Origin of the sequence: Flavobacterium chryseum (assembly GCF_004362015.1) — a bacterium.
Taxonomy (GTDB): domain Bacteria; phylum Bacteroidota; class Bacteroidia; order Flavobacteriales; family Flavobacteriaceae; genus Flavobacterium.
This window is the reverse complement of record NZ_SNWW01000006.1, coordinates 230,687-335,799: the sequence shown is the minus strand read 5'-3', so window position 1 is coordinate 335,799 and position 105,113 is coordinate 230,687. Positions and strand designations below refer to the sequence as shown.

General features: G+C 35.2%; 71 protein-coding genes and 1 pseudogene (1 of these 72 cut by a window edge). 40 read left to right on the top strand and 32 right to left on the bottom strand.

Annotation, left to right across the window (positions count from 1 at the left end; all coding sequences use genetic code 11):
* Positions 1-134: 134 nt before the first annotated feature.
* The 3 genes from EV143_RS13885 to EV143_RS13875 all read right to left on the bottom strand — a co-directional run bounded on the left by EV143_RS13885 (position 135) and on the right by EV143_RS13875 (position 5,599).
* A complete protein-coding gene (locus EV143_RS13885) occupies positions 135-2,987 on the bottom strand; it encodes a glycoside hydrolase family 2 TIM barrel-domain containing protein (protein WP_133508539.1) in 2,853 nt (950 codons plus the stop codon).
* A gap of 20 nt (positions 2,988-3,007) precedes the next feature.
* A complete protein-coding gene (locus EV143_RS13880) occupies positions 3,008-4,336 on the bottom strand; it encodes a rhamnogalacturonan acetylesterase (protein ID WP_243739874.1) in 1,329 nt (442 codons plus the stop codon).
* A gap of 222 nt (positions 4,337-4,558) precedes the next feature.
* Positions 4,559-5,599, bottom strand: coding sequence for a GntR family transcriptional regulator (locus tag EV143_RS13875; protein WP_133508537.1), 1,041 nt, complete (start codon positions 5,597-5,599; stop codon positions 4,559-4,561).
* A gap of 368 nt (positions 5,600-5,967) precedes the next feature.
* Here EV143_RS13875 and rhaT point away from each other — a divergent pair, with 368 nt between their 5' ends.
* The 11 genes from rhaT (at position 5,968) to EV143_RS13820 (ending at position 19,253) form a co-directional block, all read left to right on the top strand.
* Entirely contained in the window at positions 5,968-7,017 is a 1,050-nt protein-coding gene (gene rhaT / locus EV143_RS13870) for an L-rhamnose/proton symporter RhaT (RefSeq protein WP_133508536.1), read from the top strand.
* Positions 7,018-7,052: 35 nt separating this feature from the next.
* Positions 7,053-9,194, top strand: a complete 2,142-nt coding sequence (locus tag EV143_RS13865; protein ID WP_133508535.1) for a bifunctional aldolase/short-chain dehydrogenase — start codon at positions 7,053-7,055, stop codon at positions 9,192-9,194.
* Positions 9,195-9,582: 388 nt separating this feature from the next.
* Positions 9,583-10,857 carry a TIM barrel protein gene (locus EV143_RS13860; RefSeq protein WP_133508534.1) on the top strand — a complete coding sequence of 425 codons (1,275 nt, stop codon included), beginning with the start codon at positions 9,583-9,585 and terminating at the stop codon, positions 10,855-10,857.
* Positions 10,858-11,019: 162 nt separating this feature from the next.
* On the top strand, positions 11,020-12,381 hold the full coding sequence (locus EV143_RS13855; RefSeq protein WP_133508533.1) for an FGGY-family carbohydrate kinase: 1,362 nt from the start codon (positions 11,020-11,022) through the stop codon (positions 12,379-12,381).
* Positions 12,382-12,596: 215 nt separating this feature from the next.
* Positions 12,597-13,337: a (Fe-S)-binding protein gene (locus EV143_RS13850; protein ID WP_133508532.1), complete on the top strand. Its 741-nt coding sequence runs from the start codon at positions 12,597-12,599 to the stop codon at positions 13,335-13,337.
* Positions 13,338-13,445: 108 nt separating this feature from the next.
* Positions 13,446-14,849 carry a lactate utilization protein B gene (locus EV143_RS13845; RefSeq protein WP_133508531.1) on the top strand — a complete coding sequence of 468 codons (1,404 nt, stop codon included), beginning with the start codon at positions 13,446-13,448 and terminating at the stop codon, positions 14,847-14,849.
* Positions 14,839-15,435 (top strand): LutC/YkgG family protein, encoded by a 597-nt coding sequence (locus EV143_RS13840; protein WP_133508530.1) that lies wholly within the window; start codon positions 14,839-14,841, stop codon positions 15,433-15,435. The genes EV143_RS13845 and EV143_RS13840 overlap by 11 nt, the downstream gene beginning before the upstream one ends.
* Before the next feature lie 101 nt (positions 15,436-15,536).
* Positions 15,537-16,433, top strand: a complete 897-nt coding sequence (locus EV143_RS13835) for a carbohydrate kinase family protein (protein ID WP_133508529.1) — start codon at positions 15,537-15,539, stop codon at positions 16,431-16,433.
* Positions 16,434-17,009: 576 nt separating this feature from the next.
* Complete coding sequence (locus EV143_RS13830; RefSeq protein WP_133508528.1) at positions 17,010-17,411, top strand: hypothetical protein; 402 nt, start codon at positions 17,010-17,012, stop codon at positions 17,409-17,411.
* Positions 17,412-17,608: 197 nt separating this feature from the next.
* The gene (locus EV143_RS13825; protein WP_133508527.1) at positions 17,609-17,992 is read left to right on the top strand and encodes a helix-turn-helix transcriptional regulator; all 384 of its coding nucleotides are present in this window, start codon (positions 17,609-17,611) and stop codon (positions 17,990-17,992) included.
* Between the two features lie 352 nt (positions 17,993-18,344).
* Positions 18,345-19,253 carry a PorP/SprF family type IX secretion system membrane protein gene (locus tag EV143_RS13820; RefSeq protein ID WP_133508526.1) on the top strand — a complete coding sequence of 303 codons (909 nt, stop codon included), beginning with the start codon at positions 18,345-18,347 and terminating at the stop codon, positions 19,251-19,253.
* A gap of 87 nt (positions 19,254-19,340) precedes the next feature.
* Here the strand turns inward: EV143_RS13820 and EV143_RS13815 are convergent, their stop codons facing one another.
* Together EV143_RS13815 and EV143_RS13810 are read right to left on the bottom strand one after the other, a co-directional pair.
* Entirely contained in the window at positions 19,341-19,673 is a 333-nt protein-coding gene (locus EV143_RS13815) for a YegP family protein (RefSeq protein WP_133508525.1), read from the bottom strand.
* Positions 19,674-19,778: 105 nt separating this feature from the next.
* Positions 19,779-20,312: an NADPH-dependent F420 reductase gene (locus EV143_RS13810; RefSeq protein ID WP_133508524.1), complete on the bottom strand. Its 534-nt coding sequence runs from the start codon at positions 20,310-20,312 to the stop codon at positions 19,779-19,781.
* 230 nt (positions 20,313-20,542) lie between these two features.
* Between EV143_RS13810 and EV143_RS13805 the strand changes: the two genes are divergently transcribed.
* From EV143_RS13805 to EV143_RS13795, 3 genes are all read left to right on the top strand, one after another.
* Entirely contained in the window at positions 20,543-21,028 is a 486-nt protein-coding gene (locus EV143_RS13805; protein ID WP_133508523.1) for a copper resistance protein NlpE, read from the top strand.
* A 150-nt stretch (positions 21,029-21,178) separates the two neighbouring features.
* Positions 21,179-22,300 (top strand): XdhC family protein, encoded by a 1,122-nt coding sequence (locus EV143_RS13800; protein WP_133508522.1) that lies wholly within the window; start codon positions 21,179-21,181, stop codon positions 22,298-22,300.
* Entirely contained in the window at positions 22,290-22,892 is a 603-nt protein-coding gene (locus EV143_RS13795) for a nucleotidyltransferase family protein (protein ID WP_133508521.1), read from the top strand. The genes EV143_RS13800 and EV143_RS13795 overlap by 11 nt, the downstream gene beginning before the upstream one ends.
* Before the next feature lie 86 nt (positions 22,893-22,978).
* On the opposite strand, the gene EV143_RS13790 is transcribed toward EV143_RS13795, so the two are convergent.
* On the bottom strand, positions 22,979-24,112 hold the full coding sequence (locus tag EV143_RS13790; RefSeq protein ID WP_133508520.1) for a cysteine desulfurase family protein: 1,134 nt from the start codon (positions 24,110-24,112) through the stop codon (positions 22,979-22,981).
* Between the two features lie 175 nt (positions 24,113-24,287).
* On the opposite strand from EV143_RS13790, the gene EV143_RS13785 reads away from it, so the two are divergent.
* Genes EV143_RS13785 through EV143_RS13775 form a run of 3 tightly spaced genes read left to right on the top strand, consistent with a single transcriptional unit; the run spans position 24,288 to position 28,100 of the window.
* Positions 24,288-24,926, top strand: a complete 639-nt coding sequence (locus EV143_RS13785; protein ID WP_133508519.1) for a (2Fe-2S)-binding protein — start codon at positions 24,288-24,290, stop codon at positions 24,924-24,926.
* Positions 24,923-25,903, top strand: coding sequence for an FAD binding domain-containing protein (locus EV143_RS13780; RefSeq protein ID WP_133508518.1), 981 nt, complete (start codon positions 24,923-24,925; stop codon positions 25,901-25,903). The genes EV143_RS13785 and EV143_RS13780 overlap by 4 nt, the downstream gene beginning before the upstream one ends.
* A 7-nt stretch (positions 25,904-25,910) precedes the next feature.
* Positions 25,911-28,100 (top strand): xanthine dehydrogenase family protein molybdopterin-binding subunit, encoded by a 2,190-nt coding sequence (locus EV143_RS13775; RefSeq protein WP_133508517.1) that lies wholly within the window; start codon positions 25,911-25,913, stop codon positions 28,098-28,100.
* A gap of 118 nt (positions 28,101-28,218) precedes the next feature.
* Here EV143_RS13775 and EV143_RS13770 read toward each other — a convergent pair whose 3' ends face one another.
* Positions 28,219-29,619 carry a serine hydrolase domain-containing protein gene (locus tag EV143_RS13770; protein WP_133508516.1) on the bottom strand — a complete coding sequence of 467 codons (1,401 nt, stop codon included), beginning with the start codon at positions 29,617-29,619 and terminating at the stop codon, positions 28,219-28,221.
* 404 nt (positions 29,620-30,023) lie between these two features.
* Here EV143_RS13770 and EV143_RS13765 point away from each other — a divergent pair, with 404 nt between their 5' ends.
* Complete coding sequence (locus tag EV143_RS13765) at positions 30,024-30,617, top strand: hypothetical protein (protein WP_133508515.1); 594 nt, start codon at positions 30,024-30,026, stop codon at positions 30,615-30,617.
* 71 nt (positions 30,618-30,688) lie between these two features.
* On the opposite strand, the gene EV143_RS13760 is transcribed toward EV143_RS13765, so the two are convergent.
* The 12 genes from EV143_RS13760 to EV143_RS13705 all read right to left on the bottom strand — a co-directional run bounded on the left by EV143_RS13760 (position 30,689) and on the right by EV143_RS13705 (position 51,739).
* Positions 30,689-31,249, bottom strand: coding sequence for a DUF2911 domain-containing protein (locus EV143_RS13760; protein WP_133508514.1), 561 nt, complete (start codon positions 31,247-31,249; stop codon positions 30,689-30,691).
* A 62-nt stretch (positions 31,250-31,311) separates the two neighbouring features.
* Positions 31,312-33,123: a glycoside hydrolase family 2 protein gene (locus tag EV143_RS13755; protein WP_133508513.1), complete on the bottom strand. Its 1,812-nt coding sequence runs from the start codon at positions 33,121-33,123 to the stop codon at positions 31,312-31,314.
* Positions 33,124-33,392: 269 nt separating this feature from the next.
* Positions 33,393-35,714 (bottom strand): glycoside hydrolase family 2 protein, encoded by a 2,322-nt coding sequence (locus EV143_RS13750; RefSeq protein WP_243739873.1) that lies wholly within the window; start codon positions 35,712-35,714, stop codon positions 33,393-33,395.
* Between the two features lie 201 nt (positions 35,715-35,915).
* Positions 35,916-37,094 carry a glycoside hydrolase family 88 protein gene (locus tag EV143_RS13745; RefSeq protein WP_133508511.1) on the bottom strand — a complete coding sequence of 393 codons (1,179 nt, stop codon included), beginning with the start codon at positions 37,092-37,094 and terminating at the stop codon, positions 35,916-35,918.
* 182 nt (positions 37,095-37,276) lie between these two features.
* Positions 37,277-38,791 (bottom strand): RagB/SusD family nutrient uptake outer membrane protein, encoded by a 1,515-nt coding sequence (locus EV143_RS13740; protein ID WP_133508510.1) that lies wholly within the window; start codon positions 38,789-38,791, stop codon positions 37,277-37,279.
* Positions 38,792-38,985: 194 nt separating this feature from the next.
* Positions 38,986-41,988 carry a SusC/RagA family TonB-linked outer membrane protein gene (locus tag EV143_RS13735; RefSeq protein WP_133508509.1) on the bottom strand — a complete coding sequence of 1,001 codons (3,003 nt, stop codon included), beginning with the start codon at positions 41,986-41,988 and terminating at the stop codon, positions 38,986-38,988.
* A gap of 212 nt (positions 41,989-42,200) precedes the next feature.
* A complete protein-coding gene (locus EV143_RS13730; RefSeq protein ID WP_133508508.1) occupies positions 42,201-46,295 on the bottom strand; it encodes a hybrid sensor histidine kinase/response regulator transcription factor in 4,095 nt (1,364 codons plus the stop codon).
* Between the two features lie 97 nt (positions 46,296-46,392).
* Positions 46,393-48,024 carry a glycosyl hydrolase family 28-related protein gene (locus EV143_RS13725; protein ID WP_133508507.1) on the bottom strand — a complete coding sequence of 544 codons (1,632 nt, stop codon included), beginning with the start codon at positions 48,022-48,024 and terminating at the stop codon, positions 46,393-46,395.
* A 235-nt stretch (positions 48,025-48,259) separates the two neighbouring features.
* On the bottom strand, positions 48,260-49,444 hold the full coding sequence (gene uxuA / locus EV143_RS13720) for a mannonate dehydratase (protein ID WP_133508506.1): 1,185 nt from the start codon (positions 49,442-49,444) through the stop codon (positions 48,260-48,262).
* A gap of 266 nt (positions 49,445-49,710) precedes the next feature.
* Positions 49,711-50,523 carry an SDR family oxidoreductase gene (locus tag EV143_RS13715; protein WP_133508505.1) on the bottom strand — a complete coding sequence of 271 codons (813 nt, stop codon included), beginning with the start codon at positions 50,521-50,523 and terminating at the stop codon, positions 49,711-49,713.
* 99 nt (positions 50,524-50,622) lie between these two features.
* A complete protein-coding gene (locus tag EV143_RS13710; protein WP_133508504.1) occupies positions 50,623-51,285 on the bottom strand; it encodes a bifunctional 4-hydroxy-2-oxoglutarate aldolase/2-dehydro-3-deoxy-phosphogluconate aldolase in 663 nt (220 codons plus the stop codon).
* 4 nt (positions 51,286-51,289) lie between these two features.
* Positions 51,290-51,739, bottom strand: coding sequence for a YhcH/YjgK/YiaL family protein (locus EV143_RS13705; protein WP_133508503.1), 450 nt, complete (start codon positions 51,737-51,739; stop codon positions 51,290-51,292).
* Positions 51,740-51,948: 209 nt separating this feature from the next.
* Here EV143_RS13705 and EV143_RS13700 point away from each other — a divergent pair, with 209 nt between their 5' ends.
* Positions 51,949-52,980: a LacI family DNA-binding transcriptional regulator gene (locus tag EV143_RS13700; RefSeq protein ID WP_317128074.1), complete on the top strand. Its 1,032-nt coding sequence runs from the start codon at positions 51,949-51,951 to the stop codon at positions 52,978-52,980.
* An 83-nt stretch (positions 52,981-53,063) separates the two neighbouring features.
* Here the strand turns inward: EV143_RS13700 and EV143_RS13695 are convergent, their stop codons facing one another.
* The gene (locus EV143_RS13695) at positions 53,064-54,233 is read right to left on the bottom strand and encodes a DUF4861 family protein (protein ID WP_133508501.1); all 1,170 of its coding nucleotides are present in this window, start codon (positions 54,231-54,233) and stop codon (positions 53,064-53,066) included.
* 162 nt (positions 54,234-54,395) lie between these two features.
* On the opposite strand from EV143_RS13695, the gene EV143_RS13690 reads away from it, so the two are divergent.
* The 8 genes from EV143_RS13690 to EV143_RS21670 all read left to right on the top strand — a co-directional run bounded on the left by EV143_RS13690 (position 54,396) and on the right by EV143_RS21670 (position 73,128).
* The gene (locus EV143_RS13690; protein WP_133508500.1) at positions 54,396-54,869 is read left to right on the top strand and encodes an NUDIX domain-containing protein; all 474 of its coding nucleotides are present in this window, start codon (positions 54,396-54,398) and stop codon (positions 54,867-54,869) included.
* An 80-nt stretch (positions 54,870-54,949) separates the two neighbouring features.
* The gene (locus tag EV143_RS13685) at positions 54,950-55,591 is read left to right on the top strand and encodes an HAD family hydrolase (RefSeq protein ID WP_133508499.1); all 642 of its coding nucleotides are present in this window, start codon (positions 54,950-54,952) and stop codon (positions 55,589-55,591) included.
* A gap of 492 nt (positions 55,592-56,083) precedes the next feature.
* Positions 56,084-59,014: a triple tyrosine motif-containing protein gene (locus tag EV143_RS13680; protein ID WP_133508498.1), complete on the top strand. Its 2,931-nt coding sequence runs from the start codon at positions 56,084-56,086 to the stop codon at positions 59,012-59,014.
* Between the two features lie 423 nt (positions 59,015-59,437).
* Positions 59,438-63,397: a family 16 glycosylhydrolase gene (locus EV143_RS13675; protein ID WP_133508497.1), complete on the top strand. Its 3,960-nt coding sequence runs from the start codon at positions 59,438-59,440 to the stop codon at positions 63,395-63,397.
* 167 nt (positions 63,398-63,564) lie between these two features.
* Positions 63,565-66,234, top strand: a complete 2,670-nt coding sequence (locus EV143_RS13670; protein ID WP_133508496.1) for a beta-1,3-glucanase family protein — start codon at positions 63,565-63,567, stop codon at positions 66,232-66,234.
* A 178-nt stretch (positions 66,235-66,412) separates the two neighbouring features.
* Positions 66,413-68,038, top strand: a complete 1,626-nt coding sequence (locus tag EV143_RS13665; RefSeq protein WP_133508495.1) for a glycosyl hydrolase family 18 protein — start codon at positions 66,413-66,415, stop codon at positions 68,036-68,038.
* A 6-nt stretch (positions 68,039-68,044) separates the two neighbouring features.
* The gene (locus tag EV143_RS13660; RefSeq protein ID WP_243739871.1) at positions 68,045-69,916 is read left to right on the top strand and encodes a carbohydrate-binding protein; all 1,872 of its coding nucleotides are present in this window, start codon (positions 68,045-68,047) and stop codon (positions 69,914-69,916) included.
* Positions 69,917-70,257: 341 nt separating this feature from the next.
* The gene (locus EV143_RS21670) at positions 70,258-73,128 is read left to right on the top strand and encodes an RICIN domain-containing protein (RefSeq protein WP_243739870.1); all 2,871 of its coding nucleotides are present in this window, start codon (positions 70,258-70,260) and stop codon (positions 73,126-73,128) included.
* A 78-nt stretch (positions 73,129-73,206) separates the two neighbouring features.
* Here the strand turns inward: EV143_RS21670 and EV143_RS13650 are convergent, their stop codons facing one another.
* The 8 genes from EV143_RS13650 to EV143_RS13615 form a co-directional block, all read right to left on the bottom strand.
* Positions 73,207-73,677 carry a hypothetical protein gene (locus tag EV143_RS13650; protein WP_133508494.1) on the bottom strand — a complete coding sequence of 157 codons (471 nt, stop codon included), beginning with the start codon at positions 73,675-73,677 and terminating at the stop codon, positions 73,207-73,209.
* A gap of 49 nt (positions 73,678-73,726) precedes the next feature.
* The gene (locus tag EV143_RS13645) at positions 73,727-74,347 is read right to left on the bottom strand and encodes an outer membrane beta-barrel protein (protein ID WP_133508493.1); all 621 of its coding nucleotides are present in this window, start codon (positions 74,345-74,347) and stop codon (positions 73,727-73,729) included.
* A 297-nt stretch (positions 74,348-74,644) separates the two neighbouring features.
* The gene (locus EV143_RS13640) at positions 74,645-75,283 is read right to left on the bottom strand and encodes a hypothetical protein (RefSeq protein WP_133508492.1); all 639 of its coding nucleotides are present in this window, start codon (positions 75,281-75,283) and stop codon (positions 74,645-74,647) included.
* 94 nt (positions 75,284-75,377) lie between these two features.
* A complete protein-coding gene (locus EV143_RS13635; protein ID WP_133508491.1) occupies positions 75,378-76,730 on the bottom strand; it encodes a DUF3526 domain-containing protein in 1,353 nt (450 codons plus the stop codon).
* A 1-nt stretch (position 76,731) separates the two neighbouring features.
* A complete protein-coding gene (locus tag EV143_RS13630; protein WP_133508490.1) occupies positions 76,732-78,168 on the bottom strand; it encodes an ABC transporter permease in 1,437 nt (478 codons plus the stop codon).
* 9 nt (positions 78,169-78,177) lie between these two features.
* Positions 78,178-80,472 carry a TonB-dependent siderophore receptor gene (locus EV143_RS13625; protein WP_133508489.1) on the bottom strand — a complete coding sequence of 765 codons (2,295 nt, stop codon included), beginning with the start codon at positions 80,470-80,472 and terminating at the stop codon, positions 78,178-78,180.
* A gap of 26 nt (positions 80,473-80,498) precedes the next feature.
* The gene (locus EV143_RS13620) at positions 80,499-81,194 is read right to left on the bottom strand and encodes an ABC transporter ATP-binding protein (RefSeq protein WP_133508488.1); all 696 of its coding nucleotides are present in this window, start codon (positions 81,192-81,194) and stop codon (positions 80,499-80,501) included.
* Between the two features lie 238 nt (positions 81,195-81,432).
* Complete coding sequence (locus EV143_RS13615; protein WP_166638157.1) at positions 81,433-81,783, bottom strand: hypothetical protein; 351 nt, start codon at positions 81,781-81,783, stop codon at positions 81,433-81,435.
* A gap of 268 nt (positions 81,784-82,051) precedes the next feature.
* Here EV143_RS13615 and EV143_RS13610 point away from each other — a divergent pair, with 268 nt between their 5' ends.
* The 6 genes from EV143_RS13610 (at position 82,052) to EV143_RS13585 (ending at position 89,013) form a co-directional block, all read left to right on the top strand.
* Positions 82,052-82,882 carry an STAS domain-containing protein gene (locus tag EV143_RS13610; RefSeq protein ID WP_133508487.1) on the top strand — a complete coding sequence of 277 codons (831 nt, stop codon included), beginning with the start codon at positions 82,052-82,054 and terminating at the stop codon, positions 82,880-82,882.
* A 20-nt stretch (positions 82,883-82,902) separates the two neighbouring features.
* Entirely contained in the window at positions 82,903-83,301 is a 399-nt protein-coding gene (locus EV143_RS13605) for an STAS domain-containing protein (RefSeq protein WP_133508486.1), read from the top strand.
* Positions 83,282-83,698 carry an anti-sigma regulatory factor gene (locus EV143_RS13600; RefSeq protein WP_133508485.1) on the top strand — a complete coding sequence of 139 codons (417 nt, stop codon included), beginning with the start codon at positions 83,282-83,284 and terminating at the stop codon, positions 83,696-83,698. The genes EV143_RS13605 and EV143_RS13600 overlap by 20 nt, the downstream gene beginning before the upstream one ends.
* A complete protein-coding gene (locus EV143_RS13595; RefSeq protein WP_133508484.1) occupies positions 83,691-84,704 on the top strand; it encodes a SpoIIE family protein phosphatase in 1,014 nt (337 codons plus the stop codon). The genes EV143_RS13600 and EV143_RS13595 overlap by 8 nt, the downstream gene beginning before the upstream one ends.
* A gap of 5 nt (positions 84,705-84,709) precedes the next feature.
* Positions 84,710-86,326, top strand: coding sequence for a PAS domain-containing sensor histidine kinase (locus EV143_RS13590; RefSeq protein WP_133508483.1), 1,617 nt, complete (start codon positions 84,710-84,712; stop codon positions 86,324-86,326).
* Between the two features lie 242 nt (positions 86,327-86,568).
* Positions 86,569-89,013, top strand: a complete 2,445-nt coding sequence (locus tag EV143_RS13585; protein ID WP_133508482.1) for a TonB-dependent receptor — start codon at positions 86,569-86,571, stop codon at positions 89,011-89,013.
* 94 nt (positions 89,014-89,107) lie between these two features.
* On the opposite strand, the pseudogene EV143_RS13580 reads toward EV143_RS13585, so the two are convergent.
* The 3 genes and pseudogenes from EV143_RS13580 to EV143_RS13570 form a co-directional block, all read right to left on the bottom strand.
* A pseudogene (locus EV143_RS13580) lies at positions 89,108-89,770 on the bottom strand (AAA family ATPase); the annotation flags it as partial.
* Positions 89,771-89,942: 172 nt separating this feature from the next.
* Positions 89,943-90,794 carry an outer membrane beta-barrel protein gene (locus EV143_RS13575; protein ID WP_133508481.1) on the bottom strand — a complete coding sequence of 284 codons (852 nt, stop codon included), beginning with the start codon at positions 90,792-90,794 and terminating at the stop codon, positions 89,943-89,945.
* Between the two features lie 52 nt (positions 90,795-90,846).
* A complete protein-coding gene (locus tag EV143_RS13570; RefSeq protein ID WP_133508480.1) occupies positions 90,847-97,125 on the bottom strand; it encodes a T9SS type A sorting domain-containing protein in 6,279 nt (2,092 codons plus the stop codon).
* A gap of 90 nt (positions 97,126-97,215) precedes the next feature.
* Between EV143_RS13570 and EV143_RS13565 the strand changes: the two genes are divergently transcribed.
* Positions 97,216-98,229 (top strand): SAM-dependent methyltransferase, encoded by a 1,014-nt coding sequence (locus EV143_RS13565; protein WP_133508479.1) that lies wholly within the window; start codon positions 97,216-97,218, stop codon positions 98,227-98,229.
* 5 nt (positions 98,230-98,234) lie between these two features.
* Here EV143_RS13565 and EV143_RS13560 read toward each other — a convergent pair whose 3' ends face one another.
* On the bottom strand, positions 98,235-98,789 hold the full coding sequence (locus EV143_RS13560) for a phage tail protein (protein ID WP_133508478.1): 555 nt from the start codon (positions 98,787-98,789) through the stop codon (positions 98,235-98,237).
* A gap of 537 nt (positions 98,790-99,326) precedes the next feature.
* Here EV143_RS13560 and EV143_RS13555 point away from each other — a divergent pair.
* The 6 genes from EV143_RS13555 to EV143_RS13530 form a co-directional block, all read left to right on the top strand.
* A complete protein-coding gene (locus EV143_RS13555) occupies positions 99,327-100,556 on the top strand; it encodes a PQQ-dependent sugar dehydrogenase (RefSeq protein ID WP_133508477.1) in 1,230 nt (409 codons plus the stop codon).
* Positions 100,557-100,647: 91 nt separating this feature from the next.
* Positions 100,648-101,169, top strand: a complete 522-nt coding sequence (locus EV143_RS13550; RefSeq protein WP_133508476.1) for a PPC domain-containing DNA-binding protein — start codon at positions 100,648-100,650, stop codon at positions 101,167-101,169.
* A gap of 317 nt (positions 101,170-101,486) precedes the next feature.
* Positions 101,487-102,518: a methionine ABC transporter ATP-binding protein MetN gene (metN, locus tag EV143_RS13545; RefSeq protein WP_133508475.1), complete on the top strand. Its 1,032-nt coding sequence runs from the start codon at positions 101,487-101,489 to the stop codon at positions 102,516-102,518.
* On the top strand, positions 102,511-103,164 hold the full coding sequence (gene metI, locus EV143_RS13540) for a methionine ABC transporter permease MetI (RefSeq protein WP_133508474.1): 654 nt from the start codon (positions 102,511-102,513) through the stop codon (positions 103,162-103,164). The genes metN and metI overlap by 8 nt, the downstream gene beginning before the upstream one ends.
* A gap of 209 nt (positions 103,165-103,373) precedes the next feature.
* A complete protein-coding gene (gene metQ / locus EV143_RS13535; protein WP_133508473.1) occupies positions 103,374-104,192 on the top strand; it encodes a methionine ABC transporter substrate-binding lipoprotein MetQ in 819 nt (272 codons plus the stop codon).
* Between the two features lie 187 nt (positions 104,193-104,379).
* A protein-coding gene (locus EV143_RS13530; RefSeq protein WP_133508472.1) for an FAD/NAD(P)-binding protein crosses the window boundary here: on the top strand, positions 104,380-105,113 show its beginning. 988 nt of this gene lie beyond the right edge of the window; the window shows 734 of its 1,722 coding nt (coding positions 1-734); its start codon is at positions 104,380-104,382; the stop codon falls past the right edge of the window.

Below are 105,113 nucleotides of genomic sequence, written 5' to 3'. Positions count from 1 at the left end.
TCTAAAATCTAAAATCTAAAATCTAAAATCTAAAATCTAAAATCTAAAATCTAAAATCTAAAATCTAAAATCTAAAATCTAAAATCTAAAATCTAAAATCTAAAATCTAAAATCTAAAATCTAAAATCTAAAATCTAAAATCTAAAATCAAACCATAAATTCATTTGTATTCCGTCATCGCCGCTTTTAATACGAATATTAGTTGGCTGACTTTGTGGTCCTTGCTGTTCTAAAGGTTTGAAATCTCTCATGGCTGGAATTTCATACATAAACGAGATATCGCCTTCCGGAAATGCCGGCTGCGGATAACTTCCCTGAAAGCCATTTTTAGGCAAATCTGGTGTAAATAATCTTAAAAATAAATTATCAGATTCGCTAAAAACTTTAAATGACGATGCTCCGGCTTTTAAATTTGCGCCTAATAAATTGGCGTGATATCCTTTAAATTCCGGATAAATAAGATTCTCAAAACTCTCGCCTGTAATAGTATTGTTATAATCCTTTTCCCAAACCCCGAAAGTGGTTCCTTTAATTCTGTTTTTCCAAACATGGTACGGACCTCTTCCAAACCATTTTATGCCTGTAACTTCTTTTTCCGGAAAACTGAAAGTAATGCCGAAAGCACTGATTTTATCTTCAAAAAAAGCACCGTCAAAACCCTCTCCGCCAGTGGCATTTTTCAGGGCAACCAATTCCATTTTAAATCTCCCGTCGGGCTCCATAATCCATTTTATCGAGGATAATCCGCCAGTATACGAAACTTTGCAAACGGCTTTGTCGCCTTCCTGCGAAACCTGAACATCTTTTAATTTGGCTTTCATTCCAATTGGGCGAGGACCATTTGTTAACGGAATGGTTGAGGTTCCGTTTTTAATAGAGGAAATTTCTCCCGTAACGGCATCCAGAATAACGGTTACATTACTTCCTTTTAAAGTGATTTCATTGCCCGTTTTTGTTACTGAAGCCTTTGCTTTTGTATTTTGAACCGCCAAAAATTTAGCGGCATAAAATTTAGCTTTATGAATTGGCCATGTCCAGGTATAAATTTCTTTATTAAACTGATCATAAGCACTTATGGATAAAACATCTCCGTCTGCAAAATTGCCCGGAACTACTAATTGAATCTTGCGTGTTTCACCCGGATCAATACTTGGAATTTCGATTTTTCCGGAACTTATTTCCTTTAAAGTTCCGTTGGTGTAAAAAACATCATTATCCGATTTTAAGACTTTAAATTCCATTTTGCAGGAATTCAAATTACTGAAAAGGTAATCGTTGGTAATTAAAAACGATCCGTTAAAAGTAGGCGACACTTGCTTTGGCTGAAACTGAATTGGTGCCCAAACTTCTTTTACAGTATAATAACTTCCTTCTCTTTCGCGATGAGGTCCCAGAATCCCATCTGCCGCTAAAGAACCTTTTGAATCAAATTTTACATCGCCCGTCCAATCCGAGCGTTTTACGGCTTCATCTAACATCGCCCACATAAAACCCCCGGCAAAAAGTGGACTTTCCTTATACCGATTCCAGAAATCTTCGAGAGCCGCTCCATGTCCGTTATCATAAGTTCCGTGCATAAATTCAGTTGGAAAAAATACATTTTCACCACTGTTAAAGCGATGCATTCCCGTTAAATAAGTAGGGTAATGATGGGTGTCCCAACCATTAAAATCGGCCCACGGATGAATCACAATTCTTTTTTGGGGATCATTATCTTCAAAAACTTTATCCACATTGTAATTCCAGCCGCCTTCATTTCCGTTATCCCAAATAATTACTGACGGATGATTGACATCGCGCATTATCATTTCAGTCACTAATTTAGTTCCGGTTTCGGTATCGTAAGAGTTTTGCCAGCCTGCCAATTCATCCAAAACAAAAAGACCCAGTGAATCGCAGACTTCTAAAAAATGCTCATCTGGCGGATAATGACCGCGCACGGCATTCATATTCATATCTTTTAATAACTTCCCGTCTAACTCGCTGATTCGCTTGCTGGTACTTCTTCCGCCTTCCGGCCAAAACGAATGACGGTTGATTCCTTTCATAATAATCTTAGTTCCGTTTACATAAATTCCGTCCTGTTTTTTAAACTCTAAAGTTCTAAAACCAATTCGTTTATCATATTCATGAACCAGAGTTCCGTTTTGTTTTAAAACGAGTTGTAACTCATATAAATTAGGGTTTTCCGGATTCCACGGCTTTATGTTTTTCCATTGTGCTGCAATTACTTCTTTAGTGCTTTTTGCTTTAATCGGAAAAGTAAAAGTTTGGAAATTTTCTCCGTTTAAATCTTTTAGCGTAGCTTCTAAAGTGGTGTTTTTCGAAATGTTTTTCAGGTTCACATCAACTGTAATCGAGCCATCCATTTTAGGATTTACGGCAATATTTTCAATGTGCGTTTTAGGGGAAACTTCCAGCCAAACTGGACGATAAATGCCGCCAAACAACCACCAGTCGGCTCTTCTTTCAGCAGCATTTACAGATTTATTGGCTGAGTGTTTCCAAACATGAACTTCTAAAGCATTTTTAGATCCGAATTTCAATAAAGACGAAATATCATATTTAAATTCATAAAAACCGCCCTGATGAATGGCTCCGGCAAGTTTTCCGTTGATTTTCACCTCAGTATCCGTCATTGCGCCTCCAAAAGCGATTAAAATTTCTTTATCCTTATAATTAGCAGGAACTTCAAACTCGTATTTGTACAAACCTTCTTCCTTGCTTGGTTCTTTTTGGTTGAGTTCTTTGTACCATCTTCCATACGTATATTCGCCAAAACCTTCTAATTCCCATTGCGACGGAACATTTATTTTAGACCAGGTTTTACTGTTATTGCCATCGGTACAATAAAAATCCCATTGTACAGGATGCTCAAAATCTTTTCCGGAAAGATAGATTTTATCTGTTTGCTGAGCAGCGCTGTTTTGAGCTACAAAAAGTGTAAACACAGCAATAGAAATTGTTTGAATGTTTTTTAGCAGCATAATAGTGGTTTTATTTGAGGTTAGTTGCCGTCTGGTTTCGAAATTTCAAAACGGGCACTCATAGGAAGCGTCCAATTCGAAATGTAATTTGGTTTTTTCGGATTATAATCTGGAGTTTCTTTTGTAACGTGTTTTTTTAACGGATTATCAAGTTCCGTGATTCCTTTGAGTACGCAAAGTGCAATTTCGTTGGCTCCAAAACTATTAAAATGAGTATTATCGTCCAGCGCTTTTTCCTGACCCGGAAAAGTATTGGCGGGATATTGAACAAAAGCTTTTCTTGACGCTTCATCGCCCCAGGCTTCGTAAAGTTCGGTTGTCATTTTGGTAATGTCAATAAGGGCAACATTATTTTTTTTCGCAACAGCCCGCATGGCAGCAGGAAATTCGCCGTGGGTTTCTTTTAGAGTTCCATTTTCATTAAAAAATCGCCGTTGTGTTGGCGTTACCAAAACCGGAATAGCCCCTTTTTCTTTTGCCGATTCTACAAATTCAACTAATAAATTCGAGTACGATTCCCAGGGACCATTTCCGTCACCTTTTATTTTTTCGTCATTATGGCCAAATTCCACAAACAAATAATCTCCTTTTTTAATTTGTGTAAGGATTTTTTTTAGACGGTTTCCAGCTTTAAATGAACTCAACGCAGCACCGGAATAAGCATAATTTGAAACCACTATTTCATTATCAAAATAGTTAGTAATAAATTGTCCCCAGGAAGCCCACGGTTCAACGTCCTGATCTGTAACGGTAGAATCGCCAGCCAAATAAACAACAGTAAGGTTGTTTTTTGGAGTAATTTGGATGCTTTGAACAGCAACTTCGCCTAAAAATTCAAGCGTGAGTTTGTCATCCCAATCCAAAATATCTTTTTCTCTGTCTTTTAGCGTAACGTTGAGATTCTCATCTATTTTTGGAGTTCTGACAGTAACATTAAAAGTTTTTGTAATTGATTTTCCTTTTTTGATAGAAAGTTGATCCAGCATTAACCTGCGTGATTCTGCTTTTATTGTTACATTTGATGCTTTTTGAGAATCTCCCATAATCACTTCAATTTGATAATTTCCTTCGGGAAGTTTTACCGAAAAATAAGTTGGTTTTTCGATAGAAAAAGAAGCAGAATTAATTTTCACATTCGAAACCGAATTAAAATCAAAACCATATCCGAGGTTAGAATTATAAGGCAAAGCTTTGTCAATTACAGTTCCTTTTGGCATTTTTAAAACAGTACCAAATTGAAATAATAAAAGTTTTGTATTTTTTGTAGTATCAGCCGAATTTACTTTTGATAAAAGAATTTGTTCTTTTAAATTGTTATTGGAATGCATCGCCAATAAAACTGCCGGCATACAAAAACAAAATAAAAAGGTGCTGATTTTTATCAATTTTTCGAAGATTTAATTTATTTTATATTCAAATCTAACCGTTCCGTTTTAAAATAGTATCCTGTACTATGATGTTAAAAATCTCGCTTTTTGTGATCTATAATTGATTTTTATTGAATGTTTTAATGCAAAAAAAACTCCATTTTAATAATGGAGTTTTTACTATGAGTATCAGTTTAAATCTTTCTAAATAGAATTCCTGTCGATAAAATTAAAAGGTACTTTAAACGATCCTTTTTCTTTATTCAAAATCATTCGGGCAGCAGTTTCGCCCATAACATTAAAATCGGTAGACATTACCGTTATGCCAAGTAATTCTTTTAAAGGCGTATCATTATAAGAGATCACACCAATATCTTTTCCTAAAACATATTCCTCGTCGCGAATTTGTTTCATTAAATTAACGAGATCAGATTCTTCAATGGTAATAAATAAGTCTCCTTTTTTCAAAACCATATCGTCATAAACTTCGCTCAGAATCTCAAAATTGATTTCATGCTCTACACAAAACTTTTTAAATCCGTGCAAAATTCTTCTCGGATAAGGATAAACCGCTTTTTCCGGATAAATTAAAATCAATCGTTTGTACTTCGATATTTTGGCAATTCCTTCTTTTAAAGCATTGTAGATATCATTTTCGAAATCCTGATAAATTTTGATAATTTCACCTTCCATAGAAAGCTTAATATTATCCATAATAACCAGTTTTTCCTGCGGAATTCTTTGAATCGCTTTGACAACATCATCCGTAAAACTCAAATGTTTAAGTTCATCTGTTTTAAAATGGGTTGTAATTACATAATAATCGTAAACGCCTTCAAATTTGTCTAATAGGTTCAAAAACAAGGTTTCATCACAATGATAAATATGTAAATCGACATGAGCATTCGCGCCCACCGTATTAATAAACGAGTTGTACGTTTTCATTTTATACGCACTCAGTTTATTAAACAAAAACAAGATATTAACTTTAGATTCAAGTTTGGTTCGGGTAATATAATAGCCTTTTCCTCTAATCGAAGAAATTATTTTTCGCTCTTTTAAGATATTATAAGCCTTCTCAACCGTATCTCTCGACATATAAAATTCTTCGCTAAAGCTGTTTATAGAAGGGATTTTTTGATTTATTTTCAAATTTCCGTTGGCAATATTCTGCAAAATCGAATCAACAATTTGCTTGTATTTAGGAACCCTTGAATCTTCATCTATTTTAATAAGTTTGATCATGTTCTTGTTTTTCAAATTACGCTCCTTTTATAAAACGTAATTTTAAATTATATTTTTTATAAATAGTTTTAAACTAGCAAACTACCGTTATAATGGCATTTTAAATAATAAGAATAATCTGAATTTTACTAATTTAACTTTCAATCTTATTTGTTATTTATTAAATAAATGAGATTTTAGTAATTGCGAAATCGATTGCTAAAATAGAAATTTTAAATTTATTTTTTCAATATAAAGCGACTCTTCTTTATAATAACTCTTGTATTTAACATATAATATAAAGGATAGTACAGGATAGTTTTGTTTTTTACATTTTCTTATTTTACAAAACGAGATTAACTATCACATAACCACAAACAAAATTATAAATGGAATCATTACTGGGAATTATTTTTCACTCCATAGGGGGATTTTCATCCGGGAGTTTTTATATGCCTTTCAAAAAAGTTAAAAATTGGGCTTGGGAAAGTTACTGGCTCGTAGGAGGTTTTTTCTCCTGGCTAATCGTTCCTCCAATTGCAGCTTATTTAACGATTCCAAATTTTCCGGAAATCATCGCCGCAGCGTCTCCAACAATCAAAGCTTTTACTTTCTCGATGGGACTTATCTGGGGAATTGGCGGATTGACTTACGGACTTGGCGTTCGCTATCTTGGAATGTCTTTAGGAAATTCAATCGTATTAGGATTCTGTTCTGCTTTTGGTGCTTTAGTTCCTTCTATTTATTATAATTTTTATCCAACTCCGGGAAAAGTTTCTTTCACTCATATGCTGCATAGTTCAGGCGGACAATTAGTTTTACTGGGTGTTGCGGTTTGTCTTTTGGGAATCGCAATTTCAGGAAAAGCCGGAATTCTAAAAGAAAAAGATTTTGCGGTTGGACATGAAGATAAAGACAAAGATTTTAATTTGACAAAAGGATTGATCATCGCCGTAACATCAGGGATTTTAAGTTCATTTTTCAATTACGGAATCGAAGCCGGAAAACCAATGGCAGAAGCCGCTGTAGTTTCGGGCTGTAATCCTTTGTTTCAGAATAACGTAACCTATATCGTGTTGCTTTGGGGCGGACTTACAACGAATTTTATTTGGTGTATCTACCTTAATTTTAAAAATAAATCGATTGGAGATTATACCAATAAACAAACTCCAATTACAAAAAACATCCTTTTTTCTGCCCTTGCCGGAACGTTGTGGTTCTTGCAGTTTTTCTTTTACGGAATGGGAGAAAGCAAATTAGGAAACGGAGCCAGCTCTTGGATTCTGCATATGGCGACGATTATTTTAACTGCCAATTTCTGGGGATTTTATTTAAAAGAATGGTCGGGCGTTTCCAAAAAAACCTTCAATACTTTTTTATGGGGAATTGGTCTGATTATGCTTTCGATTGTTTTGGTCGGAATAGGGAATTCATTATAGACATGCAATAAACAACCAAATATATAATATCAAAAATGTTGAATAAAAATACTATAGATATGAATTTTAAGCACGTAAGCTATCTTTGGGAGGAGTCTAAGGCGGCAGCATTGGCAGGAGATGAAGTTGGGCTTTTCATTTATCGTTCTAATTTACTTGGAGCCGATTTGAGATTAACGAATTACGGAGGCGGAAACACTTCTGTAAAAATCACAGATAAAGATCCTTTAACCGGAGCAAGCTCAGAGGTAATGTGGATCAAAGGTTCGGGAGGAGATATCGGAACGCTTACCAAATCGGGCTGTGCAGCATTGTATTTAGACAGACTTCGCAATCTTGAAAATGTTTACAAAGGCATCGAATTCGAAGATGAAATGGTAGAATTATTCAATCATTGTATTTTTGATCTGGCTTCAAAAGCGCCGTCAATCGATACACCTTTTCATGGGTTTTTACCCTTAAAACATATCGACCATTTGCATCCCGATGCCGCAATCGCAATCGCAGCAGCCAAAGACGGAGCAAAAATCACCGAAGAATTATTCGACGGCGAAATTGGCTGGGTAGGCTGGCAGCGTCCGGGTTTCGACTTGGGACTTCAGTTAAGATCTTGCCTTGAAGAAGCTGAGAAAAAAGGAAAAAAACTAAGAGGCATCATGTTGGGTTCTCACGGTTTATTCACCTGGGGCGACACTTCGTATGAAAGTTACATCAACACACTTGAAGTAATCGAGAAATGTGCAACCTATCTTGAGAATAACTACGGAAAAAAACGTCCTGTTTTTGGTGGACAAAAAATAGAAAGCCTGCCTGAAGAAGCAAGAAAACTAAAAGCAGCAAAAGTTGCTCCAATTTTAAGAGGTTTCTGCTCATCAGAACGCCAAATGATAGGTCATTATACCGATGATCAAAGAGTTTTGGAATTCATCAATTCTAATGATCTGGAAAAACTCGCTCCACTTGGAACATCTTGTCCGGACCATTTTTTAAGAACCAAAATCAGTCCGCTTGTTTTGGAATTGGATCCAAATGAAGATTTATCAGATGTAAATGCCATCAAAGCAAAATTAACACCTGCTTTTGAGGGTTACAGAGCCATGTATAAAGAATATTACAACGTTTGTAAAAAAGATAATTCGCCAGCGATGCGTGACCCAAACCCTGTGGTTATTTTATATCCGGGAGTTGGAATGTTCACTTTTGCCAAGGATAAAACCATGGCACGATTAGCATCAGAATATTATGTAAATGCAGTAAATGTTATGAAAGGCGCAGAAGCCGTTTCGGAATATACTTCATTGCCGCATCAGGAAGCCTTTGATATCGAATATTGGTTATTGGAAGAAGCAAAACTGCAAAGAATGCCAAAACCAAAAGCATTATCCGGAAGAATAGCCGTTATCACAGGTTCAGCAGGTGGAATAGGAAAAGCAATTGCGAAAAAGTTTGCTCAGGAAGGTGCTTGTGTCGTAATCAACGATATCAACGAAGAACGTCTACAGGAAGCAACAGCAGATTTCATCAAAACGTTCGGCAAAGATGCGATTTCAAGTACATTATTAAATGTAACCGACGAAGCAAGTACAGAAAAAGCATTAGACCAGGCTTGTTTAGCTTTTGGTGGAGCTGATATAATAGTCAACAATGCAGGAATTAGTATCTCAAAATCGATAGCGGAACACACGCTGGAAGAATGGGACAGATTGTACGATATTCTAGTAAAAGGACAATTTATAGTTTCGAAAGCCGGAATCGAAGTAATGAGAAAACAAGGATTTGGAGGTGATATTGTAAACATCGTATCAAAAAATGCTGTTTTTGCAGGCCCAAACAATCCGGGTTACGGATCAGCGAAAGCAGCTCAGGCACATTTAACACGCCTTATGGCTGCAGAATTGGGGCCGGATAAAATCCGTGTGAACACGGTAAATCCTGATGCCGTAATTTCAGATTCAAACATTTGGTCTGGAGGCTGGGCAGAAGGAAGAGCCAAAGCATACGGTATTACGGTAGCAGAATTACCGGCTTATTATGCAAAGCGCACCTTACTCAACGAAATCATATTGCCAGATGATATTGCCAATGCCTGTTTTGCATTTGTTGGCGGCTTCCTGAATAAATCTACAGGAAACGCACTGAATGTAGACGGCGGAGTAGCCATGGGCTTTTATAGATAAAATAACCCGTTGAGTGTGATTTTTAAACACATAGAAACATAGAATTATTGAACTCAAAAAAGGCGTTTTACTTGCATTAACAATCCCGAAGCTTCGGGACTATGTGTGAGAAACGAGTTTCTTGATATACTTTTTTCGAAAATATAAAATCTATTTTTCTATGTGTTAAATAAAATTTTAACGAATTGCACTCAAGTGGTTGAAAAATAGTTTTTTTTAAGTTTGTTTAAGCAAAAGTGGTTTTTTGTGATCTAACGTTCGATAATTTCGGACGTTAGTATTTAAAATAAAAAGGTAATTTTTAAACAAACAAATAACACAAAATAGTATAGTAAAACAGGAATTCAAATTATATTTATAGAATGCAATTCCATTAAAAGAAAAATATATGTTAATTGGATCAAACAAAATAGAATCTCATAATGATGAGTTATTAAAAAAACACCAGAATAAATTTGCCTTTACAGCATCAGAAGTTGGTGAAACAGAATCAATTATTCAAAAATTAATCGATTTTCAAATTGCAATTCCATCTTGGGCTTTAGGAACAGGAGGAACGCGATTCGGACGTTTTGCAGGAGGCGGAGAACCGAGATCTTTAGAAGAAAAAATCGAAGATGTAGGTTTGCTTCATGCTTTGAACAACGCTTCTGGAGCTATTTCGTTGCATATTCCGTGGGATATTCCAACAGATTATCAAGCGATTAAAAACTTAGCCGGCCAACACGGATTAAAGTTTGATGCCATGAACTCGAATACTTTTCAGGATCAGGCAAATCAGGAGCATTCGTATAAATTTGGTTCATTACAAAATGCAAACAAAGCAATTCGTAAACAAGCAATTGCACACAATATCGAGGTTATCAAACACGGAATTGAATTAGGATCAGAATCGTTAACGGTTTGGTTAGCAGATGGATCTTCTTTTCCGGGTCAATTAAATTTCCGTAAAGCATATCAAAATACTTTAGAAAGTTTAGAAGAAATCTACGATGCTTTGCCATCAAATTGGAAATTATTTTTAGAATACAAATGTGCAGAACCTAATTTTTATTCGACAACAGTTGCTGATTGGGGACAATCTTATTCTTACGTAAAAAAATTAGGCGATAAAGCGCAAACGTTAGTCGATTTAGGACATCATTTGCCAAATGCAAACATCGAGCAAATTGTTTCTTTATTATTGATGGAAAACAAATTGGGAGGATTCCATTTTAACGATTCAAAATATGGCGATGACGATTTAACAGCCGGAGCTTTAAAACCATACCAATTATTCTTGATTTTTAATGAATTAGTAGAAGGAATGGACGCTCGTGGCATGAATCACGCCAAAGATTTAGGCTGGATGATCGATGCTTCTCACAACATCAAAGATCCGTTAGAAGATTTATTACAATCGGTTGAAGCCATTATGATTGCGTATGCGCAGGCACTTTTGGTAGACAGAAAAGCGTTAGAAATTGCACAGGATGAAAATGATGTGGTAAAAGCACAGGAAATTCTGCAAAACGCTTTCCGTACCGATGTTCGTGCTTTGGTCGCTGAGGCTCGTTTACGTTCCGGCGCAGCATTAAATCCGGTAGAATTGTACCGCAGTCTTACGGTTAGAAAAAATCTAATTGGAGAAAGAGGATTAAAAACGATGGCGACAGGATTATAGTTTTGAGTTATGAATTATGAGTTATAAGTTAATAAAATATTTTTGTTTATGTCATTGTTTGATGTAAACACAAGAAGATTTGGCTTAATAACATTGAACTCTCGGGTAAAAATCATAATTCTGTAATTCATATTTATAATTCATAATTTATAATTAACCAAAATGAATGTAGTTGCAATTTTTGATATTGGTAAAACCAACAAAAAGGTATTTTTATTTAATGAAAATTATAAAATTGTCTGGGAAAAATCAGTAAATCTGGAAGAAACTGTTGATGAAGACGGTTTTCCCTGTGAAGATATTGAGGTTCTTAAAAACTGGATTCTCGATCGATTATCAGAAATAAAAATAATGGAAAACTATGTTCTAAAAGCGATTAATTTTAGTACTTACGGAGCGAGTTTTGTTTATATAGATAAGGAAGGCAATGTTTTAACGCCTTTATATAATTACTTAAAAGAGTATCCGACAGCACTAAAAAAGAATTTTTATAACAAATACAAAGGAGAAGAAGTTTTTGCAGTAAAAACAGCTTCTCCTGTTTTAGGAAGCCTGAATTCCGGAATGCAGATTTACAGATTTAAAGAAGAAAATCCGGAATTATTTGAGAAGGTAGCATATTGTCTGCATTTGCCGCAATACCTGAGTTTTCTTTTAACAGGTGAAGCTTACACAGATATTACAAGTATTGGCTGTCACACCAATTTGTGGAATTTCAAAAAAATGAAATATCATAAGTGGCTCAAAAAAGAAGCAATATTGCCAAAATTAGCGCCACTTCATTACGGGAAAGATATCATCAAAAAAGAAAATGATGTTGCTGTAGGGATTGGTTTGCACGATAGTTCATCGGCCATTATTCCGTATACAATCAACTTTACAGAACCTTTTGTTTTGTTATCAACCGGCACCTGGAGTATTTCATTAAACCCTTTCAATAATAAGCAATTAACGTTTGAAGAGCTTCAAAACGATTGTTTGTGTTATATGCAATACACCGAAAAGCCGGTAAAAGCAGCGCGTTTATTTTCGGGAAATGAACATGAAGTACAGGCTAAAAGATTAGCAGAACATTTTAATGTGCCATTCGATACTTTTAAAGAGGTTTATTTTGATAAAAAGATCGTTTCAAACTTGAGAGCTTTAAACTTTCAGATTATTTATCCGAAGAAATATGATTTTGATATTCTAAAGGAATGTCCGTTTCAAAAAAGAGACCTATCTACTTTTAAAAGTTATGATATTGCCTATCATCAATTGATGCTGGATTTGGTCGAACAACAGGTTTTTTCAACTAATTTAGTGATTCATAATAGTCCTGTAAAGAAAATTTTTGTGGATGGAGGTTTTAGCAAAAATTCCATTTTTATGAATTTACTTGCAGAAGCTTTTCCGGATGTCGAAGTTTATGCCGCATCAATGGCGCAGGCGAGTGCATTGGGTGCTGCATTGGCAATTCATCAAAACTGGAATCCAAAACCAATACAGAATGACTTAATTGATTTGAAATTTTACAAACACTAGAATTGAATTAAAAATTTAGAATTAAAAATTAAATAAAAATCTGCTCAATCTGCCAGATCTGCTAGAGAAAACAGTAGCCACAGATTGCAAGATTAAAATGATTGTTTCACGCAGATTTTGCAGACTTTAGCAGATTTAATTTAGATAATAATCTGCGCACATCTGCTTAAATCTTTTTAAAATCTGCGTGAAAAAATAAAATAATTACCAAGAATATGAAAATCGGACTTTTTATACCGTGCTACGTCGATCAGTTTTATCCAAAAGTGGCTATTGCAACCTATGAGCTTTTGCAGAAATTAGGATGTGAAGTTCATTTTCCGATGGGACAAACCTGTTGTGGACAACCCATGGCGAATAGCGGCTATCAACATTTAACGAAAGGATGCGATGCAAATTTTATTTCGAATTTTGCAGGTTTTGATTATATCGTTTGTCCGTCAGGAAGTTGTGTTTTGCATGTAAAGGAACATTTGCACGACGAAAAACAAGAAGATTTGGCAGCTGAAATGAGAAGGAAAGTATTCGAATTGACAGAATTTATTACCGACATTCTCAAAATAGATCATATTGAGGGAAGTTTCCCTTATAAAGTCGGAATGCATGTTAGTTGTCACGGTCAGCGTGGGTTAAAGCTTTCGCAGATGACAGAACTAAACGCGCCATTTTTCTCAAAACCGGAACAATTATTAAGCAATATAAAAGGTTTAGATTTGGTTTCACTTTCAAGAAAAGATGAATGCTGTGGTTTTGGCGGAACATTTTGCGTTACCGAAGAAGCGGTTTCTGTAAAAATGGGACAAGACCGAATCAAAGATCATGAAAACCATCAGGTTGATTATATAACGGGCGGCGATATGTCGTGTTTAATGCATTTAGAAGGAATTCTGAAAAGGCAAAAAAGCAACATAAAAACCATTCATATTGCTGAAATTTTAAATTCGTTCGAAAACTAAGTAATTTTAAAATTAAACTTAATTTTCTTTTTACCATTAAGAGATTAAGTAATTTAAGTCAGGCTTTATGAACTTAATATCTTAATGGTAAAACAAACAAGAGAAAAGATGTCTTCAAAAAAAACAATCGAACATAGCGAAGCTGCAGCACGTTTTAACAAAGATGTAGAACGAGTAAACTGGCATGATGAAACGCTTTGGTTTGTTCGTGAAAAACGCGACAAATCTGCACATCAAATTCCGGATTGGGAGTTGCTTCGCGAAACGGCTTCACAAATAAAAAATAATGTACTTTCTAATATTCATGATTATTTAATTGAATTTGAAGCGAATGCTCAAAAAAACGGTATTAAAGTACATTGGGCAGCCGATGCCAAAGAACATAATGAAATCGTGCATTCGATCATGGCGAAACATGACGTTAAGCAGATGGTAAAATCAAAATCAATGCTTACCGAAGAATGTCATTTAAACGATTATTTAGCCGAAAAAGGAATTGAAGTTATTGATTCTGATTTGGGAGAATACATTGTTCAACTTCGTAAAGAACCGCCAAGTCATATTGTTTTACCCGCAATTCACCTTAAAAAAGAAGATGTAAGCGAAACTTTTCATGAACATTTAGGGACTGAAAAAGGAAACATCGACCCTCAATATTTAACGGAATCGGCACGTTTAAGTTTAAGAAATACGTTCTTAACGCGAAAAGTGGCTTTAACGGGAGTAAATTTTGCAATTGCAGAAACAGGTGAAATTGTGGTTTGTACCAATGAAGGAAACGCTGATATGGGTGCTCATTTAGCCGATGTTCATATCGCCAGCATGGGATTCGAAAAACTGATTCCGCAACGAAAACATCTTGGGGTTTTCCTGAGATTATTGGCCAGAAGCGCAACAGGACAGCCAATAACAACTTTTTCAAGTCATTTTAAAAAACCAAGAGACGGAAAAGAAATTCATATTGTAATTGTCGATAATGGCAGAACTACACAATTGGGCAGAGAAGATTTTAGAAATTCGCTAAAATGCATTCGTTGCGGTGCGTGCATGAATACGTGCCCGGTATACAGACGAAGCGGCGGACATAGTTATCATAATGCGGTTGCAGGACCAATTGGTTCTATTTTGGCACCTAATTTAGACATGAGCAAAAATGCCGATTTACCTTTTGCGAGTACGCTTTGCGGTTCTTGCACGAATGTTTGTCCGGTAAAAATTGATATTCACGACCAGTTGTACAAATGGCGTCAGGTTTTGGTTAAAGAAGGACATACACCAACGGCAAAAACAGTTGCGATGAAAACAATGGCAACAGTTTTGGCGAATCCTGCCATTTTTAATATTGCCGGAAAATCAGGAAGATTTGTAATGAAAAACATTCCTTCATTAGTCAATAATAAAATGAACAAATGGTACGATCAACGCGAAATGCCGGAAGTTCCCGAGGAATCTTTTAGAGAATGGTACAAGAAAAATTCAAGAGAATCTAAAGCGAAAAAAGATGAGCAGTAAAGCTGAAATTCTAAAAAAAATAAAACAAATAAAACAAAATCAACCCGGTTTCGTTACAGAACTTCCAAGTTTAAATGTTTTGGGTTCAGAACATTTTGATATTCTGCAAACCTATAAAATCGTATTAAAAAATATTGGCGGAGATGCTGTAGAAGTTGCTAATTACGACGAAATCATCCATTATATAAAAAACAATTATTCTGTTGAAAAAAGAATCATTTCAACAATTCCGGAACTTTCTGAAATTAGCAGATTAGACTGGACAAACGATGATCCGCATTCGCTTCAAAATGTTGAATTAACGATTGTAAAAGCGCATTTTGGAGTTGCAGAAAATAGTGCACTTTGGGTAACCGATGATTTATTAGGGCAGCGTATTTCGCCTTTTATCGCACAATATTTAGCCATAATTGTTCATAAAAAAGATCTTGTACCAACAATGCATCAGGCTTATGACAGAATTGCAAATCAGGAATATGGTTTTGGAAGTTTTATTGCAGGTCCGTCAAAAACAGCCGATATTGAGCAATCTCTGGTTTTGGGAGCGCACGGAGCGAGGGGATTAATCGTTTTTTTATTAGATTAAAAATTTAAAAAATATTTTTATCTTTATATGACATCAAAAATTAGGGCAATTGATCGCCCTTTTTTTTGTTTATAGAAATAAGAAAATAAAATAATCTTAGAATGAATAACGATATAAGCCTTAAAGCGGTAGCATACGGAGAAGTACTTTGGGATGTTTTTGGCAGTGAAAAAAAGATTGGCGGAGCACCGCTAAATGTTGCTTTACGCATGAAAACATTCGGTTGTGATGTCGCCATGATTAGCTGTGTTGGAAATGATAAAGATGGAGAAGCAATACTTAATCACATCAAACAATTAGGACTTGAAACGGATACTATTATGCAATCAGATTCATTTCCGACGGGATTGGTTACTGTTACTTTAAACGAAATCGGTTCGGCCAGTTATGAGATCAATTATCCATCGGCATGGGATAAAATTGTACTAAACGATCTGGCTAAAAAATTGGTTACAGAAGCTGATGTTTTAATTTATGGAAGTTTGGTTTGTCGTGATGAAGTTTCCAGACAAGCTCTTCAGGAATTATTGCAGACCAAAGTTTATAAAGTATTTGATGTCAATTTAAGGAAGCCTCATTATTCATATGAAATCCTTGAAGAATTAATGCTTTCTGCAGATTTTATCAAATTTAATGATGAGGAAATAATAGAAATTGCGACAGCATTCGGATCGTCTTTTACCACTATCGAAGACAACGTAACGTATATTTCAGAAAAAACCAATACAAAAGCCATTTGTGTTACCAGAGGCAAAGATGGCGCTTTACTATTATGGAAAGGAAAATGCTATAAAAATGAAGGATATTCCGTTAAAGTAGCTGATACAGTAGGAGCGGGAGATTCATTTTTAGCAACTTTAATAACTTATTTGCTAACCAATACCGAACCTCAAAAAGCGATTGATTTTGCTTGCGCCGTTGGAGCTTTAGTTGCTGCAGCTCCGGGAGCAAATCCTGAAATTTCGTTCAATAAAATTGAAGAAATAATTCATAAGTAAAATAACTTAATCAGTATAAAAATACCCGCAGGAATTTCTTGCGGGTATTTTTCGTATTATAAAATGACAAAATAGTATGCAATTAGTTACAGTTAATTCGCACTTATCGAAAAAATACCATAAAATAACGTAATTGAGTAATTTTAAATAATAAAGGCATTTTTTGTAAGTGGTAAATAATCGCATTTTCTGGTATATTATTGATGTAAAAAACTAGAAAACAGTTGCTTATTTTTTAAAGTAAGTCCCGCTTCTTAAAAAAATTGCTGTTTTGTTGCCGGTATTAACAATTTCAAGGCTTGAGCAAAAAATAATAACATAAGTAAATCCCTAGCAGGGGATATAAAAAGATAGGTAAAAATTGATGTTTTAGATTGAATTACAACGTATAGTTATATTCTATAAGAGGGTTTGTAAGAATAAGATAGTAGATTATCCGTAATATTGCTACTCCAAGGTTTATTTAGATTTTTAGCCCCTTTAAGAAAAATCTAAAAAATGAAATTGATTTTTGAGTTGCCACTTGGTTTAAGTTTTTTACAATAAATCCTCGTGTTATAATAAAGATTAATTACTATGTTCATTACCCTTACGCAGGATCAAGTTCGGTTTTATTACGGATCAGAACGCTGGCGATACAATTTTAATGAAATTGTAGAACTTGGGTTACTCAAAAAAAAGAAATCCTACATTCTTGAAAATAGTGCCTTTGCAGCAGTTACAGCTTTGGCCTATTATTTTATGATGTTTTCAACTGTAGTAGAGCTGTATTATATTATACCGGCCTTGCTTTGCTATACCATTCTCATTATTTTACGGTTTCATAGCGCTTTAGAATTCGATTATTATGTTATCGTAAAAGATATTCATAAAAATGAAATCAAAGTAAAAATTAAGGCTTTTGACCGGCCCGTGATCGGAAAACAGATTGATCAGTATTTAAATCTCAAGTTCGATAAAATTTTACAAATTAAATAAAATCATCACTAAAATGAATCGATTACTATTCGGAATATCCAATTTCGATTTTGCATTTATGGGTATTGCAATTTTGTATGGTTTTATCGTTACAAATAAAAAAAACCAGAAAAAGAAATGACTGCTACATTAACCTACAAATGAAGCAGTAAAATTATCCATTGTAGTAACAGCTATACCATCCCCAAACAAAGTTTATGGCAACTTCAATAAAAAACAAAATCAAAAGTATTAGAGAGTTGAAAAATTATACTCAGGAATATATGGCAGATCAATTAGGTGTCACGCAGGCAGGTTACAGTAAAATTGAAAAAGGAAAAACCATTCTTTCCTATGTAAAATTGGTTGAAATTGCTAAAATATTAGACGTTAGCGTAGAAGATATTATTAGTTTTGACAGCCAGAAATACTTCAATAATTTCAATAATGTAAATGGAAATAATAATGGCAGCATTATGATTAATGCTGATAATGAAACCTTAAAAAACCTTTACGAAGATAAAATCAAACTGCTGGAAAAACTTTTAAAGAAAACCGAAGAAGAGTTGTGCCGATACAAAAAAAAATTCGGACAAATCTGAAAAGCTGAATTCATAATTTATTTGGTTTTCTTAAATAAAAAAAATAAGTATTTGATTATTAATGTTTTATAATTTATTACATTTACACTTATTAAAATTACAGAAGATGTTTTAACCCCAAAAAACAATTTTAATGCTTTAAGGAGCATTAAATTCTTCTCTAATTATTCCAAGCCAAAAAGTATATTTTTCTTCAACCTACACCTAAACATGTTTCCTCAATGACATTGTTTATGGATTATAATTTTGATTAGCCGTTAACTATTTCTGCGCCTTAATAAACATTTTATCAGTGTTTTTATTTTTTTATTTCTCTAATTATTGATTTTAATAACTCTAATAAGCAGATTTTATGAAGAATATAGTACGCTTTTTACTTTTATTTTGCACTTCAGGCGCTTTAGCACAACAAGAATCTCAGTATTCACAGTATATGTATAATACGATGACGTTCAATGCAGGTTATACAGGATCTAGAGGGATAGCCAGTATAATGGGTTTATACAGAACGCAATGGGTAGGGCTTGATGGTGCACCAACAACAGTAAATTTTTCAATTCAGACTCCGGTAGGATCACATTCTAACGGTATTGGATTAGATATAGTAAGTGATCAGATTGGCCCTGCAAAAAATATTGGACTTATGGCCAGTTTTGCGTATACCATTTTGGGCAGTACAGATGTAAAATATTCGTTTGGTATTTCTGGAGGGTTTGACAATTTTAGTGTCGATTATTCACTGTTAAATCCTGAGAATCCTGACCCTAATTTTGTTGGAGAAATGTCTCAGTTCTCGCCCAATGTTGGTGCTGGATTTTATGTTCATTCTGATAATTGGTACATCGGTGTATCAGTTCCCAGATTACTAAAAACCAATTTTTATGATGATGTTAAAGAAACAGTCTATTCTCAATCATCACAATATTATCTAATTTTAGGTTACGTATTCGATCTTAATCCCTATTTAAAACTTAAACCTGCAGCTTTGGTAAAAGCCGTTTCTGGCGCACCACTGGCAGTCGATGTATCTGTCAGTTTTTTAATTAACGATAAGTTTACTATTGGCGCCGCTTACCGCTGGGATGCTGCTTTTAGCGCATTGGCAGGATTTCAGGTGACAGACGGAATACAAATTGGATACGGATATGATTATGATACAACCAATATTGGCAATTATAACTCAGGCTCTCATGAACTATTTTTAAGATTTGACTTAATTAGCAGATCACAGGCCAGATTGGTAACGCCAAGATTCTTTTAAACATTTTAATCTTTCGTAAAAATGAAAAAAGGATACTCAAAATATTGAATACCCTTTTTTGCAAAAATGAAATTAAAATATATTTAATTATGCTGTCTGATCATCTATAGTTGCATCTGGTGCATTTGTTTTTACTGACTCGATTCCGTTATCTCTGGCAGAAGCGCTTTCATACATTTCGCTATGACCAATTAATTGACCGTTAGAGGCTTTTAAATTAAAATACGGTTTTCCACTAGTAGATTCTTTTTTATCGAATCGAGAATCATCCTGCGAATTGGTTTTTACAGATTCAATTCCGTTAGTAGCGCCAGCCTTTGAGCTGTAACCCTCACTAGTTAAAATAGTTTGCCCATTTCCGGCTTTTAAATTAAATTGAAATTCTCCGTTAGCTCTTTTAGTAATTACAAATTTTCCCATAGTTTTTGGTTTAGGTTGACTATTATAAATTCTACTGAATTATAAAAATACAAAACTTCAACATATAAATTATATTGTCCAAAAAAAATAATTATTTTATAGTAATTAGTTCATATAACCGGCAAGATCAACACCTGAAAAGTTTAGTGTTTCTAAAAAAACTTTTACATTATTTTTTGCTTTCCGATTCTCTCCGGCATAAAATATTTTGGGTCTTTCCTCAATTTTTTTATTATTTTGACTTGACGTTGGCTCTATTGCATTAAATATTTTTACAACATGTGCAGCAGGCAATAAAGAAGTTACAAGATCACAAGAAGATTGCCCCGAAGCAGTAGACAAAAAAGATTTCAGGTTAAAAATAGGATTGTTGGTATGTAATATTGTTTTTCCCGTCATATCCGGTAAATTATCTATAGAAACCTCAAGATCTTCACGCGGAATAAAGAGAATAATAATTTCAGCACCGGCAGCTTCCTGCGTTGTTACCAATTTTACATTATTGCCCATTTTTTGAGCAATCTCTTTTAAAGTGCTTGTGCCTCTCGGATTACTAATTAATACTTCGTGTCCAGATTCAGCAGCTCTGTGAGCAAGATCCAAAGTAATAAAACCCGTTCCAATAATTCCTATTTTCATAATCTCAAATTTTTATTATTTCCTAAATAATTCATGTCTATGGATAAGATAGGGGGGAATCTTATTTTTGTGAAATTTAAAAAAAGCTAATCTTCTGGTTTACCGTATTTTTACCTGTTTTTAAAAATAGTAATGTTAAATAATTACTTGTATTTTTATCATTCTTTAATTTTATCGTTCAAAAAAATGTATTTTTAATAGGATATTTTTTATTTTTGATAAAAAAAAACATGAAAAATCTTGTAATCATACTTGCTGTAGCGTGTCAGTTATGGGCTTGTAATTCAAAAAAGAACGAAGAAACAGTTAAAACCATCTCTAAAGATGCCGAAAGTTCAATCGTAGAAAAAGATAGCGTATCTAAAGTAAATATTTATGAAGGCCTTTTACCTTGTGCTGATTGTAGTGGAATTGAAACTGTATTGAAAATTCACCAAGGCGACGGAACAATGGAAAGTCATAAATTTGAATTGGTAAGTACTTATAAAGGAAAACAACCTGAAAAAACTTTTATTCAAAAAGGAAATTTCAATTATGAAAGAGGACTTGAAAATGATCCTGATGGAACAATTTATATTCTAAATTGGGACAAGCCAGAATCAGAACAAATTTATTATGGATATAAGAGTGCAAATCCGGATAAAATTTATTTGCTGAATAAAAAGAGAGAAATTATTAAATCAGAACTAAATTATTTCCTGACATTGAAAAAATAATCGGCACTACAATTTTCAGGAATAAAATATAATTTTTAAATTAGGAATATTATAAACTTAATTAGCGTTAGTGCGGTTAAGTTTATAATATTTTCTATTTTTAATACATTAAAAACCATCAGGATTATTTAGGCTGATGGTATTATTCTTATGAAAGAAATCACAGAAATTTTAATAGCCTATTCAGAAGCGAAAAAAGCAAATAAAAAGACTGCTTTAGCAACTGTTGTCAAAGTAGAAGGATCTTCCTATCGACAGCCAGGAGCACGCATGCTTGTTACCGAAGACGGAAATCTGACAGGAGCGATTAGCGGAGGCTGTTTAGAAGGAGATGCGCTTAGAAGAGCTTTACTGGCAATAAATCAAAAGCAAAATAAACTTATTACCTACAATACCAGTAATGAAAATGATAGCGAAATAGGATTACAACTGGGCTGCAATGGTATTGTACATATTCTTTTCGAGTACATTGATGATGAAATCCCAAATAACCCAATAAAACTTTTAGAAGAATTAAAAAGGGAACGAAAAGGAGCTGTCATTGGAACCCTGTTTTCCTTAAAAAGACAAGCAGCACAAATCGGAACTGTATTATTTTACAGAGAAAATCAGCCCTTTTTATTTCAGAATGAGATTGCTTTAAATGTTTTTTCGGATGTAAAAGAAGCTTTAAAAAACAAAACTTCAGTTATAAAAAAATTAGAAGACGAGAGCGAGAACGAAGCACTTTTAGAATATATAAATCCTCCTGTTTCATTAATTATTGTTGGAGCCGGGAATGACGTGCAGCCACTTGCAAAAATAGTCGAAATTTTAGGCTGGGAAATTACAATAGCAGAAGGCCGCGCCACGCATGCAATACAAAAAAGGTTTCCCGAAGCAAAACAAGTTATTGTTGCAAAACCCGAGCAATTATTAGAAAGTATAATTATCGACGATCAGACTTATTTTGTATTAATGACGCACAATTATAAATACGATTTAGCAATGCTGAAATTGTTGTTAGAAACCAATTGCAGCTACATAGGAATTCTTGGCCCGAAAACGAAATTAAACCGAATGCTTGATGATTTACAAAATGAAGGCATAACGGTTAATGAAGAACAATTAAGTATCATTTACGGCCCAATCGGGCTAGATATTGGTGCAGAAACATCCGAAGAAATTGCCCTTTCGATTGTATCTGAAATTAAAGCTGTGATCAGTGCGAAAAAAGGAACTTCCCTAAAATTTAAAACAGAAAAAATTCATACCACAACTTATGGAAGATAACATCAAAAATAAAACAGGTATCGTTATTTTGGCCGCAGGAAGTTCTTCCCGATTAGGACAACCAAAACAATTGTTGACTTATAAAAACACAACACTTTTAAAAAATACGATCAACGCAGCGTCTTTAATTCCAAACGCAGTAATTATTGTGGTAACAGGTTCAAATCATGAATTGATAAAAGAACAAATTGAAAGTGGAGAAATAAAAATAAGCTTTAATCCAGATTGGGAAATGGGAATGTCTTCTTCAATCGCAAAAGGATTGAGTGATGTATTGTTAGAATATTCACAAATTGAAAAGTGCATTTTTGCAGTTTGTGACCAGCCGTTTGTTTCAACCGCTATTTTTGAAAATTTGATTGATCAATACAACAAAACCAAAAAGGGAATTGCAGCTTCTGCTTATGCTGAAACATTAGGAACGCCGGTACTTTTAGATAAAAAATATTTTAAAGAATTATTAGAATTAAAAGGTCAGGAAGGCGCAAAAAAAATAATCAATAAATTCTTAGACGATACAGTTGCTGTTCCGTTTGAAAAAGGAAATATCGACATTGATACGATGGAGGATTATAATAATCTTAAGAATTGAAATTTAATTAAAAATTAAAAATTAAAGATTAAAAATTAAAACTTTGCTTCCGAAGCCTGGGGATTGCAACTAGGCGAGATTATATTTTACTTTAATTGTGGAACCAGACTCTGAACTCTCAAAATCGTTTCTTCAATTTCTTCTAAAGTTGTAAATCTTCCCAAACTAAACCGAATCGAACTTAAAGCACTTTCATCAGATAATCCCAAAGCCTTTAATACATGCGAAGGTTCTGAGGTTACAGATGAACACGAAGAGCCGTTTGAAACTGCAATATTCTGTAAAGCAATAATAAACCGTTCAGAATTAACTCCCGGAAAGCAAATGTTAGAAGTATTGTAAATTCTGTTTTGAATATTTCCATTTACAAAAGAACCTTCAATTTGCAATAAACCATTTTCCAGTTTATCTCGTAATTCAGATATTCTTTTCTGATCACTTTCTAATTCATTTACAGCAACTTGACACGCTTTACCTAAACCTATAATTCCTGGTACATTTAGCGTTCCACTACGCAATTTCCGCTGTTGCCCGCCACCTTGCAATTGAGTTTCTAATTTTAGCTTTAAAGATGAAGAAACATACAAAGCACCAATACCTTTCGGACCATAAAATTTATGTGCAGAAAGCGTTAAAAAATCAATTCCCATTTTTTTTACATCAATAGAAATCTTTCCAACCGCCTGAGTTGCATCGCACATAAAAAGCACATTTCTAGGTCGCGTTATGGCAGCGATTGATTCAATATCCTGCATGACACCAGTTTCATTATTCAATATCATTGCAATGACAATCAGTGTTTTATCTGTTATTGATTCATTTAAAAGATGAAGATCTAAAAATCCGTCAGAAGTTACAGGCAAATATGTAACATCAAACCCAATAGTCTCCATATATCGACAGGTTTCTAAAACTGCTTTGTGTTCGGTGGCAACCGTAATTATATGTTTTTTGTCCTGATTTGAAAGTCCTTTTATAGCTAAATTAATAGCCTCTGTCGCTCCCGAAGTAAAGATAATTTCATCTTCATTAGCGCCAATTAAATTTGCCGTTTGCCAGGCAGCATTTTCGACAGCTTCATTTACGGTCAATCCTGCTAAATGACTACTGCCGGCATTCGCATAATTTTCTGTAAAATACGGCAGCATAGCTTCTACTACACGTTCATCAACGCGAGTAGTTGCATTATTATCGAGATAAATGATTTGTTGAGGAGACATAAATTAAAGTTAGCCTTGTAAAAATACAATTTAGAATTTTAACCTACTCGTATTTTTCATCAATTGAAATTATTCTAAATAAGGATATGGTGTGAATTTTATAACTATTTGTCAGATAAGATTGTTAAATTTGTTAGGATGACTTAGATTGATTTGCTAATTTAATATAGATAGAATGGCTGCTAAAAGAACAATCACAAATAAAGTAACAGAGGACGATTCGAATTCTCGTCGTGACTTTATAAAAAAATCAGGACTTTTTACCGCTCTCGCCTTTACACCGCCTTCTTTGGTGATGGCTTCAGAGAATAAATGGGACGAAAAAATCGCTGAATATTTAGAAACAGTTCCGCTTTCTATAGAAATAAATGGCACAAAACACAATCTCAATGTAGAGCCAAGAACTACGTTGCTAGATTTACTTAGAGAAAATTTGCAGCTAACAGGAACTAAAAAAGGCTGTGATCACGGTCAGTGTGGTGCTTGCACAGTTCATGTAAATGGAACCAGAGTCTTATCATGTTTAACTTTGGCATCAATGCAGCAAAACGCACAGATTACTACAATCGAAGGATTATCCAAAGGAAAAAAACTACATCCAATGCAGGAAGCTTTCATTAAAAATGATGGTTTTCAATGCGGATATTGTACACCCGGACAAATTATGTCGGGAATTGCCTGTATTAAAGAAGGGCACGCCAACAGCAGAGAAGAAATTAAAGAATATATGAGCGGAAATATCTGTAGATGTGGAGCTTATCATAATATTGTTGATGCTATTACTGAAGTTAAGGAAGGAGGGAAGGAATTATGAAAAACTTTCAAATAATTAGAGCATTATCATCCGGTTCAGCCGTTTCGAGTATGGGCAAAGAAAGTTCAGCCATGTTTATCGCCGGCGGAACAAACCTTGTCGATTTGATGAAAAAAAATGTCGTTGCTCCGGACAAACTGGTTGATATTACAAATTTAGATTTAAAGAAAATCGAATTCCTGACCGGAAAAGTTTCTATAGGTGCATTGGCAAAAAACAGTCAGGTTGCAGAAGATGCGACCATAAAAGAAAAACATCCTTTGCTGGCTTTGGCATTAGCCGCCGGAGCTTCTCAGCAAATACGACATATGGCAACCGTTGGCGGCAATATGCTGCAAAGAACACGTTGCCCGTATTTTTATAATACCGATATGCCCTGCAACAAACGCGTTCCTAAAAGTGGCTGCGGAGCAATTGGAGGCTCCAACAGAATGCATGCCATCTTTGGTGCATCTGATAGTTGTATCGCCGTTCACCCGAGCGATATGTGCGTGGCACTTGCTGCATTAGACACAACTGTTTTAGTAGAAGGTCCGAAAGGAAAAAGACAAATTAAATTTACAGATTTTCATCGTCTGCCGGGAAATACGCCTGAAAAAGACAATACTCTTGAAAATAAAGAACTTATAACTTCAATCGAAATTGCAGATAATAATTTCAACAAAAATGTGCATTATCTAAAAGTTCGTGACCGAAGCAGTTATGCCTTTGCATTAATCTCTGTAGCCGTTGCTTTAGATATTAAAAACAACACGATAAACAATGCTAGACTTGCAATGGGCGGCGTGGCCCACAAACCCTGGCGACTAACAGAAGCAGAAGAATTTTTGAAAGGAAAAACAGTTTCTGAAACCGTTTTTAAACAAGCGGCAGACTTGGCTATGAAAGGCGCAAAAAGTTATGGTGACAATGATTTTAAATTGAAACTGGGACCCAACGCTATCAAAGAAGCATTAACCATAGCAGCATCTAAATAATTCGATTATGAGCAAGACAAGTAATATAAACAGAGTTGACGGATTTGCTAAAGTAACAGGTTCTGCAACATATTCTGCTGAGTATAAAACGCCTGGTGTGGTTTATGCCTGTTTGGTAGGAAGTACAATTGCAAAAGGAAGAATTAAATCGATCGATACCAAAAAAGCCGAATGGGCGCCGGGAGTATTAGCCGTAATTACACATCTTAATGTAGATAAACCGGCCGGATACGAAAAGGCAAAAGATAAACGCAATTTTGGTCAGCCGCTTCAGGTTTTTAAAGATGATAGTGTGTTGTATTATGATCAGCCAATTGCGCTTGTAATCGCGGATACGTTTGAAAGAATGCAATATGCAGCAAGTCTCATTAAAGCCGAATATTTAAAAGAAGAACATACCACCGATCTTAATAAGGCGAAAGACAAAGAGAAAAAAATAGATACTGATAAAGGCAATGATTACCACAGAGGTATTCAGGATGGTTATAAAAATGCAGAGGTTGTTTTAGAAGAAGAATATAAAATTCCGACAGAAGTTCATAACCCAATGGAGTTGGCAAATATTATTGCAAAATGGGAGGGAAACAAACCGAGTTTATTTACCAAAAGTCAGGGTGTAGAAGGAACTCGTAAAAGTGTGGCAGGTGTTTTTGGAATTCCTGTAGAAGATGTTTCGGTAAATTCTGAATATCTTGGTGGTGCTTTTGGAATGGGATTGCATACCTGGCCTTACGAAATTGCAGCACTTATTGGAGCCAAAAAACTAAACCGTCCAGTAAAACTGGTTTTGCATAGAGAACAAATGTTCACCAATGTTGGTTTTCGACCTTATACGATTCAAAAAATGGGTCTGGGTGCCACAAAAGATGGTAAACTTACCGGATTAACACACGAAGCAGTTGCCATGACTTCTAGCTATGAAGATTTTATGGAAGGAACTGTAAACATGTCGCGATTTATTTACAATTGTGATAATGTTTCTACAAGATACAGAATTGTTCCTTTAGATACTTGTACACCAATCTGGATGCGCGGTCCGGGCGAAGCGACTGGTTCTTTTGCCTTAGAAAGTGCCATGGATGAATTGGCCCATAAATTAGATATGGACCCGATTGAATTTCGTAAACGTAATTATGCCGAAAAAGATCTGGAACAAAACAAGCCCTGGAGCAGTAAATATCTTTTAGATTGTTACGAAGCGGGAATGGAACGTATTGGCTGGAAAAACCGAAACAATAAACCAGGAACCGTTAAAGAAGGTGATTGGCTTGTAGGGTACGGAATGGGAACTGGAACTTTTGGTTCATACCGAAATACAAGTACTGTAAAAGCTAAATTTTTAGTAGACGGAACACTGGTTTTACAATGCAGTGTTAATGATATGGGTCCGGGAACGGCAACTATGATGACAGCAATTGGAGCTGAAATAACCGGAATTCCTGCTGAAAAGGTGGTTATCGAAATGGGTAAAAGCGGATTACCAAAAGGTCCAACGCAAGGTGGTTCCGCAACAACTTCATCTGTAGGTTCTGCAGTTCATGATGCCTGTAATTTGTTGATCAGTAAAGCGCTTGGGCTTGCATCAGAAAATCAAAATTTTAAAAATATCCCAGTTACAGATTTAACTTTTGCTAACGGGACAATTACTTCTTCAAAAAATAGCGGTAAAACGGTTTCTTTAATTTCATTATTAAACGATAATAAACTAGAAGAACTGGCTGTAGAAAAAGAATCAAAAGGAACGGAAGAAGCTAAAAAGTATTCGATTTATTCGTTCTCAGTTCATTTTGTAAAAGTATTGGTGAATCAGAATTTAGGTAAAATCAGAATTGCTCATGTAGTTTCCTGCGCTGATATTGGAACTGTAATTAACCAAAAAACTTCGGCCGGACAAATGTTTGGCGGAGCCGTTGGCGGAATCGGAATGGGATTAATGGAAGCCTTAGAAATTGACCATCGTTTCGGTCGTCCGATCAATAATAATTTTGCTGATTATCATGTTCCGGTAAATGCCGATATTGAAAAACAGGAAGTATTTTTCGTCAATAAAAAAGACCCAATAAGCAACCCAATGGGAACAAAAGGACTTGGAGAAACCGCTTTGGTTGGAATGGCACCCGCAATCGCAAATGCCGTTTTTAACGCCACAGGAAAACGCGTAAGAGACTTACCAATTACTTTAGATAAAATACTGTAGAAATTAATTGTTAATTGTTAATTATAAATTATAAATTATAAATTATAAATTATAAATTATAAATTATAATTCTCACCTAGCCATCAACCATTAACAATCAACCATTAACCATTAACAATTAATTTTTAAATGCCGGTAAAATATATTTCTGAATCAATTCGTCGCTTGATGATTGTGAGTTATAATTTCCACCGGTAATAACAGTTATCATATTTTGATCTTCCCAAACATAAATTTTCTGGCCTCCGTTTCCCTGGGCGACTTTCCCTTCAAAACGAACGCCGTTGACTTCAAGATATTTTAACCACCATAAATACCCATAATTAACGCCTTGTACAACAGAATGTTTGGTAAAAGATTCTTGTACCCAATTTTTAGAAATAACCTGTTTTCCGTTCCAAGTACCTTTATTTAGATAAAGCAAACCTAATTTTGCCATGTCTCTGGAATTTAAATAAAGTTGACAAAAAGTTTCAGCGCTTGAAGCATCGGGTTTAAAATTCCATTTAAAATTAGTTATTCCAAGATCTTTAAAAAGAGTTTGTTTTGCAAAATCGGGCAGAGTCATTTTTGTTGCTCTTTCAATAATTTTACCCATTACAATTGGATTTCCGGAGCAATACATTCCGTTTCCGCCCGGAATTGCAATCATTGGTAAATCGAGCGTATATTGAATCCAGTCGGCAGAATTATTCATAGCCGTTTCATTTCCTTCTGTTTTCGGATTGCTTACATCACAATCCAATCCACTTTCATTAGATAATAAATCTTCAATTGTGATTTCTCTTTTATCATCAGAAAGATGTTTAAAAGTATAATCCTTAAAATAAGAAAGAACAGTTTCATCCTTACTTTTAATCAAGCCTTTATCAATAGCGATTCCCGCAAGGGCAGAAACAAAGCTTTTTGTTGCAGAGCGAAGTTCGTGTAATTTGGTTTTGTTGTATTCATAAAAATACTCTTCGAATACTAGCTTGCCATCTTTAATGATTAAAACACTGTGAACGTTTGGATAAGAGCCATTTACAATTTTCTGCATCATCTCATTCAATAGTGCTTTATCTAATCCGGAATTGTCTAGCGTGCCCGTTGCTAAACCATCAAGCGGATCTTTTTTGGGAGGAACATAAACATACTTAAAATCTTTCGTAACATTAAGCCTTGGATACCACATTTCCTTAGGAAAAACGACCTTTTTATTTAGTAAATTAAAAGTATTTCCTTCTGAAGAATAGCCCGTAATTGCTCCCGTATTATTTCTCAAAAATGTCACATTTTCTTTTGACATATTTTGAAAAACATCCTTTTCAGTAGGTTTTAAAGGATATTTACTCTCATTTATTATGGCATATAACAGCGTATCTTTTGGAGAAGCAGCTATTTTAAGTGTGGTTTTATTGGTGTATTCGTAACTGCCTTCATACTCTTTTAGCTGTTCATAAGTAATCTTATTTTTTTGTTGGGTATGTCCAAAATAAGCAGACAATAAAAATAATAGTAGTAAATATTCCTTTTTCATAGTTTTGAATTGAATGTGGTTTACAGGTTAGCTCATTTAATTATTTTAATGCAAAGTGCGCAAGGTTTTTATATAAATGCAAAATTCACAAGTCATTTTCTATGATTTCAAAAATCTAAAATTGAAATTATCCAATTGACTCAGATAAGTTTATAAATAAAAATGAGACACTAATTTATTAAAATTAATGTCTCATTTTTATTTGAACTGTAAAATAATTATTTTCTTGTAATAATAACAGCATCAGCTCTTTAGATTACTAGAAAAACCATCTTAAATTATTTTTATTATTTTTTATAGTTAAATTATATTTGAAAGAAAAATATTATAAAAATATTACTATTTTTGAACTGAGAAATCTACTTTGATAATTGATTAATAAGTTTTTAAATTACTTTATAAATATGAAAAATGCTTCTAACTCTATATTTGTTTTGTTTTTCATAACAATTAGTTGTCAAAATAATACCGGAATCGAAAAAGAAACAGCAGCTCTTTTAGAACCAGATCTATATAGAAAAACAGAAGCGATTCAGGAAAAATTGACAAGTAATATGGATTCTGAAATATATTTAAGACATTCTTTTCTGACTGAAATTTCCAACAAAAATTATGGTATAAATATACATCAAGCTCCTGCTTTAAAAAGTAATAATTACTTCAAATATTCTTTTATGACTGGAGATACACTTCCTCTTGGATCAGGAAGAAATTCAAATGCTAATAATTACCTGTACTTACAAAAGGTAAACAAAAACAGCTCTAAAATTGCATCTGGCAAAAACTCTAATACTGAAATTTACAGTGTAATCGTGATTAGAGACAATAAAATAATTTCAACTTTAGAAATTGATTTAAAAAATAAAGAATTACTAAGTCAATTAGATGTAAGAAAAGATGATGTTGTTAACCTTAAAAGAAAAGATATTTCTAATAAGAATACTACATGGAAATCATATCGTATTACCGGAAATGGTAAAATGGTTGAACTACAATAATTTTAACTCAATTCTTAAAAAGAAAAAAGGATGAGTATTGGCTCATCCTTTTTTTCTTTTATAAATAAATATTATTTAATAGTAATCGGAACTTCAACAGATGTTTTATCCCAACCAATAACTAAATTAGCTACATTATCTTTTGAAGTAAAAGCAATCGATAAAGCTTCAACCGGAGTTGCCAGGACTTTAACGGGAACGGTAATTTTTACCAAATCTTTGCTTTCGTCATAAGCATAACCTCCCCATAAATCAAGTTCTTTATTGATAATGATGGTCCATTTGTCTTTTTCCGGAATAGCAAATAAACTGTAAGTTCCTGCAGGAACCGCAACACCATTTATAGTAGCTGGTTTATAGAATTTGATTTCTGTATTTTCATTTGCACCAACTCTCCAAACCTCACCGTACTTAATTAAATCTCCAAAAATAACACGTCCTTTTGCAGAAGGTCTGGAGTAAATAACCTTAATAGATGGCGATGGCGTATCTGTTTTTTTGAATTTAACAGCTTTATTTGGGAAATAGGCAATATCAACCGGACTGGCATCAAGAGGCGCAAATTTTACTTCCTGTGCTTGAACTGAAAAGGCAGCAAATAAAACAACTGCCAGTAAACTAAATTTTTTCATAAGATTAATTTATTTTAGATTACTACAAAGTAAGAGAATAACAAAGAGAAATCATACAATTTTTATTCTTTTTTCTTTTTTTCATACCAACTTTGCATGATATAAAAAGCTTTCTTTTTAGCACCGTCATTTGAGATAAGCCCTTTACGGTTATATTCGTCCTGAATTCCCGGTAAAAGCCGTCTTGGAGATCTGAAATCAACCAAAATCCACGGACTTAAACCACTAAGATGAGGTATTTTTTCGATCATTTTTAAATTTTGGATGTACAAGTATTCCTGAAATTCTTCTGTCCAGCGCTCGTTTTTTTCTCCATGAAAACCTTGTTTGGCATCGCCTCCAAATTCAGAAACGATAACAGGTTTGTTGTATTTGGTTTTCCAGAAGATTTTTTCAGCATCTTCAAGTTTACCGCCATACCATCCTAAATATTGATTGAAAGAAATAATGTCCAGATATTCTCCAATGGCATCATTGATAGTCCCAAATCCGTCAGCACCGCTTTGTGTTAACAATGCAGCACTTATTAATCGTGTATTATCCAAAGATTTTGTATGATCGACTAAACTTTTAATAAAACTATTTCTTGCATCAGAAATTGGCGTTTCATTCGCCATCGACCAGATAATAATACAAGCTCTGTTTTTATCTCGGGTAACAGCAGCCGTTAATTGGTCTTCGGCATTTTGATACGTACTTTTATTGGTAAATTCAACCGTCCAATACACCGGAATTTCTTCCCAAACCATTAATCCCATTTTATCAGCCGTTCTGATAATGTTTTCATTATGCGGATAATGAGCCAGACGAACATAATTACAACCTAGTTCTTTTGCCCAGTTTAACAATCGTAAGGCATCTTCTTCAGAATTTGCGCGTCCGCCTTTTGCGTTTTCTTCGTGAATCGAAATTCCTCTTAAAAAGATTGGTTTTCCGTTTAATAAAATTTTGTCTTCCTTCGTTTCAATTGTTCTGAAACCAATATTATCTTTTAATTTTTGTCCGTTATAATCGATTGTAACATCATATAATTTCGGATTTTCCGGAGACCAATATGAGATTTTTTTGGCGGGAATTTCAAAGTTTAAAATTCCGTCAGCGCCTATTTTTCCTTTTAAATTTATTTTTAATTCCGGAATCGAAATTGAAACCTGATTTTGAGTTGCATCAGGATTATTGATTTTAACAAAACCTGAAATTAAAGCTGCATTATTCTTTTTAAGCTGAATATTATAATCTTCTATAAACGAAGCTTCTTCTTCAATTAAAGTTACATCGCGCGTGATTCCGCCGTAATTCCACCAATCCATATTAATTGTCGGAACATCTTCTTTATGTCTGGTGTTGTCAACTTTAATAACTAAATAGTTGTCTTTTGGTTTTACAATCGATGTAACTTCATAATTGAATGGTGTAAAACCACCAACATGAGTTCCGAGTTTTTTCCCGTTTAAATAAACATCAGCTTTGTAATTGATCGCGCCCAAATAAAGAAAAAGACGTTTTTTGGCTGCTAAATTATAGTCGAAAGATTTCTTGAACCAAATATTTCCTTCGTAATACTTAAGCTCCGGAATTTGAGAAGTAAAATCGCCCGGAATATTAATTTTTGGCGATTTATCAAAATCATATTCTACTAATTCCTGTTTGTTTACAGCGTGATAATTATTGAAATAAGCAGCATTTGAAGGTTTTGCCTGTTTGTCGTATTCATCGTGGTGGAAGCTGTAATAACCCGTTTCATAAGGATCAACAATATAATTCCAAACACCGTTTAAGGATGTTGTATTTCGGTTTGGAATGTTTGAAATTAGGTTTTGCGCCTGTACAAGAAATGAAAATGTTACGAGCAAAAATGTTATTATTTTTTTCATTTTTTAAATGTTTGTTTATTTTAATGCGTTGTAATTTTTTCACGCAGATTTTATTTGAAGTCTAGTATGTGTCATTTCGACGAAGGAGAAATCACATGTGCTGAATCACGCATACTTATCATAATGTGGTTGCTTCGTTCCTCGCAATGACATTTATTGTGGAGTTACGTTCGTTGCTCTCTGGATGTGATTTTTCCTCCGTCGAAATGACACAAAATGAGAATAAAAATCTGCTTAAATCTTTTTAAAATCTGCGTGAACCAAAAATATTAATTAGCAATCTTCAAATATTCCCCCTTAAAACTCTGGTTTAAAGCCGTCATTTCAATTGGTGCATTCGAACCATCCGGAATAACTTCAATCGAAGCTTTTCCGTTTGCCATTTTTATTGATTCGCTTCCTGTTGGCGTTCCCTGACTTTTCATGGTTTTACCACCTTTCAGACATTGAAAATAAACACTTTCTTCATAATCGAGGCAACGCAAATTATTGTTATCAATAGCAATTGCCGTTACCAGATAATGACCGTTTTTTAGTTTTTCTGCAGATAATTGTAACGAAGTTGCCGTATCATTTTTGTTGAAACGATAGTTTACTTTTAATGTATCTGAAACTGTTTTTCCGTTTTTCGTTTGTCCAATCGCAACCAGTTTATTTTCTCCTTTTGTAAAATTAACATCCCAAGTTAAGCCATTTGCGGGATATAGAGAAAGATTTTTTTGTTTTTCTCCAAGCGATTTCCCTTCATGATACAACGTAACTTTCTCGCAATTGCTAAAAACATTGATGGTTCTTGGCGTATTTTCAGGACCTTGGCGTTCTGTCCAGGTATGCGATTCGATGTAGGCAAAAGGCTCTTTGCCCCAATAACTTTTAAAAACATAATAAGCATCTTTCGGATTTCCGTTTCTGTCCACAAGTCCTTTTTGGTTCATGTACGGAATATCATCTTCGGGGCGCAATGGCGTTGCAAAATCCTTAAACGCCCATTGAACATTGCCTACAAATGTTGGATCGTTCTCAGATATATGCAAATGCCAATCGAATAAATCGACGATGTAGTTTTCGCTCCAGTCGCCAATTTGAGCCACATTTGCAACTTTAGTTTGCACAATTGCTTCTTCCCAGCCTTCGGCTTTTATAACGCCTTCGCCTGTAACCGGATTTTCGCTATGACGCCCCACATGACTATCGCCGCCATATTCGGCATGAATAAAATGTTTGTACTCTTTTTTGTAAACGTCAATGGCTTTTTGATAGCTTTTATAACTTCCTGAATACCAGCCAGACCAGATAGAAGGAGAGAAGACATCAACAATTTGCGAGCCTTCATAATATTTTCTAATCGCTGTTTTTCGGGTTGGATCAAGTTTGTGGGCGATGTTGTTTAATTCAGTTAAAAATACATTTGTTCTTTCGGTATTATCGCCATTAGGAAAATCGGGTAACCAGTTCATTTCATTTCCTAAAGACCAAATAATAATACTCGGATGATTGTAATTTTGATTGATAATTTCCGCCAGCATATTTTTAGTATTCGTTTGCCAAAGTTCATCACCAATTCCACCTCGGCACCACGGCAACTCATCCCAAACCAATAAACCAAGTTCGTCACAAGCTTTATAAACTTCAGGATCTTGCGGATAATGCGCGAGACGAACAAAATTCGCACCCATTTTTTTAATCGATTCCATATCGGCGCGATGTTGTGCATTGCTCATGGCGGCACCAACTCCGGCTTGTTCTTCATGGCGATGTGTACCGCGAATAAGCAATCTTTTTCCGTTAAGGTAAAACGGACCGTGATCTTTAAACTCAAACCATCTAAAACCTATTTTTTCAGAAACACTGTCTTTGATTTGATTTTTCTCTGATAAAATAGCAGAAACCGAATATAAATTCGGATTATCAGTATCCCAAAGTTCAGGATTTTTGATATTTTCGAAAGTTATAGTTGAAGTTTTATCTGAAACTGAAATCGTTTTGCTCGCTACTTTTTTTCCTTTCGGATTTTTAAGCATCACCGTTAACGATAAATCCTTAGAATTTTCAGGATTTACTATCGACGAAATAATTTGTACCGAAGCATTTTTTGCCGAAACTTCAGGCGTTGTAATTTTCAGATTATCAATATGATTTTTGTATTGAGAGACTAACCAGACATCTCTTGTAATTCCGCCATAAATAAAGAAATCACTTTTTTGCGACGGAATTATTTCGATGTCATAGCTATTATCAACGCGCACAAAAATGTCGTTGTTTCCTTCTTTTATAAAATTCGTTACATCGATCGTAAAGCCAATATAACCGCCAATATGTCCGCCGGCTTCTTTACCGTTTACGTATACTTTTGTGGTTACATTCGATCCTTCAAAATATAAAGAATAATGACGGTTTTTATCTATTTTGGGAATATTCAGTTTTTTTTGATACCAGCTTGCATCGCGCCTGTAACCCGGATTTAAATCGGTTGCATCTTCGGCGTTCCAGGTGTGCGGTAAATTTAAGGAAATCCAGTTTGAGGCTTTTTGAGCATCATTTAGATTCGATGTATTATTTTCTAAATACAGCCAGTTTTCATTGATATTCATCTTTGTCTGAGCAAAACTGCTGCTAAGACAAAGCTGAAAAAAAACTAGGAGTGCAAATTTAGAAATTGGTTTACAGTATAATATGTTTTTCATAAAAAGGTTCAAAGGTTCAAAGGTTCAAAGGCTCAAAGGCTCAAAGTTTATCAGGTTCAAAGGTTCAGAGGCTCAAAGGCTGAACACCTTTGTCGCTTTGCACCTTTGCTACTTTCTTCTCAATAATGCTTCCAGAAAATAATAATCAGCGTAGATGATTGGCTCGTCGATTTCGTCATGTTTTGGCCAGTTTCCGGTGCTGTGATCTAAAATAAAAGGCGCTTTTACAGTGTCACTTAAAATATATCGGTCAGAGCTTAATGAGTTGATTATTTTATCGGCGAAAGCCAAATAACTTTTATTTTTTGTATAACCGTAAAGTTCATACAAAGCAGAAGCCATAACGGTTGCAGCAGAAACATCACGTGGCGAATTTGGAATACTCGGATCTTTAAAATCCCAATATGGGATCCCATCCCCAGGAAGATTTTTATTATTGATAAAAAAATTTGCAGTTGCTTCAGCTTGTTTTAAATAGGCCGGATCTTTGGTGTAGCGATACGACATCGTAAAACCATAAACGGCCCAGCCTTGTCCGCGCGCCCAAACCGAATCATCGTTATATCCCTGAAGTGTTGTTTTCTTGCGAACTGTTCCGGTTATAGGATCATAATCAATAACATGATAACAACTGTTGTCTTCTCTAAACTGATTTTTTAAAGTGGTATTGGCGTGTTGAATGGCAATGTTTTCATACTTTTTATTGCCGGATAATTTACTGGCTTCAAAAAGCAATTCAAGGTTCATCATATTGTCAATTATCACCGGATAATCCCAAATTTCCTTATTGAAATCCCAGGATCTTATGGCGCCAACTTTGGCGTTAAAACGGGTACATAAAGTTTCGGCACCTTTAATAATCACGTCTTTGTATTCTTGTTTGTTTTCCACTTTTAGCGCTTCTCCAAAACTGCAAAACACTTTGAACCCAACATCATGTGAATTATTATTAACGTTTTCTTTTTTGCTAAAAGGCGTCCATTTTTCTGCCTGTTTTTTATAGTTTTCGTTGCCTGTAAGTCGGTACAATTGCCATAAGTTTCCAGCAAAGAATCCGCTTGTCCAGTCTCTCGATGGCACTTTTTTAATTAGATTGGTTTTAAGGGTCATGCTTCTCGGCATCGACATCGAATCTACAGGATAATCGAGCAGCATTTTGTATCGATTTTCAAGAAGATTTTCTGCGCTTGCTGATGCAGCTTTTGTCGGAGAATTAATTCCGGATTTGCACGCTGTCCCAAGCAGTGCAAACCCAAGAACTAAACAAATGAAACTAACTTTATTCATACTATTAATTAATTTTTTTTTTAGCTTCTAAACTAAATTTTAGACGCGGATGAAACGGATTCGCTATCGTGAAGACACAGAAAAGAACCGATTTTTAACAAAGTTTTAAAAAAATCTGCGAAAATCAGCGTTTTCGCGATAGCGAATCCGTTTCATCTGCGTTCAATTATAATTCAGTTAAATTAATACCCAGGATTATTCGGTTTTAAATTTGGATTGATCGCCAACTCAGTTCCAGGCAATGGGAATAAATAATCTTTGTTTGGATCAAAAGTGTGCGGTTCAAAGCCAGTTGGTCCAAATACTTCTGGTCCGTTTTTCAACCTTTTAATGTCATACCATCTGATGTATTCAAAAGCTAATTCTAAACGTCTTTCATTAATAACCATCTTTTTAAAATCTGCCTGAGACAAACCTGGCGTGACATTGGCAGGAAACGAAACTTGCTTTCCGGCTTTGTTTCTCGCTCTGGCGCGAACTCGGTTTACATAACCATCGGCTTCTAAGGTTCCCGGTGTAATTTCATTTAATGCTTCTGCAGCTGTCAATAAAACTTCGGCATAACGCATGGTGATGTAATTGTGTTGAGAAGTTCTTCCGTTTGCTCCGGCTTTTCCTGGAAAACGATAGTATTTGGCAATATGCGGTCTTGGTGCTTTTTCGTTATCGCTTGATGGAAAAACCTGCAAAGCTCCACCCGGACCGGTTTTCTTTCTGATGATCGTATCAAAACTTACCGCTCTTCTGTAATCTCTTTGGTCCCAGTCGTTAAACACTTTCAGAGATGGCACAGCTACAGAAAACCCCTGACCATAGCTGTAGCTATCATCTTTTAAAGAACCTGTAAAAAACGCTGTATAATCCTGACCGTAATTTCCTGAAACCAGGTTGTTAAAGTCAATCGTAAACAAAGGTTCTTTTAATGTTGCCGCTTTTGTAGCGTTGAATAAATCCTGAAAATCAGCATCTAAGCCTAAACCAAATTTGGCTTCGTTTGTAATTACATATTTAGCTTCGTCATAAGCTTTTTGATAATTTCCTAAGGTCAAATAAACAGAAGCTAAATAACCTGCAGCGGTACCTTTTCCCGGAACTGCTTTTACTTTTGGTTTGTCTTCCAGCCATTGTTTTGCAAATTCTAAATCGGCGATAATTTTTGGATAAACATCAGCTTCTTTCATTCTGCTCAAAGAATTTACCTGAGAAACGTCGTTAACTACAAAATCAACATACGGAATATCTCCAAAAATTCGAACCAAATGATAGTAGGTAAAAGCTCTTGCGAAATGAGCCTGAGCTACAATTGCGTTTACTTTTGCAGGATCTCCGGGCGTTCTTTTAGCACCTTCAATCGCTTGGTTTGCTGCTGTAATAATGATATACGATTGCGGCCAAAAGTTTGCCACAAGTGCGTTGGTATCATTCATATTCATATCGTTTACATCAATACGTGCTGCCTGAGTGGTTCTGTCACCAATATCGGCCATGTCGTCGCGTAACATCAATGCAATTGTAAATTCACGTCCCCAATAATTATTGTGGGCAATGTTGGCAAAACTCCCGTTTACAGCGGCTTGTAAGTCATCTGTATTGTTAAAAAAGTTGTCAGGACTAATAACTCCCACCGGATGTTCTTCAAGATCAGAGCATCCAAAAGCGAATATTCCCAAGCAAAATAAGGCTATATATTTTTTCATAATATTATTTTTAGGTATTGTGTGTATAATTTTAACACATAGGAACATAGCTTTTAGCAACGCTAAATAAGGCGTTTCACTTGCATTAATAATCATAGCATTTTGCGTATGGCTATGTGTGAAAACTAGTTTTTATAATTTCTTCCTTTGGACAAAGAAAAATCTATGTTTCTATGTGTTTAATATTATTTAGACTAGAATTTTAAATTAAAACCAAAAGTGAAGGTTTTTACATTTGGATAACTTCCGTAATCTAAACCTAAATTGGTATTACTTCTGGCGTTGGTATCATTCAGGTAATTTACCTCAGGATCAGATCCCGGATAATCTGTAATCGTCCAAAGGTTTTGAGCACTGATGTAAAAACGAACTTTGCTCAATCCAATTTTAGACACTACTTTTTCATCTAAACTATATCCGATAGAAATGTTTTTTAGACGGATATAACTTGCATCATAAACAAATCTTGACGAAACTCTTTTGGTTCTTGCCGCATTAATTGGCACATTAGTATCCGTATTTGTTGGTGTCCATGCATCTAAAACTTCTGTAGTTGCATTGTTGTTTCCAGACGCCAATTCCATCAAAGTATAGTTTAAGATTTGATTGCCTTCTGAACCCTGAAAGAAGATATTCAAGTCGATATTTTTATACGTGAAATCATTGTTGAATCCGAAGATAAAATCAGGATTTGGGTTTCCGATAAGTGTTTTATCGTTAGAATCCAGTTTTCCGTCACCGTTTACGTCTTTGAATTTTTCTCCACCTGCAATAGTTTCAAAGTTACCCGGAAGAGCCGTTTCACCTTGTTGAATTACACCATCATAAATAAATCCGAAGAAAGAACCAACCGGCTCACCAACTCTTAAAATTTGAGAATCTGTAGCAAGGAAATGTCCTGGCGTAGAGTTAATTATAAGGTCTTTGTTATCGGCTAATTTTAATACTTTATTCTTGTTTGAAGAAATATTGAAGTTCGTAGACCACGTAAAATCGGGACCGGTAAAGTTTTTAGTACTAATACCCAATTCCCAACCTTTGTTTTCTAATTCTCCAACGTTTTGAAGCTGAGAACCAATTCCTGAAATTTGAGGCAACGGTCTGTTGAACAATAAATCTTTGGTAATAGTTTTATAATAATCTGCTGTAATGCTGATTCTGTTATCAAATAAACCTAAATCAATTCCGTAATCTTGCTGGTATGAAGTTTCCCATTTCAAATTAGGATTATTCAAAGAAGTCAACTGAACTGCGTTTACAATAACGTCACCGCTCACATCATAAATTTCAGAGAATCTCGATAAAGTAGAGTAGGCGCCAATCGATGGATTTCCTGTTGCTCCGTAACTCGCTCTCAGTTTAAGATTTGAAACTGTTTTGCTGTCTTTTAAGAAATTTTCTTTGCTAATATTCCAGCCAATTGCTCCCGATGGGAAAGTTCCGTATTTGTAGTTTTTACTAAAACTTGAAGAACCGTCACGACGTGCTGTAAACGTTAGTAAATATTTATCATCATAATCAAAGTTTAACCTTCCGAAAGCAGATATTAATTCTGTTTCAGATAAATTCGAATCCGGTTTTAAAAATACAGTTCCTGCTCCCAAATTACGATACGAGTTCGTGTTGGTCAAAAATCCTCTTGAAGCCGCATAAGAGCTTTCGTTTTTGTTTTTTTGATACGAATAACCACCCAGAAGCGTTAAAATTCCTTTTTCGATAATTTCTTTTTTATACGTCAGATAATTTTCTGTAAGGAAAGAAGAAAATCTGGTGTTGTTTACAGAAGCTTCTCCTTTGATATTTTTTCCTGCAATTAAAGTTGACGGAATAAATCTTCCGGTTTGCGAATTATTATCTGTTAATCCTAAAGTAGTTTTAAAATCAAGGTCTTTCGTAATTTTATATTGAGCAAAAAAATTCGATCTGTGTACAATAGAAACCGTCTCTAAAACATTTTCCATTGCTGTTGCGTACGGATTATCGATATCATCTCCAATAGGAGCCGTTGATGTATAACTTCCATCAGCATTATAAATTCCTTTGTCCGGCATAAAACGATAGGCAGCAGCAATTACACCCGCAGCACCAGTTCCTCCGGCGCCAGTCTGGCTGATAATTCCTTCTTTGTTTTGTTTACTTTGAAATAAATTCAAGCCCACTTTAAATCTGTCTGATAAATCAGCTTCAAGATTACTTACAATCGTGTATTTATCGATTCCTGAATTGATAACAACACCATTTTGGTTAAAGTAATTTCCTGAAACATAATATTTAATGGCATCAGAACCGCCGGAAAATGATAATGAAGTATTCGAAATCATTCCTTCGCGATAAATTACATCCTGCCAGTCTGTGTTAGCACCGGCAGAAGTATGCGTTGTAAAACTTTTTCTGTACGCCACAAACTGATCTGCATCTAATAAATCAAGTTTATTGTTTACCGATTGTACCGAAGTTGAATTACTGAACTCAATAACCGGTTTTCCGGGCTTTCCTTTTTTGGTCGTAACCATGATAACCCCGTTTGAACCTCTTGATCCGTAAATAGCCGTTGCCGAAGCATCTTTTAAAATCTCGATAGAGGCAATATCCTGAGGCTGTGGCATAGAAGCTCCTGCGAAACCATCTACAACAATAAGCGCATCTCCGCTCGCATTGATCGACGTTCCTCCACGAACCCTGATTTTTATCGGAGCGCCTGGTTCACCACCATTATTAGATTGTACAGATACACCCGCAGCACGGCCTTGCAAAGCCTGTTCTGCACTTAATGTTGGATAAGCGGTTAATTCTTTTGCTGTTACCGAAGATACAGATCCCGTAATATCACTCTTTTTACGCGTTCCGTAACCTACCACAATTACTTCTTCAAGTGCTTTTGTGTCCGGTTTTAAACTTACATTGACAACTGTTTTGCTTCCCAACGGAATTTCAACAGTTTGATATCCTACAAAGTTGAAGACTAAAACAGCATTTTTTTCTGAAACTATAACAGTATAATTTCCATCCATATCCGCAGATGCTCCAACAGAAGATCCTTTGATATAAACATTGGCGCCCGGAAGCCCAAGTGAATCTTCGCTTGAAGTTATTTTTCCGGTGACTTTTTTGTCCTGTGCATTTACAACAATATTTACGAGTACAAAAAGTACCAGAAAATACCATTTAAGCGATTTAATTTTGAGGTTTGTAAACATTCATTTTTTGGTTTTAAGTTAATGTTAGATAAAGTAGAAAAGCAATAAACTCATTCCGATGATCAGCATGACAAATAGAATTTGCAGCAACATGAATTTTGTTTTTCTGATTTTCATATCGCAAATGTATACGGCGCAAACGATATAGAAATACAAAAAAGGGTATCTAAAAATACAGATACCCTTTTTTAAGCCTTATAAATAGAGGATTTTTATAATACGGAGGTAGATTTAGAAAATTTGTCAGCAAATTGTGACGGCGTTTCTCCGTATCTTTTTTGGAAACATTTGCTAAAGTATTTCGGGTTGTTAAAACCAACTTTATAACTTACTTCAGCAATATTAAGTTTGTTTTGTTCTAATAATTGAGCAGCACGTTTTAATCGTATTTCATGAATAAATTCGTTGGGCGTATAATTCGTCCACGCTTTTATTTTTAAGAATAACATCGTTCGGCTTACACCCAATTCTGAACAGAAAAACGGAATATCGAATTGTTCGTTTGATATATTTTCTTCAACAATTTTAAATGCTTTTTTCAATAATTCTTCATCAAGAGATGAAACGGTGATTTCTGAAGGAACAAAATTGTCTTCGCTTGAGAATTTGGCTTTTAATCTTTCGGTTGAATTCAGCAGATTTTTAACCCGAAGTTTAAATTCAGTTAAATTGAAAGGTTTACTGATATAATCATCAGCGCCGCTTTCGAGTCCTTCAAATTTATAAACCAGAGAAGATCTCGAAGTCAGCAGAATAACCGGAATATGACTTGTTTTTAAATTCTCTTTGATTTTAGAACAAAGCTCGGTTCCAACCATTTCAGGCATAATAACATCGCTGATAATTAAGTTGGGAACATGTTGCAATGCTTTTTCAAAAGCTATTTTTCCGTTTTCGGCTTCAATAATATTGTATTCTTTTTTGAGTAAATTTTTCATGAAAGATCTCAAAACCTTATGATCTTCGACAATAAGAATCGTTTGCTTCTCAGCATTTACCACAAAGTCATCAATATCTTCGTGTTCTGTTATTTCTGCCGTTTCCAGTTGAGCTGTATATTGCGCAATATCGTCGCTTATTTTAAAATCGGGAATAATTTCATCATCCAGAAGATGTGCTCTGCCCAACGGAAGTGCGACTTTAAAGACAACGCCGCCTGTTTTTTTATTCGTTACATCAATTGTTCCTTTATGCAGCTTTACAATGTTTTTTACGATTGATAAACCAATTCCGGTTCCTTTATTGTAGTTTTTCTGAACATTATTATGAAGCGGAACTTCAAAAAACAAATCGAAAATTTTATCAATATGTTCCTCTGAAATGCCAACTCCTGAATCTTCAACGGCAATAAAAAGATTTTCGTGATCGTGATTTATTTTAATGTTGATGTTTCCGCCTTTTGGTGTATAACGAAAAGCATTCGAAATCAAATTATAAAAAACACGTTCCAGTTTATAGCGGTCAAAGTACACCAGAATTTCTTCTTCAGAAGTTTCAAAAGTATACGTGTAGCCGCCGTCTTTGGCATATTCAATAAAAGACAAGAAGATTTCTTTCGTAAACTTTACGATATTTCCGTTGGCTGATTCCAGTTTAACCTGATCATTTTCGAGTTTTCTAAAATCCATTAAACGATTAATCAAACTCAAAAGATGATTGGCGCTTCCTTCAATAACCAACAGCTTTTTATACATTTCATTCGTTCCGTTATAATCGGCCAGAATTTGTTGTAACGGTCCTAAAATCAAAGTTAAAGGCGTTCTGAATTCATGCGAAATATTCGTGAAAAAGTCCAGTTTTGCGCGGTTGTTTTCTTCGATACGTTTGGTTTCCAGATATTCCAGTTCTAGTTTTTGTTTCAGTCTGGCTTTCGATTTCATAATCCAGATCAAACCGTATAAGCCTAAACCAATCACAATTCCGTAAAACAAAAATGCCCAAATACTGCGCCAGGGAGCGGGCTTTACAACAACGGTTAAGGTCGTTGGAACTTTGTTCCAAACCCCATCATTATTAGCACCTCGAACTTCAAAAATGTAAGTTCCCGGATTTTGAATGGCATAAATAGCTTCTGAATTTTTGGTGGTTGTCCAGTTGTTTTCCAATCCCGTTAAGCGATAACTGTATTGATTATTTTTAGACCGAATGTAATTTGGAATTGCAAAATTAATCGAGAAATTAGCCTTGTCATAATCAAGCGTAATGGTTTTGGTGTAACCAATACTTTTTTCGAGAATTTCAGCCGCATCATTTGGATTAACGGTTTCATTTTTGATTTTCAAATCGGTTATTAAAACCTGAGGTGCGTATTGGTTAAGGGAAATTTTTCTGGCATCAAAAAAGGTAGCTCCAGACGGACTTCCGAAATAGAATTTATTCGAATCAAGTTTTAAAGCCGCATTATCATTAAATTCATTACTCGCCAATCCGTCTTTTTGATCGTAAATAACAATTGTTTTTCTGAGTGTACTGTATTTTATAATGCCCTGATTAGTACTGATCCAAAGGTTTTTATCATCATCTTCTAAAATAGAATGAATGGATGTAATAACAGTATTTCCAATTTTAAGATTGATTTTATTGAATTTTTTTCCATCAAAATAATGCAGCCCTTTTGCTTTTGTACCCACCCAAATTTTATTTTGAGAATCCTGAAACAAGGTCAAAATATCATCGCCGGATAAAGCCGCAGCATCAAAAAAGAAATGTTTTATGGCATATTTATTTGAAGAAAAATTATTTAACGCAATAAGATTCAGTCCGTTTTGAGTGCCAACCCAAAGCCTTTTTTGTTTGTCGACTAAAATCGTACGGATAATATTATTGGTTAAAAAGTTAGGTTTCGTATTATCAAATCCAATAATTTGAAACGTATTCGAAATCGTGTTGTAACGAATCAAACCTTTGCTGAAAGTACCAATCCATAAAATCCCGTTTCCTTCTGTTTTGATAGAATAAACGCCGGTTTCTTTTAGATATTCGTTTAATTCGGGTGCAATGCGATGGTCTTCAATTCTTTTTGAAACCGTATTATAAGCCGAAATTCCTTTAGAAAAAGTCCCCAGCCACAAAATGTGATCTTCGGCAAGACACATCGATTTAATATCATTTTTGTTTTTCTGACCGGTTTTACTGTTGATGTAACTTGTTGCTTCCGTATTTTGATTGTAAATCGTAATTCCGCCGCCTTCCGTCCCAAAATAAATAGTATGGTTTTTATCGGCAATAATCGAACTCACCACATCAAAACTCATCGGAATCTTTTTAGAATTTTGATTGTAATTCGAAAAATTGACATTCGAAACATCCCAAATATTCACGCCTTTGTAGTAACAGCCAATCCAAACCGAACCTTTTTTATCAATAAAAACCGATTTTACCTTATCAATTCCGTTGCTATTGTTGCTGTTATTTATTTTTTCAAGGCTTTTATCTTTACCCAAGATATAGATTCCGTCATAAGCGCCAATCCACAAAGAACCTTCGCTGTCAATCGCCAAAGAACGAATATCAGGGTTGATTTCTCGATATTTTTCAGCCGATAAAAAAGAAACAAACTTATTGGTTATTTTATCGAATTTTAAAAGTCCAACATTTTTCGTTCCAATCCATAAATTCCCCTGAGCATCTTCAGCAATTGCCTGAACATTTAAAAGGGTAGTAGCATTTAAAGGATAATTTTTAAAAGTAAACTTGCCGTTTTTTCTGCTTGTTAATAAACACAAACCTTTCGTAGTTCCAATCCAGATTTCGCCTTTTTTGGTTTTTAAAATGCTTAAAATATTATTGCTCGGCAGGGTAGAAGTATCCGTTTCAGAATGAAAAGTCGAAGTAAATTGTGCTGTTTTCTTGTTATAAATTGTTAATCCTTTTGAAGTTCCAAACCACATTTCATTGCCAATTTCCTTAATGCACCAAATCGCATTGCTGCTTATCGTATGATTGGTTTTGGTGTGTAAATATCTTTTAAAAGTGTTCGCTACAGGATCGTAACAATTTAATCCGTTGTAAGTTCCAACCCATATTTTCCCGGAATTATCTTCTTCAATAGCCAGAATATCATTGTTGCTAATTGAGGATTTATTCGCAATATCATTTCTAAAAATCGTAAATCTACTGCCGTCATATTTGTTGAGACCGTCGCGCGTACCAAACCACATTTGCCCAAATTTATCCTGATGAATAGCAATAACAGAACTCTGCGAAAGTCCGTCAGTAGTCGAGATATTTTTAAGACGGTATTTATTTTGGGAAAATACATTCACCGAAATAAATATGATTAAGAGAAAAGCTATTTTATGTTTCATAGCATTTATTTTTTAGGTTCAAAGGAACAAAGGTTCAGAGGCACAAAGGCACAAACAAAGAAAAACTTTGCATCTTTGTGCCTCTGAGCCTTTGAACCTATTTTAAGCGCTTCTTTAATTGATACTCATACAACGACGGAATTTTTTCCATTGATGTATTCAGAAGTTCAATATATGGCTCAGGTTCGTATTTAACTTCGAATTTTGCATTTCCATTTACAGCAATAATTCTTGCAAATGGCCCGTCTTTCATTCCGTATAATAAAACAGGTTTATCAGAAGGATTAGAAACCTGAACATTCAGATTCCAAAAAGTACTGAATGGTCCGTGTGAAGGTTTCCAATACTCCGCACCGCCGCCGCCAAATAATAAATAAGCATTGTTTTTATCCGGGGTTATGTGCACCGTAATATTATCAAATAAATTTTGATGATTTGCTCCCGAATGCTGGTCCAGAAGCGGATCTGCAAAGATTTCGCAATTTTGATATACGTTTTTAGTTGCAAAAGTGTTGAAACTCAAAGGATGAACCGTTTTGTTGTAAATTTTGAGATTCTTAACCAAAACATTGTGCACACCGCCTAAAGTTACGGTATAATGCGCAATATGAGTTCCATCGGTTATGATATCCTGAACGGTAACATTTGAAATTTCTTCCGCCAGAATTCCGCTATCCGAGTTTGTGATCGTTACATCTTTGACCCAACTATTAAAAACACGCGTTAAAAATATCGCATTATTTCCTGGTTCTACGTGATGCGCGACTCTTGGAATATCAGGAAATGTAAAACGAATATGTTCGATTCCAACTTCGTTTAAATGTTTCCATTCGACCAATTGGGCCTGATAACTTGGTTTAATCGAAATAGTCAAAGGCGTTTTGATGGTTATTTTTGAACCTGCAATTTTAGTAATTTCCACTTGTTGTCTAACGATGGGAAGTTTTGGAAAATTCCAGTGATGAGAACCCGGTTTTACATTGGCACCTTTGTATAAATCCTTTATAATTTCGCCGTTTTCACCATCTTTATTAAATAATTGTAATTCGACTATATCGCCAACTTTCAAATCTTTTACTTCTGAAACAGTAATGACGTGTTCGCCCATATTTCCCGAACTAACTTTAGCCAAAAAACTTGGCGTAGGTTCGTATTTATCTAAATAAGATTTTACACGTTCACCCGGAATTTGCGTCCATATAAATCCGCCTGACCATGCATATTGCGAAAAAGGCAAATCGATATTGTTTTCCGTTTCGCGTTGTCTTTTATCAAACGAGGTTAAATATTCGCGAAGTTCTGCCAACGATTCAGGATTTTTAAGATACATCATCGGTCTCGGGCAATAAATTTCGGTTCCATTTTCACCGGAACCTGCACCGCGAAGTACAAAATTGCTTCTTTCGATATATAAAACATCACTTAGAATAATGCGTCCCGCAGGCAATTGCAAAATCACATTTCCCTGCGTTTCATTTGCTGCTTTTACTGCTTTTAGCAAAGCTTTAGAATCATCTAAACCATCATTTGCTTTTACACCAAAATCGGTAACGTTAATAATTTTTCCTTGAGATTCAGGAAGATTTGTTTCTCCAAAATGATAACCGGCGTAACTAAAATCCGGCAAGTAATTTGTTTTTGAATCGGTAAGTATTTTTGGAGTTTGTTGTCCCAGTATAATACTATTTACAAAGAGGCTGCAACAAATAATAAGGGTTTGACGATTCATGGTTTGTGGTTATTTGTGGTTAGTTAGTTTTTGGTTTTGCCACGAAGGCACTAAGGCACGAGGATTTTTTAAGCCACAGATTAAAAGATTTTGTTTCACGCAGATTCTGCAGATTAGAGCAGATTTAATTTTATTTTTTTTGGAGATAAATAATCTGCGCGTATCTGCTTAAATCTTTTTAAAATCTGCGTGAAACAAAAAAAAATGTGCCTTAGTGCCTTTGCGGCAAAACCTTTTATAAAGATCTCTTAATCCCTAATTCAAGCCCGCGTAATTCAGCTAAACCTCTTAAACGGCCAATGGCAGAATAACCCGGATTTGTTTTTTTATTTAAATCATCCAGCATCTGATGCCCGTGATCCGGACGCATTGGCAATACTGTATTGTTTCTTTTTTCGACTTCAAGAATGGCTTTTACAACTTCGTACATGTCGACATTCCCTTCTAGATGATTGGCTTCGTAAAAACTTCCTTCTTCATCTCGTTGCGTACTTCTTAAATGAATAAAGTTCATTTTATCGCCGTGACGTCTTACAATTCCCGGTAAATCATTATCAGCTCTTACGCCGTATGAACCTGTACACATCGTAAATCCGTTCGATTTTGAGTTGTACGCCGCCATCAATTCTATTAAATCTTCTTCGGTACTTACGACTCTTGGTAAACCTAAAATCGGGTAGGGCGGATCGTCAGGATGAATTGCCATTAAAACGCCTTTACTTTCTGCAACCGGAATAATTTGTTTTAAAAAGAAGAACAGATTTTCTTTTAAAGTTTGTCTGTCAATATGATTATAACCACTTAAAGTGACCAGAAAATCTTCAACAGAGTACGCTTCTTCGGCACCCGGAAGTCCGGCCAGAATATTTTGCTGAAGTTTTACTTTATCAGCATCGTCCATGGCGTTAAAGTATTTCGAGGCCTTTTCTATTTGTATCGATGTGTATTCTTTTTCAGCTCCGGGTCTTTTCAAAATAAACATTTCAAAAGCTGCAAACGCATTAATATCAAAACGCAATGCTTTCGAACCGTCTTCAACTTCAAAAGATAAATCGGTTCTTGACCAGTCTAAAACAGGCATGAAATTATAGCAAATACATTTGATGCCGCACAAAGCCAGATTCCGAATGCTTTCTTTATAATTTTCAATGTATTGCAGGTATTTTCCGGATTGTTTTTTAATGTCTTCATGAACCGGAATACTTTCTACAACCGACCAGATTAAACCCGATGTACCTTTTTTTGGATTACCGTTTTCATGCTCAATCTCTACTTTTCTTTTAATGATTTCTTCAATAGTCCAAACTTCGCCATTCGGAATATGATGTAATGCTGTTACGATTCCGGTAGCGCCGGTTTGCTTAATGTCTTGTAAAGAAACCGGATCGTTGGGGCCGAACCATCTTAACGTTTGTTCCATTTTTATGTGTTTTTGTGTTGCTTTCCTGCAAGGTTTTCAAAACCTTGTAGGTATAATTAGTAATGTTTTAAGGAGCTATTTCCCGCTATCCGCTGCAATCTTTTATGCCGAACCCCGGCACAAAAGGATTTCCACTCCTATCGGGGCTAGGACACTCGTTTTCATAAGAAGCATTTTTCATTTAATATCATCCCGAGGGATAACAAACAGGTTGTTTATACCTACAAGGTTTTTAAAACCGTGCAGGAGAAGAACGTAGTAAAAAATTAAATACTTGTAGCAGCAAATCCACCGTCTACTTTTATAATGGTTCCCGTTACGAATTTAGACATGTCGCTGCATAAAAATAAAAGCGCTCCATCAATATCTTCCGGAGTCCCAAATCTTCCCATTGGTGTATGTTCGATAATTTTTTCTCCTCTTGGCGTTAGTTTTCCTTCAGGCGTAAGTAATAAAGCTCTGTTTTGTTCTCCGATGAAAAATCCGGGTGAAATCGCATTTACACGAATTCCTTCACCATATTTTGAAGCCAGTTCAACTGACATCCATTGTGTAAAATTGTCAATCGCCGCTTTTGAAGCCGAATATCCAACCACTCTCGTTAAAGGTCTTTGTGCCGATGCCGAAGAAATATTAATTATAATTCCTTGTTTTTGTTTCGCAAAAAGTTCCGCAAAAACCTGCGATGGAAGCATGGTTCCAATAATATTTAAATCGACAACTTTTTGCAAATCATCTACCTGCATATCATAAACTGCCTGATTAGGCTGTATTGTTGCTCCCGGCATATTTCCGCCCGCTGCATTGATTAAAATATCAAGTCGGCCGTATTTTTCTACGATAAAATCTTTGGCTTTTTCAAGTTCTTCTTTGTTTAAAACATTGGCTTGTATGGCAAAAGCTTTTCCTCCGTTACTTTCAATAGCAGCTACAGTGTTATTTGCTTTTTCGATCGATTGTGATACAATTCCAACAATAACGCCTTGTTTGGCTAAAACGTTTGCAAAATTGCTTCCCAATACGCCTGCGCCACCGGTAATTAATGCAACTTTTCCTTTTAGATTAAATATTGAATCCATTTTAAATTTTATGGTTTATAATAAATTTTTTGCCACAGATTAAAATGATTAAAAGTGTTAATCTGTGGCAAATTTTCTGTGTTATTTTTTTGCGTTAACCTATTTTCTTATGGTCTGAATTATTTCAATTGCTTTTCTGGTTTCATTTTCAATTACTTCATAATCTCCTTCTTCCATGCGTTTTTTACTGATAAGTTTACTTCCCAGTCCAACAGCAGAAGCTCCTGCCGAAAACCAACTTTGAATACTGGCGTGCGTAGCTTCAACTCCGCCCGTTGTCATGAAAACCAATGATGGAAAAATATCTTTTATACTGCTTAAAAATTCTGTACCTAAAATATTTCCCGGAAAAAGTTTAACGAGTTTGATTCCGGCATTTTCGGCTGTAATAATTTCTGTTGGCGTCATGCAGCCCGGCGCGTATAGAATTTCTTTGCTTTTTAGAAAAACCGCCACTTCAGCAACAAAACCCGGGCTGATAAAAAAATCAGCACCAGCGCTTTCAAAATTTTTGGCTTGTTCTAAATTTTTAATAGTTCCGATGCCTAGTAGCATTCCAGGTAATTCGGCATTTCGAACAGCGACCATTTTCTTAAAGTTTGATAATGCCTCAGCACCTCTGTTTGTATATTCTACAGCTCTGATTCCGGCCTTGTAAAGCGTTCTTAAAACTTCTACAGTAATGGTTTCATTTGCATGAAAATACAACGGAAGAATACCTTGTCTTGCAATAACATCAATGGAGTTTGAGATCGTGTTCATGATTTTATATTTTTACTTTAATAACAATTTTTCTCAATATTCCTTCGCCAATCATAGCAGCGTGAACATCTTCCGGAAACAAAATCGTAAACTGTCCTTCCTGTAATTCAAAAAACATGTCCGGTTTATCATGAAAAAAACGAACGTCTCTTTCATCGCTGTAATCTCCGTTTGGACTCAAGCATTTTTGTCTGGGTTTCCACGCATAAGTTTCAGGACCTTTTATCAAAAATTGAATGTCGATATTTTGATCATGACATTCAAAACCTTTTATGCTTTCTTCTTTGGTTGATCCTTCACCGGAAATCGCAATCACCTTTAAACCATATGCAATTTCAAATGAGCCATTCTCCAGATTATTAATATCATTTTGACTTAAATATTCAAATGCTTTTTTAAAATTCGGATGCAAACTGTAGTACTTTGAAGCATTGCTTAAAATGTCTATAATCATATTTTAAATTTTATAATTGATTTTTTTATTTGTAATTTATTTATAAATACTAAATAAATTGCTTTTTTGTATGTAAAATATGTATTTTTGCGTGTACGCACACGGGCTTTTACAAATGTATAGAAAAAGTTAACTAAAACAACTTATCTTTCATAAAAAAAATTAATTTTACGAACTTATAAACGCATTTTAACCTTAAAAGAAGCACTATCATTACAATAAAAAAAATAGCAGAATTAGCCAATGTTTCGCCGGGAACTGTGGACAGAATCATTCATAATCGTGGACAGGTAACGCAGGATAATGTAGATAAGGTAAATGCTATAATTGAAAAATACGGCTATAAGCGAAATATTCTGGCTAGTAATCTGGCACTGAATAAAAAATTTCGTTTTGCTGTTTTTCTTCCTCAATATGAAAATATCGAATACTGGAAAAGTCAGATTACCGGAATAGAAAAAGCAGCTATTGAATTCCGAAAATTTGGAGTGGTTCTGGATTATTTTTTCTATGATTTTAATGCAGTTTCCTTTAAAAAAGAAATCAAAAAAGTTTTAGATTTTGAATGCGATGGATTGTTGTTTGCACCAATTTTTCATGAAGAATCAGTTCAGTTTTTAAAAGAATATCAAAAGAAAAACATTCCGGTTGTCATGATCGATTCTAATATTGATTCAAATACAGAACATACATATGTGGGACAGGATGCTTTTCAGAGCGGTTATCTGGCGGGAAGACTGATTAGTTTTGCTGTAAAAAATGAAAGACAAATTCTGATTTTTAAAATTACCAGAGAAATAGAAAGTACATCGGTTTATAAACAGCGTATTGATGGTTTTTATTCTTTCTTTAAAGATAATAAAGAACTTACGAATTTTAAATTCTCAGAAGTTACCATCAAAGATTCCGGAAATGATCTGTTATCTCTCGAGATGTTTTCAGGAATAAACAGTGTTTTTGTACCGAATTCAAGAGCTTATATTGTTGCAAAATTCCTCGAACAAAACAATATAAAAGGTGTTCGTATTATTGGTTACGATTTATTAAAGGAAAATATTGAATACCTTAATAAGGGAATAATTGATTTTTTAATCAATCAAAGACCTGAAGAGCAGGGGTATATGGGAATCAATCATTTATATAAAATAACGGTATTGCAGGAAACGGTAGAAAACACTCATTATATTCCGTTGGAGATTATTCTGAAAGAGAATTATTTTCCTGTTAGGAAGCCGGTTTGATTTTAACGATTTTTTTTTAATAATTAGACCTGACAGTTTTTTAAAACCTGTCAGGTCTTTGTTACTAAAAGTTATTATGCAAATTACTTCTTCAACTTCACCAAAAGCGGATTATTTACCTTTTCAGCAAAAGAACTCAAATACGTTTCCCATTCGGCTTTAGTTTGAAACGGACTTCCTTTTTTCCATCCGAAACCCACATAATAAACTGCTTTTTTCTTTTTTACAGCAATATTTCCATACAAATTACTGAAGTCCTTATCATCGGTTACATAATTATCAAAACTCGTTAAAGTGTTTTTTGGAGCCACCAATCCGGTTCCAATTTCAGAATCATCAATAGATTCCCAATGACTTATCCAGCCTTCTTTAACGTTTGTTCCAATAGTTCCTTTTTTATCATGAAGCGTTAATCCCGCAGCAATTGATTTAGCTCCTTTAATATTAATTTCAAAACGAGAAAGATAACTTCCGTAATCGAGGCTAATCAATTTAGATTCTTTTATTTTTTTTCCTTTTGCATCCCAATTTTCGTATGTTAGAATAAAACTTGTTCTAATTGGGCCTGTTGTAATGGTTTTCCAAGTGGTGAAATTTTTAGAAAAATAATATTTACCGTCGACTTTAACGGCAATTCCGCCAACACCACGGCTGTCGCCCACATGAAAATTATCTAAACCTTCGCCAGAATCTTTATGATAGGTTCCGGTTCCGTTAGTCGCTTTTTCGTACCATTTATTAATAATCGGGTAATCGACTCTTTTTAGCCAGGCATCAATTCCGCTTGTTAAAGTTCCTCCGGCAATTTTATCTTCAACCATTTTTTGAGCAACCGGACCATAAGTTCTAAAAGCGACTTTGTTGTTTTCCCAAGCGTAATCATCTGTTCTTTCAGGAACAAATCTTGAATAGCAATTGATGTTTTTAGTGGCTGATGTACTTGATGTTGGTACAATTTCAAAATCTTTGCTGGTAGAAGCCGCTACTTTTGGCTGAAATAATAACACATCCATAGTACCGTCGCCATCATTATCTACAGATTGGCTTTCCAGATATAAATCACTATTGGCTTCTTTTACAGCTAATTCTTCGAGATTTGCTGATGAAGGTAGTCCTAGCATTTTTTTTGTAAGTTCTACAGTTTCAAACTGGCGGTTAACAGAAAGTGAGTTTGTAACCGTAATAACTTTATTTTGAGACTGAACGGCAAAACTGCTCGTTATAATGAGGGAAAATAAAAGATGTTTTTTCAAAATATTTGGGTTTAATTTTATTGTGATTCTTAAATATACAAATCAAATACCACATACCAGTACATAATAGGAGTAAATATGTACAGCGTGTTGAGAATGAGATAAATTTGAAATAAAGTTTGTAAATAAATACTACCTTTAAATATAAATAATCTAAAAGACATGAAACAAAGCGCCGGCATATTACTATACAAATTCATCGATTCGACACTATTTTTTTTATTGGTTCATCCCGGTGGGCCATTTTGGAAAAACAAAGATTTAGAAAGCTGGTCGATTCCAAAAGGAGAATTTACAAATGAGGAAGATCCGCTTGAAGCAGCAAAACGCGAATTTCACGAAGAAACCGGATTTAAATTAGAAGGTGAAACAGAAGAATTTATTGCCCTTGAACCCGTTAAACTCAAATCAGGGAAAAAAGTTCTAGCCTGGGCTTTAGAATTTGATATTGATGTAACTTTGGTAAAAAGCAATGAATTCGAAGTTGAGTGGCCGCCCAAATCAGGAACTTTGCAAAGTTTTCCGGAAATTGATAAAGCCGAATGGTTTCAAACAGCAGAAGCCCTGAAAAAAATAAATCCTGCGCAGGCTGATTTTATAGTTCAGATAGTTTCAAAAATTTCTGCTACGCTCTAAAATTCCAATTACTTTATAAAATATTTTGTAATTTACATTTTCGGTCAGGCCGAATAATTTTAAAATGTAAATAATAAAATATGGAAGTTAAATGTATAATTTTTGATTGTGACGGAGTTCTTGTTGATACTGAAAAAATAGGAAATGGAATTCTTCTTTCTATGGCTGCAGAACACGGTTTTGAAATGAAACTTGAAGATGCTTACCGCGATTTTAACGGACGCAATTTAAAAGAATGTTTTCTGCATATTGAAAATGCCATTCAAAAAAAGCTTCCGGATAATTTTGAATCTGAATATCGCGAAAAAAGTTTTGAAGCCTTCAAAACTCAGGTAAAACCAATGGAAGGCGTTATAGATTTTATTGAAAATTTAAAAATTCCGTATTGTGTAGCTTCCAGCGGTCCCGTTGATAAAATCCGACTCAATCTTGAAGTCGCAGGTTTACTGGATAAATTCGAAAGCAAAATATTTAGTTCTTACGAGATTAATAGCTGGAAACCAGATCCTGGCATTTTTCTGCATGCGGCAAAACAAATGGGCTTTGATGTTAAAGATTGCATCGTAATAGAAGACAGTAAAGCCGGAGTAAAATCAGGAATATCAGGCGGATTTAAGGTTTACGGTTTTGCTAACGGATATAATAACGAAGATTTATTAGAAGAAGGAGCAATTCTTTTTGAAAATTATGAAGAGTTAGATGAACTAGTGTTTCAGGCTTAAAAGTTTCGGGTTTCAAGTTTGCGGTAGTTTTGTCATTTCAATTTCAACGGAAGCCTCGGGAAGATGCTAAAAAATAAGCCATTCCTACGGAATTTTATAATAGAGTTCTTTAGGAACGAATTATATTGTAGGGATGGATTTTAATCCATCTTTCACATGCATAATTCCGCCCAGTTTTGTCATTTCGACGGAGGAGAAATCACACTCGTATTTCGACAAAGATTGGCGACTTGCATTGCGGAATTTCTAGTGTGATTTCTCCTCCGTCGAAATGACAAGATTGTGGTTAATAAATGTAATTTGTTACACTAAAATAAAATTTTATATATTTGAATATAGATATTCGCTTTTTTTAAGGCTTTAAATATTAAATTATTAATGTTAGCGTTAATAAACAAACGATTTATTTAATTAAAAATGATTTCTCCCAAAGCGGTTGTTTTTAATATTGCGGTTTTCAAAACCGAAAAGTAACCTACAGACAAAAACAAAATGACGAATTTTATAATTAGATTTTTAGTTTTATCGATATTCTTTTTGCCCCATTTTTTTTGCGCTCAAATTAAAAAAATAGGCGTTCCTTTTATCACCAACTACAATCCGAAAACGTATAAAGCAGCTTCAGAGAATTGGGATCTTTTGCAGGATTCTAAGGGAATGATGTTTTTTGCGAATCATTTCGGGATCATGCAGTTTGACGGCGTACGATGGAGTATTGTAACCCAACCTGAAAATAAAAGTATGGTTCGTTCTCTTGCCATCGATAAAAACGACAAAATGTTTGTTGGCGCTCAGGGCGATTTTGGTTTTGTAGTGCAATTACCAAACGGACAATATAAATATACTTCTTTAGTAAAATTACTTCCCGCTTCGGCTAAAAATTTTGGTGATGTTTTGCATACCGTTATTCTCAATAACGAGGTGATTTTTTTCTCAAGCGAAAGATTATTCATTTATAAAAACAACAAAATCAAAGTCATAAAATCTGATTCTAATTTTGATGAATTTTTTAAAACCGATAATGCAATCTATGTTTTAGACAATCAAAAAGGATTATTGAAACTCAAAAATGATGTTTTAGAGCCGATGACCGACGGACAAAAGTTTTCCGGAATGAAGATTCGAAAAGCATTTGAAACGAAAGAAGGTTTAATACTACTGACTCAAAAAAACGGACTTTTTATTTACAAGAACAATGAGATAAAACCTTTTGTAACCGAAGCGGATTATTTGCTGAAACAGAATCAAATTACCACGGGAATTTTACTTTCTGATGGTTATTTTGGAATTGGTACACGCCAGTCCGGATTGGTTGTTATAGATAGTTTGGGAAATTTAATTCAGCACATCAACAAACAAATGGGTTTGCAAAATGAATATGTAACCAATCTTAAAACGGATAAAGAAGGCAATTTGTGGGTAACTTTAAAAGAAGGGATTTCCCTGATTCAGATTTCTTCGCCTTTGTCGAGAATATTGGATACTTCAAATTCAGAAACTAAAATATATTGCAGTCAAATCTATCAGAATAAATTATATATCGCCACAGATAACGGTTTGTTTTGGCTCGATTGGAATGCATACAAAAGTGGAAAACGAGAAAATGCCAACTTTCAATATATTTCAGGAATGTCTGAAAACGTTTGGAATGTGGCTGTTTTTGGGAATTCACTTTTGGCTTTTGAAAAAAATGGAATCTTCGAAGTCAAAGGAAATTCAGCCCAATTACTGGCAAAAACAGATGGTGCCTGGAAAGGTGTAATTATTCCCAATCGTCCTGATTTATTGCTGGTTGGCGGTTACACAGGATTGTATTTATTGAAAAATATAAACGGTTCGTGGGTTTTTCAGCATAAAATTAAAGGTTTTGATGAAAGCAGCAGAGTCATTGAAACGGATACAGCCGGAAATATCTGGATCGCGCACGGTTATAAAGGAATCTACAAAATTAGGTTTAATGCAACTTTTAATGCCGTTTCAAGTCTTCAGTTTTATAATCAGGCATCGGGTTTTCCGTCGAGTTTGTTTCTGAATACGTTTAAAATCAACAATCAGATTATTTTTGGGACAACTAAAGGAGTTTATAAGCAAGATTCTCAATCAAAGAAAATGATTCCTGATCTTACTTTTAAAAAATATCTCGGATTAGAAAACCATATTCGTTTGCTTAAAGCAGACAATCAAAATAATATCTGGTACGTTTCTGGAGAAAATACCGGAAAAATGACTCAGAAATCAGACGGAAAATTTACTACAGAAGAATTGCCTTTTAGAAAACTTCGATACTTATATGTGCCGGGTTTCGAAAATATTCAAACGACTTCAAACGGAGATGTATTTTTTGGTACCCAAGACGGTCTGATTCATTATAATACAACCAAAACCAAAAAATATCAATCGAAATATAAAGCGGTTATTTCAGAGGTTAAATGTATTTTTCCGAAGGATAGTTTGCTGTTTTCGAGCCGATACGATGTACTTCCAAGCCATAATGAAACCAATTCTGAAGAACTTTCTCCCGCTTTATCGCATTACAATAACGCTTTACATTTTTCATTTGCGTCACTTTGTTATGATGAAGCCGATGCTACAAAATATGAATATTGGCTGGAAGGTTTTGAGCCAAAATGGTCAGAATACACACTTCAAACCGAGAAAGAATATACGAACTTGCCTGAAAACGAATATGTTTTTCACGTAAGGGCAAAAAATATTTACGATGTTGTAAGTGAAGAAGCCATTTTTAAATTCGAAATCCTGCCGCCGTGGTACAGAACTTCATGGGCTTATATCTTGTATTTACTGCTTTTTGGGGTTTTGATTTATGCCATTATCAAATACCAAAAAAACCTTGCAGAGCGTGATCGCGAACAATTGATACTTAGTCAGGAAAAAGAATTGTTGCGAAATCGTGCGGAATTGAACGAGCAAAAACTGGCCTTAGAGCAGCAAAACATGGCTATTATGCGCGAAAATCTTGAAGCTACGATTAACCTAAAAAATGCAAAAGTGGCTTCGAATACCGTAAACCTCATCCATTTAAATGAAATTCTTCTTTCTATAAAAGACCTTATTAGCCAGATTGACAGGAAAAATGAGCCTAACGTTAATTTCAGTTTATTGTCTAAAATAAATAAATTAATCGATCACGAATTGCAAGGCGATCAGCATTGGAATGAGTTTGAAGAAATCTTTAATCAGCTTCATGACAATTTTATGCAACGATTAAAAACAAGTTTCCCGGAACTCACTCCACGCGATATGCGTTTGTGTGCTTATTTGCGAATGAATTTCAATACAAAAGAGATTGCTCCGCTTTTAGGCATCTCTGTAAGAGGTGTTGAAGACACCCGATACCGTATCCGAAAAAAATTGAAGCTTCCCTCAGATGCTAATATTACCGAGTTTATTTTGAATTTTTAAATGTTCTATGTGTTTAATTTTTTTTTTTACGCAGATTTAAAAAAGATTTAAGCAGATGCGCACAGATAATTATCTAAATTTAAATCTGCTTCAATCTGTAGAATCTGCGTGAAAAAAAATCACATAGAAACATAAATTTAAAATAGTAGGCGTGAATTCTTATAGATAAAAATCATGTCTAATCGTTTAAAACCGCTTATTAAGCGCTTTTTTATAATCAGTATAATCCTAAGTAGTTTTACGCGTTTTGACTTCTTATTACTACATTTTTTTATCAACACCGTAGTCAAACCGTATCTAAAAATGTAAGTCTTGCCTGATTTATTTGTTAATATTGTGCATTATTACGAAAATAAATAGTCTGTTTTTTACAAATAGATAGTTTGTTAACTAATAATCTTTACTAACAAAAAACTAAAAAAAATGAATCAAAAAGACTTTTTTTTCGGCCGACCACCGAAAAGCAATTACAATTTTTTATGGAAGAGATTTATCATTTTAATGATTTTAGCATTATGGCCTTTCCTTAAAATTCACTCACAATGTAATACCCTTATTTGGTCAGATGAATTTAATGGTACAACGGTAGATTTAACCAAATGGCAAAGTATTTCCGGAAACGGCTGTCCTTCGCTTTGCGGATTCGGAAATGCAGAAGCTCAACGTTATGACCCGAATCAGGCAACAATTGTAAAAGAAGGAACAAACAGTTATTTGAACATTCAGGCAAAATATGAGCCGAATGCAGCATTTCCTTCACAACCGTATTCTTCGGCAAAACTTACGACCGAAGGTAAATACGCTATAAAATACGGAAGAATTGAAGCCCGTATGAAATTATCTAACGGAACGGGCGCCTGGCCTGCTTTCTGGATGTTACCTGCAGGTACATCAAATTGGCCTTTTACGGGTGAAATTGACATCATGGAAGCCAAGCACAGAAACCCAAAATCGGTAGATGGAACGATTCATTACGATGGCGGCGGCTATCATTATACAGGAAGAAGTTACAGTTCGCCAACCGATTTATCGACAGAATTTCACGTTTATGCGGTAGAATGGGGACCAAATATTATAAAATGGTTTATTGATGGCAATTTATTTCATACCGCTACACCAAATACAACGGTAAACGGTGGATGGCCTTTTAATGATCAACAGTTTTATATCATTTTGAATTTGGCTGTTGGTAGCGGTGGAACGCCATACACGAGCGTAAACGGAGTAGGTGTAGAACCAGTTCCGGCTGATTTTCCGGCAAAACTACAAGTAGATTACGTTCGTGTTTACAGCGGAAGTTTTACTTATGGTGTTCTGGGTGATGCTAAAGTTTACAACAACGAAACCGGAAAAACCTATTCTATAAATGCTATTCCAGGCGCCACTTATAACTGGACAGTTCCTGCGGGCGCCACAATTACTTCTGGACAAGGCACAAATACGATTACAGTAAACTGGGGAACATCTGGAGGAGATGTTGCTGTAGCTACTACTGTTTCAGGATGTACGGCTAATACGTATAAACTGGCTGTAACAACAGAAGCGCCTTTACCGGTAGAAAGAATTTACGAAGATTTTCAATCAAACCGAAATATCGTTTACGGAAACAAAACGGGTGTTCTGACAGAAGCCGTTGCAAATCCGTCAGCTACAGGAGTTAACACTTCTGCTTTGGTAGGAAGATATGTTCGTAATGCATCTGAATTATATGATGTATTGAATATCAAAAATGTAACAATCAGCAATGCTAACGATTATGTTTACGGACGAAAAAAGATCTCTTTTGATATCTATACTTCGGCTCCGGTTGGAACAAAAATCTCAATGCAGCTTGAAAATAGTTTAGTAACAACGGCAACTAATTTTCCGTCAGGAAGACATAGCGGTTACAAAGCCACAACAACAGTTCAAAACAAATGGGAAACGATTGAATTTGAATTTGAAAAAGTTATCGATCCAAATACAAGTGCTTTGACTATCAATAATGTTGTTTTTCTTTTTGAATCAAATTCGAATTCGGGAGCGACTTATTATTTTGATAATCTGCTTACGAAAGCCGCACCAGAAAAACCAATTATTGCGACCGATGTTTTACAAAACTACGATGGCATCAATAAAATAATCAAAGGAACAACAACCGGAACGTATTCTGTTGTTGCAAATCCAGGAGCTAATTCGGTTAACTCATCTGCGAATGTGGCAAGATATGTTCGAAATGTTACCGAACAATATGATGTACTTTTCTTTAATACACAAAGTACGATCGAAGATGCAGGTTTACTAAAAAACCAGACCAATAAAATCATGATCGATGTTTATACTTCTGCACCAATTGGTACAGTTGTAAGTCTGAATTTAGAAAACAGTGCAACATCGCTTCCTGCTAATTTTCCAACAGGAAGAAACAGCAATTATGTAGCGATCACGACCAAACAAAATCAATGGGAAACGCTGACTTTTTATTACAATTCAAGTCCAGATGCGGGAACTTCAAACTTGGCGATCAACCAAATGGTGATATTAGTCAATTCAGGTTCTTTCACCAGCGATACCTATTATTTTGATAATATCAGAATTGGATCAACCAAACTTCCGGATACATTTACGCCAGGAGTGGTTTATGAAGATTATCAAACGGTTCACAATATTACCTTTAGAGATGCCATTGGAACTTATACTGCAAATGCAGCAAATCCAAATGCAAGCGGAATCAATACATCTTCGAATGTTGGAAGATATGTTAGAAAAGCAACTGAGTTGTATGATAATTTTTCATTCAATACGACTTTAACGAATATTGGCGATTTCAAAAGCGGAACCAAAAAATTCGCAATGGATGTGTACACGTCTGCGCCTGTAGGATCTATAATTTCATGGCAGGCAGAAAGCAGTGCTTCGATTCCGTCAAATTATCCTGCCGGAAGACATAGTATTTATCAAGGTGTTGTAAAACAAACCAATACATGGCATACTGTAACTTTTACGTATGCAAGTTCACCAGACGCTTCGACTTTAGATAGCGAAGTAAACCGTTTCGTTTTCTTGTTAGAGCCGGGAACAAACTCTGGAAACACATATTATTTTGATAATATCAGAGCTGTAAATTTAGTTTCTACAGAAAACCCTCCGGCAACTTTACCAGCGCCGTGGGTTAGCACAGATTTAGGTGCTGTAACTCCTGCGGGAGAAGCAACACACAGCAATGGAACTTTCACTATTAAAGGTTCAGGAACAGATATTTGGGAATCTAGCGATCAGTTTCAATATGTGTATCAGCCCATTACAGGCGATGCCGAAATTATTGCCAGAGTAACTTCATTGACCAATACCAATACGTACGCAAAAGCGGGTGTAATGTTTAGAGAAACGCTTACGCCAACTTCTAAACATGCTATGACCACCATTACGGCTGCGGCAGGAGTTGAGTTTTTATCAAGAGATGCAGTTTCGGTACCAACAATTCAACAGGGAGCAGCAGGAACTTTTCCTAAATGGCTTCGTACTGTTAGAACAGGAAACGTATTTACGTCTTACACATCTGATAACGGAACAACCTGGACACAAATTGGTACGGCAAGAACGATTGCAATGGCCAGTACTCTTTATGTGGGAATGGCTGTAACATCTCATGCTAACGGAACTTTGGCAACGGGCGTTTTTAGTGATGTAATTGTTCGAAACATAACGCCTCCAAATAACAATGTCAATTTGGCTTTAGCAAAAACAGCAACAGCTTCTACAGAAGAAAATGCTACTTATTCTTCTGCGAAAGCCACAGACGGAGATGCAGGAACTCGTTGGGCAAGTAGTTTTGCCAATGCAAGCGAGTGGATTTATGTTGATTTAGGAAGTAATTACAACATCAATCGTGTGGTTTTAAAATGGGAAGCCGCTTTTGCAACTCAATATAAAGTGCAAATTTCTACTGATAATGTGTTCACCGAAAATGAAACCGTAAACACTCAAACGGCCAGCGATGGCGGAACCGATGATTTGACTGTTGCCGGATCAGGAAGATACATTAGAATTTTATGTACAACGAAAGCTTTAGCGCCATACGGATATTCTCTGTTTGAAATCGAGGCTTACGGATCTGCTTCATCGGCCAAAAAAGCGGCTGTTATCGAAACGGAAGAAGTAGAAACAGCTTTTACTATGTATCCAAATCCTGCCAGTAATTATATACAGCTTTCATTACCTGAAAAATTAGATAATAAAGTGGTAACGATTTATGACAATGCGGGAACATTGATACTACAAAGCAAGGTAGATAATGATTCTAATGAAAGCCTGATTGATATAAGCAGACTTACAAAAGGAATTTATATTCTGAATTTTAAATCAGATCAAAAAAGCTGGACTAAAAAATTGATTAAGAAATAATTAAAAATCCGTTGGGTGTAATTGTTTTAAAATAATCTTCTCGTTAATGACTTGGAATTAAATTTAAAAAAGGATAGCACCACAATATCACCTGACGGATTATTTAAGTCATTTAAAGTGACTTTAGGTTTAAAATCTATTTACGTAACCCCAAAATTAATTTAGATATGAAAAGAATTAAACTCACAAAAATTCCTATTCTGATCACATTGTTTTTTGTGTTCTCGAATTTTATACACGGTCAGGGAGCCATACCATTTACGATAACCAATAGTTCTACATTTAATGACAACGAATTGTATGTAGCCATTGTAGGTATTGATTACACCACCGGAAACCACGTTTGGGTAAATGCCAAAACAAGTCAGGTTTTACCAATGAGTCCCTCTTACAATACCGTTACGGGACCAACAATTGGCGGAAATACCGGACCGGGACAAAACTCAAAATATGCAGCTTGTTTTACCAAACTAAGCGAAATTCCAAATAAAACTTTCACATTGCCTTTAATCGCAGGCTGCAGGGTTTTTATCGCCAAAGGTTCACAATTGTATTTTTACTTTTTTGGAGCCAATGGCGCTCCTTCGGGATATACTTCTCCGAATCCGCTAAACGTTACAGATCCAAATCAGGGCATTTTATATGAAATTATTGAATTAACAAACAATCAATACGGTTTCTTTGGAAATCCTTCGAGAGTTGATTCGTATAAATACCCAATGGGAATGGAATTATTCGGAGCTAACGGATATCAGAAAAAAGTAGGTGAACTAAAAAAACACGCTGATATTGTAGCCGCTTTTAAAGCGAATGTTCCAGCAGAATTTCAAGGTTGCGTAAATGATGCAACGGGCGAAATTACAGCGCCATCTAAAACTCCAGCTTTCGCAGACGGAACGGGTGGAACTTCTGTAGGACCTCAAGCCAATTATTTAAAATCATATATCGATGCGATCTGGAATAAATATAAAAATGAAGATTTAATATTTTATGCCGGAGATGCGGGAGTTTTTAAAGGAAGAGTTATTGGTGAACAATTAGAAGTTGTGGGACAATCAGGAGGTTTTGTTGGCCGCACGGGAAGAGTTCAAAGCCGACCAACAACGCAGGAAGCGCTTGAAGGAAAAGGTGTTCTGGACAGAAGACTGGTTGATGGTGATTTAGATCTTGTAGTTCAGGCGCAACTTACAGCGGCCATTAACAGACATATGGTGAATACTACAACACCAAATCCGGGACAACAAAACTGGTACAATGCAGCACAATTTTATCAAACAAACCCAACCAATCATTATTCTAAATTCTGGCATTTACCGGGAATTAGCATTGATAATCTTGCGTACGGATTTGCTTATGATGATGTGGCAGATCAGTCACCATCGCTTCATACGCCGCAGCCGACAAAAGTAATTGCCGTTTTTGGCGGATATGCCGGAACAGTTCCTTCTGTTCCCGCTACAACGGATGTAATTACGGTTTATAAAGATTGTAATTATACAGGATTTTCAGGCGGATTAACGATTGGAGATTATAATTTGGCGCGTTTAAAAACATTAGGTGTTGACGATGATGCTATATCTTCTCTTAAAATTACACAGGGTTTTAAGGCGATTTTATATCAGGATGATAATTTTGGCGGAACTTCAACTGTAATTACTTCTGATAATTCTTGTTTGAATACAACCTGGAATGATAAAGTAACTTCGATTAGAATTTTAGCAAACGGAACTACAACTTTAGGAAATCAAACTTTCTTTTTGCAAAACAGAAACAGTGGTTTGAATATGGATGTTTGGAGTGCAAGTTTAGCAAACGGAGCTAATGTTGCTCAGGGAACGGTAAATTCAGCAAACAACCAGAAATTCACTTTCACACACTTAGGCGATGGATTGTATAAAATTATAGCAAACCACAGCGGTCAGTCTTTAGATGTAAATAATTTCAATAAAGCGAATGGTGCAAACGTAGAGCAATATCCATACAATGCGACAACAAACCAACAATTTGTATTGGTTGCTACTGGCGATGGATTTTATAAAATTGTGGCCAGACACAGCGGTAGAATCGTTGAAGTTGCAGGAGCAAGTACAGCAAATGGTGCCAATGTACAGCAATGGGATAACAACAATCAAACGTGCGGACAATGGAAACTTGTTCCGGCTACAACTTCTCAAACATCTGTTTTAATTCAGGCGGAAGATTATTCTGCTATGAACGGTATTCAGGTGGAAGCTACAACAGATACTGGCGGAGGTTCAAATGTTGGTTATACCGAAACTGGCGATTGGTTAGCCTACAACAGTGTTAATTTTCCAACAACTGGTTCTTATCTAATCGAATACAGAGTGGCAAGTGCAGTCGCAGGCGGTAGATTATCTTCTGATTTAAACGGCGGAACTATTGTTTTAGGCAATGTTGATGTACCGAATACCGGAGGATGGCAAAACTGGCAAACGGTTTCTCAAACGGTAAACGTAAATGCAGGAACGTACAATTTCGGAATTTACATTCAGAATACCGGAATGAACATCAACTGGATAAAAATTACAAAAGTTGGTGCTGGTTTAGCTGCAAAAACGACTTCGCCTACGGTAGAAGAAGAACCTGTTGCAGCTGTTTTAACGATATATCCAAGCCCGGTAGAAAATACGCTTTTCATCACGACAGAAGTAGACGGAAGTAATGCAAGCATTGTAGATTCTCAAACAGGAGCTGTCGTTGTATCACAAAAAATCAATAACAATAGCGTAGATGTTTCGCGTTTAAGAACCGGAATTTATTTGCTTGTTGTTGAAAAAGACGGACAAAAAACGGTAAAACGTTTTATCAAAAAATAGCATTAAATAGGATTTCAGATTTTAGACTTTAGATTTTAGATTGGATTTTGATACCGAATAATTTTTGATACCAAATTCCGATTACATAGTAAATCTAAAGTCTAAAATCTAAAATCAACAATTTATTAAATTCTCCCCCAAAATTTAAATATCTATTAATCTATTAAAAAATGTTACCATGAAAAACAATTACAAAGCGATCCAGCTAAGATGGATCTTAATTTTCGTTCTGGGTGTTTTCAATTTATCAATGGCCCAAAAAAAAGTAATCGCTTACATTCCAAACTGGATTGATCTGAATTCATTTTCGAGCACCATTCAGTACAGTAAATTAACGCATATCAACATTGCGTTTGAAAATCCCGATGCAAACGGATATTTAACGTTCAATTCAGGAAGTAATACCATTATCAATGCCGCGCATGCTCAAAATGTAAAAGTTTTTGTATCTCTTGGAGGAGGTGCAATTTCTGAAGGAGGAGCCATTCGTGACAATTATTTTAATCTGATTACACCTGGAAACAGAACGGCATTTATTCAAAAAATCTACGATTATGTTATCGCTCACAATTTTGATGGTGTCGATGTAGATTTAGAAGGCCCTGCAATTAATGGTGATTACGGAGGATTTGTAATAGCTTTAGCTAATAAATTACATTCTGGCGGAAAACAAATTACAGCTGCGCTTTCTGAAGGTTATGGCGGTGCAAATGTTCCAGTGTCTACTTTTGCTGCTTACGACTGGATTAATATTATGGCTTATGATGCAACAGGACCTTGGCAACCAGGAAATCCTGGACAACACTCTCCTTACACCATGGCTGTAAATCAGTTTAATTACTGGACAGGAAGAGGTTTACCGGCAAGTAAAGCCATTATCGGACTTCCGTTTTATGGATATGGTTTTGGAGCTTCAGCTAATCAGGGAATTTCATTTGCCAATATCGTAGCCCAATATCCGGGTGCAGAAAATGTAGACCAGGTTGGTAATACAATTTATTACAACGGAATTCCAACTATCAAAGCAAAAACAACTTTTGCAATTCAAAACGCAGGTGGAGTTATGATTTGGGAATTGTCTCAGGATGCAACTGGTTCAAAATCATTACTTACTGCTGTTGATCAGGTTGTTAAAGGAGGTCAGCCACCAGTAGGAACAGGTACTTTGATACAAGCAGAAAATTTTTCTTCAATGAGCGGTATTCAAACTGAAGGAACAACTGATACTGGCGGAGGTTCAAATGTAGGTTACGCAGATACAGGAGACTGGATGGCGTATTACAATATCAATTTTCCAACATCAGGTTCTTATGTAATTGAATACAGAGTAGCAAGTGCTGTTTCAGGAGGAAGATTATCTTCTGATTTAAGTGCCGGAACAATCCAACTTGGTGCTGTTGATGTACCTAACACAGGAGGATGGCAAAATTGGCAAACGATTACCCAAACCGTAAACGTAAATGCCGGAACGTATAACTTCGGAATATATGTTCAAAATACGGGTTGGAATCTAAACTGGTTCAGAATCACAAAATCAGGATCGGCTTTAGCAGCAAAATCAGCTTCAACAGATAAAATTGAAAGTCTGACAGTTTATCCAAGTCCAACAGAAAACGAACTTTTCTTTTCTGCAGAAATTTCAGGAGCAAACGTAAGTATTATCAATTCTCAGGATGGCGCTACAATTTCATCACAAAAAGCCAGCACCAACAGTATTGATGTTACAAGTTTAAAAAGCGGAATCTATTTGATTTTAGTTGAAAAAGACGGAATCAAAACGGTGAGACGTTTTATTAAGAAATAAGACAAAATGAAGAAAAATATAAAAGTTTTAATTCATTCAAAGCTACTCTTATTCGCATTTATTTTCGTTGGTTTAAGTTGCCATGCGCAGGTCATAATGTTTGATGATTTTAATTATTCAGGCAATACTGATCCACAATTGGCATCCTTTAACAAATGGCAAATTATTAATGGCGTAAGTGGACCTCCGGAAGGAGCCACTTACAGCCGTAATAACGTCAATTTTATTACAGACCCGAATGATTCAGCTAATAAGTTGATGACATTGAAAACAACGGTTAATGGTCAGTCAAAAGCGGTAACACATTCCAGAATAGAAAGTTCTTACGAATATTTTGAAGGAACTTACGCATCAAGAGTGTATTTATCAGATGAATCTTTTATAAGTAAAGATGCCAACATACAGACCTTTTTTACCATTGTAAGTTCAAGTCTTGCTCAGGATGGTTCAAAATATAGTGAAATGGATATAATAGAGTATATGGCTGCTGATAAATGGGGTGTTTCTCCAGACAATCGAGTTGGCTATACCACTTCCTATCACAAATATATTGCAAATCCATGGAAGCCCTGGAAAACCTATTCTACCCAGCAAAAATCATTAGCCGGGTGGCATACTTTCATTGCTACCTGCACAGATGGTGTCAATATCAGATATTATATGGATAATACCCTTATTGCAACTCATTCTGTTACCGATAATGAAACTCAGGCAGGTCTTCCGGTTTATCCCCGAAGTACGATGCAGGTAGCATTCGCAAACTGGATTTGGAATAATGTATTGGGTACTGGTACTAACAACAGAGAGAATACTTTCATGACAGACTGGGTTTTATATTATAAAAATACAGCCTTAGATCTAGCCCAGGTTAATACTTTGGTGGCTAATTATAAAGCACAAGGTTTAAAAAGAAGAAATCTGGCAGGACAAACCTTTTATGAAACACCACAACAAACTGGTGTTGCCACAGTTTATAAGGATTGTAATTATGCTGGATACGCTGTTAGTTTACAAACCGGGGATTATACTTTGAGTCAATTGCAGGCAAAAGGAATTTCAGATAATGATATTTCTTCACTTAAAGTACAAAGTGGCTATGAAGTAGTGCTTTACGCAAACGATAATTTTTCCGGTTCATCTACCATTATTACTGCTGATGATACTTGTTTGGTTGATAACACTTTCAATGATGTTGCTACTTCTGTAAGAGTGAGAGCCATAACAAATTCTTCATCAGTATTGATTGAAGCGGAAAGTTATGCCAACATGAGCGGAATTCAAACCGAAGCAACCACAGATACTGGCGGTGGATTAAATGTGGGTTATGCAGATACAGGTGACTGGCTGTCTTATAACAACATTAATTTTCCAACATCCGGTTCTTATTTAATTGAGTACAGAGTCGCGAGTGGTGTTAACGGAGCAATTATTTCTTCATATTTGAGTGCAGGAGCGATTCAGCTTGGTTCTGTAAACATACCGAATACCGGAGGATGGCAAAACTGGCAAACAGTAAGTCAGACTGTAAACGTAAATGCCGGAACTTATAATTTCGGAATTTATATTCAGAATACAGGTGTGAATCTCAACTGGATCAGAATTACGAAATCGGCTTCAGCTTTGGCGGCAAAATCAGTTTCAACAGATAAAATTGAAAGCCTGACTGTTTATCCAAGTCCTACAGAAAGTATACTTTTCTTTACTGCTGATGTTTCAGGAGCAAATTTGAGTATTATAAATTCTCAGGATGGCGGTACAGTTTCATCACAAACCGTTAACACTAACAGTATTGATGTTTCAGGTTTAAAATCAGGAATCTATTTGATTTTAGTTGAAAAAGACGGAGTCAAAACCGTAAGGCGTTTTATTAAAAAATAATTTTTTACTCGCTACAGATTACAGAATTAATAAGATTTTTTTATTTCACGCAGATTTTGGCAGATTTAATTTTGATAGCAATCAGCTTAAATCTTTTTAAATCTGCGTGAAAAATAAAACACACAGGAACATAGGTTTCTCATAATGTTAGTATAGTTTGTGATTCCGGGAAACGAGGAATCTTCGCAAGTTGCTATGTAAAGTACTTCAAATCTTTGTGGAACTGTATTGTATAGATCCTTCCTTCGTCAGGATGACAAAAATGAGGATAAAATCTATGTTTCTATGTGTTTAAAAATCATGCAACGTATAAAATAGTAATCCCCAAACCTCAAATTCATATGAAAAACAATTACAGAATTCGCTTAAGTTTACTCCTGTTTATTGCTTTTAGCAGTTTTGCCGTTGCGCAGACTTCTTTAGGCTCGAGTAAAACCTTCATGAACAATTTAAAGAACGGACTCGCAAATGCTACTTCAAAAAGCACAGAGAAAACCGTTTTGCTTGAGGCAGAGAATAAAAACTTCAATGCAAAAATCAATTACAAACAATCAAATGCTTCACTTGAATTTTTGATTGGAGAAATCGCTAACGTTCCGGAATCTTCTTTTTACATTAAAGTAATGGATAAATCGCTGGAAGGGCATATCATTTTAAAGAAAACAAGAGAAGCTTACAAATACTACTCTGATGCTAAAGGAAACGCCTATGTTTCTAAAGTAGACATCAATACGCTGATATGTATCGATTACAAAAATGTTCCTGAAATAAATAAAACGACCAGTAAAACAGCAGTCGCGGCTGCAATCGCTCCGGCTTTATTGAATTTACAAAGTTTACCGGGAGCTGCAGGTTGCGTTATGCTGGATTTTGACGGTTATAATATGCCGGCAGGAAATCTTTGGAATAACGGAAACGCAATTAATGCAGCACCATCGGGAATGAGCGATGCTGATGTACAACAACATTGGGAAGTAGTGGCAGAAGATTACAGACCTTTTAATGTAAATGTTACAACAAACGAAGCTGTATTTAATTCATACCCAAGAAACAGAAGAATGCGCGTGGTGGTAACTCCAACCAATACTGCAGCCCCGGGGGCGGGAGGTGTGGCATATATTGGTTCCTTCAATTGGGACAATGATGTACCGTGTTGGGTATTTATTACTTCTGGTAAATCTGGTGGAGATGCCTCAGCGCATGAAGTTGGCCATACTTTCGATCTTGGTCATGACGGACGTACAAATCCTGCTGAAGATTATTTTGTGGGTATAAACAATACTTCCTGGGCACCAATTATGGGAGCTGGTTACTACAGACCGGTTGTACAATGGAGTAAAGGAGAATATGATTATGCCAATAACAAACAAGATGATGTTGCCATTATTGCCAGTACTAAATTTGGTGTAGGATACAGAGGTGACGATTACGGAAATAACACCGCATCTGCAGCCAATTTAGATTATAACGGAAGTGGAGCCATCAATCAGAAAAACGGAATTATTTCCAGCGATGCTGATTATGATTTCTTTACGTTTACTACAGGTGGCGGAAATGTTTCAATCAACGCCAATACAGTTTCAAGAGACGGAAATTTGCATCTTTTAATCAGGTTGTATAATGCTGCCGGAGCAGAAATGGGAACGTATTGGAATTCTGATCCGTTTGCTTTAAATGCTTCTATGAATGTGAATTTGCCAGCCGGTAAATATTTTATCGGAGTTGATGGCAGCGGAGCAGGAAGTGCCGGTTATGGCGGATATTCTGCTTACGGTTCTATCGGAAGTTATTCTGTTACAGGAACAATTCCTCCCGGAGGAAATATTAGTCCTACAACAGATGTTATTACGGTTTATAAAGATTGTAATTATACCGGATTTTCGGGCGGTTTAACCATCGGAGATTATAATATGGCACGTTTAAATTCTCTTGGAGTTTTGAATGATGATATTTCTTCTCTTCGAATTACACAGGGATTTCAGGCGATTTTATATCAGGATGATAATTTTACAGGTGGTTCTACAGTAATTAATTCTGATAATTCATGTTTGAATGCAACATGGAATGATAAAGTAACTTCTATCCGAATTATCGCAAACGGAGTTACTACTTTAGGAAATCAGACTTTCTTTTTGCAAAACAGAAACAGCGGCCTGAATATGGACGTTTGGACTGCTAGTTTAGCAAATGGAGCTAATGTTGCCCAAGGAACTGTAAACTCAGCAAACAACCAGAAGTTTACGTTTACTCATTTAGGAGATGGATTGTATAAAATTATTGCCAATCACAGCGGTCAGTCTTTAGATGTAAATAACTTCAATAAAGCAAATGGTGCTAATGTTGAGCAATATCCGTATAACGGAACGACCAACCAACAATTTATTTTAGTTGCTGCAGGCGATGGATTTTACAAAATTATTGCAAGACACAGCGGAAGAATTGTTGAGGTTGCCAATGCAAGTACAGCTAATGGTGCCAATGTACAGCAATGGGACGATAACGGTCAGACTTGCGGACAATGGAAATTAATTTCTACGACAACAGCCCAAACTTCTACATTAATTCAGGCCGAAAATTACTCTGCTATGAGCGGAATTCAGGTAGAAGCTACAACAGATACTGACGGAGGTTCGAATGTTGGTTATACAGAAACCGGCGATTGGTTGGCGTATAATAATATCAATTTCCCTACAACAGGCTCTTATTTAATTGAATACAGAGTAGCAAGCGGTGTAGCTGGCGGCAAATTATCGTCTGATTTAAATGGTGGAACTATTATTTTAGGAAATGTTGATATTCCAAATACGGGAGGATGGCAAAACTGGCAAACGGTTACACAAACAGTGAGTGTAAATGCCGGAACGTACAATTTTGGAATCTACATTCAGAATACCGGAATGAACATCAACTGGATCAGAATTACTAAAATTGGTGCAGCAGCAAGTCCAAAATCATCTGCAATTATTGCTGAAGAAGAAGTTGATGAGGTTGCATTCAATGTTTATCCAAATCCGGTATCAGAAACGCTTTTCTTTACTACAGATGTTAGTGGCGGAAATGTTAGCGTAGTGGATTCTCAAACAGGAAATTTGGTTGCAAAACAAAAAGTAAATGATAACAGCATTGACGTTTCAGGTTTAAGAAGAGGCGTTTATATTGTTGTTTTTGATAAAGAAGGTAAACAAACAATTAAAAGATTTATAAAGAAATAAACTTTTAACCATAATGTAAAAAGGCTGCCCGAAAAGGCAGCCTTTTTTTATGATTTCTAATTCAGAAAAAATCACGAATTATTTGGTTTTGGTTTTATCAAGTTCACCAATAAACGGAATCGAATCCTGAATTTCAGATCGTATAATAATTTGCAGGTATTGTTCTAACTGAATAAACTTTGCAGCGTTCATAGGCCCAATTACTTTTTTGGCCTTGCCATACGTTTTAGATAACAGTTTCTCTAAATCTACATTATTGGTCAAATTATTTTTGGTCAGTTCATCAGCTTTTTCGTCAGTAAGAGTACTATAATTGGTTGCATAGTCATCGATAATCTGAATTTTTTTAGCGCCTAAAGCTTTGCGGTCTTTTTCGTAATTATTATACACTTCCTCAAATGCTTTTGCCTGTTCATCCGACAAATTCAGATACTGATCTACAATTTGCTCTTTAGATTTACCATAAATATCCTGAATTATAGCAACTTCATCCTGAGCGAACATAGTTGTAGAAACTGTAATGGCTAACAATAAAAATAATTTTTTCATAATTGTGGTTTTTTAATAGCGTTAAAAATATTTTAAAGGTTGTAACATATTATTTGTTGAAATCATAACTTAATGTGGCACCTAATCCAAATTGATAAGTAGAAACATAATCAGTAGCAGCTACAATACCGATATTAGTCCAATAGTAACTATTGCCAACGGCGGCTGACATCGATTGTAAGTAAGCATTCAGGTTAATAGACAATGGCGAGCTTGTTGTAATTTTTACCCCTAATTTCGCCTCCCAGGCAAAATAAGTTCCTGTACCACTTCGTGGAGTTTCTAAAATAGCAACACCAGCTCCGGCTCCAAGGTACGGCAGTAATTTACCAGAGCCAGTTGTAAAATAATGAGCGTAATCAAGTAATACATAATTAATAGCACCTTTATCATCGCCCTCATTTAGTTGGGTTCCCAGAGGTCCGTACAGAGGTAATTTCGTATCAGGTCTATTGTATTTCAATTCTACCGAACTGTTTTCGATAAAGAAATACTCCAGACCGGCACCATATTCAAAACCATCCTCTACATAGCCATACATATTGTCGAATTCAACTTTGTCTGAAAAGGCATAACCGCCATATAAATTAAGTAAAAACGATTGTGATTGCTGCGCTGTGGCAAAAATGGAGCATAAAAAAACAACGAATAATAGATTATATTTTTTCATAATTCAGGGTTTTAATTAGATGTATCTATTTTTAATTTGATTTCTTATCAGTAAGACTTTACTGATTTTTTTTTAAACTAAAAGCAAAATTAATTTTAGTTTTTTATAAAACATTTTTAAGCGCTGTAAGTTTGTTTCAAATTAGAAAATGAAACAATTTTTGAATTAAAAGCCTCTATTTTATGGGATTTTTAGAATTGATTGTTTAGTTTATTCTTAAGTAAATAAAAAAAGTCCATTTCATTTTTTTGAAATGGACTTTTACCAATCATAAATTGGCTTTGTATTTTCTGGAATTTAATTTAGAATCAGGTCTATGTTTTTTGATAATCTTGGTGCTAATTCAGGATTTGGGCTATTGTTCAAAATCCACGGTACAAGTTCAGCATTTTTAATGATCTCTTGTTTTGAATATAACATACTAAAATATTCCTGTCTTTCGAACCCGTCTGCAGGCACCGGAAGATTTTTTTGATCTTCAGAAAGATCTTCAAAATAATATCTTGATTTTGCAAGTGAAGGATATTTGCCTAATAAATAATCATTTATAGTATAAGATGCTCCTTCTTTATACAAATCTTCTCTTATTATAGGTGTAATAGTCAGTTTTTTAATGTTCTGTTTTAAATTTCTGTAAGCTTCTTTTGTAGTCGAAAAATCAGATTGTAAAAGTTTGTTCTTTTGCGATAATTGCCTGATAACAGAAAGCCGTACATAATCGCCGTTTATTTCTATCACTTTAAAAATAAAATACTTGTTTTCTATGCTTTGGCTGCCATTAGGCCCTCTTTGTTTACTAAAAATAAAACTCCCTAATTGCAATTTGTGTTCCGGATTGTTAATGGCTTTTTTCCACATATACGGATTATAAACCATTTGTTTAAAAACATAAAAAGCGATTATCACAATAAGGCTTACGAGTAGTATTTTTTTCATTTGATCAGAAATTTAAAAGGCATTTAGATTCGAAAGATAACACCTTTCATTGATTTTTATCAATTTTAAAATTATACTTTAAACCATTTCAAAATTAAAGTAAGCGTTGTTCTTTTGTAAAATTCAGGCATCCTAAACCAATCAATAACAAATTGAAAATTAGTAATGGTAAAAAAGCTTTTGCAAAATTTATTTCAGATTCGTCGCTAAAAGTTTCGACTTTAAATTTCGACCAGTTTTCTTTTTCAACAGCAGCATTATCGAATATTTTGGGATAAAAATACAACCTAATTTTTTCGTGAAATTCTTTTGTTTTCTTTAAAAATAAAAGTTGGTTTTCAAGATCAGATTTTGCGATTTCATTCAACTGAATTTGAGTATGTAATGTTGGTACAAATTGAGCGATCAAATGACTGGCCTGATTTCGCTGTTCGAGCTTTGTTTCTAATTCTCCCGATTGAATTGCCGATTCGTCGTCGCCCATTTGCTGCATGGCATAATACCAAAGCCAGCTAAATTCGGCATCAGGCAAAACATAACTTTTAAATTGCGGATAATGCTTGTAGAATTTTTCGAGTGTAACTTTTTTGTCCATGTCCCATTTTTCGTGATAGGCATTTCTTTGTTTCAAAGTTAGTTCCAACGCTTCGGGAACAGGATATTTATTGACAATATAACTATTGATTGTTGCCGGCAAAATAATAATCATAAACAACCAAATCGTTAATAAAATAACAGCATTGAAGTTTGAATTCTTTTGCAGGGAAACAATATAAAAACAAACTGAAAACCAAAAAATAATATATGAAACGGAAAGAATGTAAAATGTAAAAAGTGACTTGTCTAATGGAATTTTCAAAAAGAAAATGGCTGTAAAAAGTACAATGCTTAAAAGTACGATCAAACTTAAAATTCTGATGTAGAATAATTTAAGAATATATAAAAAGGTGTTATCACTTTGTGTTGCCACAATTTTCCAGGTTCCGGATTCTTTTTCTTCAGAAACTATATTATAGGTAAAAGCGATAATCAAAAGAGGAAAAAGATAGATAAGCACAAAACTAAAATCGATATTTCCTAATAACAAATTGCTCGGGTTGTTTAGTTCTGAATCATATTTTTGAGCTTCTAAACCACGAATAGTTACACTTTGAATGGACGGATTTACATCACGCTGGCCAATTGCCAAACTGTTTATGGGAAGCGTTTTGTTGACCAAAGAAAATTTGATGTAGTAGAGCAGAAGCCCCATTTCGTCTTTATGGTATTTTGCATTTCTGGCAATATGCTCCTTTTGATAAAGGGCCGCTTCGTTGATATTTTTAGTTTGCTTTTGTTGAAATTGTTGTCCAATTAAAAGACTTATAAAAGCGATGATCAACAAAAAAAGCAAGCCAATTTTTGTTCCTTTCGATCGTATGAAATTTTTAAATAATAATGCTAACATTTTAAATGGCTTTAAGGTTTTTGGCGGCTATTTTTATGACAATAAACAACAGGCTAATCCAGAGAATAATAGAGAGGATAGAAATGATTTCGCTTTTTAAAACATCCCGGATTCCTTTAGGTTCATAATGAAATTCTTTTATGTCTGCCCAGTGTTCTTTGCCAATTATGGCTGGTTTGGCTTTGTTATTACTGATGTATTTTATCTGTAAAGCGTTCATTTTTTGTGCCATCGTATAACGATAAGCTTCCGCTTGTTTTTGAAAATCGATATAGGAATCATAATCCGTATTGGATAATCCCATCGATAGATTTTTCATCGCGATGTACGGATTTATAAACGAAACTGTCTTGGAAAAACTGTTTTGCTTTTTATAAATCTGAAGTAAATCTTCGAGATGTTTGTTATAAATATGAGAACTGATTTTCTCGCATTCAGTCATGATAAAACCTGAATAATTAAAAGGCAGTTTTTGAACAGAATCTACTTTGTAAGCACGAAGCAAAGAATCTTTAATTGCTTTATAATACGGGTCATTAGGGTTATGGCTGTCGCCTTGTTTGAGAATATCTTTTTCGATATCGCTGTTAAATTGTATTTTCGACGGCGCTTCATAAATGTAAGCACCAATTGCCTGGATTGTTCTCGGTAAAATAATCGTAAAAATAAGCCAGATCCCAATTAACGAAACCAAAGCTTTTTTTGAGGTTTTGCTTGAAGCAGAAACCAAAACAGCAATCGCGCAAAAAAACAACAGATATATAAAATGAAAGAAAACAAACAAGACCATTTTGATCGTTTCATCTGCAGAAATGCTAAAATTTTGAAGCAATAACCAAATGAAAACGAGAATAATGATGGTTGGAATAAAAAGCAGCATAATTACAGAAACAATTGCTAATGTTTTGCCCAGTAAAAGTTGTCTCCAATTGATACCCTGACTCAAAAGTAGTTTTAAGGTTCCATTTTCTCTTTCGGCTGCGACCGCATTAAATCCGATAAAAAAGATTAATAAAGGCAATAGAATTTGCAAAACCATCGCAATGCTGATTTCTCCAAAACGAAGCATGCTGTTAGAAAATCCTGCTTCAGAAAAATTAGCGGTGTTTTGTTTGTGCGCTTCGAGAAATATGGCGTTCCCGAAAAAGGGTTCCATTCCAAATTCAAAAACACTTAGCGGTGTACTTTTTCGAAAGGCGAAATTTCCGTAGTGCGCCATTCTGTGCGGATTTTTATCCGGATTTTTCAACCAGTCTTCTCTGGATTCGTGTTGGTATTTTTCGCTGGTTTCATTTTGGTTAGTATAATTTTTCCAACCTGAAAATGCTGCGTAAAGCAATAAAACACCAATAAAAATGGTGATGATATAAACAGCCGAATTTTTAAAAACTGATTTTCTAAAATGCTGGGCTATTAATTTTTCTGCGTGTAATGACATAGTTACAGATTAAAATTTATAAGTTACAGTTAGCGTGGCATTTCGAGGCATCCCTGGAAATAATCTCAAATAATTTTGAGCGCCCAACCAATAGGTTTTATTGAATACATTGCCGGCATTTACCGCAATTTGCAAATTGCTTTTGTTGGGTTTATAATATAAAGCGGCATCAAAAACGGTAAAATCAGGAATTGTAAAATCTCTGGTAAACCACGGAATTTTACTGCTTTGATATTGCATCCCGAAACCAATTCCCAAATCCTTCAAAACCGAATCGTCTTTGAAATTATAGCGTGTCCATAAATTGGCGCTGTTTTTTGGGGTGTTTTGTTTTCTGGCGCCAATCAAAGATTCGTTACGGTCATTGGTAATTTTAGCATCGATGTAACTGTATGAAGCATTTATTTGCCAGTCTGGAGTAATATAACCGGCCAAATCGCACTCAAAACCGCGGCTTCTTTCTGCACCTCTTGTTACCAGTAAATCCGGATTTACAGGATCGTTGGCATTCATTAAAATATTACGCTGATTTATTTCGTAAACCGCTGCATTAAAACTCATTGTATTATCAAGGAAAGTGGCTTTTAGTCCAATTTCTTTCAAATTACTTTCAAGCGGATCAAATAAACTTCCGGCTGGTAATGATCCCGTTTGTGGCATTAAAGTAACCGTATTCGATTGAGGCTGATATCCTTCGAGATACGTTGTGTAAACATTTATCGCTTTGTTAATCGCATAAGTCACACCAACTCGCGGTAACAAAGCTGTCTTTTTAACCTTCAATTCATTGCTTGTTTCATAATTCGTAATATCTTCAAACCATTCGTTTCTCAAACCCAATAAAAAAGTGAATTTTTCCCACTGAATCATATCCTGAATATAAATGGCGTTGGTTGTAGTTAATGCAGATGGCAATGCTGTTCTAACATTCAACGTATAATCATCGGCACTTCGAACCGTGTAGGTTGGATTATTCAAATTAAAATAATTCACATTTGGTTTTGGCAACACAACACCGTCAATGGTTGTAGTTTGATAATTGGCAGCATTTGCCGGAACAAAGGTGCTGGCTACAGATCCGTCGTTTAATAAATAACCTCTTGCCGCATTTTGTCCGCCGCCTTTGGTTTTGTTCCAACTGCTTAAATAGTAACCAGTCAATAATTTATGATTTAGTTTTCCAGTTTTAAAATCAAAATTTAAAAAAGCCGTTAAATTGTCCACATTCCAATATTGCTGGCGCTGTACAAATTGCATCATTGCCAGACTAGTAACAGGCTGATTGTTCATATCAACGGCAAAACCATTTGTAGTGCGGTGTTCCTGAAGATCTTCTGTCCAGGATTGTTTCATGTACGAAGCATTAAAACCAATTTTAGAAGTGAATTTATGAGCAAGATTGGTCGTAAAAATCATTTCTTTCGATTTAAAAAAATCACTTGGCGCGCCCAGATTTAGACTTATTGGCGTTTTATTGAGATTGGTAACTCCGGCAACGGCGCCAAAAATAGGCTGTCCGCGATCAAGAATTCCGGTCATGTCGCTCAGGATTAATTCGGTATTAATAGCGGTTTTCTCATTCGGAATATAACTGAAAGATGGCGAGATCAAATACGATTTATTGCCAACCAAATCACGAAACGATTTAGCTTCCTGATACGCTGCGTTTACACGATATAGCAAAGTTTTAGATTCGTTTAAAGGCCCTGTAAAATCTAAAGTTCCACGGAAAGTACTAAAACTTCCAACACTTAAACTGACTTCTTTTCGTTCAATAGCCAAAGGTTTTTTTGTTACCAAATTGATGCTTCCGCCCGGATCTACAGACGAAAATGTCGCGCTCGATGGTCCTTTAATAACTTCGACACGTTCTATATTGCTCGTTAAAGGCTGTAGAAAATAATACTGGCGTGTTCGCATTCCGTTTATAATCTGGCCTTCTTCATTTTGACTAATTCCACGAATGGTGTATTGATTGTAATAACTGGCAGGAATTACACCGCTTGTCATTTTTACTGCATCTGCTAGATAAAAAGCAGCTTTGTCAGCAATTAATTCTTTGGTAACTGTTGAGATAGATTGCGGAATATCTTTGTTGAGTACAGCCGTTTTGGTTGCTGCAAATGAATAATCGCTGTTGTATTTTTTTGTAGAACGACCCACAATTTCAACAGTTTGTAATTCGTTCCATTCCATTTTGATGGAATCTTTAGCGATGCTGTCTTTAATTTTTTCATTAATTGCCTGTCCTTGTAAATAACCCGAACTAACGATTATAAACAGCAATGTAAATAAATGTTTCATTTTTATATTGATGGAAAATTTTCCTTTTAAACTGTTTGTAAATACAAATTCTCAAGATCGTTGGCTGAGATTTTAGCTGCCTCAATAACCGTAACAAGATTTCCCTGTTTCATGATTCCGATGTGTGTGGCAACTTCTCTGGCTCTGAAAATGTCATGTGTTGCCATTAAAATTGCGGTCCCGTCTGCAGAAAGTTCTTTTAGGATTTGAGAGAATTCATTAGATGCTTTCGGATCTAATCCGCTTGTTGGTTCGTCCAGGAATAACACTTTTGCTCTTTTGGCAATCGCAATTGCAATGCCTACTTTTTGTCGCATTCCTTTAGAATAGCCGCCAAGATTTTGATCGTGTGCCGTAATTTGTAGTCCTGCTTTTGTTAAAAAATAAGTCAGTTCTCCGGTTGAATATTTAAATCCGGCAAGAGAGGAGAAGAATTTAAGGTTTTCGATTCCGGTAAGGTTGGGGTATAACATAACAGTTTCAGGAATGTAAGCCACATCTTTTTTGGTTTTATTTGCATCGGTGACAACCGAAATAGTATTGATTTTAATTTCGCCTTCGGTTGGTTTTATAAAGCCCAGAAATAAATTGATAGCAGTTGTTTTTCCGGCACCGTTTTGTCCTAAAAGAGCAAAAATTTCACCCTCTTTAATCGTTAAGTTTAGTGCATTCAAAGCGATATGTTCGCCATATTTCTTGGTTAGGTTTTTTGCTATAAGCATAGTTTATATTTATTTGGGATTATTTATTGAAATTGAAATAAGAATAGAGAAATCCTATACCAAAAACCGCTGAAAAGGCATTGATTCTGGATTTTCTAAAAAGAAACAGGAATGTTACTACGAAAAGTTTTATAGTTTTATACTTTTTATCTTTCAATAAGAAAAATAAAACAGAATAGCTCAGCCTTTATTTTAGAACAAAAGCAAAGATGATTTTAGACATTAAAAATTGTAGTAACTAAGAAAGTACAGGAGGTGCCCTTAAAGCGAAAAGACTTCCTTTAAAAAATGTCGAAGCCGCTGTTTTGTAAAAAAATACAGGCGTACTTACAACATTTACGTTTTGAAATGATAAAGAATGAAATGCATTTGGGATGAAAGTGCTAAATGTAAAATGACAAACAGGACAATTATTTTCAACCGAATGTGCGTGTGTTATTTGCTTGTGATGGGCGCTATATTTATGATCGCAGTGTTTCTCTGTTAACTGCTTATAAACATGTTCGTAAGAATGGACGGTCTGAAACAGCATTGAAAACAATACGGTTAAAGACATTAAAAAATTAATAAATATAATTTTCTTTTTCATTCTTGATTTTTGGAAATCCGGCAGCTAATAATGCAACACGGTTGCAAATATAGAAATCTTATTTTCAAAATCTATAACGTTCTGTGTTTTTATTTTAAAGTAAATATTGTTTTCAAATCAAAGTAGGAGTGATGAAAAATAGCATTGAATTTAGAATATATATCAGAAAAACGTCCTTAAATTTCTCTTTTTTTGTTTTACTAATTCTATAACGGCGCTTCAGATTTAAATGTCTATATTTGTTTACGAAAATTCAAATAAAATCCACATGCAAAACAACTTCCTGGGAAAATTAAAGGAAAACGAAAATAAATTACTAACGATTTGGTCACAACTTCTTTTAGAAAGCGGATCTGGAGATGGTGCAGTAGAAGAAGAGGAATCAAAAGAATTTGCTTCATTATTTTTAAGTGCATTAGCGATATCAGATGGCAAGTATGAAAACTCTAATGAGTCTGAAAAAGTCGAGGATCTTATTGTAGGAATCTCATCTTCAAGAGGTAAACGTGGGTTTTCTCCAAGAGAAAATGCTCAGTATCTTGTAACATTCAAAGAAGCTTCTTCACAAATTCTTTCAGAATTAATTGTAGACAGAGCAGAACTTTTTACTGCAAATTTGAGATTGAATGCTATTATAGACAATTTGATGATATTAACATTTGAGGCTTTCATGAGAGGAAGAGAAGATGTTATATCAAGACAAGTAGATGAAATTAGTGAAATTTCTACACCTGTTATTGCAGTTTGGGATGGTATTGTAGCCTTACCAATTATTGGAACATTAGACAGTTCAAGAACACAGGTTGTAATGGAAAATCTTTTACAGCAAATTGTTGATACAGGAAGTTCGATTGCAATACTTGATATTTCGGGTGTACCTGCAGTAGATTCACTTGTAGCACAGCATCTTATCAAAACGGTTAGTGCAACACGTTTAATGGGAGCAGAATGTATTATTAGTGGTATTCGCCCTGAAATTGCACAAACAGTAGTACATTTAGGAATAGATCTTACGGGTATTATTACTAAAGCTTCATTGGCAAGCGCTCTTCAAACAGCCTTCGATATGCTTCAGTTAACTGTAGTTAAAAAAAGATAACCGAATAAGATTTTATAAATATGGATAGAATTCCTATACTCAAAATGGGAGATTTTTTGTTGGTAACCATACAAGTAGATTTGTATGATCAGCTGGCAGAAAACCTGGAATCAGACTTGATAAATACCATAAGTAAACATAGTTCAAAAGGTGTGTTAATTGATATATCGGCAGTTTCGATTATAGATTCATTTATGGGTCGTATACTAGGAAACATTGCAGTAATGTCTAAAATAATGGATGCACAAACTGTTGTTGTAGGAATGCAGCCTGCGGTTGCTATTACACTTGTTGAACTTGGTTTGTCCTTAAATGGAGTTATTAGTGCCCTGAATGTTGAGAAAGGCATGGATTTACTGCGCTCAAAAATGCATACTAGCTATAATGAAGAGCAGCTTTATGACGACGATAACGAATAATAAAGAAGAAGCTTTTATACTAAAAGAGCAAGATGTGGTTCCGTTGCGTAATCGTGTGAAGGAGTATGGGGTAAAGATAGGAATGAGTATTCTGAACCAAACCAAACTTATTACCGCTACGAGTGAACTTGTACGTAATCTTTTAAAATATGGCGGAGGCGGAAAAGTTATAATAGAGTCTGTCAGTAATGGTCGGGATAATGGCGTGCGCGTTACTTTTATAGATAACGGCCCCGGAATTGCAGATGTATCCCTGGCAATGAAAGACGGATACAGCACAGGAAAAAGCTTAGGTTTGGGTTTACCCGGAACAAAAAGGCTTGTAAATGAATTTGATATTAAAACAAAACTAGGAAGCGGAACTACCGTAACTATAATAAAATGGAAAAATGGATAATACTTTTTCCAGTTATAAAATTGACGATCGAAGTCTGATCGCTTTTATAAAAAGAGAAATACACAATCTGGCGCTTCAGTTGGGTTTTACACCACACAGAGCTGCCGAAACAGATATCATAATTGCAGAATTAACTTCAAATCTCATTAAATATGCAAATGGAGGTGAGCTGCTGTACAGAGCTCATTTTAATGAAGGATTTAATGAAATTGAGATTTATTGTCTTGATAATGGAATAGGAATTGAAAATGTGACAAGAATGATGAATGATGGTTATTCTTCATCAAACACACTCGGACACGGATTAGGAACTATTAAAAGACTAAGTAACGATTTTCAGATTTATTCAATGAAAAATTGGGGAACCGTGCAATATATCAAAATTTGCGAAAAATCTGATATTGTTTTTCCTGAATTAAAAAACGGATTCAGTTACGCTGGAATTGGTATTAATTATCCGGGCGAGAAAGTTTGTGGAGACGGGTATCATATTAAAAATTCCAGAAAAGGTTTTCAGATATTTGTAGGCGATGGTTTAGGCCATGGTGAACACGCCAGTGAAGCCGTAAAACTAGCAATTAAAGCTTTTAAACAAACTGTAGAGACTGAACCTTCAGAAATTATAAGGGAAATTCACGGCAGTGTAAAAAAGAGCAGGGGACTTGTTGCAACAATCGCGTCTGTAGATTATGATAAAGAAACCTGGAATATCTGTGGCGTTGGTAATATAAATACACGCATTCATAATGGTTTAGAAAACAAAACCTATACTCCGTATAACGGAATTATAGGTCATAATATTCCCCGTACTTTAAACAGTACAATTCTTCCGTACAAAAAACATCAGATTATGGTTATGCATAGCGATGGATTGCGTACAAGATGGAATTTAAATGATTTTACTTCGATATTAAAACAAAATTCTGGTATTATTGCATCTTCTATATTAAAAGAAAATATAAGAGGTACTGACGATGCTACAATTCTCGTTGCTAAAATAATTTAAGTGTTATGAAAGAGATCGTAAAAATCAATCTTGATAACGAAATGGACTTAATATTAGCCCATAAGCGATCTATGAAAATTGCTGAAATGTGTGGGATGCCATCTTCTGCCCAAACCAGATTTTCGACCGCTGTATCTGAAATCGCAAGATGTTCTATTGCAAAAGGAAAAAACTCTTTATTGGTACTTGGCATAAATATTATCAAAGCAACACAAAAAGAAATTGTCGCTATTCTAACTGATTCTGTTGATCTGAAAAGTTGCAATCCGGAAGCTTTTAGTTATGCGGAAAAAATTTCCGGCAACATAAAATATACTTATTCCAATAACAAATCGGTTACAACAATAAGTCATTTGGTTACGTCACCCGGACTTCTTTCAGAAACGAAAATAAAAGGTTTACTGGATTATTTCAAATATGAGCCGCCTTTATCGCCTTATGACGAAATCAGAAAGAAAAATATTGAGCTCATTGCACTTTCAGAAAAACTGGGCGAGAGCGAAAACAGATACCGACAATTATCTAATACAATTCCGGTTTTAATTTGTATCATAAACGAACGCAATAATGTTCTTCTGAAAAATGATTCATTAGAAAAACATCTACAATCGCCACTTCTTGTTTTTGACAAAAAATCTTTAATTACTTTTATTCATCACTATGATGTAAATACAATTTTAGAAGGATGGAATCGGGCAAAATCAAATAAAACTGAATTTTTAGGAGAAGCCAGAATCAAAAACGGACAAAATTATATTTGGCATTTAGTTTCAATTATCCCAAACAAAGCAGAAGACGGAACTTTTAGCAGTTGGCTCATTTATTTTGTGGATATTGATGCCCAAAAAATAATGGTTGATACCCTTAAAGATAATTCTGAATTGAAATTGATTCAGCAGGAATTAGAAGGCGCAAATTCAAAATTACTTTTTAAAAATAAAGAACTGGAGCAATTTGCCTACATTGCCAGTCATGACCTTCAGGAACCATTGCGCAAAATTATGATCATGCTTTCGCGCGCAGGAATAAGTCTTTCAGAAGAGCAGAAAAAAGAATATTATTTCGATAAAATTACAATGGCTGCCGGAAGATTATCGCATTTGATTAGCGACGTTCTTAATTATTCAAGAATAGACATTAAAGACCATCATTTTGAAGAAGTTGATCTTAATGATACCATATCTGAAATTTTAGATGATTTAAGTATGGTAATTGAAGAAAAAAACGCTCTGATTAATGTAAAAACACTACCGGAAGTTAAAGGACTTAGTACACAGCTTCGCCAATTATTTTATAATTTGCTCAACAATGCATTAAAGTTTAATTCAGATCAGCCAAGCGTAACAATAGCAGCAAACAATGCCGGTCCGGAAGATGAACTTGCCGCTTCAGGTAAGTATGAAGTCATTTCGATTGCTGATAATGGTATTGGTATGGACAGCCAATATTCAGGCCGTATATTTGATATGTTCCAAAGGCTGCACGAACGTGATCAGTATGGTGGTAATGGTATTGGACTTGCCTTGTGCCGACGAATTATTGAAAATCATAATGGAGCAATTAATTTTACAAGCAAGCCCGGAGAAGGAACCACTTTTTGGGTATATTTTCCAAAAAAATAGAAATATAATTCAGCGATAACTTCAGACGATATTTTGTTTTAAAAAGACCGGCAAAAAAATAATTTCAGTCAGGAAATAATTCATAATAGCAGAAAGAGCTAGATAAAAAGAGCTAAGTATTTGTAAATAAATGCTTAGCTCTTTTTTATTTTATATCACAATTTTTATTTAGAATGATTAAAAATAATTTGGATAAAAGGATTATTGCGTTTACTTTTGCCGTGAATTTAAACTTAAACCAAATGAATATTATAACCTTTAAAAAGATTCTGTTTAGCTTTTTGTTTTTAACATCATTAACAATGATGGGTCAGGAAACAGGAAAAGTTACCGGAAAAGTCATTTTAAGCGGAAATACTCCAGCAGAAAATATTTCTGTGAGTCTAAAAGGAACAAAGTATAACGCCGTTACAAACCAACACGGACAATACGAAATAAAAAATGTAAAAGCAGGTAGTTACACTATCAGTATTAAATCTGTAGGTATTAGACCAGTTGAAGAAAACATTGTTGTTACGGCTAAACAAACAACAACGAAAAACTTTTCACTTTCTGAAACTCAGGAAGATCTTGATGAAGTTGTTATTACAAAAAACAAATACAAGCAGGATAAACCCTCTTTGTCATTGCGTTTACAAACTCCCGTTCTTGAAATTCCACAAAACATTCAAATTGTAAGTGGTCAGACTTTAAAAGACCAGCAAATCATCAGTATGAGCGACGGAGTTATCAGAAATGTGAGCGGAGCTGTACGTTTAGAACACTGGGGCGATATGTATACTAACATTACAATGCGAGGTTCTCAAATTCAGGCTTTCCGTAACGGATTTAATGTGGTGTCTTCTTTCTGGGGACCACTTACTGAAGACATGAGTTTTGTAGATCATATCGAATTTGTAAAAGGACCAGCAGGATTTATGCTTTCAAGCGGAGATCCAAGCGGTCTTTATAATGTAGTTACCAAAAAACCAACAGGAGTCACTAAAGGCGAAGCAACAGTGATGGCAGGAAGCTATGATTTCTACAGAGCCAGTCTTGATCTTGATGGAAAATTGGATAAAAAAGGAAAATTTTTATACAGATTTAACGGAGCAATTCAAAAGAAAGGTTCTCACAGACCATTTGAACACAATGACCGTTATGTTTTTGCTCCGGTACTTTCCTATCAGGTTGATGATAAAACAAAAATTACACTTGAATACAACTTACAACATGCTAACATGAGCGAAGTTGGTTCTTTTTATGTTTTTGGTGCCGATGCTGCGCGCTACGGAACCATGCCGGTAGGTTTTACAATGACTCAGCCAGGTTTACCTGATACAAAAATAAACGACCATAGTGGTTACCTTGTTTTTGAACATAAGTTTGATGATAACTGGAAAGTTACTGCACAAACAACTTATTTTAAATATTTGCAGGAAGGATATAGTTCATGGCCAAGCGGAGTGGGGCCGGGTCCAGTAGATTTGAATTATGACGGAACCCCTGACGGAACTCTTGCAGTTGGAGAAATCATTAGAAATGTTGGTATCTGGGATTCTGAAAGTAATATGTTTTTGGGACAAATATTTGTTAACGGAAAATTTAATACAGGAGCTGTTACACATAAAGTATTGGGTGGTGTAGATTTAGGAAGCAAAGATTATATTGCAGATTGGGGACAATCGCATGATCTGGATACATTTGCAACTCCATTTAATATTTTTAATCCTAATTATGGAACACCTGCTAATGGTTTACCTAATTTCGATCGCCAGACACCTTTAAGTATCAGAGCGAAGGCTGCAGGAGGTTTGATGAGTTCAGAGTATGCTGCGGGATATGTTCAGGATGAACTTGGTTTCTTCGATAATAAACTTAGAGTAACTGCTGGTTTAAGATATACGTGGATTAGTCAGTCAAGCTGGGGAGGAGATCCGGTTGCAGATGCACATATTACGCCACGTGGCGGAATTAGTTTTTCTGTAACTGAAAGCACAGCAATTTACGGATTATACGATCAGGCTTTTATACCACAATCAGGTATTATAAAAAGCGGAGAAAAAGTACAGCCACTTACTGGTAGTAACCTTGAATTTGGGATCAAAAAAGATTGGTTTGACGGAACATGGAGTACCACATTATCTGTTTATAGCATTTTGAAACAAAATGAACTTACAGGCGATCCTCAAAATGAGCCAGGACAACAATACAGTATTGTTTTGGGTGAGAAAAGAGCAAGAGGTGCTGAATTTGATTTGAGAGGAAAAATTTTCGACGGCTTTAATGTTATTGCAAACTATGCTTTTACAGAATCCAGAGTTCTTGAATTAAGTAATGGTGTTTCTGGTATTAAAGTAGGCGATGATATTCCCGGATTTGCAAAACACGTTGCTAATGCATGGTTGAACTATAGTATTCCGAGTGGTAAATTAAAAGGGTTAGGTGCTTCTATTGGAGGAACTTATCTTGCTGGACGTTTAACGGATACCTGGAGCGCAGGTTTGGAGAGATTACCTAACTATTTTAAATTAGATGGAGGTTTATCATACGAAACAGGCAAAATGAAATTTACTGCAAACGTATTTAATATTCTTAACGAATACCTGTACAGTGGTTCATATTATGCATCTACTAATGTTAATGCTTACTATTGGCAAACAGAACAGCCAACCAATGTAAGATTTGGAGTAACATACAAATTCTAATATAATTCTATTTTATAAGCTTGAAATAAAAATGCCATCTCAAAATCAATTTGAGATGGCATTTTATTTACTTTTATATAGCTTAGTTTAGCAGTTAATTTTCAACAACATCAATCAATTCCTGATTAATCCATTTTACTTCTTCATTTTCGATAACTACAGTTATCGTGTCGCCATCTTTTACTTCGCCTGCAATAATTTTCTTCGCCAAAGGTCTTCTTAAATGACTTCTGATAATACTTTTAATTGGCCTTGCACCATATTTTGCATTGTATCCACTTTCTGCAAGATAGAGTTTGGCTTCCATCGGAATTTCCACCGTTATATTAATATTTTTAAGTAAATCCATAAACTCTTATTTAAGATGGATTTCAAATATTTTTAAGGCATTTTCTTTACTGATAGGCGCAAAGGGTACAATCTCTGTTAATCTTCCTAAAAACTCAGGTCTAAAGTAATTCCCCATAATTTCCATTAAAGAATTAGAACTCGGAATCTGACCTTTATTAAAAGTTTCCACAATATGATCTGCTCCAATATTTGAAGTGAAAAGAATAATAGCATTTGAGAAATCACCCTCTTTTCCTAATCTGTCATGCAATTTACCTTCATCCATAATCTGGAGGAAAACATCAAAAACAGAAGGATGCGCTTTTTCAATTTCATCAAATAAAACAATAGAATATGGTTTTTGCCTGATCTTATTCACTAGCAGTCCGCCTTCTTCATAGCCAACATACCCCGGAGGTGCTCCGGGAATGGGATTATTTGTGTGAAAGTTTTATGAAAAATTTAAAAAACAGATCGTCAAATGTATTTCCGTACCGATTATTCATTGAAGATTAATAAAGTATTTTTTTGAACTAAAAAATAAAGCCAATTTCCCCCCAGAAATTGGCTTTTATAATTAATTCATCTTTTAACTAAAATTAATGCAGTGCGAATCTTAGTTTAATACCATAAGAAACTAATCTCATATCGCGTGCGTAAGATGAATCAAATACGCTCTTGTATCCTAACTGTACTGGCAGTTGGGCATTATATTGAATTAGATTTTTATTTTCACTTTTATCATAAATATCATTTAATCCATAGTCTAAATAAAGGCCAATATAAATAGAGTTTCTCTCTCCCAGGTTTTGTTTTAAACCAGTTTCAAAAGTTGCTGAGTACGATACATCGGTATCTATATCCTGTTTGCTTGTTTTGATATTATCTGTGCTTGCAAAACCTGCAAATGCCGGAGCAAATAATTCTACATTATATTGCGGATAATAGCCGCTTGTCGTTAAATTCTGAATTGTACTTTCATAACTTCCGCTTGTAGCAAATCCTATTTTGGCTCCTGCAGCAAGATATAATTTTGTTGATCCGGGAGTTTCAAACTGAATTCCGATAGGAACATTAACGTAGGCTAATTTTTGTTCTTCTCTTAAATTAGTTGCTTTATATCTAAACTGAAACGATTCATCTTCGGCATCAACAGTATTGTATTGTCCTGCCAGATATTGAAATTTCATATCAGTATTGTACGTTTGATATTCTACACCAACGCCAATACTCAAACCTTCATTTAAGTAATAGGAATAACGAAGTCCTGCACTAATACCATTTCCGGGAACTGTTGATCCGGCAGAAACGGCCTTCACAAATGAAAACGGACCGCCTACTGAAATCGAAATTTCCTGTTTTTTATGCTGACCATAACTATTGAGGTATATTATTAAAAGTGCCGCAATTGTAGCGAATGGTTTTATAGAGTTGCTTATATATTTTTTCATCTTAACGTTATATTAGCCAGTACTATTTTTATCTAGTACTGGCGGGTTTTATTTATTTTACAATTACCTTGAATGATTTTTTTACGTTAGCAGTTTCAAGAACTACTAAATAGATATTGCCTTCAGTTGTTGGAGGTAATTGTATTTCGGTTATCACTGTAGATGACTTCACTGTTTTAATCAATTGACCTGAAACAGAGTAAAGTGTTATTTGCATATTCTCCAATTCTTCTGCAGGATAATCAGCTTCAACAGTAATAATTTTTCCGGTTTCAATTGGATTCGGATAAAGTTTAGCCTGAAATGAATTTTGTAATGCAATTGTAGCTCCACAAGTTTGAAGCACTTTTCCATCTTTAGTAGTCATTTTTACACTATACACAGCAGATGTATCTAAAACATTACCAGATTCATTTCCGGCAGTGTAATACTGACCGGTTCCTACTAATACTCCATTTTTAAACCATTGGTACGAAACAAATTCATAACCACCATTAGTTAGAGGATTATTATTCACAAGAAGTACATTGTTAAACTTCTGACGAACAATATCGAAGAAACCAAAAGGCTTTTCTACTTTAATCGTATAATTGGCTGTTGAAGATCCATCTTCAGATGTTATCGTAACATTTTGTGTATAAATTCCTGGTTTAGGAGGCGTAATTGTAAAGTTAGCAGAAGGTGTAATAGTTGCATTTGTTGTGTTCGCTATTACAACATTAACATTGCTTTCTCCACAACTCATTAGATAAGTTAAATCTTTTGGAGGATTTTGAAATACCTGATTACCAATATTAATTTGACTAATTGTTACATCATTATTTTTAATTACGAGCACTTGCGAAACATCTGCTGCCGGAAGATAATTAGCATTTCCATCCTGATGCGCCGTAATTGTTATCTGACCTGATCGTAACAGATTTACCAAACCAGTTGCAGAAACATTTGCAGGTGGCAGGGCAGAAGTATAGGTAAATGAATAACGTATAGCTAAACCTGAATTTGAATTAGCGTTTAAATTAAAGTTGTTATTAATTCCAAGAATTCTTGCTGCCAAAGGTCCGAAAGTAATTTGTTGAGTTGCTTTCTTAATAGTAAGTTGCGCAGTAAGTGTAATTGGTGAACAATTTGGTGTACTTACTGAAGGACTAACTGTTGCAGTAACCGTATAAACTCCCGCATTCGTTGCTCCATTTACGATTCCGGTTGCTGGATTTGTAGTATAAGTTACACTAGCTCCGGCAGGAAGATTGGCAACTTGTACGGTATGAAGATTTCCGTCAAAAGTAAATTCAGCATCACTAAAAGTTACCTGATTTAAAGGTGAAGCAAGAACATGAATTGTTTGATTTTGTGATGACGTATTTCCGTTACCATCGCTATAACTCCATGTAATAGTGTAATTACCTTCAACAGTATAGTTTAATGGATTTGTTGTTGTAGCTGTAATACTTCCAACACAAATATCTGTTGCTGTTGGAATGCTAATTTCAGATGATAAAATAGAACAATAGTTCGTAATATCGGGAAGATTCGTTACATCAGGTACTGGTGCAAGAATATCCGGATTCGTTAATATCGTTACTGGTTTTGTTAAAGTACATGAATTAGCATCTGTAATTGTTACCGTATAATTTCCTGCTGCCAAACCTGTAGCAGTAGCTGATGTTCCTCCTGATGGAGACCATAGATAAGTATAAGCACCGGTTCCGCCTATTACTGAAACGGTTGCAGATCCGTTAGTTTCTCCTAAACAAGTCACGTTGTTTTGTGAAATTGTTGCATCCAGAGCTAAAGGTTCGGTAATAGTAACAGTTTCAGTTGTCTGACATAAATTAGCATCAGAAATTGTTACGGTATAAGTTCCGGCTGTCAATCCTGAAGCCGTAGCTGCAGTTCCACCAGACGGTGACCAGACATAAGTATATGCTCCAGTTCCACCAGTTGCACTTACAGTTGCAGATCCGTTAGAACCTCCATTACAGCTTACGTTTGTATGAATAGTCGTTGATGCCAGCACAGTTGGTTCTGTTATGACAAAGCTTTGTGTTGTTTGGCATAAGTTAGCATCTGTAATGGTTACTGTATAATTTCCGGCAACCAATCCTGTTGCTGTAGCTGAAGTTCCTCCAGATGGCGACCATGCATAAGTATATGCACCAGTACCACCAGTTACGTTTACAGAAGCTGATCCGTTTGATCCTCCATTACAACTTAAATTAGTTTGTGATGGAGTAACAACTAGCGCACTTGGTTGTGTAATTGTAAAACTTTTTGTTGTAGAACAACCATTAGCAGATGTAATTGTTACTGTATAGTTTCCTGCTGCAAGATTATTGGCTGTAGCAGCATTACCTCCTAATGGCGCCCATACATAGGTAAAAGGAGCCGGAGCTCCTGACGGAACTACTGTAGCTGAACCTGTATTTGAACCATTACATAAAACATCTGTTTGAGATGTAGTAGCAGTTAACGTATTTGTCGTGTTAATTGTAAAATTTTTAATTAAAGTACAACCATTACCATCAGTGATTAAAACACTATGGTTTCCGGCAGGTAATCCTGTTACTGTTGCTGTTGTAGCTCCAGATGGCGCCCATAAATAAGTATATGGAGATGTTCCACCAATAGGAGTAACAGACGCCTGTCCGCCAATTATACAAGTTGCATCAATTTTACTTGTTGAAGCTGCAAGTACTGCAGGTTGGGTAATGTTGAAGTTTTGTGTGAATGTACAACCCTTACTATCAGTAATTAAACAGCTGTAGTTTCCTGCTGATAATCCAATAGCTGTTGCTGTTGTACCTCCTGAAGGTGACCATATATAAGTATAACCCGGCGTTCCACCGGAAACGGAAACATTTGCAGTTCCACTAGCTCCTCCATTACAAAGCACATTTGTTTGTGATGGTGTAACCGATAATGCAGCAGGCTGATTTATGGTAACATTTACTGTATAAACACAAGTATTGGCGTCCTGGATAGTAACGGTATAATTTCCTGCTGATAGTCCAGTAGCTGTTGCTGCTGTACCTCCTGAAGGAGACCATGCATAATTATACGGAGTTGTAGCGCCTATTGCCGTTACGGTAGCTGTACCGTTTGAGCCTCCATTACAAGAAACATCAGTTTTTGATATTGTTCCCGAGAATGCTGCAGGTGTACTAATGGTGATATTTTTTACCAATGTACATCCGTTAGAATCTGTAATAGTACAGGTATAATTTCCTGCCGGTCTGCCTGAAATTGATACTGAAGTTCCTCCTAAAGGCGCCCATAAATAAGTGTATCCTGGCGTTCCTCCTGATACGGTTACGCTTGCAGATCCATTTGTTCCACCAAAACAACTCACTCCTGTTGAAGCTGTAGTTGCAGAAAGAATTGCTGCCGGCTGAGTAATAGTAAAGCTTTGTGTCGTTTGACATAAGTTCGCATCTTTTACCGTTACAATATAAGTTCCCGCTACTAATCCTGAAGCCGTAGCTGCAGTTCCGCCAGATGGGGCCCATGAATAGGTGTAAGTACCTGTTCCGCCAGTTACATTTACTGTAGCTGATCCTGTAGCTTCTCCACGGCAACCTATGTTTGTTTGTGACGCAGGTGTAGCTATTAGTGCATTTGGCTGGTTGATAGTAAAAGTTCTTGTGGTCTGACATGTATTAGCATCTGTAATAGTAACAGTGTAAGTTCCGGCTATAAGACCTGTTGCTGTAGCCGAAGTTCCTCCGGATGGAGCCCAAGAATACGTATAAGAACCAGCTCCGCCCGTTACATTTACCGTTGCAGATCCTGTTGCTGAACCATTACATAGTACATCAGTTTTTGAAGTTGTTACAGAAAAAGCATTTGGTTCTGTAATCGTAAAACTTTGAGTAGTTTGACATAAATTTGCATCATTCACGGTAACAGTATAAGTTCCCGCTGTAAGACCTGTTGCTGTAGCCGAAGTTCCTCCAGAAGGTGACCATGAATAAGTATAAGCTCCCGTTCCACCGGTAACCAAAACTGTAGCAGTTCCGTTAGATCCTCCGTTACAGCTTACATTGTTTATTGTTCCCTGTGAAGCTGTCAATACAGCAGGCTGAGTGATAGTGAAATTTTGTGTAGTTTGACAAGAATTAGCATCTGTAATTGTAACACTATAATTTCCTTGTGTTATACCGCTTATTGTTGAGGTTGTTGCACCATTAGACCAAAGATAAGTATAAGCTCCCGCTCCTCCAGTTGGTGTAACAGTTGCTGAACCATTAGAACCTCCATTACAGCTTACATTAGTTTGCGTTGGAGTTGCATTAATTACTGACGATTGCCCCACAGTAATGTTATTTACAGTTCGCGTACATGAGTTCGCGTCTGTAATAGTAACACTATAAGTTCCGGCAATAAGTCCTGTTGCGCTAGCCGTTGTAGCTCCATTAGACCATAAATAAGTATATCCTGGTGTACCTCCCGAAGCTGTAATTGTAGCCGTTCCGTTCGATCCTCCAAAACAAGAAACTGCAGTAGTAGAAGGAGTTCCGTTAATAATTGAAGCAGGTCCGCCGACTATGATATTATTTACAGTACGTGTACATGAGTTCGCATCTGTAATAGTGACACTGTAAGTTCCTGCAATAAGTCCTGTAGCGCTAGCTGTTGTAGCACCATTAGACCATAAATAAGTATATCCTGATGTACCTCCCGAAGCTGTAATTGTAGCCGTTCCGTTCGATCCTCCAAAACAAGAAACTGCTGTTGTAGAAGGAGTTCCGTTAAGAATAGCAGCTGGTCCGCCAACTGTAATATTATTTACAGTTCGTGTACATGAGTGCGCGTCCGTAATAGTAACACTATAAGTTCCGGCAATAAGTCCTGTTGCGCTAGCCGTTGTAGCTCCATTAGACCATAAATAAGTATATCCTGGTGTACCTCCCGAAGCTGTAATTGTAGCCGTTCCATTAGATCCTCCAAAACAAGAAACTGCTGTTGTAGAAGGAGTTCCGTTAAGAATAGCAGCTGGTTGGCCTATTGTAATATTGTTTACCGTTCTGGTACAAGAGTTTGCATCAGTAATAGTTACACTATATGTTCCTGCCAAAAGTCCTGTTGCGCTAGCCGTTGTAGCTCCATTAGACCATAAATAAGTATAGGAAGGTGTGCCTCCCGTAGCTGCAATTGTTGCCGTTCCGTTAGATCCTCCAAAGCACGATACAGTTGTTGTGGAAGGTGTCCCGTTTAATACAGGCGGTTGTGCGATTGTAAAGTTTCTGGTAATTTGTGTTGATTCATTATCCGTAATCGTTACAGTATAAGGTCCAGCAGAAAGTCCGGATGCTGTTGCTCCAGTACCTCCAGAAGGTGACCATGAGTAGGTATAAGGAGATGTTCCTCCAACTGCAACCACCGTTGCTGTACCATTACTTCCTCCGTTGCAGCTTACATTAGTTTGTGGAGTTGATGAAGTGCTTAGGGCTGCTCCTGTAGTAAAAGTTTGATCAGCTCCGTAACTAGTTCCTCCACTATTTATGGCATAACCTCTAAAATGAATTGTTGTAGCAGGAGGAAGTCCTGTTACAACATTTGAAAATGTTCCCAAACCAGTTCCTATCTGAACTTTAGTATTTGCAGTAGTTGGATTAGCTGTTGTAGCCCAAACAATTCCTCTTTCGATACTCGCATCACCGCCATCAGCAGTTACATTACCACCAAGTGTTGCAGAAACAGATTTAACATTTGTTGCTGCTACAGTTGTAACAGTGGGAGCAGATGCTCCGTTATTCCATGTAAAATTATCAATAGCAAAATAATCATAATTGCTGCTCAATTGAACTTCAAGCTGATCAATTATAATGTTTGTATTATTGCTGCCGCCTTCCGTTGCAAAATTAATTTGTAGAAAACCATTGCCTGGAAGTACATATCCCGTATCAGCACCAGTTGTAGTTTTTACAACCGTAAATTGCGTAACACCAGCCAGTTTTCCTCTAAAGGTGACAGATCCTGGCAGACCATTGCTTGTAACACTTGCATCCTGAGCAGAATTTCCAGTTAGATAAATCCATAAGCTGCTAAGTTTAAAACTACCTGTCGCAGCAGTAATGGTTCCTGTTTGTCCCAGTCCTTCAGGTCCTGCTGAATCTGCAACCTGTATATACCTGTTTGATTGATTATAGCCCAAACCAATGCCTTGAGATACCACATAGCTAACATAACTACTGGTAAGATTGAATGTTTTTGTACCGCTTGTAAAACTTGATGAAGCGATTGTCGAACTTTCAAATGTTTCTGTCGTTTGTGCAGTAAGAAACTGCATCGAAAAAAACAGCAGAATTAATAAGTAAATTTTTTTCATAATTTTCTGATATTGAATTAATCTTTTTGCATTGTTGCATTCTATTTTTGTTTTAAATTTCCAACTTCAAATCATAATTAAATTTGAAATATGTATAAACAAGAGCTTGCGATTATTGTTCAATCTATCATTGAGTCAAATACTATTAGTGATCATGTAAAATGTGCCAAAACACTTTCTGATTTTTACAGCAGGCTTTCTTCAGTTAAACATTCTATTCAAAATGAAGTTTCTGTAAAAGGCGGTATTGCTTTATCAAGCTCCGGTGCAGCAGATTGTGTCGATGATTATTTGCGAACCATTTATTTTATCAAAGGAATTTACAATGCTATAACTAAATTAACTGCTGATTTTCCCGAAAGAAGCATTAATATACTTTATGCAGGCTGTGGACCTTATGCAACATTAATTCTGCCTTTACTTCCGATGTTTAATAAAGAGAGGATTAATGCCATTTTATTAGATATTAATGCAGAATCCATAGAGTCTGTTCATCATCTTTTAAAAGTAACAGGTCTTAATGAATACTCCTTGCAATTAATTGAAACGGATGCCATCACTTACACGAAACCAAAAGATTTTACGATCGATTTAGCCATATCCGAAACCATGCATTATGCACTTACCCGTGAGCCGCAAGTTGCTATAGTAAAAAATATCGTTAAGCAATTACCACCTCATGGAATTTTAATTCCTGAAGAAATAAGAATTGATCTTGCTTATACTTTTCTTGACCATGAACCATCCCTTAAAAACGCTATAGATGAGGTAAAGAGCTACAATCAAATGCAGCCCTATCCTCATCATGTATTTGTTGATAGATTATTTACAATAAACAAAGAACTTAGCAGTATAAGTCATTATTCTAAATTTGAAAGTGACTTTTATAATCTGCCTGAAAATTTTGCTAAAATCCCTGATGTCTGTATTTTTACTGAAATTAAGGTGTTTGAAGATATTGAGTTAAAAACTGCCGAATCCTATATTACAAATCCCTATTGTGTGGTTTCTTTGTACAGTATCAATGATTGGTCAAAAATTCAATTGATATATGATTTTAGCGAAATACCAAAATGGTCATACAATGTAAACGCTCTTAAATAGTAGTATTAGTTTCTTGATGGAAAAATACCCTCAAGGCAAATAATATAATTCATCGCTAAATAAGGCTGCATTATTGATACTGGCTGGTTGTTACCAGTTGCACCAGTTGTAACATTACTTATTAAGTCTACACTTGGGGTTGCAGTTGCATAACCTAATGTAGGTGTAAAAACTCTCGAAACAATTGATCCGGGTATTCCTATTGATGAACCTGCTACCGGTGTTGAATCTGTAGCATTTGTAGCACTTACAGAAATTTTACCAGGTCCGGTATGAACGTGAGCTGGCAGGTTACTTGTTAAAAGAGACACACTAGGTGTACCAGCAACTTGCCCGAGAACATAGCTTCCACCATTCCCGTTTCCTGCTCCAAGAGCTACTGCTCCCTGAAGATTAGGCAATGCAAAAGTTGTTTGGCCATTACCACCATAAGTAGTGCCTAAAATTGCAAATAAAGCACTGTTTTGTGCTATAGATAATATTTGTCCATTACAAAGAGCCCATCCTCTAGGGGCAAAATTTCCTGCAAAAAGTTTTACAATTCCAATGTATTCTTCCATGGTTTTAAAAATTAGATAGTTATAAATTCGTTTTGGTTTTTGTCATCTTATCTCTACAGCAATCGATTAATTTGACAGTTTTTTAGTATTATGCTAAGTTACTTTTTATATCTACCTAATATACAGGTATTTATACCTGATTTTAGTTCAAAAATGAAAGTTTTACTTATTTTTTTGAAGATCTCTTATTTATTGAGACTTTTTTTAAATAATTAATCTCCATCCTATGATATATATGTGACTTATTCAAATTAAAAGTATATAGCTAATACAACATGGAAGAAAAATATGTTACAGAATGGTTTTTTTTTGTCACGAAAGGACATTTCACGACAATTATTTGAATGATAAAATTATTTATTTATAGAATTAATTAAATTCAAACAATTAATTCTATAAATCTTACGTTAAATTATGTAAGATTTTTTAGCCTTAAATTTTGATATTTGAATTAAGAAATACCTGTAGTAAAATTCATATAGTACTCTATTTCAGACTAGAAAAAATTATATTTTAATTCATTAATCCCAAAATACCATGAAAAATCTACATTACATCGCCATTATTTTTGGTGCGCTATTAGCCTTTACAAGCTGCTCTAACGACGACAAAAATCAGGATACAGATCCTGGAACAGTTACAAATCCGGTCGAAACCACAGCACCTAACACCACTTATACACCAGCTTTTGCAGGTCAGACCCGTATAAATGGTGTACAAACAAATACACCTTTTGAAGGAAAAGTGATAACAACAACTCTGTCTGCTCCCTGGGGAGTAAAAGCATTGCCTGACGGAAGATTATTAGTTACCGAAAAAGCCGGAAATTTCCGCATTGTTAAGGTAACCGGAGAAGTTAGTGCACCTATTACAGGAATTCCTGCTGTAAATGCTGCTGGGCAAGGAGGATTATTAGGTTTATGCCTTGATCCTGATTTTGCTACAAACAGAATGATCTACTGGGTGTTTTCTGAAAACACTGCAGGTAAAAATCAAACTTCAGTTGCCAAAGGAAAATTATCAAGCAATGAAACCGCAATAGAAGGTGCAACAGTAATTTATCGTGCTAATCCGGCAAACGCAAGTACGCTTCATTATGGCGGACGTATTCTTTTTGATAAAAGTGGAAACCTTGTCGTAAGTACGGGAGAACGTTCTGTACTTGAAACAAGACCATTGTCACAATCTGTTTCTACAGGACTTGGAAAAGTGGTTAGAATAACAAAAGATGGAGCTGCAGCATCAGGAAACCCTACGTTTACTCAAACAGGAGCTTTACCGGAACTATATTCTTACGGACATAGAAATCCTCAAGGATTAGCACTTCATCCTGTTACCGGAGAAGTTTGGCTTTCTGAGCACGGACCACGCGGAGGTGACGAAATTAATAGAGTAAGAGCCGGACTAAACTACGGATGGCCAACTATTACATACGGAATTGAATATAGTGGAGAAAAAATTGGTGACGGAATCCAGAAAAAAGACGGTATGGAGCAACCTGTATATTACTGGGATCCTGTAGTTTCGCCAAGCGGAATGACTTTCTACACCGGTAATCGTGTTCCGGAATGGGAAAACAATCTTTTCATTGGCGCTTTAAGCGGAATGCATATTGTACGTCTTGCAATCAGAGACAATAAAGTAATAGGTGAAGAAAGACTTCTTGCATCAGAAAACCAACGTTTTAGAGATGTAACACAAGGAGCTGACGGTGCATTATATGCTGTAACCGACGGAGGAAGACTTTATAGAATTGATAAAAAATAACAAACTAAATTTTATTTCTATATATGTAAAGACGCAATAATTGCGTCTTTACTTTTTTAATACAGATTTAAAGATTATTAAACTCAATTATATGTATTCAAAAGCAAAAAAAATAATAATACCAATGTTGATTTGCTTTGCGGTAACAATGCAGGCGCAACAAAAAGAAATTGGTGAGAAATGCAGATATACCAAAACAACATCAGGATATTTAATGGTACTACGCGAAGGTGATAATGTTATTTCTTCAGTTGAAAATTTAGCAAAAGAAGAAAAAATTCCTTCGGCAAATTTTACCGGAATAGGATTTGCGCAGGAAGCAACTTTTGGTTTTTACGATTTTAATGAAAAGAAATTTAATCCAAAAACCTTCAATAAAGTCGAAATGGGAAACCTTACAGGCTCAATTGCCTGGAGCGAGGGAAAACCTTCCATACATATTCACGGAGTTGCGACTGATGAAAAGTTTGATGCTTACGGAGGTCATATTCTGGCACTTAAAGTGGGAACCGGATCTATGGAAATTTATATAACCCTTAATCAGGAAAAACTGGAACGAAAAATAGAACAGCCCTTAAATGCTAATGTGCTTCAGCTACCATGTTTGAAATAAAATCAGTGTAATCGTAACAGTAGTCTATTATTTTGATAGGCTATTAAAAGTTTTCTCTTTTTTGCAGTAAAATTTAAAATAAACTCTTTAAATTTGCCGCAGCAATGAGAAACATTATCCAGAATACAATGCATTATAGCCGCAACATGTTGATATGTTGTGTTGTTACAATGAAATTAAGTGATCTGGCTTCTACATAAAAAATATAGTATTTATATCAAAAGCCTTTCATAGTAACCTGAAAGGCTTTTTTATTTTAAATTTTATAAATGTGAAAACAATAAAAGTTTCAATGCCACAAATAAACTGAATTAAAAATGATTGAATTAAAAAATGTAACCAAGACTTTTCATCAAAAAAACAGAATTGTTTCTGCTTTATCTGATGTTTCACTTAAAGTTCCGCCCGGAAAAATCTTTGGTGTAATTGGTACTTCGGGAGCCGGAAAAAGCACATTAATTCGATGTGTAAATCTTTTGGAAAGACCAACTTCGGGAGAAATTATTGTCGATGGAAAATCCTTAATCCAATTATCAAACGCACAGCTTGCGATTGAGAGAAGACAAATCGGAATGATTTTTCAACATTTCAATTTACTTTCATCACGAACTGTATTTGAGAACGTAGCATTTCCGTTAGAACTTACCGGAACTTCAAAAGAAGCTATAAAAACCCGTGTTTCAGAACTGTTGCAATTAGTTGGTTTAGAAGAAAAAGCAAATGATTATCCTGCAAGTCTTTCAGGCGGACAAAAACAAAGAGTTGCCATTGCAAGAACATTAGCAAATAACCCAAAAGTGCTTTTGTGCGATGAAGCGACAAGCGCGCTTGATCCTGCAACTACACGTTCTATTTTAAATTTATTAAAGGATATAAACCGTCGCCTAAACATTACCATTTTGTTGATTACACACCAAATGGAAGTCGTGAAATCGATTTGTGATGAGGTTGCCGTTATCAGTCACGGAAAATTGATAGAGCAGGGAAGTGTAGGTGAAATTTTTGCAGATCCAAAACATGAACTTACAAGAGAATTTATTTCTTCATCCTTGCATCTTGATATTCCATCAGTTTATCAGGATAGATTGCAAAAGGAAGATGGTGAAAATTTGAATCCGTTATTACGACTTGAAATGACCGGTAAATCTGTAAATGAACCAGTTATCTCAGAAGTTTCAAGATTATTCGATACTGATTTCAAAATTATCAGCGCACAAATGGATCAGGCGGGCGATGTTAATTTTGGAGTTATGCTGATTGAACTTTCAGGCAAACGCGAGAATTACGAAGCTGCCATCCAATATTTTATTTCAAAACATATTAAAACAGAAATTATAGGTTATGTCTGATTCCATTATTGAATTGTTATTAAAAGGAACCTGGGAAACTATTGTTATGACGTTTGTGTCTGGCTTTTTTGGTTTCGCATTAGGACTTCCAACAGGTATTTTACTTTTCCTTACCCGAAAAAATCAAATATTAGATCAACCGGTTTTAAACCGCTCTTTGTCTGTTTTGGTGAATATTTTTCGTTCCATTCCATTTATTATATTAATTGTCTGGATGATTCCGTTTACGCGTGCACTTGTAGGAACTTCTATTGGAGTTAGTGCCGCATTAGTGCCGTTAAGTATTGGTGCAGCGCCTTTTATTGCACGTCTTGTTGAGAATAGCCTTTTGGGTTTGCCATCAGGACTTATTGAAGCAGCGAGAGCATTAGGAGCAACGCCATTGCAAATTGTTTATAAAGTTTTGCTTCCGGAAGCATTGCCTTCTTTAATAAACGCAGCCTCAATTACATTAATTACGCTTGTAGGATATTCTGCAATGGGCGGTGCTGTTGGTGCGGGCGGTTTAGGACAAGTGGGTTATCAATACGGATATATTGGTTATGATGCCGTGACGATGAATTCAGTATTGGCATTACTGGTACTTTTGGTATTCCTGATCCAGTTTATTGGAGATACTTTATCGAAAAAATTTGATCATAGATAGAATTTGCCACAAAGGCTCAAAGACACCAAGTTTATTTAAAGATCAATAATTTGTTTCACGCAGATTTAAAAGGATTTAAGCTGATCAAGGCAGATTATTTAAATTAAAATCTGCTCAAATCTTTTTAAATCTGCGTGAAAAACCTTTGCAAACTTTGCGGTTAAATTACACACAGCATTAAATAAATATTAATTATAAAAAATAGAATAATGATTACTAAAAATAATTTTTTAAAAGCAATCGGAATTTTAACCTTGACGCTTTCATTGGTTAATTGTGGTAAAGCCAAAAACGACGATCCACATTTTTTAAAAGTAGGTGTTGCAACCGGACCGGAATATAAAGTAGCTGAAGCAGCTAAAAAAGTAGCCAAAGAAAAATACGGACTTGAGGTTGAATTGGTTTCTTTCAACGATTACGTGATACCAAATGAAGCTTTAAGCCAGGGCGATATCGATGCTAATGCTTTTCAGCATAAACCATATCTTGACGAACAATCAAAACAGCGTGGGTACAAATTGGCAATCATTGGTAAAACATTTATTTATCCGATTGCTGCGTATTCAAAAAAAATCAAAAGTCTTTCTGAATTAAAAAACGAAAGCACGATCATTATTCCAAATGATCCAACAAACGGAGGCCGTTCGTTATTGCTTTTACAAAAAAACGGTTTATTAAAATTGCGTGATGGTGTAGGTTTATTACCGAAAGTAACAGACATTGTTGAGAATCCAAAAAATCTTAAAATCTTAGAATTAGAAGCGCCTCAATTGCCAAGAGCTTTAGATGATGAAAACGTATCTATTGCGATTATCAACAATACATTTGCTTCACAAGCCGGATTAGTTCCGTCAAAAGATGCCTTGTTTGTAGAAGATAAAGATTCTCCATACGTAAATCTTGTCGTAAGCAGAGAAGACAATAAAAATGATGAAAGAGTAAAACAATTTTTACAGGCTTTTCAATCTGCAGAAGTAGAAGCAGCAGCTTTACGCGAATTTAAAGGCGGAGCTGTGAAGGGTTGGTAATTCAGTTTTGAATATATTTAAATAATAAAAAACGCCTCAATTTGAGGCGTTTTTTTATTTCTCAAGCTTTTTCAGAATAACCCCATTTTTTCCATTTTCAACGTGCTAATTGTATAACGATAATGACATTTTATTGCAATAAATTTATACTATATTTTAGTATGTAATTTTTATAAAATAGTAGTTAATGGAAATTGAAAAGCAAAAAAAACGTATTGCTATTTTAGGCGGAGGACCAAGTGGATTGTTTGCTTATAAAAGATTAATTGAGTCCGGAGAAACTGATTTTGAAATTGATATTTTTGAAAAACGAACTCAGTTGGGAGCAGGAATGCCATACAGTATTGAAGGTGCAAATGATGAACATGTAACGAATGTTTCTGATAATGAAATACCGTGTATTGTAACACCAATGTCTGAATGGATTTATACTGCACCAGCTTATTTATTAGAAAGATATAAAATAAATCCGTCAGAATTTAACGAATACAAAGTGGTACCGAGATTGTTATTTGGCCAGTATCTTTCTGATCAGTTTGCTTTACTGGAACAAGCTGCAAACAAGTTAGGAATAACAACAAATGTGCATTTTGAAAATGAAGTAATTGATATTCGTCAAAACGAAAAAAGCAAAGAGGTATATGTAGAAACTACAGGTCTTGGTATCTTGCCTTTTGATTATGCTATAATTTGTACAGGTCATAAATGGCCAAAAAAATACGAAGGCAAAATTCCGGGCTATTATGATGCTCCGTATCCGCCTTCGAAACTAATTTTACAACTTAATCATGCTGTGGCCGTCAGAGGTTCTTCTTTAACGGCAATAGATGCCATCAGAACACTGGCACGGAGTAACGGAATATTTGAAAAAGAGGATAATGGCAATGTGATTTTTAAAATTAATAACGAAAGTCCGGAGTT

Bases quoted from the DNA above. Each gene is read 5' to 3' on its own strand.
- EV143_RS13885 (WP_133508539.1), bottom strand. From the start codon at position 2,987: ATGCTGCTAAAAAACATTCAAACAATTTCTATTGCTGTGTTTACACTT.
- EV143_RS13880 (WP_243739874.1), bottom strand. From the start codon at position 4,336: ATGCCGGCAGTTTTATTGGCGATGCATTCCAATAACAATTTAAAAGAA.
- EV143_RS13875 (WP_133508537.1), bottom strand. From the start codon at position 5,599: ATGATCAAACTTATTAAAATAGATGAAGATTCAAGGGTTCCTAAATAC.
- rhaT (WP_133508536.1), top strand. From the start codon at position 5,968: ATGGAATCATTACTGGGAATTATTTTTCACTCCATAGGGGGATTTTCA.
- EV143_RS13865 (WP_133508535.1), top strand. From the start codon at position 7,053: ATGTTGAATAAAAATACTATAGATATGAATTTTAAGCACGTAAGCTAT.
- EV143_RS13860 (WP_133508534.1), top strand. From the start codon at position 9,583: ATGTTAATTGGATCAAACAAAATAGAATCTCATAATGATGAGTTATTA.
- EV143_RS13855 (WP_133508533.1), top strand. From the start codon at position 11,020: ATGAATGTAGTTGCAATTTTTGATATTGGTAAAACCAACAAAAAGGTA.
- EV143_RS13850 (WP_133508532.1), top strand. From the start codon at position 12,597: ATGAAAATCGGACTTTTTATACCGTGCTACGTCGATCAGTTTTATCCA.
- EV143_RS13845 (WP_133508531.1), top strand. From the start codon at position 13,446: ATGTCTTCAAAAAAAACAATCGAACATAGCGAAGCTGCAGCACGTTTT.
- EV143_RS13840 (WP_133508530.1), top strand. From the start codon at position 14,839: ATGAGCAGTAAAGCTGAAATTCTAAAAAAAATAAAACAAATAAAACAA.
- EV143_RS13835 (WP_133508529.1), top strand. From the start codon at position 15,537: ATGAATAACGATATAAGCCTTAAAGCGGTAGCATACGGAGAAGTACTT.
- EV143_RS13830 (WP_133508528.1), top strand. From the start codon at position 17,010: ATGTTCATTACCCTTACGCAGGATCAAGTTCGGTTTTATTACGGATCA.
- EV143_RS13825 (WP_133508527.1), top strand. From the start codon at position 17,609: ATGGCAACTTCAATAAAAAACAAAATCAAAAGTATTAGAGAGTTGAAA.
- EV143_RS13820 (WP_133508526.1), top strand. From the start codon at position 18,345: ATGAAGAATATAGTACGCTTTTTACTTTTATTTTGCACTTCAGGCGCT.
- EV143_RS13815 (WP_133508525.1), bottom strand. From the start codon at position 19,673: ATGGGAAAATTTGTAATTACTAAAAGAGCTAACGGAGAATTTCAATTT.
- EV143_RS13810 (WP_133508524.1), bottom strand. From the start codon at position 20,312: ATGAAAATAGGAATTATTGGAACGGGTTTTATTACTTTGGATCTTGCT.
- EV143_RS13805 (WP_133508523.1), top strand. From the start codon at position 20,543: ATGAAAAATCTTGTAATCATACTTGCTGTAGCGTGTCAGTTATGGGCT.
- EV143_RS13800 (WP_133508522.1), top strand. From the start codon at position 21,179: ATGAAAGAAATCACAGAAATTTTAATAGCCTATTCAGAAGCGAAAAAA.
- EV143_RS13795 (WP_133508521.1), top strand. From the start codon at position 22,290: ATGGAAGATAACATCAAAAATAAAACAGGTATCGTTATTTTGGCCGCA.
- EV143_RS13790 (WP_133508520.1), bottom strand. From the start codon at position 24,112: ATGTCTCCTCAACAAATCATTTATCTCGATAATAATGCAACTACTCGC.
- EV143_RS13785 (WP_133508519.1), top strand. From the start codon at position 24,288: ATGGCTGCTAAAAGAACAATCACAAATAAAGTAACAGAGGACGATTCG.
- EV143_RS13780 (WP_133508518.1), top strand. From the start codon at position 24,923: ATGAAAAACTTTCAAATAATTAGAGCATTATCATCCGGTTCAGCCGTT.
- EV143_RS13775 (WP_133508517.1), top strand. From the start codon at position 25,911: ATGAGCAAGACAAGTAATATAAACAGAGTTGACGGATTTGCTAAAGTA.
- EV143_RS13770 (WP_133508516.1), bottom strand. From the start codon at position 29,619: ATGAAAAAGGAATATTTACTACTATTATTTTTATTGTCTGCTTATTTT.
- EV143_RS13765 (WP_133508515.1), top strand. From the start codon at position 30,024: ATGAAAAATGCTTCTAACTCTATATTTGTTTTGTTTTTCATAACAATT.
- EV143_RS13760 (WP_133508514.1), bottom strand. From the start codon at position 31,249: ATGAAAAAATTTAGTTTACTGGCAGTTGTTTTATTTGCTGCCTTTTCA.
- EV143_RS13755 (WP_133508513.1), bottom strand. From the start codon at position 33,123: ATGAAAAAAATAATAACATTTTTGCTCGTAACATTTTCATTTCTTGTA.
- EV143_RS13750 (WP_243739873.1), bottom strand. From the start codon at position 35,714: ATGAATATCAATGAAAACTGGCTGTATTTAGAAAATAATACATCGAAT.
- EV143_RS13745 (WP_133508511.1), bottom strand. From the start codon at position 37,094: ATGAATAAAGTTAGTTTCATTTGTTTAGTTCTTGGGTTTGCACTGCTT.
- EV143_RS13740 (WP_133508510.1), bottom strand. From the start codon at position 38,791: ATGAAAAAATATATAGCCTTATTTTGCTTGGGAATATTCGCTTTTGGA.
- EV143_RS13735 (WP_133508509.1), bottom strand. From the start codon at position 41,988: ATGTTTACAAACCTCAAAATTAAATCGCTTAAATGGTATTTTCTGGTA.
- EV143_RS13730 (WP_133508508.1), bottom strand. From the start codon at position 46,295: ATGAAACATAAAATAGCTTTTCTCTTAATCATATTTATTTCGGTGAAT.
- EV143_RS13725 (WP_133508507.1), bottom strand. From the start codon at position 48,024: ATGAATCGTCAAACCCTTATTATTTGTTGCAGCCTCTTTGTAAATAGT.
- uxuA (WP_133508506.1), bottom strand. From the start codon at position 49,444: ATGGAACAAACGTTAAGATGGTTCGGCCCCAACGATCCGGTTTCTTTA.
- EV143_RS13715 (WP_133508505.1), bottom strand. From the start codon at position 50,523: ATGGATTCAATATTTAATCTAAAAGGAAAAGTTGCATTAATTACCGGT.
- EV143_RS13710 (WP_133508504.1), bottom strand. From the start codon at position 51,285: ATGAACACGATCTCAAACTCCATTGATGTTATTGCAAGACAAGGTATT.
- EV143_RS13705 (WP_133508503.1), bottom strand. From the start codon at position 51,739: ATGATTATAGACATTTTAAGCAATGCTTCAAAGTACTACAGTTTGCAT.
- EV143_RS13690 (WP_133508500.1), top strand. From the start codon at position 54,396: ATGAAACAAAGCGCCGGCATATTACTATACAAATTCATCGATTCGACA.
- EV143_RS13685 (WP_133508499.1), top strand. From the start codon at position 54,950: ATGGAAGTTAAATGTATAATTTTTGATTGTGACGGAGTTCTTGTTGAT.
- EV143_RS13680 (WP_133508498.1), top strand. From the start codon at position 56,084: ATGACGAATTTTATAATTAGATTTTTAGTTTTATCGATATTCTTTTTG.
- EV143_RS13675 (WP_133508497.1), top strand. From the start codon at position 59,438: ATGAATCAAAAAGACTTTTTTTTCGGCCGACCACCGAAAAGCAATTAC.
- EV143_RS13670 (WP_133508496.1), top strand. From the start codon at position 63,565: ATGAAAAGAATTAAACTCACAAAAATTCCTATTCTGATCACATTGTTT.
- EV143_RS13665 (WP_133508495.1), top strand. From the start codon at position 66,413: ATGAAAAACAATTACAAAGCGATCCAGCTAAGATGGATCTTAATTTTC.
- EV143_RS13660 (WP_243739871.1), top strand. From the start codon at position 68,045: ATGAAGAAAAATATAAAAGTTTTAATTCATTCAAAGCTACTCTTATTC.
- EV143_RS21670 (WP_243739870.1), top strand. From the start codon at position 70,258: ATGAAAAACAATTACAGAATTCGCTTAAGTTTACTCCTGTTTATTGCT.
- EV143_RS13650 (WP_133508494.1), bottom strand. From the start codon at position 73,677: ATGAAAAAATTATTTTTATTGTTAGCCATTACAGTTTCTACAACTATG.
- EV143_RS13645 (WP_133508493.1), bottom strand. From the start codon at position 74,347: ATGAAAAAATATAATCTATTATTCGTTGTTTTTTTATGCTCCATTTTT.
- EV143_RS13640 (WP_133508492.1), bottom strand. From the start codon at position 75,283: ATGAAAAAAATACTACTCGTAAGCCTTATTGTGATAATCGCTTTTTAT.
- EV143_RS13635 (WP_133508491.1), bottom strand. From the start codon at position 76,730: ATGTTAGCATTATTATTTAAAAATTTCATACGATCGAAAGGAACAAAA.
- EV143_RS13630 (WP_133508490.1), bottom strand. From the start codon at position 78,168: ATGTCATTACACGCAGAAAAATTAATAGCCCAGCATTTTAGAAAATCA.
- EV143_RS13625 (WP_133508489.1), bottom strand. From the start codon at position 80,472: ATGAAACATTTATTTACATTGCTGTTTATAATCGTTAGTTCGGGTTAT.
- EV143_RS13620 (WP_133508488.1), bottom strand. From the start codon at position 81,194: ATGCTTATAGCAAAAAACCTAACCAAGAAATATGGCGAACATATCGCT.
- EV143_RS13615 (WP_166638157.1), bottom strand. From the start codon at position 81,783: ATGAAAAAGAAAATTATATTTATTAATTTTTTAATGTCTTTAACCGTA.
- EV143_RS13610 (WP_133508487.1), top strand. From the start codon at position 82,052: ATGCAAAACAACTTCCTGGGAAAATTAAAGGAAAACGAAAATAAATTA.
- EV143_RS13605 (WP_133508486.1), top strand. From the start codon at position 82,903: ATGGATAGAATTCCTATACTCAAAATGGGAGATTTTTTGTTGGTAACC.
- EV143_RS13600 (WP_133508485.1), top strand. From the start codon at position 83,282: ATGACGACGATAACGAATAATAAAGAAGAAGCTTTTATACTAAAAGAG.
- EV143_RS13595 (WP_133508484.1), top strand. From the start codon at position 83,691: ATGGATAATACTTTTTCCAGTTATAAAATTGACGATCGAAGTCTGATC.
- EV143_RS13590 (WP_133508483.1), top strand. From the start codon at position 84,710: ATGAAAGAGATCGTAAAAATCAATCTTGATAACGAAATGGACTTAATA.
- EV143_RS13585 (WP_133508482.1), top strand. From the start codon at position 86,569: ATGAATATTATAACCTTTAAAAAGATTCTGTTTAGCTTTTTGTTTTTA.
- EV143_RS13575 (WP_133508481.1), bottom strand. From the start codon at position 90,794: ATGAAAAAATATATAAGCAACTCTATAAAACCATTCGCTACAATTGCG.
- EV143_RS13570 (WP_133508480.1), bottom strand. From the start codon at position 97,125: ATGAAAAAAATTTACTTATTAATTCTGCTGTTTTTTTCGATGCAGTTT.
- EV143_RS13565 (WP_133508479.1), top strand. From the start codon at position 97,216: ATGTATAAACAAGAGCTTGCGATTATTGTTCAATCTATCATTGAGTCA.
- EV143_RS13560 (WP_133508478.1), bottom strand. From the start codon at position 98,789: ATGGAAGAATACATTGGAATTGTAAAACTTTTTGCAGGAAATTTTGCC.
- EV143_RS13555 (WP_133508477.1), top strand. From the start codon at position 99,327: ATGAAAAATCTACATTACATCGCCATTATTTTTGGTGCGCTATTAGCC.
- EV143_RS13550 (WP_133508476.1), top strand. From the start codon at position 100,648: ATGTATTCAAAAGCAAAAAAAATAATAATACCAATGTTGATTTGCTTT.
- metN (WP_133508475.1), top strand. From the start codon at position 101,487: ATGATTGAATTAAAAAATGTAACCAAGACTTTTCATCAAAAAAACAGA.
- metI (WP_133508474.1), top strand. From the start codon at position 102,511: ATGTCTGATTCCATTATTGAATTGTTATTAAAAGGAACCTGGGAAACT.
- metQ (WP_133508473.1), top strand. From the start codon at position 103,374: ATGATTACTAAAAATAATTTTTTAAAAGCAATCGGAATTTTAACCTTG.